The organism is Chitinophaga sp. 22620, from assembly GCF_052044405.1.
Lineage (GTDB): Bacteria > Bacteroidota > Bacteroidia > Chitinophagales > Chitinophagaceae > Chitinophaga.
In genome coordinates, this window is sequence record NZ_JBQEMV010000007.1 from 115,343 (window position 1) to 220,777 (window position 105,435).

Annotated in this window: 93 protein-coding genes and 1 other RNA gene (1 of these 94 running past the window's edge); 51 read left to right on the forward strand and 43 right to left on the reverse strand. The window is 52.8% G+C overall.

The annotated features are described in order from the left end of the window. Positions 1-738 carry the start of a molecular chaperone DnaK gene (dnaK, locus tag ACTJIK_RS25240; RefSeq protein WP_440650347.1) on the reverse strand. The gene continues 1,182 nt to the left of window position 1, outside the view, so only the first 738 of its 1,920 coding nucleotides appear in the window; the start codon lies at positions 736-738; its stop codon lies beyond the left edge, outside the window. 212 nt (positions 739-950) lie between these two features. Here dnaK and ACTJIK_RS25245 point away from each other — a divergent pair, with 212 nt between their 5' ends. Together ACTJIK_RS25245 and ACTJIK_RS25250 are read left to right on the forward strand one after the other, a co-directional pair. Further along, positions 951-2,315 (forward strand): OmpA family protein, encoded by a 1,365-nt coding sequence (locus tag ACTJIK_RS25245; protein ID WP_440650348.1) that lies wholly within the window; start codon positions 951-953, stop codon positions 2,313-2,315. A gap of 101 nt (positions 2,316-2,416) precedes the next feature. Beyond that, positions 2,417-3,013: a porin family protein gene (locus ACTJIK_RS25250; RefSeq protein WP_440650349.1), complete on the forward strand. Its 597-nt coding sequence runs from the start codon at positions 2,417-2,419 to the stop codon at positions 3,011-3,013. Positions 3,014-3,070: 57 nt separating this feature from the next. On the opposite strand, the gene ACTJIK_RS25255 is transcribed toward ACTJIK_RS25250, so the two are convergent. Next, complete coding sequence (locus ACTJIK_RS25255) at positions 3,071-3,742, reverse strand: HAD-IB family phosphatase (protein WP_440650350.1); 672 nt, start codon at positions 3,740-3,742, stop codon at positions 3,071-3,073. A 256-nt stretch (positions 3,743-3,998) separates the two neighbouring features. On the opposite strand from ACTJIK_RS25255, the gene ACTJIK_RS25260 reads away from it, so the two are divergent. Beyond that, complete coding sequence (locus ACTJIK_RS25260; protein ID WP_440650351.1) at positions 3,999-5,930, forward strand: arginine--tRNA ligase; 1,932 nt, start codon at positions 3,999-4,001, stop codon at positions 5,928-5,930. A gap of 82 nt (positions 5,931-6,012) precedes the next feature. On the opposite strand, the gene ACTJIK_RS25265 is transcribed toward ACTJIK_RS25260, so the two are convergent. The 3 genes from ACTJIK_RS25265 to lepB form a co-directional block, all read right to left on the reverse strand. Then, on the reverse strand, positions 6,013-7,005 hold the full coding sequence (locus ACTJIK_RS25265; RefSeq protein ID WP_440650352.1) for a tetratricopeptide repeat protein: 993 nt from the start codon (positions 7,003-7,005) through the stop codon (positions 6,013-6,015). Between the two features lie 49 nt (positions 7,006-7,054). Then, a complete protein-coding gene (locus ACTJIK_RS25270; RefSeq protein ID WP_440650353.1) occupies positions 7,055-7,540 on the reverse strand; it encodes a cytidine deaminase in 486 nt (161 codons plus the stop codon). A gap of 113 nt (positions 7,541-7,653) precedes the next feature. Next, positions 7,654-8,832, reverse strand: a complete 1,179-nt coding sequence (lepB, locus tag ACTJIK_RS25275) for a signal peptidase I (RefSeq protein ID WP_440650354.1) — start codon at positions 8,830-8,832, stop codon at positions 7,654-7,656. Between the two features lie 162 nt (positions 8,833-8,994). Between lepB and ACTJIK_RS25280 the strand changes: the two genes are divergently transcribed. Beyond that, positions 8,995-9,894 carry a MerR family transcriptional regulator gene (locus tag ACTJIK_RS25280; protein ID WP_440650356.1) on the forward strand — a complete coding sequence of 300 codons (900 nt, stop codon included), beginning with the start codon at positions 8,995-8,997 and terminating at the stop codon, positions 9,892-9,894. Here the strand turns inward: ACTJIK_RS25280 and ACTJIK_RS25285 are convergent. The 3 genes from ACTJIK_RS25285 to ACTJIK_RS25295 are packed head-to-tail and all read right to left on the reverse strand — an operon-like array spanning position 9,891 to position 11,912. Then, a complete protein-coding gene (locus ACTJIK_RS25285; protein ID WP_440650358.1) occupies positions 9,891-10,544 on the reverse strand; it encodes an alpha/beta hydrolase in 654 nt (217 codons plus the stop codon). The two genes, ACTJIK_RS25280 and ACTJIK_RS25285, sit on opposite strands and share 4 nt — an antisense overlap. Beyond that, positions 10,537-10,713, reverse strand: a complete 177-nt coding sequence (locus ACTJIK_RS25290; protein ID WP_123844555.1) for a helix-turn-helix domain-containing protein — start codon at positions 10,711-10,713, stop codon at positions 10,537-10,539. Before ACTJIK_RS25290 ends, ACTJIK_RS25285 begins: the two co-directional genes overlap by 8 nt. A gap of 14 nt (positions 10,714-10,727) precedes the next feature. Beyond that, positions 10,728-11,912: a sigma-54-dependent transcriptional regulator gene (locus ACTJIK_RS25295; RefSeq protein WP_440650360.1), complete on the reverse strand. Its 1,185-nt coding sequence runs from the start codon at positions 11,910-11,912 to the stop codon at positions 10,728-10,730. A gap of 185 nt (positions 11,913-12,097) precedes the next feature. On the opposite strand from ACTJIK_RS25295, the gene ACTJIK_RS25300 reads away from it, so the two are divergent. Together ACTJIK_RS25300 and cysM are read left to right on the forward strand one after the other, a co-directional pair. After that, positions 12,098-12,901: a serine O-acetyltransferase gene (locus ACTJIK_RS25300; protein WP_440650362.1), complete on the forward strand. Its 804-nt coding sequence runs from the start codon at positions 12,098-12,100 to the stop codon at positions 12,899-12,901. 2 nt (positions 12,902-12,903) lie between these two features. Beyond that, entirely contained in the window at positions 12,904-13,785 is an 882-nt protein-coding gene (gene cysM / locus ACTJIK_RS25305; RefSeq protein WP_440650364.1) for a cysteine synthase CysM, read from the forward strand. A gap of 123 nt (positions 13,786-13,908) precedes the next feature. Here cysM and ACTJIK_RS25310 read toward each other — a convergent pair whose 3' ends face one another. Continuing rightward, positions 13,909-14,892 carry a pyruvate dehydrogenase complex E1 component subunit beta gene (locus tag ACTJIK_RS25310; RefSeq protein WP_440650366.1) on the reverse strand — a complete coding sequence of 328 codons (984 nt, stop codon included), beginning with the start codon at positions 14,890-14,892 and terminating at the stop codon, positions 13,909-13,911. A gap of 89 nt (positions 14,893-14,981) precedes the next feature. Further along, a complete protein-coding gene (locus ACTJIK_RS25315) occupies positions 14,982-16,157 on the reverse strand; it encodes an acetyl-CoA C-acyltransferase (protein WP_440650367.1) in 1,176 nt (391 codons plus the stop codon). Between the two features lie 206 nt (positions 16,158-16,363). Here ACTJIK_RS25315 and dnaG point away from each other — a divergent pair, with 206 nt between their 5' ends. After that, positions 16,364-18,361 (forward strand): DNA primase, encoded by a 1,998-nt coding sequence (gene dnaG, locus ACTJIK_RS25320; RefSeq protein WP_440650368.1) that lies wholly within the window; start codon positions 16,364-16,366, stop codon positions 18,359-18,361. Positions 18,362-18,600: 239 nt separating this feature from the next. Here the strand turns inward: dnaG and ACTJIK_RS25325 are convergent, their stop codons facing one another. Next, positions 18,601-19,092, reverse strand: a complete 492-nt coding sequence (locus tag ACTJIK_RS25325) for a dihydrofolate reductase (protein ID WP_440650370.1) — start codon at positions 19,090-19,092, stop codon at positions 18,601-18,603. Further along, positions 19,089-19,883, reverse strand: coding sequence for a thymidylate synthase (locus tag ACTJIK_RS25330; protein WP_440650371.1), 795 nt, complete (start codon positions 19,881-19,883; stop codon positions 19,089-19,091). The genes ACTJIK_RS25325 and ACTJIK_RS25330 overlap by 4 nt, the downstream gene beginning before the upstream one ends. Before the next feature lie 496 nt (positions 19,884-20,379). Here ACTJIK_RS25330 and ACTJIK_RS25335 point away from each other — a divergent pair, with 496 nt between their 5' ends. Continuing rightward, on the forward strand, positions 20,380-23,346 hold the full coding sequence (locus ACTJIK_RS25335; RefSeq protein ID WP_440650372.1) for a SusC/RagA family TonB-linked outer membrane protein: 2,967 nt from the start codon (positions 20,380-20,382) through the stop codon (positions 23,344-23,346). Between the two features lie 26 nt (positions 23,347-23,372). After that, positions 23,373-24,665 carry a RagB/SusD family nutrient uptake outer membrane protein gene (locus tag ACTJIK_RS25340; RefSeq protein WP_440650373.1) on the forward strand — a complete coding sequence of 431 codons (1,293 nt, stop codon included), beginning with the start codon at positions 23,373-23,375 and terminating at the stop codon, positions 24,663-24,665. A 161-nt stretch (positions 24,666-24,826) separates the two neighbouring features. On the opposite strand, the gene ACTJIK_RS25345 is transcribed toward ACTJIK_RS25340, so the two are convergent. Then, on the reverse strand, positions 24,827-26,008 hold the full coding sequence (locus tag ACTJIK_RS25345; RefSeq protein ID WP_440650375.1) for a proline dehydrogenase family protein: 1,182 nt from the start codon (positions 26,006-26,008) through the stop codon (positions 24,827-24,829). 206 nt (positions 26,009-26,214) lie between these two features. On the opposite strand from ACTJIK_RS25345, the gene ACTJIK_RS25350 reads away from it, so the two are divergent. Further along, complete coding sequence (locus ACTJIK_RS25350; RefSeq protein ID WP_440650376.1) at positions 26,215-26,991, forward strand: FecR family protein; 777 nt, start codon at positions 26,215-26,217, stop codon at positions 26,989-26,991. A 111-nt stretch (positions 26,992-27,102) separates the two neighbouring features. Here the strand turns inward: ACTJIK_RS25350 and ACTJIK_RS25355 are convergent, their stop codons facing one another. The 3 genes from ACTJIK_RS25355 to recQ all read right to left on the reverse strand — a co-directional run bounded on the left by ACTJIK_RS25355 (position 27,103) and on the right by recQ (position 30,760). Next, positions 27,103-27,438, reverse strand: coding sequence for a hypothetical protein (locus tag ACTJIK_RS25355; RefSeq protein WP_440650377.1), 336 nt, complete (start codon positions 27,436-27,438; stop codon positions 27,103-27,105). Between the two features lie 29 nt (positions 27,439-27,467). Beyond that, complete coding sequence (locus ACTJIK_RS25360) at positions 27,468-28,484, reverse strand: sugar phosphate isomerase/epimerase family protein (protein ID WP_440650378.1); 1,017 nt, start codon at positions 28,482-28,484, stop codon at positions 27,468-27,470. A gap of 107 nt (positions 28,485-28,591) precedes the next feature. After that, on the reverse strand, positions 28,592-30,760 hold the full coding sequence (gene recQ / locus ACTJIK_RS25365) for a DNA helicase RecQ (RefSeq protein WP_440650380.1): 2,169 nt from the start codon (positions 30,758-30,760) through the stop codon (positions 28,592-28,594). A 185-nt stretch (positions 30,761-30,945) separates the two neighbouring features. Here recQ and ACTJIK_RS25370 point away from each other — a divergent pair, with 185 nt between their 5' ends. After that, positions 30,946-31,335, forward strand: coding sequence for a VOC family protein (locus tag ACTJIK_RS25370; protein WP_440650381.1), 390 nt, complete (start codon positions 30,946-30,948; stop codon positions 31,333-31,335). A 285-nt stretch (positions 31,336-31,620) separates the two neighbouring features. Next, a complete protein-coding gene (locus ACTJIK_RS25375) occupies positions 31,621-32,313 on the forward strand; it encodes an alpha/beta fold hydrolase (RefSeq protein ID WP_440650382.1) in 693 nt (230 codons plus the stop codon). Between the two features lie 63 nt (positions 32,314-32,376). Here ACTJIK_RS25375 and ACTJIK_RS25380 read toward each other — a convergent pair whose 3' ends face one another. The 4 genes from ACTJIK_RS25380 to ACTJIK_RS25395 form a co-directional block, all read right to left on the reverse strand. Continuing rightward, a complete protein-coding gene (locus ACTJIK_RS25380) occupies positions 32,377-32,853 on the reverse strand; it encodes a DUF4920 domain-containing protein (protein WP_440650384.1) in 477 nt (158 codons plus the stop codon). 200 nt (positions 32,854-33,053) lie between these two features. Next, the gene (locus tag ACTJIK_RS25385; protein WP_440650471.1) at positions 33,054-33,755 is read right to left on the reverse strand and encodes a LytR/AlgR family response regulator transcription factor; all 702 of its coding nucleotides are present in this window, start codon (positions 33,753-33,755) and stop codon (positions 33,054-33,056) included. 20 nt (positions 33,756-33,775) lie between these two features. After that, the gene (locus tag ACTJIK_RS25390) at positions 33,776-34,978 is read right to left on the reverse strand and encodes a DUF4407 domain-containing protein (protein ID WP_440650385.1); all 1,203 of its coding nucleotides are present in this window, start codon (positions 34,976-34,978) and stop codon (positions 33,776-33,778) included. 17 nt (positions 34,979-34,995) lie between these two features. Next, positions 34,996-36,501, reverse strand: coding sequence for a sensor histidine kinase (locus tag ACTJIK_RS25395; protein WP_440650387.1), 1,506 nt, complete (start codon positions 36,499-36,501; stop codon positions 34,996-34,998). Between the two features lie 111 nt (positions 36,502-36,612). Between ACTJIK_RS25395 and ACTJIK_RS25400 the strand changes: the two genes are divergently transcribed. Together ACTJIK_RS25400 and ACTJIK_RS25405 are read left to right on the forward strand one after the other, a co-directional pair. Then, complete coding sequence (locus ACTJIK_RS25400; RefSeq protein WP_440650388.1) at positions 36,613-37,491, forward strand: carbon-nitrogen hydrolase; 879 nt, start codon at positions 36,613-36,615, stop codon at positions 37,489-37,491. Beyond that, positions 37,488-38,534, forward strand: a complete 1,047-nt coding sequence (locus ACTJIK_RS25405; protein ID WP_440650390.1) for an agmatine deiminase family protein — start codon at positions 37,488-37,490, stop codon at positions 38,532-38,534. Before ACTJIK_RS25400 ends, ACTJIK_RS25405 begins: the two co-directional genes overlap by 4 nt. Before the next feature lie 53 nt (positions 38,535-38,587). Here the strand turns inward: ACTJIK_RS25405 and ACTJIK_RS25410 are convergent, their stop codons facing one another. Continuing rightward, the gene (locus ACTJIK_RS25410; protein ID WP_440650391.1) at positions 38,588-38,989 is read right to left on the reverse strand and encodes a nucleoside deaminase; all 402 of its coding nucleotides are present in this window, start codon (positions 38,987-38,989) and stop codon (positions 38,588-38,590) included. Between the two features lie 76 nt (positions 38,990-39,065). Between ACTJIK_RS25410 and ACTJIK_RS25415 the strand changes: the two genes are divergently transcribed. Beyond that, positions 39,066-40,703, forward strand: a complete 1,638-nt coding sequence (locus ACTJIK_RS25415) for an ankyrin repeat domain-containing protein (RefSeq protein ID WP_440650392.1) — start codon at positions 39,066-39,068, stop codon at positions 40,701-40,703. 30 nt (positions 40,704-40,733) lie between these two features. Continuing rightward, positions 40,734-41,108 (forward strand): YccF domain-containing protein, encoded by a 375-nt coding sequence (locus ACTJIK_RS25420; RefSeq protein WP_440650393.1) that lies wholly within the window; start codon positions 40,734-40,736, stop codon positions 41,106-41,108. Between the two features lie 28 nt (positions 41,109-41,136). Here the strand turns inward: ACTJIK_RS25420 and katE are convergent, their stop codons facing one another. Beyond that, a complete protein-coding gene (gene katE, locus ACTJIK_RS25425; protein ID WP_440650395.1) occupies positions 41,137-43,275 on the reverse strand; it encodes a catalase HPII in 2,139 nt (712 codons plus the stop codon). Positions 43,276-43,499: 224 nt separating this feature from the next. Here katE and ACTJIK_RS25430 point away from each other — a divergent pair, with 224 nt between their 5' ends. From ACTJIK_RS25430 to ACTJIK_RS25460, 7 genes are all read left to right on the forward strand, one after another. Then, positions 43,500-43,688 (forward strand): hypothetical protein, encoded by a 189-nt coding sequence (locus tag ACTJIK_RS25430; RefSeq protein WP_440650397.1) that lies wholly within the window; start codon positions 43,500-43,502, stop codon positions 43,686-43,688. A gap of 272 nt (positions 43,689-43,960) precedes the next feature. Beyond that, a complete protein-coding gene (locus tag ACTJIK_RS25435; protein WP_440650399.1) occupies positions 43,961-44,830 on the forward strand; it encodes an acyl-CoA desaturase in 870 nt (289 codons plus the stop codon). Between the two features lie 78 nt (positions 44,831-44,908). Next, on the forward strand, positions 44,909-46,801 hold the full coding sequence (locus ACTJIK_RS25440) for a gamma-glutamyltransferase family protein (RefSeq protein WP_440650401.1): 1,893 nt from the start codon (positions 44,909-44,911) through the stop codon (positions 46,799-46,801). 114 nt (positions 46,802-46,915) lie between these two features. Further along, the gene (locus ACTJIK_RS25445; protein WP_440650402.1) at positions 46,916-47,380 is read left to right on the forward strand and encodes a redoxin domain-containing protein; all 465 of its coding nucleotides are present in this window, start codon (positions 46,916-46,918) and stop codon (positions 47,378-47,380) included. 5 nt (positions 47,381-47,385) lie between these two features. Beyond that, positions 47,386-47,901, forward strand: coding sequence for a DsbA family protein (locus tag ACTJIK_RS25450; protein WP_440650403.1), 516 nt, complete (start codon positions 47,386-47,388; stop codon positions 47,899-47,901). A gap of 8 nt (positions 47,902-47,909) precedes the next feature. Next, positions 47,910-48,203: a thioredoxin gene (gene trxA, locus ACTJIK_RS25455; protein WP_346319978.1), complete on the forward strand. Its 294-nt coding sequence runs from the start codon at positions 47,910-47,912 to the stop codon at positions 48,201-48,203. Between the two features lie 50 nt (positions 48,204-48,253). Then, positions 48,254-49,138, forward strand: a complete 885-nt coding sequence (locus ACTJIK_RS25460; RefSeq protein ID WP_440650405.1) for an SMP-30/gluconolactonase/LRE family protein — start codon at positions 48,254-48,256, stop codon at positions 49,136-49,138. Here ACTJIK_RS25460 and ACTJIK_RS25465 read toward each other — a convergent pair whose 3' ends face one another. The 3 genes from ACTJIK_RS25465 to ACTJIK_RS25475 all read right to left on the reverse strand — a co-directional run bounded on the left by ACTJIK_RS25465 (position 49,139) and on the right by ACTJIK_RS25475 (position 51,855). Then, positions 49,139-50,281, reverse strand: a complete 1,143-nt coding sequence (locus tag ACTJIK_RS25465; RefSeq protein WP_440650407.1) for a methionine aminotransferase — start codon at positions 50,279-50,281, stop codon at positions 49,139-49,141. 39 nt (positions 50,282-50,320) lie between these two features. Then, positions 50,321-51,316 carry an ABC transporter ATP-binding protein gene (locus ACTJIK_RS25470; RefSeq protein WP_440650408.1) on the reverse strand — a complete coding sequence of 332 codons (996 nt, stop codon included), beginning with the start codon at positions 51,314-51,316 and terminating at the stop codon, positions 50,321-50,323. Positions 51,317-51,447: 131 nt separating this feature from the next. After that, the gene (locus tag ACTJIK_RS25475; protein WP_440650410.1) at positions 51,448-51,855 is read right to left on the reverse strand and encodes a hypothetical protein; all 408 of its coding nucleotides are present in this window, start codon (positions 51,853-51,855) and stop codon (positions 51,448-51,450) included. Between the two features lie 151 nt (positions 51,856-52,006). On the opposite strand from ACTJIK_RS25475, the gene ACTJIK_RS25480 reads away from it, so the two are divergent. The 4 genes from ACTJIK_RS25480 (at position 52,007) to ACTJIK_RS25495 (ending at position 54,011) form a co-directional block, all read left to right on the forward strand. Then, positions 52,007-52,588 (forward strand): RNA polymerase sigma factor, encoded by a 582-nt coding sequence (locus ACTJIK_RS25480; RefSeq protein ID WP_440650412.1) that lies wholly within the window; start codon positions 52,007-52,009, stop codon positions 52,586-52,588. 24 nt (positions 52,589-52,612) lie between these two features. Beyond that, on the forward strand, positions 52,613-53,059 hold the full coding sequence (locus ACTJIK_RS25485; RefSeq protein WP_440650414.1) for a hypothetical protein: 447 nt from the start codon (positions 52,613-52,615) through the stop codon (positions 53,057-53,059). Between the two features lie 62 nt (positions 53,060-53,121). Further along, positions 53,122-53,559, forward strand: coding sequence for a hypothetical protein (locus ACTJIK_RS25490; RefSeq protein WP_440650416.1), 438 nt, complete (start codon positions 53,122-53,124; stop codon positions 53,557-53,559). A gap of 23 nt (positions 53,560-53,582) precedes the next feature. Next, on the forward strand, positions 53,583-54,011 hold the full coding sequence (locus ACTJIK_RS25495; RefSeq protein ID WP_440650417.1) for a DUF3471 domain-containing protein: 429 nt from the start codon (positions 53,583-53,585) through the stop codon (positions 54,009-54,011). On the opposite strand, the gene ACTJIK_RS25500 is transcribed toward ACTJIK_RS25495, so the two are convergent. From ACTJIK_RS25500 to ACTJIK_RS25510, 3 genes are all read right to left on the reverse strand, one after another. Beyond that, positions 54,012-55,742 carry a glycoside hydrolase family 9 protein gene (locus ACTJIK_RS25500; protein ID WP_440650418.1) on the reverse strand — a complete coding sequence of 577 codons (1,731 nt, stop codon included), beginning with the start codon at positions 55,740-55,742 and terminating at the stop codon, positions 54,012-54,014. Positions 55,743-55,805: 63 nt separating this feature from the next. Beyond that, positions 55,806-56,348 carry a RagB/SusD family nutrient uptake outer membrane protein gene (locus ACTJIK_RS25505; RefSeq protein ID WP_440650420.1) on the reverse strand — a complete coding sequence of 181 codons (543 nt, stop codon included), beginning with the start codon at positions 56,346-56,348 and terminating at the stop codon, positions 55,806-55,808. Positions 56,349-56,474: 126 nt separating this feature from the next. Further along, positions 56,475-59,297, reverse strand: a complete 2,823-nt coding sequence (locus tag ACTJIK_RS25510; RefSeq protein ID WP_440650422.1) for a TIM-barrel domain-containing protein — start codon at positions 59,295-59,297, stop codon at positions 56,475-56,477. A gap of 318 nt (positions 59,298-59,615) precedes the next feature. Here ACTJIK_RS25510 and ACTJIK_RS25515 point away from each other — a divergent pair, with 318 nt between their 5' ends. Continuing rightward, entirely contained in the window at positions 59,616-60,476 is an 861-nt protein-coding gene (locus tag ACTJIK_RS25515) for an ankyrin repeat domain-containing protein (protein WP_440650423.1), read from the forward strand. An 83-nt stretch (positions 60,477-60,559) separates the two neighbouring features. On the opposite strand, the gene ACTJIK_RS25520 is transcribed toward ACTJIK_RS25515, so the two are convergent. Genes ACTJIK_RS25520 through ACTJIK_RS25530 form a run of 3 tightly spaced genes read right to left on the reverse strand, consistent with a single transcriptional unit; the run spans position 60,560 to position 61,784 of the window. Continuing rightward, positions 60,560-60,907, reverse strand: coding sequence for a glyoxalase superfamily protein (locus ACTJIK_RS25520; RefSeq protein WP_440650424.1), 348 nt, complete (start codon positions 60,905-60,907; stop codon positions 60,560-60,562). Between the two features lie 25 nt (positions 60,908-60,932). Further along, positions 60,933-61,295 (reverse strand): DoxX family protein, encoded by a 363-nt coding sequence (locus ACTJIK_RS25525; protein ID WP_440650426.1) that lies wholly within the window; start codon positions 61,293-61,295, stop codon positions 60,933-60,935. Positions 61,296-61,313: 18 nt separating this feature from the next. Beyond that, the gene (locus ACTJIK_RS25530; RefSeq protein WP_440650428.1) at positions 61,314-61,784 is read right to left on the reverse strand and encodes a hypothetical protein; all 471 of its coding nucleotides are present in this window, start codon (positions 61,782-61,784) and stop codon (positions 61,314-61,316) included. Between the two features lie 116 nt (positions 61,785-61,900). Here ACTJIK_RS25530 and ACTJIK_RS25535 point away from each other — a divergent pair, with 116 nt between their 5' ends. Continuing rightward, entirely contained in the window at positions 61,901-62,545 is a 645-nt protein-coding gene (locus tag ACTJIK_RS25535; protein ID WP_440650429.1) for a MarR family winged helix-turn-helix transcriptional regulator, read from the forward strand. 122 nt (positions 62,546-62,667) lie between these two features. On the opposite strand, the gene ACTJIK_RS25540 is transcribed toward ACTJIK_RS25535, so the two are convergent. After that, positions 62,668-63,264, reverse strand: coding sequence for an FMN-dependent NADH-azoreductase (locus tag ACTJIK_RS25540; RefSeq protein ID WP_440650431.1), 597 nt, complete (start codon positions 63,262-63,264; stop codon positions 62,668-62,670). Between the two features lie 112 nt (positions 63,265-63,376). Between ACTJIK_RS25540 and ACTJIK_RS25545 the strand changes: the two genes are divergently transcribed. Continuing rightward, on the forward strand, positions 63,377-63,763 hold the full coding sequence (locus tag ACTJIK_RS25545) for a winged helix-turn-helix transcriptional regulator (protein WP_440650432.1): 387 nt from the start codon (positions 63,377-63,379) through the stop codon (positions 63,761-63,763). Between the two features lie 100 nt (positions 63,764-63,863). Here the strand turns inward: ACTJIK_RS25545 and ACTJIK_RS25550 are convergent, their stop codons facing one another. After that, on the reverse strand, positions 63,864-64,379 hold the full coding sequence (locus ACTJIK_RS25550; protein ID WP_440650433.1) for a methylated-DNA--[protein]-cysteine S-methyltransferase: 516 nt from the start codon (positions 64,377-64,379) through the stop codon (positions 63,864-63,866). Positions 64,380-64,563: 184 nt separating this feature from the next. Between ACTJIK_RS25550 and ACTJIK_RS25555 the strand changes: the two genes are divergently transcribed. The 6 genes from ACTJIK_RS25555 (at position 64,564) to ACTJIK_RS25580 (ending at position 76,119) form a co-directional block, all read left to right on the forward strand. Continuing rightward, on the forward strand, positions 64,564-68,649 hold the full coding sequence (locus ACTJIK_RS25555) for a hybrid sensor histidine kinase/response regulator transcription factor (RefSeq protein WP_440650435.1): 4,086 nt from the start codon (positions 64,564-64,566) through the stop codon (positions 68,647-68,649). A gap of 143 nt (positions 68,650-68,792) precedes the next feature. Continuing rightward, complete coding sequence (locus ACTJIK_RS25560) at positions 68,793-71,885, forward strand: SusC/RagA family TonB-linked outer membrane protein (protein WP_440650437.1); 3,093 nt, start codon at positions 68,793-68,795, stop codon at positions 71,883-71,885. 17 nt (positions 71,886-71,902) lie between these two features. Then, the gene (locus ACTJIK_RS25565) at positions 71,903-73,576 is read left to right on the forward strand and encodes a RagB/SusD family nutrient uptake outer membrane protein (protein ID WP_440650438.1); all 1,674 of its coding nucleotides are present in this window, start codon (positions 71,903-71,905) and stop codon (positions 73,574-73,576) included. Between the two features lie 2 nt (positions 73,577-73,578). Further along, on the forward strand, positions 73,579-75,105 hold the full coding sequence (locus ACTJIK_RS25570) for a glycoside hydrolase family 30 protein (protein WP_440650440.1): 1,527 nt from the start codon (positions 73,579-73,581) through the stop codon (positions 75,103-75,105). A 196-nt stretch (positions 75,106-75,301) separates the two neighbouring features. Next, positions 75,302-75,628, forward strand: coding sequence for an ArsR/SmtB family transcription factor (locus tag ACTJIK_RS25575; protein ID WP_440650442.1), 327 nt, complete (start codon positions 75,302-75,304; stop codon positions 75,626-75,628). Then, entirely contained in the window at positions 75,625-76,119 is a 495-nt protein-coding gene (locus tag ACTJIK_RS25580; protein WP_440650444.1) for an SRPBCC family protein, read from the forward strand. Before ACTJIK_RS25575 ends, ACTJIK_RS25580 begins: the two co-directional genes overlap by 4 nt. 63 nt (positions 76,120-76,182) lie before the next feature. Here ACTJIK_RS25580 and ACTJIK_RS25585 read toward each other — a convergent pair whose 3' ends face one another. After that, positions 76,183-77,223 (reverse strand): bifunctional transcriptional activator/DNA repair enzyme AdaA, encoded by a 1,041-nt coding sequence (locus ACTJIK_RS25585; RefSeq protein ID WP_440650446.1) that lies wholly within the window; start codon positions 77,221-77,223, stop codon positions 76,183-76,185. Positions 77,224-77,556: 333 nt separating this feature from the next. Here ACTJIK_RS25585 and ACTJIK_RS25590 point away from each other — a divergent pair, with 333 nt between their 5' ends. The 8 genes from ACTJIK_RS25590 (at position 77,557) to ACTJIK_RS25625 (ending at position 87,223) form a co-directional block, all read left to right on the forward strand. Then, positions 77,557-79,053 carry an FRG domain-containing protein gene (locus ACTJIK_RS25590; protein WP_440650447.1) on the forward strand — a complete coding sequence of 499 codons (1,497 nt, stop codon included), beginning with the start codon at positions 77,557-77,559 and terminating at the stop codon, positions 79,051-79,053. A 166-nt stretch (positions 79,054-79,219) separates the two neighbouring features. Further along, entirely contained in the window at positions 79,220-79,552 is a 333-nt protein-coding gene (locus ACTJIK_RS25595) for a HopJ type III effector protein (protein ID WP_440650448.1), read from the forward strand. Between the two features lie 199 nt (positions 79,553-79,751). After that, on the forward strand, positions 79,752-80,210 hold the full coding sequence (locus ACTJIK_RS25600; RefSeq protein ID WP_440650450.1) for a MaoC family dehydratase: 459 nt from the start codon (positions 79,752-79,754) through the stop codon (positions 80,208-80,210). Between the two features lie 258 nt (positions 80,211-80,468). Further along, on the forward strand, positions 80,469-81,152 hold the full coding sequence (locus ACTJIK_RS25605) for a hypothetical protein (protein ID WP_440650451.1): 684 nt from the start codon (positions 80,469-80,471) through the stop codon (positions 81,150-81,152). Between the two features lie 11 nt (positions 81,153-81,163). Next, positions 81,164-82,147 (forward strand): hypothetical protein, encoded by a 984-nt coding sequence (locus tag ACTJIK_RS25610; protein ID WP_440650452.1) that lies wholly within the window; start codon positions 81,164-81,166, stop codon positions 82,145-82,147. Positions 82,148-82,163: 16 nt separating this feature from the next. Continuing rightward, entirely contained in the window at positions 82,164-83,378 is a 1,215-nt protein-coding gene (locus tag ACTJIK_RS25615) for a serine hydrolase domain-containing protein (RefSeq protein WP_440650453.1), read from the forward strand. 136 nt (positions 83,379-83,514) lie between these two features. Beyond that, complete coding sequence (locus tag ACTJIK_RS25620; RefSeq protein ID WP_440650454.1) at positions 83,515-86,478, forward strand: histidine kinase; 2,964 nt, start codon at positions 83,515-83,517, stop codon at positions 86,476-86,478. Then, positions 86,468-87,223 (forward strand): LytR/AlgR family response regulator transcription factor, encoded by a 756-nt coding sequence (locus tag ACTJIK_RS25625; RefSeq protein ID WP_440650455.1) that lies wholly within the window; start codon positions 86,468-86,470, stop codon positions 87,221-87,223. The genes ACTJIK_RS25620 and ACTJIK_RS25625 overlap by 11 nt, the downstream gene beginning before the upstream one ends. Before the next feature lie 121 nt (positions 87,224-87,344). Here the strand turns inward: ACTJIK_RS25625 and ACTJIK_RS25630 are convergent, their stop codons facing one another. Beyond that, positions 87,345-87,872, reverse strand: coding sequence for a hypothetical protein (locus tag ACTJIK_RS25630; RefSeq protein WP_440650456.1), 528 nt, complete (start codon positions 87,870-87,872; stop codon positions 87,345-87,347). A gap of 31 nt (positions 87,873-87,903) precedes the next feature. Next, positions 87,904-89,019 (reverse strand): hypothetical protein, encoded by a 1,116-nt coding sequence (locus ACTJIK_RS25635; RefSeq protein ID WP_440650457.1) that lies wholly within the window; start codon positions 89,017-89,019, stop codon positions 87,904-87,906. 255 nt (positions 89,020-89,274) lie between these two features. Here ACTJIK_RS25635 and ACTJIK_RS25640 point away from each other — a divergent pair, with 255 nt between their 5' ends. Next, complete coding sequence (locus ACTJIK_RS25640) at positions 89,275-89,709, forward strand: hypothetical protein (protein WP_440650458.1); 435 nt, start codon at positions 89,275-89,277, stop codon at positions 89,707-89,709. Positions 89,710-89,763: 54 nt separating this feature from the next. After that, positions 89,764-90,507 (forward strand): hypothetical protein, encoded by a 744-nt coding sequence (locus tag ACTJIK_RS25645; protein ID WP_440650459.1) that lies wholly within the window; start codon positions 89,764-89,766, stop codon positions 90,505-90,507. An 88-nt stretch (positions 90,508-90,595) separates the two neighbouring features. Here ACTJIK_RS25645 and ssrA read toward each other — a convergent pair. From ssrA to ACTJIK_RS25665, 4 genes are all read right to left on the reverse strand, one after another. Beyond that, positions 90,596-90,968: a transfer-messenger RNA gene (gene ssrA / locus ACTJIK_RS25650) on the reverse strand. Positions 90,969-91,003: 35 nt separating this feature from the next. After that, positions 91,004-92,338 carry an RIP metalloprotease RseP gene (gene rseP, locus ACTJIK_RS25655; protein ID WP_440650460.1) on the reverse strand — a complete coding sequence of 445 codons (1,335 nt, stop codon included), beginning with the start codon at positions 92,336-92,338 and terminating at the stop codon, positions 91,004-91,006. 40 nt (positions 92,339-92,378) lie between these two features. Next, positions 92,379-93,542 carry a 1-deoxy-D-xylulose-5-phosphate reductoisomerase gene (locus ACTJIK_RS25660; RefSeq protein ID WP_440650461.1) on the reverse strand — a complete coding sequence of 388 codons (1,164 nt, stop codon included), beginning with the start codon at positions 93,540-93,542 and terminating at the stop codon, positions 92,379-92,381. Positions 93,543-93,650: 108 nt separating this feature from the next. Further along, positions 93,651-95,150, reverse strand: a complete 1,500-nt coding sequence (locus ACTJIK_RS25665) for a GH3 auxin-responsive promoter family protein (protein ID WP_440650462.1) — start codon at positions 95,148-95,150, stop codon at positions 93,651-93,653. Between the two features lie 266 nt (positions 95,151-95,416). Here ACTJIK_RS25665 and rplU point away from each other — a divergent pair, with 266 nt between their 5' ends. The 5 genes from rplU (at position 95,417) to ACTJIK_RS25690 (ending at position 98,981) form a co-directional block, all read left to right on the forward strand. Next, positions 95,417-95,773 carry a 50S ribosomal protein L21 gene (gene rplU, locus ACTJIK_RS25670; protein WP_440650463.1) on the forward strand — a complete coding sequence of 119 codons (357 nt, stop codon included), beginning with the start codon at positions 95,417-95,419 and terminating at the stop codon, positions 95,771-95,773. A 35-nt stretch (positions 95,774-95,808) separates the two neighbouring features. Further along, entirely contained in the window at positions 95,809-96,087 is a 279-nt protein-coding gene (gene rpmA / locus ACTJIK_RS25675; protein ID WP_120515559.1) for a 50S ribosomal protein L27, read from the forward strand. Between the two features lie 66 nt (positions 96,088-96,153). After that, positions 96,154-96,516, forward strand: a complete 363-nt coding sequence (locus ACTJIK_RS25680) for a hypothetical protein (RefSeq protein ID WP_440650464.1) — start codon at positions 96,154-96,156, stop codon at positions 96,514-96,516. A 78-nt stretch (positions 96,517-96,594) separates the two neighbouring features. Beyond that, positions 96,595-98,277 (forward strand): helix-hairpin-helix domain-containing protein, encoded by a 1,683-nt coding sequence (locus tag ACTJIK_RS25685; RefSeq protein WP_440650465.1) that lies wholly within the window; start codon positions 96,595-96,597, stop codon positions 98,275-98,277. Continuing rightward, positions 98,277-98,981 carry a PrsW family intramembrane metalloprotease gene (locus ACTJIK_RS25690; protein ID WP_440650466.1) on the forward strand — a complete coding sequence of 235 codons (705 nt, stop codon included), beginning with the start codon at positions 98,277-98,279 and terminating at the stop codon, positions 98,979-98,981. Before ACTJIK_RS25685 ends, ACTJIK_RS25690 begins: the two co-directional genes overlap by 1 nt. Here the strand turns inward: ACTJIK_RS25690 and ACTJIK_RS25695 are convergent. The 3 genes from ACTJIK_RS25695 to ACTJIK_RS25705 form a co-directional block, all read right to left on the reverse strand. Further along, on the reverse strand, positions 98,960-99,178 hold the full coding sequence (locus ACTJIK_RS25695; RefSeq protein WP_440650467.1) for a hypothetical protein: 219 nt from the start codon (positions 99,176-99,178) through the stop codon (positions 98,960-98,962). The two genes, ACTJIK_RS25690 and ACTJIK_RS25695, sit on opposite strands and share 22 nt — an antisense overlap. 805 nt (positions 99,179-99,983) lie before the next feature. After that, positions 99,984-100,898, reverse strand: coding sequence for a PorP/SprF family type IX secretion system membrane protein (locus ACTJIK_RS25700; protein WP_440650468.1), 915 nt, complete (start codon positions 100,896-100,898; stop codon positions 99,984-99,986). 14 nt (positions 100,899-100,912) lie between these two features. Next, positions 100,913-105,435 (reverse strand): Calx-beta domain-containing protein (locus ACTJIK_RS25705; protein ID WP_440650469.1); only part of this gene is annotated, 4,523 nt, incomplete at its 5' end.

Here is a 105,435-nt window from a genome sequence, read left to right on the forward strand (position 1 = left end):
CAGGTCTACGGCTTCGTCTTTTTTGAATTCATCTGCCAGCCAGTCCATGATCACTTTATCGAAGTCGTCGCCGCCGAGGTGGGTGTCGCCATTGGTGGATTTTACTTCGAATACGCCGTCGCCCAGTTCGAGGATGGATACGTCGAACGTACCACCGCCGAGGTCGAACACGGCGATCATGCTGTCCGCATGTTTTTTGTCCATACCATAAGCCAGCGCCGCGGCGGTAGGCTCGTTGATGATACGGCGAACGGTAAGACCGGCGATTTCACCGGCTTCTTTGGTAGCCTGGCGCTGGGCGTCGTTAAAGTAAGCCGGAACGGTGATCACCGCTTCGGTCACTTCCTGGCCCAGGTAGTCTTCCGCTGTTTTTTTCATTTTCTGCAGGATCATCGCAGAAATTTCCTGCGGTGTGTAGAGCCTGCCGTCTATATCGATACGCGTCGTATTGTTATCGCCCTTTGCTACTTTATAACTTACGTGGCTGAGTTCATTGGATACCTCATCGAAATGGCGGCCCATAAAACGCTTCACCGACATAATGGTGTTTACAGGATTGGTAATGGCCTGGCGCTTGGCCGGGTCACCTACTTTCCTTTCGCCGTTCTTTAAAAACGCAACTACGGAAGGCGTGGTACGGCGCCCTTCATCGTTTGCGATCACTACCGGTTCGTTACCTTCCATTACGGCAACGCAAGAGTTGGTAGTTCCTAAGTCAATACCTATGATTTTTCCCATAATAATTAATGTTCTCCTTTGTGAAACAGTGTAGCCCGGGAAGGGGTTCCCGGACCTTTGATAGGTTTGTCAATGATTATGCCAAGGCAGCCTGATATGAAAATATGTCAGTTCCGGCTAACAACCGTGTATGTCTTTTAAAAAGAAGTCTGAACATATAGAACACAGTGGCGCAGATTTTGTTTCACTGTATGTACACTAACCGTAATCATATGAAAAATACCACGCTAAGATGGGCCTTCCTCCTTTTGGCCGCATCGCCCCTCACACTTGTTGCCCAAACCCCGGAACCAGCAACCACCACACCCACCCCCAAAGGCGGCCTTTTTGGCGGCAGCCGGCAATTCAGGACCGTTTCCATCGGGGTAAACGGCGGGGTACTGATACCTGCCGTAGCTACCGGGGGCAGCAACGACTTCACCAAATGGCAGCTGAACTACGGTTATGGCGCCTATGTAAAATGGCAGCTGCTCCACTTCCTCGCCCTGCGGGGTGACTTTGTGGGCGGTAAATTAAAGGGAGACAACAGTGAAGAACTGGGAGACGGCTCCAACCCCAACAGGGCCGTTCAAAGCTTCGAGACCTCCCTTAACTGGTCAGGCAGCCTGAACGCCGTGTTCAACCTCGCCACCATCAACTGGCTGCACCGTCAAAATGCCGCACAGCTCTATGTTTCCGTGGGCGGCGGCCTGGCAGGCTATAAGCCGACCATCACCACGGCCGGCGGCGTTACCCGCGATTACAAACCTTCCGGCAGCATCAACGAATTCTTTGTGCCCGTGGGCGCCGGCTTGAAATTCAAATTGTCTGACGTCATCAACCTGGACCTGGGCTACACCATGCATTACCTGGATGGCGATAACCTGGACGGCTTCAATTACGGCACTTCCAAAGACAAATACGCCTACGGTTACGCCGGGCTGGAGTTTGCGCTGGGCGACCGCACCAAACCGCAACTGGCATGGCACAACGCTCCTGCCGTGATGTACGACGACCTGGTGGCACAAAAAGACCAGCTGAAAATGGAGCTGGACGCTGAAAAAGAAAATAACGCCAAACTGGCCGCGAGCGTGGCCAAGCTCCAGGCAGACAGCGACGGCGACGGCGTGTCCGACCTCTTCGACAAATGCCCGAACACCCCGGCCAGCGACAAGGTGGATGGCGCTGGATGCCCGCTGCCCAAGCCGGACACCACCAAACCAGCACCTGTTAAGGTTATTATCACGGAAGACGACCGCCGCCTGGTACGCGACGCCATCGCCAACCTCGAATTCCAGACCGGTAAATCGGACATCAAACCGAAGTCTTTCCCGTCGCTGGACAGGGTGGCTGACCTCATGATCCGCAAGAACCTCAGCCTTAAACTGGCCGGCCATACGGACAATGTGGGCACCGAAGCCAATAACATGAGACTGTCTAAAGACAGGGCTGAATCCGTGAAAGCTTACCTTGCTTCCAAGGGCGTGAACCCGAGCCGCATTGAAGCTACCGGCTACGGTGAAACACAGCCTATCGCGACCAATAAAACAGCCGCGGGCAGGCAGAAGAACCGCCGCGTGGAGTTCACGATATTCTAGATCACTGACAATCATATGTCAACATGACAAAAGCCCCGGCACATGCCGGGGCTTTTTCCCGGCATGTTATTTGCGAAAAGGGGATGCTATAACTTCGACATATGATAAAAAACCTAACTATTTTATTCCTTTTTGTTTGCCTCACAAAGGCCGCCAGTGCCCAACAGGTAAGTTTCGGCGCAAAAGGCGGTCTGAACATCGCTACGATAACGGACATCGATGACAGTAAAACCCGTGCCTCCATCCATCTTGGCGCGTTCGCGAAGATCGGGCTGACGGAGGAATGGGCTATTCAGCCGGAGCTGGTGTATTCCGGCCAGGGTTACAAATGGGACCTGCCGGTACCCCTTTTAGACAATCCCACGCTCCATTACAATATCAACTATATCAACCTTCCCGTGATGGTGCAGTATCATATCATCCCTGAATTCCACCTGGAAGCAGGCCCGCAGATAGGTTTCCGCGTAGCCGCCAAAACTAAGAATGACGATGGCGATGCGACAAATATAAAAGACGACGTAAAAGGAATCGATTTCGGCCTCGGCGCGGGTCTCGGGTATACGTTCGATATGGGCCTGGGCATTGGGGCGCGTTACAACTTCGGCCTTACCGATATCTGGAAAACCGATCAATTTTCCAGCAAGAACAGCGTAGCGCAGTTCAGCGTTTATTATATCATCGGGAAAAAGAAATTCTAAGATAATTCTAGCCTGTAAAAACCCATGGCAGTGCATATATGAGTGCACTGCCTTTTTTTATGCCAGCCCCAGCACGGGCATAAAGCTGCGTTCGTCCACGATATGGTCCGCCGCTTCATTCACGCGCTCGTGGGTGGCGTTGAAGGCAATGCCGATGCCCGCCTGGCGGATCATGCAGATATCGTTCACCCCGTCCCCTATCGCCAGCGTATTTTCCAGGCTGATGGCGTAATGCGAACGCATATGGTGCATCATATTGCACTTGCAGTAATCGTGCATGCAGCCGCTATCGTCCATCCGCAGGAAGTGAGAAGGGATGCTGACCACGCCGGTAGCTTTGCCATTCTCGAAATTGAGCACGTTGGCGCAGGAGAATTGCATGCCCAGCTTGTCTTTCACGTAATTGGTGATGCAGGTGTAGCTGTCGCTGATAATGCCGCAGACATAACCTTTCTCCACCAGCGAAGCCACCACGGCGGCCGCATCCTCCACTACCGGTATCGACTGTACGACGGCTACCAGCTCTTCCTGGGTCCTGCCTTTCAGCAATTGCGCGATCAGCTGTGTGCGCACCACGTCAGGATGGCATTCGCCGATGATCTGCTGTAGCTGTTGCGTGAAGCCGAATTGAGCAGCTGCGGTGTGGATAAAGCTGCGGTGGAGCAGGGTATTGTCCATGTCAAAAATGGCCATTTTTACGAAAGAAGCCGGGTTAGCTGTGGTATGCATAACGTTGCGTTCGGTGAAATAATCGGCGGGATAACAGGATAGTACCGCACAAAGTTACGGAAATAACCGGGGGCGGAGGATGAACGTTGTGTTAAAAACCATGGCATCAGGGTTAATAGCCAGCTATTTACAAGCAGAAAAGAGACAATTTGCGGCCCCATCGCAATCTATTGCGAACGGGCTGGCTTGTAAAACCAGGGGATGTTGGGCAATCCCACAACATCTGTTACCTTTGCCCTCTATAAGTTTCAACTGAATGAGCGTAGTTTCTTCCATAAAACAGGCAGCAGCCGAGGCCGTACAGGCATTATACCAACAGCCCTTCACCATGGCGGACGTGGCGGTAAACACCACCAAACCCGAATTTGAAGGTGAATACACCATCGTCGTTTTCCCCTTCACCAAATTCAGCCGGCAGAAGCCGGAAGAGACCGGGCAGGCGCTGGGCGCGTACCTTGTGGAGCATTACCCGGACCTGGTCGCGGGCTTCAACGTGGTGAAAGGTTTCCTTAACCTCAGCGTACACCAGAACTACTGGCTCGGCTATATCCAACAGGCCCATCAAAACCCTGAGCCCGGCCGGAAACCTTCCAACGGCAAAAAAGTGATGGTGGAATACTCCTCCCCCAACACCAACAAGCCGCTGCACCTGGGGCACCTCAGGAATAATTTCCTCGGCTTTTCCGTTTCGGAGATACTCAAAGCCAACGGGTTTGAAGTGATCAAAGCCAACCTGGTGAACGACCGCGGCATCCACATCTGCAAGTCCATGCTGGCCTGGCAGCTGTTTGCCCATGGCGATACCCCGCAATCCACCGGCATCAAGGGCGATCACCTCGTAGGGGATTATTACGTGAGGTTCGAGACCATCCTCCGCGAACAGGCCGAGCCTATTATCTCTGACGTGCTGGAAGGCAATTTCAAAGATTTTGAAGGAACGGAAAAAGAAAGGATCATCAAGCTGCACGCCGCGCTGCATAAGCCTGAAGTACAGGCGGATGAAGAAAAAGCGGGAAAGATAAAAGACGAGATCAAAGAGCTGAGCCGCAACCGGACCGAGATCATGCAGCAGGCCAAGATCATGCTGCAGCAATGGGAAGCCGGCAACCCCGAAGTGCGGGCGCTGTGGCAGACCATGAACAGCTGGGTGTACGAAGGTTTTGAACAGACCTACAAACGCCTGGGCATAGACTTCGATAAAGTATACTACGAAAGCGATACCTACCTGCTGGGGAAAGACGTGGTGGAAGCAGGTTTGCAGAAAGGCGTGTTTTTCCGCAAGCCGGATAACTCCGTATGGATAGATCTCACGGCAGACGGCCTCGATGAAAAGCTGGTACTTCGCGGCGACGGCACTTCCGTGTACATCACGCAGGACCTTGGCACCGCACGCCTCAAGTACGCGGATTTCCATATGGATCAAAGCCTGTACGTGGTGGCGGATGAGCAGAACTATCACTTCAAGGTGCTGAAGCTCATACTCCAGAAGCTCGGCGACGCATCCGCCGACGGTATTGAGCACCTTTCCTATGGCATGGTGGAATTGCCGCACGGCCGCATGAAAAGCCGTGAAGGCACCGTGGTGGATGCGGACGATATGGTGGAAGAAATGATCAACACCGCGGCCACGCATACCGAAGAGCTGGGCAAGGTGAAAGGATTTTCAGAAGAAGAACTGCGCGAGCTGCACGAGACCATCGGCCTCGGTGCCATGAAATTCTTCCTCCTCAAAGTAGACCCGAAAAAAAGAATGATCTTCAACCCCGAAGAATCCATCGACCTGCACGGCTTCACCGGCCCCTTCATCCAGTACAGCCACGCGCGCATCAAATCCATCCTGCGCGAGTTCTCCACGGCAGACCTGGCCGCGCTGGCAGATTACCGCCACAACGCGCCCCTGCTGCCCATGGAAAAAGAGCTGATCATGATCAACGAACAGTTCGGCAGCGTGCTGGAAGACGCCCAAAGGGAATGGAGCCCGTCTGTGATCGCGAACTACGCGTTCCTGCTGGCGCAGACCTTCAACTCCTTCTATGCTAAAAAAGAGAACGGCAAATACATCTATTCCGTAAGGGATGCGGAAAATGAAGACAAACGCAAACTGCGCCTGCAAATCGCCATACTTACCGCCAACACCATCAAACAAAGCATGAAGCTGCTGGGGATACAGGTGCCTGAAAGGATGTAACAAAGCCCGTCATTGCGACGAGCTTTGTTGTTAACGGTAGCTTTTTTCATTACAGCGTTTGATCATAAAGTAAAATACCGCGCTATTGCAGCAGCAGCGCCTGGTCGCAGATGACCTGGCCTTTGGCCACCTCACCTGAACAGATATACGATTTGCCGAGCATGAACATGGCAAAAGCATTCATGGGCTGCTGCATCAGGATGTTGTTCCATTGCACGGCGGCTTGCGCATAATCCTGCTTTTTGTAATAAGCGTTGGCCAGGTTCTGCATGATCTGGATGTCTTTCGGTCTTAAGCTGAGCGCAGCATGAAGGTTGCGGATGGCGTCGTCATAGGCGGACTGCTTCAGTTGAGCCAGCCCGAGGTTTACATAGAGATCTGCATTACCGGGGTGCCCCATCCTGGCGGCCTGTTCAAATGCCCCGGCAGCGTTTTTGTAGTTTTTCATGTTAAAATGCATCATTCCTGATTCGTAATATACACCGGCAGCCGTACTGTCTGCTTTCAGTGCTTTTTCGTAATAAATAAGCGATTCTTTATAATTCTCTGCCTGTGCGTGCAGCCGGGCAATGCGGCAGAGCAGCACCGGATGGTCCGGTTCCTCCAGCAGCGCCAGTTCCAGCGCTTTCACAGCTTCCTCCGGGTGGTCCAGGAAGGAATAGCTGAGGCCGATGATGCTGTTCATATGTGGCGCGCCTTGTTCCCGCGCCCTGAAAGCATAGGCCAGCGCATCTTCATACCCTTTCTGCTCAAAGAAAATTTCCGCGAGGGTTGCCAGGGCTTCGCTGTGCTCCGCATGCTGTTCCAGCAAGAGCAGCAGCTGCTGCTTGGCGGTTTCGGGCTGTTGCTGCAGGCGGTAAAGATTGGCCAGCTCGATGTAAGGAGCGGCATAGCTGCGATTGGCTTTGATGGCGGCGGTAAAACGCTCTTCCGCCTCCTGCAGGCGGCCGCTGAGCTTCAGGCGAAGCCCCTGCTCATGTAGCTGGCGGGCACCGGGACTATCCGCTTTTGCCGGCAGCGCAAGGCATAGCGGCAGCAGGATGCATAGGTACAGTAGGATACGGTATAGGAACATAATTCAAAGCGCATGCGCGCCTGAGTCAAATATACATAAATTCTATAATTTATAACATATCGCTCGAAGAAAATGATAAAGGCATCAGGCTGCCACCGTTTTTGACAATAAAAACCGGCCCGGTGAGGCCCGCCATAATGATGCGGATGGGGGTATTGAACCGTTGCTCGTATTCGCAGATGGTCTGACGGCAGATGCCGCAGGGAGAAATGGGCTTAAGGCTGCTTCCGAGCTCGTTGTGGTAGCTGACGGCCAGCGTCCGGACCGCAATACCGGGGTACAGGGAAGAGGCCGTGGAAAGGGCTGTTCTTTCCGCACAGATGCCCACGGGGTATGAAGCGTTTTCCTGGTTGGTGCCCGGCACGCACTGCCCGTTGGCCAGCAGCAGGGCTGCTCCCACCTTGAAGCGGGAATACGGGGCATACGCGTCTTCCACCGCTTTGCGGGCCGCTTCCAGCAGTGCCCGGTCTTCGGGAGCTAATTCAGACGCGTCTTTATATACTTCGTATTCAATCTGTTGTATCTTATTTTCCATATTCTGTAGCCAGGTTTGGTAAAAGAAGGAGCCGTTCCTGTTGCGGTCCCTAAGTTACTCCTTTTAGGATTCGCAAACTGAAACGGCTCCCCGTTATGCTATTGATCAGCTGTTTACCTGATAGTGCTGAACAGGCGGCTCCAGCGGATGCCGTTGCTGCCGTAGCTCATCCAGATGAGCCAGGCCTTACCCACCACATGGTCTTCCGGAACGAAGCCCCAGTAGCGGCTATCCAGCGATTTGTGGCGGTTGTCGCCCATCATCCAGTAATAATTCATTTTGAAAGTGTAGCTGTTGGTAGCCTGCCCGTTGATCACAAACTGGTTGCCCCGGGTTTCCAGGGTATTTTTTTCGTAAACAGCGATCACACGGCGGTACAGCTCGATGTTGGAACTGTCCAGCTGTATGGTGGCGCCTTTTTTCGGGATGTAAATGGGCCCGAGGTTGTCTACCGTCCATTTGTGATGCGCCGTATCCTGCGGCCATACGCCGTCCACCATGGGGCTGAGGTAAGGCTGCACATTGCCGCCCACGAAGCTCATGGCTTTTACGGCCTTTTCTTCGGAAGGGGTCAGGTTATAGAACAGCTTGCCTACCTCCAGCACTTCGTAGGGGCTGGTGATACCCAGCTCTTCGAGTCTCATGGCGCTGAGCGGCTCGCCTGTATTGGTGTTCACATTATACTGGCGCTGGCCGTGCGGGGGCGGCGTTTCAGGCACGCCGTTCACCACCACGATGCCGTTCCGCACCTCCAGGGAATCCCCGGCAATGCCCACGCAGCGCTTGATGTAGTTCTCCCTTTTGTCTACCGGGCGGGAAATAACACGGTATTGGTTCCACACCTCGTCCCTCCCCATCCGGCGCACGAGGTCGTAATAGCTCTCGTCCGACCGTTCAAGGGCCACAGTGTCCCCTTCAGGGAAGTTGAACACCACCACGTCGTTGCGGTGGATATCCCCAAAGCCGGGCAGGCGGCGGTATTTCCACTGTATGGCTTCGGAATAGGCCTTGGTGTATTTGGTGAGGGGAAGGGTATGATGGGTGAATGGCACCGCAAGGGGTGTCATGGGTACGCGGGGACCGTAACTAACTTTGCTCACAAACAGGAAATCGTTCACCAGTAAGGTTTTTTCCATAGAAGGAGTAGGGATCGTATACGCCTCGAAAATGAAAGTGCGGATCAGCGTAGCAGCAATGATCGCGAAAACGGCCGCATCGATCCACTCGCGGACCGCGGATTTCTTTTTCTTCGGCTGCCCCCCGTCCTTCTTTCTCCAAAATGCCAGATTCATGCTCGGTTGTTTAGTTAGTAAAGAACAAATATAATATTCTGTTAATTGTATGCGAGTTTTACCCCGCAAAAGTTTTCTTAAAAAATCCCACTTAAGTTTACCAAATAGACGGAGCGGGATGCCAGTTTATTTCTATTTTTGTTTAATTCTACATCCAGAACATTGAACAGTTTCACGATAAAAGACATCGAAAGCCTTACAGGGATCAAGGCGCATACCATCCGGATATGGGAGCAGCGCTATAATGTGCTCCGGCCCAAGCGTAAAGACACCAACCACCGCGTGTACGACAACGGGGACCTGAAGCATATCATGCGCATCGCCTACCTCTATCGCCATGGCTACAAGATCTCCAAGATCGCCAATATGAGCGAGGAAGAGATCAAACAGCTGTCGCTGGAAGAAACCGGCCACAAAGGCCCTCACCTTTACCAGGTGTATATCAACCAGCTGGTGGAGGCGATGATCGATTTCGACCAGGTGAAATTTGAGAAGATCTTCCACAACATCCTGCTGCGCATGGGTTTTGAGCAGTGTATGCTGAAGGTGATCTACCCTTTCCTGGAACGCATCGGGCTGCTGTGGCTGGTGGATTGCGTGATACCCGCCCAGGAGCATTTCGCGTCCAATATCATCCGTAAAAAGCTCATGGTGGCTATAGACGGGCTGGATGCCCCCGCTCAGGACCGTGAACGTTTCATGATCTTCCTTCCCGAGGGTGAGTTTCACGAGATCCCCCTCCTTTTCGTCCACTACATGCTCAAAAAACATGGCTGTATGGTGGTGAACTTCGGCGCCAACGTTCCCCTGGAAGACCTCCGCTTTTACACCGAACGCAAGCCGGTGGACCATATCTACACCCATGTGATCACCAATTTCCCGCAGAGAAAGCTGGATAATTTCGTCAAAGATCTCGGCAAGCTGTTCCCCAATATTCCTGTGGCCGTTTCAGGCCCGCAGGTGGTGCGCATCACGGTACCCCCGCCTGAAAATATCACGTTCCTGATGAGTATGGAAGAAGTGCTGCAATATGCCCGGAGGAAAAACCCGGAAAAATCCTAAGCCAGTTCCCTTTCAATAATGCGGCTGATCTCAGGGGCGCGGTTCATGACCATAAAATGCCCTCCTTTCACGATCGTGTGGGTCGGTTTTACGTAGCGGCGGGGGAAAGGCCTGTCTGCACTGCCATGGATGTGCACCATTGCGGGCGGCACCCATTCGTTCTCCCAGCTCAGCACGGCGCCCAGCGCCCAGCGCATATAACGGAAATCTTTTTTCTGCATGTAATCCTTCAGCAGCATTCTTTCTTCCTCGCTCCTGCTTTGCATGAACATTTTCACGATATACTGCCGGTTGCCGAACAGCAGGCGGTCTGGCAGGCGGCGCAGAAGCATACGCGCCATGCCGTTGTAATACGGCGGCAGCTCCTGCCTGTGCTTCACGCTGGAAACAATGATCACTTTTTCCACGGGTAGCTGTTTCGCAATTTCAATGCTCATCATACCGCCGAAGGAAAGGCCCAGCAGCACAGGGTTTGGGTGAAGAATGCGGCGCGCGAGCCTTGCAGCATAATCCCCGATAGGTTCATCCTGCCCCAGCGGATTGATCCAGGGTAAATAATGGACCTCGCAGTTGTCCGGGAAGCTGAGCCGGCGGAAAACGCGCTCGTCCGCGCCCAGCCCGCTGATCAGGTATATGTGCTTTTTACTCATCTTCGGCTGATTTACGGATGCCGTACCGTTCCATTTTGTTATAGAGATGGCTTCGCTGGATATCAAGTTCCTGCGCCGTGCGGGATACATTACGGCCATTCTTGTTCAGCATGAACTCGATAAATATCTTTTCCACTTCATCCCTGAAGTCGTGCAGGCGCGTCAGCACCAGCAGCTCGTCGTTCAGGTAGTGGCTTTTTTTTTCTCGTGATTGGGAACCACGTAGTTCTCCACGTCGTCTGCCGTAATGGTCTTGCCGCTCAATATCACCAGCCTTTCCACCACGTTGCGCAGCTCGCGGATGTTGCCCGTCCAGTGATGGTTCTGCAGGGCTTTCATCGCTTCTTTGTCCGCTGTTTTACGGGCAGTGCCGTATTCGGCGCAAACGGCGTCCAGGAAATGATCTACCAGCAAAGGTACATCGTCCCTCCTGTCGTTTAGCGAAGGCACATGAATGAGGATCACGCTGAGGCGGTGGTACAGGTCGAGGCGGAAGTTCTTGTCTTCCACTTCTTTCAGCAGGTCTTTATTGGTAGCCGCCACCACGCGCACGTCCACACTTATTTCCTTGTCTCCTCCCACGCGGGTGATCTTTCCTTCCTGCAGGGCGCGCAGCACTTTGGCCTGCGCGCTGAGGCTCATATCGCCGATCTCGTCCAGGAACAGCGTGCCGCCGTTGGCCTGTTCGAACTTGCCGATGCGTTGTTTGATCGCGGAGGTGAAGGAACCTTTCTCGTGGCCGAACAGCTCGCTTTCGATCAGTTCGCTGGGAATGGCCGCGCAGTTCACTTCCACCATCGGGCCGTTTGCGCGGTTGCTGTAAGCATGTATCCAGCGGGCCACCAGCTCTTTGCCGGCCCCGTTGTCGCCGGTTACCAGCACGCGCGCGTCGGTGGGCGCCACTTTATGGATCGTGTCCTTGATCTTCACGATCGGGCCCGATTCGCCGATCATTTCAGGCGTTTTGCTCACTTTTTTACGCAATACTTTCGCTTCCGCCACGAGGGTGGTTTTATCGAGCGCGTTGCGGAGGGTGATGAGCAAACGGTTGAGATCGGGCGGCTTGGAGATGTAATCGAATGCGCCTTTTTTCACCGCATCTACGGCGGTGTCTATATTTCCGTGGCCGCTCACCATGATGATGGGCACATCGGGATTGATCTCTTTTGCTTTTTCCAGGAACTCGAGGCCGTCCATTTTCGGCATCTTGATGTCGCACAGCACAGCGTCGTAGGCTTTCGCCTGGAACATCTTGTAACCTTCCGCGCCGTCTGCCGCCTCTTCTACCTTGTACCCTTCGTAGGTCAGTATCTCGGAAAGCGTTTTCCGGATGCTCTTCTCGTCGTCAATTATGAGGATATTGGCCATATAGGTTGTCTACTATTTTAAACAGTGCCAAAAATAAAGGAAAAGACGGAACCTACCACAAAATACTCTCATGGCATAGCAGTGTTAAAAATAAATCTTGATGGATGGCGGCTTTACATATATAAAAGTCTACTGATCTTGTCGGTTTTTGTGTAATTTTAGCCCGTAGCAGGTAACTATCCGTTATGATGAAAAAATTACTGGAGCAATTAAAGGCGCGGCACGCTGCCGCAGGAGAACCGGCATACCCTTCTTCAGAGGAAGTATGGGCGTTTTGCAGCGACCTGGTGAACTGGCTTTTCCCTGAGCATAACGGCAAGGTGCTGGATGAAGCGGCGCTGGAGCAGTATGCCGTGAAACTGGAAACACAGCTGACGCTGCTGCTGGCCAATATGTCGCCGCAGCTGAAAGATACGCCGGAAGGCATCGCGCGGAATTTTATGGAGCAGGTGCCCGGCATTTATGCGGACCTTACCAAAGATGCGGAAGCCATCCTGCAGGGCGACCCCGCGGCTACCTGCCTGTACGAGGTGATCCGCGCCTATCCCGGCTTTTACGCTATCGCCGCATACCGCGTGGCGCATGGCCTGCATTTGCTGCAGGTGCCGCTGCTGCCGAGGGTGATCACCGAATATGCGCATGCGCGCACGGGGATAGACATTCACCCTGCCGCCGAGATCGCGCCCTGGTTTTGCATAGACCATGGCACCGGCGTCGTGATCGGCGAAACCACCGTGATAGGCCCGCATGTGAAAATATACCAGGGCGTAACCCTGGGCGCGCTCAGCATAGACAAGCAGATGGCGCGCGCCAAACGCCACCCCACCATTGAAGAGCATGTAGTGATCTACGCCGGCGCCACCATATTGGGCGGCGATACGGTGATCGGCCACCACAGCATCATCGGCGGCAATGTGTGGCTCATCAAAACAGTAGAACCGTATTCCCGGATTTATTATAAAGCAGATGGCAGTATAAAAGTGATTTAAACATGAGATCAGTTCTGGATTTAGTGGGCAACACCCCTATGGTGGCCCTGCAACGCATTCCCGAAAACCCCGATGTAACCATTTATGCCAAGCTGGAAGGCAACAATCCCGGCGGCAGCGTGAAAGACAGGGCGGCATACGGTATGATCAAAGGCGCGATGGACCGCGGGGAGATCCGCTCCGGCATCAAGCTCATAGAAGCCACCAGCGGCAATACCGGCATAGCCCTCGCCATGATAGCCAATCTTTTTAACGTGGAGATCGAGATCGTGATGCCCGAAGACGCCACGCGCGAACGGGTGCTCACCATGGAAGCCTTTGGCGCCAAAGTGGTGCTCACACCCAAAGAGCAAAGCATGGAAGGCGCTATCGATTACGCGCATGCGCAGGTGCAGAAAGGCGGTTACCATATGCTGAACCAGTTCGCCAATCCCGACAACTACGGCATGCATTACCGGACCACCGGCCCGGAGATCTGGCGCGATTCGCAGCACGCCATCACGCACTTCGTATCCGCCATGGGCACTACCGGCACTATTATGGGCGTAAGCCGCTTCCTGAAAGAAGTGAACCCCGGCGTACAGATCGTGGGTTGCCAGCCTACGGAAGGTTCAAGGATCCCGGGCATCCGCAAATGGCCGGAGGCTTACCTGCCGAAGATATTCGAGCGCCAGCGGGTGGACCGCATTATGGATATTTCCGAAGAAGAGGCCCGCATTATGACAAACCGCCTGGCCCGTGAAGAGGCCATTTTCTGCGGCATGAGCAGCGGCGGGGCCGTGGCGGCAGCCGTTCGCGTGGCGAGGGAGCTGAGCAGCGGCGTTATCGTGTGCATTATCTGCGACCGTGGGGACCGTTACCTTAGTTCCGATCTTTTCGGTTGATCTTCCCATAACCTTTTTGCCAACGACCGGCCGGGAAATTCCGTGCCGGTTATTTTTTTCCGCAAGGGCATAAAAAAACCCGCTCCAGCCGGAACGGGTTCTTTTAAATATTGTAAAAGAAGATTATTTCTTCATATACATCACTTCCTTCACCAGCTTCACTGTCCTTTCGATATCGGGCAGGTACAGTTTCACCAGGTTGGGCGCGTAGTGCATGGGCGCGTCCGCAGCGGTGATGCGGCGGATGGGGGCGTCCAGGTAATCGAAGCCTTCTTTCTGGATGCGGTAAGAGATCTCGGAGGAGATGCTGGAGAACGGCCATTGTTCTTCCACGATCACCAGGCGGTTGGTCTTTTTAACGGATTCCAGGATGGTGAACCAGTCCAGCGGGCGGATGGTACGGAGGTCGATCACTTCGGCCTCAATGCCTTCCTTGGCCAACTCTTCAGCGGCGCCCAGGGCTACTTTCATCATTTTATTGAAGGACACGATGGTAACGTCTTTACCGGCGCGTTTGATATCAGCTTTACCGATGGGGATGATGTATTCCTCTTCGGGCACCTCTCCCATATCGCCGTACATCTGCTCTGATTCCATGAAAACAACCGGGTCCTCATCGCGGATGGCGGCTTTCAGGAGGCCTTTCGCATCGTACGGGTTGGAAACGGAGATCACTTTCAGGCCGGGGATGTTGGCATAATAGCTTTCAAAAGCGGTGGAGTGCTGTGCCCCCAGCTGACCTGCGGAACCGTTGGGGCCGCGGAAAACGATGGGGCAACCTACCTGCCCGCCGCTCATGGCCAGCATTTTGGAAGCGGTATTGAGTATCTGATCCAGCGCCAGTACGGCAAAGTTCCAGGTCATGAACTCCAATACGGGGCGTAACCCGTTCTGGGCGGCACCCACACCGATGGCCGTAAAGCCCAGCTCGGCGATAGGGGTATCAATTACACGACGGGCACCGAATTCATCCAGCATACCCTGGCTAACTTTGTACGCTCCGTTGTATTCTGCCACTTCCTCTCCCATCAGGAATACCCGCTCATCACGGCGCATTTCTTCCTGGAGGGCTTCTCTTAAGGCTTGTCTGAAGGCTATCTGACGCATTTGGTTCTATAAAAGTTATTTGAAATATATACACGCCTTTTTCAAAAGGCAGGGCAAATTTATCGTTTGTTTGCCAAAAAGCAAAGCATTTACATTTTCTCTATCACCATAGCGCTCGCTCCGCCGCCACCATTGCAGATCCCGGCCACGCCGTAACGCCCGCCGAGCCTTTGCAGGATGGAGGAAAGGGTGACCACGATGCGCGCCCCGCTGCAACCGATGGGGTGCCCCAGCGCCACGGCCCCGCCCCAAACGTTGAGGGTGCCGGGTTTCACGCCCAGGTCCCGCTCATTAGCCAGCGCCACGCAGCTGAAAGCTTCGTTGATCTCCGTATAATCCATATCAGCCATGGTAAGCCCGGCCTTTGCCAGCGCCTTACCCACGGCTTTTACCGGCGTGGTGGTGAACCATTCCGGCGCCTGGGAGGCGTCCGCGAAGCTCACAATGCGCGCAACTGGCTTCAGGCCCAGTTCTTTCAGTTTTTCGCCGCTCACCAGCACAACGGCTGCCGCGCCATCGTTGATCTTTGATGCGTTGGCGGCAGTAATGGTGCCGTCTTTCTGGAAGGCCGGCTTGAGGGCCGCCATCTTTTCGAAGTTCACTTTAAGGTATTCTTCGTCGGAATTCACGACCACGGGCGTTTTACCGCCCACTCCCACCGGCACGATCTCCGCGTCGAAATAGCCGTTCTTATAGGCCGCCGCGGCGCGCTCATAGCTCTGCCTGGCAAAAGCGTCCTGGTCTTCGCGGGTAATGTTGTATTCTTTTGCGCAGATCTCCCCGGCATTGCCCATGTGGAAATCGGAATACGGGTCCCAGAGACCATCCCTCAGGATGCCGTCTATCAGCGAGCCGTGGCCCAGGCGGTAGCCGTTGCGGGCCTTATCGAGGTAATAGGGGATATTGCTCATGCTTTCCATGCCGCCGGCCACCACCACGTCGTTGTCTCCCAGCAGGATGCTCTGCGCCCCCAGCATAATGGCTTTCATGCCCGAAGCGCATACTTTGTTCACCGTGGTGGCGGGCACGGTATTGGGCAGCCCGGCGTACAGGCTGGCCTGCGTGGCCGGCGCCTGGCCGATATTGGCGCTGATCACATTACCCATGTATACTTCCTGCACCTGGTCCACAGCCACTCCCGCCCTTTCCAGCGAAGCCCTGATAACAGTGGAGCCCAGCGTGGTGGCGGGCACGGAGGCCAGCGAGCCGCCCAGGCTGCCGATGGCAGTGCGGGCTACGGAAACTATGAATACTTCCTTTTTCATTGAATAAATTGATTTTAATGCCCTGCGGAACCTGCGCCCCCGGGGTTCAAAAATGATTTTGTTGTTTTGGCGATCCTTCTTTTGAAGGATCTCAAATATAGGGAATTCCCCCCTTACCGATTTTTCGCTAAGTTTGCAGATGGCCGAGTATACTATTTGTATATTTCAGTTGACAAAAAGTATACTCGATAAATCCGAATTAAGATTTGATCTCCCAGGACACGATACAACAGATACTCAACCGGATAGACATTGTGGAAATCGTCGGTTCCTTCGTTAAACTGAAGAAACGCGGCGCCAACTACATGGGGCTCTGCCCATTCCACAACGAAAAATCCCCTTCCTTCACCGTTTCCGGCAGCAAGGAAATTTACAAGTGTTTCGGGTGCGGCAAAAGCGGCAATACGATCAACTTCCTCATGGAGCATGAAAAATACTCCTACGTGGAAGCGCTCCGCTGGCTGGCCGCCAAATACAACGTGGAGATCGAGGAAAAGGAAGTGAGCCCGGAAATGAAAGCCCGGCAGCAGCTGGCAGACAGCCTTTTTATCATCAACAACTTCGCGCGGGATTATTTTGTAAAGACCCTTCACGAAACCGACGAAGGGCAGAATGTGGGCCTCAGCTATTTTGAAGAAAGGGGCTTCACCGAAGAAACCGTCAGGAAATTCCAGCTCGGCTACTGCCTCAACCTGCGCGACGCCTTCGTGCGCGAAGCGCAGCATAAAGGCTACAACATGGAGCTGCTGCAAAAAACAGGGCTCGTTACCATTCGCAACGAACAGCCGGCAGACAATTACCGCGGCCGCGTCATCTTCCCCATCCACAACCAGAGCGGGAAAGTGCTCGGTTTCGGCGCGCGCATCCTTGTAAAAAGCGACCGCGCACCTAAATACATCAACTCCCCCGAGAACGATATCTACGTAAAAAGCAAGGTGCTCTACGGCACCTATTTCGCCCGTCACGCCATCGACAAGCAGGACGAATGCCTGCTCGTGGAAGGGTATACGGACGTGGTATCGCTCCACCAGGCCGGGGTGGAGAACGTAGTTGCCTCCAGCGGCACCTCGCTTACCACCGACCAGCTGCGGCTGATCAAAAAATACACACGCAACCTCACCATTCTTTATGACGGCGACAACGCGGGCGTGAAAGCCGCGCTGCGCGGGCTCGACATGGCCATCGAAGAGGGCCTGAACGTAAAGCTCGCACTCATACCCGACAACGAAGATCCCGACAGCTACGTGCGGAAGATCGGCGCGGAAGGTTTCCGGCAGTTCATTGCGGACAACAAACAGGACTTCATCCTCTTCAAGCTCCGCGTATCACTGAAAGAAGCCGGCAACGATACGACGAAGAAAAGCCAGCTGGTGAACGAGATCGCCGAAACCATCGCGCGTATAGACAAGGTGGAAGATTTCACCAAACAGCAGGACTACATCCGCCAGTGCAGCCAGCTTCTCAAAATAGACGAAGAAGGCATGGTGACGCTGGTAAATAAATACATCCGCGACCGCCTCACCAAACAGGCCACACAGGAGCAGAACCGTTTCAAAAACCGCGGGCAGGAAACACCCGCCGGGGAAGAAGGCGGTCCGTCCCTCGCCGAAATGTACCCCGAGCATTTCGACGAAAGCATGCAGCCGGAGGTAAACCCTGACAACCTTTTCAACAAGGATGAAAAGCAGGAACGCGAGCTGGTAAAAGTGCTGCTCCGCTTCGGCGATAAGATGTTCGACGAAGAACAGAAGATCACGGTGGCGGATTACATCTTCCATCTCCCTTACGACTTCGAATCGCTGGCAGACAGCGAGGTAGTGAAAAAGATCCTGCACGAATACAAATCCCAATACGACCAGGGCGCGCCCCTGGACAAAAAATGGTTCCTCTACCACCAGGACCCGGAAATCTCCAAAAACGTAGCACTCATCCTGGAAGACAAAGAAGCCGAGCTAAGCTCCAACTGGCGCGACAAGTTCGAGATCAAGACCGTTTACGGCGACGATGCTTTCGTAAAAGACACCGTAAGCGCCAGCCATTACCTGATCCTCCGGAAGATCCGCAAGCTCATCGAAGAAAACCAGCAGGAGCTGAAAGACGCCACAGATTTTGACGTGGCGAGAAAATGTATGGAGATGGACATCCACCTCAAACAAATGGCGAAAGAGCTGACGGATAAGGTGGGGACGGTGATCATTAAATAATATCAACAGAAAGCTTTTACAAAAAGCAGAAGAGCTCACCCTCTACATCACTGAGCAAGAGAAAAAAAGCGAGCAACCGGAAAAACGCCTGGCCACTAGAAAAAAATCAAAAATAAACCCAACCACAAAAAAACCTGTTTATTAAGCAAAGCCGGTTAACGTGCGTGTCAAATAAAAAGTAGCTGTGCCCGCAGCTACTGCCGGCACAGCCCAGTTTTACTTTTTATTTGACACGCACGTTAACGGCGCTCCCACGTCTGAAAAGTAAAAGCATACGCATGTTTTTCATCCGCAGCATGATCTTCCGCATGTGTCAGTTCCCACTCATCGGGATTGATCACCGGAAAAAAAGCGTCGCCCTGCAGCGTGGCGTGCACCCGCGTCATGTATATCTTATCCACCATCGAAAAGGCCTGTAGAAAAATTTCAGTCCCCCCGGAGATAAAGATCTCGTCCACATCAAAATCTTCCGCGATCGTGATGGCAGCGTTGATAGAAGACACTACTGTGGCGCCTTCGGGCGCGTAATCCTTCTGGCGGGTGATCACTATGTTCTGCCGGCCCTTGAGCGGCTTCCCTCCCATGGATTCGAAAGTTTTCCGGCCCATGATCACCGGGTTGCCCCAGGTCGTGTTCTTGAAAAACTGCAAGTCCGCGGGAAGATTCCAGGGCAGGCGGTTCTCGATGCCGATCACGTTGTTGTCTGATGCCGCAACTATTATAGAGATCATACTGCTACCGGGGCTTTGATATGAGGATGGAATTCATAGTTCTCCAGGGTGAAATCTTCGTATTCAAAAGAGAAGATGTCTTTCACCGCCGGGTTCAGCTTCATCACCGGCAGGGCGTAAGGCTTGCGGGTGAGCTGCAGCTGCGCTTGCTCGAAGTGGTTATTGTACAGGTGCACATCGCCGAAGCTGTGCACGAACTCTCCCGGCTCCAGGCCGCACACCTGCGCGATCATAAGCGTGAGCAGCGCATAGGATGCAATATTGAAAGGCACGCCCAGGAACACGTCCGCACTGCGCTGGTAAAGCTGGCAACTGAGCCTGCCATCCGCCACGTAGAACTGGAACAGGCAATGGCAGGGGCTGAGCGCCATGTCCGGCAATTCGGCCACATTCCAGGCGCTGATGATCAGGCGCCGGCTGTCCGGGTTCTTTTTGATCTGGCTGATGAGCTCCGTCACCTGGTCGATCGTTTTGCCGTTGGCCCCTTCCCAGCTGCGCCATTGTTTGCCGTAAACAGGGCCGAGGTTGCCGTCCTTATCCGCCCATTCGTCCCAGATCTTCACCCCATGGTCCTGGAGGTAGCGCACATTGGTGTCTCCTTTCAGGAACCAGAGAAGTTCGTAGATGATGGATTTGAGATGAAGTTTCTTGGTGGTCACCAGCGGAAAACCATCCTGCAGGTTAAAACGCATCTGGTAGCCGAACACGCTCCGGGTGCCGGTTCCTGTACGGTCCGTTTTGTTATTCCCCTGAGCGATAATATGTTGTAGTAAATCCAGGTATTGTTGCATGACCCCGCAAGTTAAATGTAAATTGGGAAATAGCCTATCACAGCTATCAGATTACAGTGAGAAATAATATAAACAAAAGGGTGAAAACAAACAAATCTACTTTCCCGCAAATTTCATTAATCTGCGATAATATATAAGACCATATCAACAAAATCACGGCACTATCTAACTATAAAAATCTAAACGCTTAAAAAATAAAAAAGGCACTATTCGTTTATCATCAACCCTAAATTATCCGTTGCAGGGTCAGACCATGCAGCAGAACGACCGCGTGAGAACGTAGAAACCCGGAGCCTGAAGAACTGACACAAGCATTCAGAATTTTCCCATCTGGCCTTGCAGTTGATAATAAATTTATCAACCTCTAAATTCTTTTATCATGCAACAAGATGTACCGCACTAAAGCATGGCGTGGCATCCTATTGTTTAACCCGAAGCCATGCCTCAAAATTTTTATCAACCTGTAATCATTCTTAAACCTCTAAATCGCCAGAACATGTATCTGACCAAACAATTCATTTTGCTGGTATTGCTGCTGTGCATTTCCTTTGCGGCAGCGGCTCAGCAGACGGTGACCGGGAAAGTATCCGACCCCTCGGGCAATGCCGTGCCGGGGGTCACCGTCAGGCTTCAGCAAACCAACCGGGGCACCGTTACCGACGCCCAGGGCCGGTATTCCATAGAAGCCACCAACGGCAGCACCCTTATTTTTTCCTACACCGGTTTCAAAACGCAGAACATCGTGGTTGGCAGCGGTGCGCTGAATGTAACCCTGCAGGAAGACTACGCCAACCTCGATGAAGTAGTGATCACCGGCCTGGCCACTTCCGTAAAAAGAAGCAACCTTGCCAACGCTGTGGCCACTATTTCAGCCAAACAACTTTACGGCGTAGCCCCGGCACAAACCTTCGACGCCGCGCTGAGCGGCAAGATACCCGGCGCGCTCATCACCGCCAACACCGGGGCGCCCGGCGGCGGCCTTTCCGTGAAGATGCGCGGCGTAACCTCCATCTTCAGTAACTCACAGCCACTGTATGTGGTAGACGGTATTTTCATTTCCAACATCAGCGTACCCGCCGGCCTCAACCTCATCACCGGCGCCGCCACCGCGGGCAACCCGCAGAACCAGGACAATCCGTCCAGCCGCGTGGCAGACATCAACCCAGACGATATCGAGAACATTGAAATACTCAAAGGCGCTTCCGCTGCCGCCATCTACGGCTCCAAAGCAGCGGCAGGCGTAATTCTCATCACCACCAAAAAAGGCACCAACCTGGGCCGCACTATCGTGCGCCTGCGCCAGGACCTCGGTTTTGCACAAGCCCGCAAGCTGCTGGGCGTACGCCATTTCACCGAGCAGACCGCGTTCGAAAGAGGCGGCGCTACTGAAAGGGATATGTTCATTGCCGCGCGCAACGCAGGCAAGCTCTACGATTACGAAGACGAGATGTATGGTGAAACCGGCCTCATTTCCAACACCAACGTGAGCGTGAACGGCGGCACCGAACGCACCGGCATGTACTTCTCCGCCAACCGCAAGAGCGAAGAAGGCATCGTCAAAAACAGCGGTTACCTGAACAATTCCGTGCGCATGAATATAGACCACCAGCTGAACGACCGTATCAGCCTGGCTTTGCGCGCAACCTACATGAACACTTCCGCGGACCGCGGGCTTACCAACAACGACAACAACAGCGTTACCTACGGCGTGTCCCTGGCCACTATTCCGGAATACCTCGAGCTGCACCCCGACGCCACCGGCAATTATCCCACTAACCCCGCAGCGGCCAACCCGCTTGAAACGAGGGACAAAATGCGGAACAACGAAACCACCAACCGCGTGATCACCGGCGGCGAAGTGAGGGCCACCCTGCATACCAACGACCGCACCAATACAAAGCTGATCGTGCGCGGCGGCATCGACTTCTTTAACCTTAAGACCGAAGCCATCTTCCCCCGTACCCTGCAATTCATGAGAGGCGGGCTGGAAGGCGCTTCCATCCAGGGTAATACCAACAACCTCAACACCAACCTGGCGGGCGTGCTGGTAAATACCTTCGCGGCGAACCCGGACCTCAATTTCACCACTTCATTAGGCGCCACACTGGAAACCAATTACCTGGACCACATCCTGTCCATCGCCACCAACGTGATACCCGGCCAGAACAACGTGGACCAGGCGGCCAGCTCACAGCTGCAGCAGTTCCGCCAGAAGTACCGCGACAACGGTATCTTCATCCAGGAAGAAGTGTTGCTCATGGACGCGATCACCCTGAGCGCCGGCGTACGCTTCGACCGCAGTACCAACAACGGCGATTACAAAAAATACTTCGTGCTGCCCAAAGCATCCGCATCCTGGAACCTTGCCAAGATGGGTTTCTGGAGCATCAACGATATCAACAGCTTCAAGCTGCGCGCGGCTTACGGCCAGGCGGGCAACGTAGCGCCTTATGGCGCGAAGTTCCTTGCGCTCACTGCCAGCAATATCGGCGGGCAGCCCGGTTCTTTAGTCGATTCACAGTTCGGCAACCCGGACATTGAACAGGAACGGCAGACAGAATTTGAAGCAGGGCTCGACGTGAGCTTCTTCAACGGCCGTCTTTTCCTGGAAGCCACCTACTACAACAAAAAGATCTACGACCTGTTATTGCGCAGGAACGTACCATCGTCCAGCGGCTTTACCCAGCAATGGGTGAACGGCGGCGACCTTCAGAATAAAGGCGTGGAGATCGGCATCGGCGCCATCCCCCTCAACACCAAAAAATTCCGCTGGAATACACAGGTAAATTTCTGGAAGAACACCTCTGAGATCACCAAGCTCACCATTCCCGCCTTCCCCATGGGCGCGTTCGGCAACACGCTGGGCAACTTCTTCATCGAAGAAGGCAAATCAGCCACACAGATCATCGGCACCCTGGGCAACAACAAAGGCGTGGGCGTTCTCGGCAATTCAGAGCCGGACTTCCAGCTGAGCTTTTACAACGACCTCACCTTCCTCACCAATTTCAGCCTGCGCGTAATGCTGCATTGGAAAAAAGGCGGGGACAACATCAACCTGACGCAGTACCTGTCTGACATTTTCCAGACCTCTTACGATTACGACGACGACAAGAACGGCAACGGCGTAAAAGACGGGCAGGACAGGATGGCCGCCGCGGGTATTTCAGACGCCAGCGTGCGGGTGCAGGACGCGTCTTACGTGCGCATCCGCGAGATCGGTTTGTATTATAACATTCCCATCCCGAAGAACAATATCATTTCCGCTGTGAACGTGGGCATTTCAGCAAACAACTGGTTCACCTGGACCGATTATGAAAGTTACGATCCCGAAACTTCCAACTTCGGCAGCAACACCATTTCCACCGCAACCTCCCGCGGCAGCAATGGCATCAGCACCGGCGTGGAAGTAACGCCGTTCCCGGCTGCCAAGCGGGCAATGTTTCACCTGGGCGTAACCTTCTGATCTGTTCAACTTAAAAAAGAATCATTATGAAACAACATAGCATATTATTGTTCAGCGCAATGCTCCTGGGGCTGGGCGCCTGCCAGAAGGGCGAGATACCCAACCTGAACACGCCGGTGGCCAGCGAGATCATCACCAACGGCACCAAGGAGCAGATCGATAACCTGGCCGTGGCCATGGAATCGGGCATGCGCCCTACCCTGAACACCTATTTCGATGCGATCGGGATACAGGGCCGCGAGATCTACCGGTTCTCCGGGTCCGAGCCGAGGTATACCACCGAACTCATGGGCACCTCGCCTTTGGATAACAATACCTTTTACACCACCAACCCCTGGGCTTCCCGCTACAGGGTGGTAAGGCAGGCCAATATACTGATGGATGCGGTGAACGCATCGTCCAGGCTTTCCGCCAACGAGAAAAAAGGATACCTGGGTTACGCTAAAACGGTCATGGCCTACCAGTTGCTGATCGCGCTCAACATGCAGTATACCAACGGCATCCGCACGGAAGTGAAAGACCCGAACAACCTCGGGCCCATTAAAGGTTACCCCGAAAGCCTGGCGGACATTGCCGCTATGCTGGACGAAGGGAAAGCGGACCTCACGGGCAGCGAGATCGTTTTCCCGGTATCGGTCGTGACGGACGTAACGCCCGCCAAGCTCCTGCAATTCAACCGGGCGCTCGCCGCACGCGTGGCCATATACCGCCAGCAGTGGGCAGTTGCGCTTACCGCGCTGAACGAATCTTTCTTCGATCTGAACGGGGATTTTAATAAAGGATATGTGCATATCTTCAGCGCTAACTCCGGCGACCTGCTGAACCCTGTGTTCCTGCCGCAGAACAACGCGGGCGAACAACGCCTGGCGCACCCTTCGTATGCCACGCAGATCGCCCCGGGAGACGACCGCATTGGCAAAGCCACGCTCCGGGCCGCACCGGCTTCGCTGGACGGGCTCTCCTCCAACCGCGACGTATGGATACACCGGAGCAATACCGCTCCCGTTTACATCATCCGCAACGAAGAGCTGATCCTGATCTACGCCGAAGCAAAGATCAACCTCAACCAGCTCCCGGATGCCATCGTGGCGCTGAACCGGATCAGGACGGGGCACAACCTGTCGGTGTATCCCGGCGCTGCCAGCCAGGCGGCCCTGATCACCGAAATGCTGCACCAGCGCCGGTATTCGTTGTTCGCAGAAGGCCACCGCTGGATAGACATGCGGCGCTACGGCCGCCTGAACCAGCTGCCGCTCGACCGGCCGGGGGATAAGGTGTGGGATAAATTCCCCATTCCGCTGCCGGAATCGAATCAATAACTATCAAATCTGACGGGAATAAAAAAAGCCGCCCCGAAAGTTTTCGGAGCGGCTTCTTCTTTGCATAGCAGCATTTGGTTCCCGGTTATAATGCGCTGATAATTGGCTTTTGATCCCGTATAACGGGCGCAGGCGGCCAAATGTTACATTATCCCGGCTGGTTACATACCCCTGCGTTTCATTTCTTTGCGGATCAGGCTCAATTCCCGGCCCATGGAGCCTGCAATGGAAGTATTTTCCTGCGCCCGGCGGATCAGGTAAGGTACCACGTCCTTTACAGGACCGTAGGGCAGGTATTTGGACACCCGGTAACCGGCATGCGCCAGGTTGAAGGTGATGTTATCGCTCATGCCGTAGAGCTGTGAAAAGCTCACACGGGGGTGGTTATGCGGGATATTTTTTTCGTCCAGCAGGCGGGCGGCCAGCATGCAGCTGTCCTCATTGTGCGTGCCGATGAAAACGGCCAGGTGCTCCAGGTTGTCCAGGCAAAAGCGCACCGCGGCGTCATAATCCTCGTCTGCCGCGTCTTTATTCGGCTGTATGGGCGATGGATAAGCATTTTCTTCCGCGCGTTTCCTTTCTTTTTCCATGTATGCGCCGCGCACCAGCTTGGCGCCCAGCAGGTAACCCGCAGCTTTGGCCTTTGCAAGGCTCTGGTGCAGGAAGTCCAGCCGGTCGTGGCGGTACATCTGGAAGGTGTTGAACACGATCACTTCCCCTTTGTTGAACAGGCCCATCATTTCATCCGTCAGATCGTCTACCGGCTGCTGCACCCAGGATTCTTCCGCATCTACCAGCACACCCACTTTGCCTTTGGCCGCAGCGGCGCAAATGCTGTGGATGCGTTTGCGCACCCTTTCGAACTCTTCTTTTTCTTCCTGGGTGAGGGTTTCGCCTTTATGCATCTTTTCCAGCAGTTCGAAGCGCGCGAAACCGGTTACTTTGATAGGAATAAAAGGAATATGCGGCTTGCCGGCAGCGTATTGAATGGCACGGAGGAATTCCGGCACGGCATTGTCGTAGTTATCTTCCCCTTCCACGGCTTCCACGCTGTAGTCCAGCGCCACGCCCACACCGAAACGGCCCAGCTCTTCCGCTGCCTTTACGGCCTCTTCGAGGGTTTCGCCCCCGCAGAACTGGTTGAAGATGGTGGATTTGATGATGCCTTTAACCGGCAGGCGCAGTTTGAATGCGAGAGGGGTAGCAAATGCTCCCAGCTTCACCAGCCAGGGTTTGCCGATATTGCTGAACAGGAAATTGGCCCGCTTCAATGCCTTGTTAGACATATGCTCAAATGCGATAGCCGTATCGTCGAATGATAATGGTGGTTGCTGCTTTTCCATGGCGGGCAAAGTTAAGGGGCCGGTACTGGTTTAACAAAAAAGTCCGTTCACTCATGATAGTTTTCTGACATACAAGCAGAAAGAGCCGCTGTGATCTGGCAATTTTTTTATTATATTTATCCCGGGACAGTGTTACACCAAAATCCGTATTCCCAACCATGAGCGCAGCACATACGCAATTCCGGCGGCCAAGGCTTCCACTGTATATGAAAAAACGGCGTAACTGGCAACCCGTTGCCCTTACGCTGATCGTCGTTATGCTCATAGCAGCCGGCACGCTGTATTATGTGGCAGGCCGCCACCAGCGGAGTTCCGTTATGCTCGAGCCGGGCAAACGGTATGTCACTTACCAGAGCGATTACGGCCAGCGTAAGATGGTTAAGCTGCCGGACAGTACCCTCGTGATCCTCAACTCCCGTTCGAAACTTTATATGCCGGAAAATTTCCCGCAAACCCGCGGCCTGGTGCTGGACGGCGAGGCCTTCTTTTCCGTGCCCGCCACCGGTCAGGAAATGGTCATTTTAACGGATAAGCTCAAAACCCGCACACCCGGCGCCACCTTCCGCCTCCGCTCCCTGGAAAGCCAGAGCGGCGCCTATTGCCTGGTGCTCAGCGGGCAGGCCAGCGTGGGTAAAAGCTACTATTCCCAAACAGACAATGCCATAGAAGAGCTCACCACGGGGCAAAGCGTGCTGGCCAACAAAGGCATCGACCTCATGGAAAAAGAGACCTTTGAGCTGGCAGAGCAGGAAGATTGCCTCCATGGAAAGCTGGTTTTCAACAATACCCCGCTTCCCGCGGCGTTAAAGAAGATGGAAGACTGGTTTGGGGTTGAGATGGAAATGCGGGGGAACAATGGCCGCGCCAAACACGTCACCGGGGTGTTCAACAACGATTCGGTACAGGATTTGCTTGCTACACTGGGAGACAGCATCGGTTTCACCTACCGGGTGACCCGCGATAAGGTAGTGATCAAATTTTAGATTCAGGAATTTCCATATCCTAGAATATAATATAGTGTTGCAGATCTGCGACAAAAAGAAATGCCGGTTGTGCGAAGCAGACAACCGGCATTTTATTTTTCAGCCCCAGCTTCAGAACTCGCGTTCTTCCACCGGGAGGTTCCTGATCAGGTTATCAAAAAGGTCCCCTTCATAATCGTCGTAAGCGCCGTAGGCATTGATGATGTAGCCGATAAAACCATCAGCGTTCTCCAGCAGGTACAGCACCGCGGAGTCCGAAGGATTGCTGTCGCCCTCGAAGCGGTAACTGCGGATGATCTTCATACCCTGCGGGTTGAATATCCGGCCTGAATCCTCGTCTTTCAACTGCCCGTCTTCCAGCAGCCGCAGCTCATGATCCACACCGCGTTCTTTCAATACTTCCATCACGCCGCTCAGCGTGGTCATTCCATTGGGAGATGTTTCCATATTCGATTATTTACGGGATTTGCGCCTGTTTAGCTCAGTTCCTGGCCTACTCTTTTCAGCAGCTCCAGGGTTTTGCGCACGCCAGCTTCTTCACTGTCTGTGCTGCCTTCATATTCGATGCCGATAAAACCTTTGTAGCCGGCAGCCTTCACAATTTCCAACATTTTCCGGAAATCGGTATGAGTTTCGTTGCCTTGTGCATCAAAATCATGGCTTTTGGCGCTTACGCCTTTAGCGAAGGGCATCAGCTCGGTAACGCCTTTGTAGCGGTCGTACTCTTCGGCGCAGGGCGTGCTGTAGTCGCCGTCTTTCTGGCGCCTTACGCAGAAGTTCCCGAAATCGGGCAGGGTGCCGCAGCCGGGCTTGTTCACGCCTTTCATTACATCGCTCAGCCAGATGCCGTTGGAGGAATAGCCGCCGTGGTTTTCCACGATCACGCCGATATTAAAATCTTTCGCGAAGTCCGTGAGGCGGCTGAGACCGTCGATGGCGGCTTTTTTCACGTCTTCTTCAGTGCCCGCGCCCGCGGCGTTTACGCGGATGGAATGGCAGCCGAGGAACTGCGCGGCTTCCACCCATTTGTAATGGTTCTCTACCGCCTGGGTGCGCTTCTTGATGTCGCGGTCGCCCAGGTCGCCCTCGCCGTCGCACATAATGAGCACGCTGGTAACGCCGTTGTCGTCCGCGCGTTTTTTCAGGTCGGCGAGGTATGCTTTATCTTTTGCTTTGTCTTTAAAGAACTGGTTCACATATTCCACGCCGGTAATGCCGTAATCTTTTTTGGCTTTCTCCGCAAAATCGAGGTTGGTCATTTTACCGGAAAACAGGGCGTTGTGGAAGGACCATTCGGCCAGCGAGATCTTGAAGAACAGGTCTTTCACGGTACCGCCGCCGCCGGTGCCGGTGGTATCGGTCTTGCTGGTATCAGCGCCTCCATTGGTGCCGCCGCTGTTGCAGGCTGCGAGAAATGCGGGTCCTAGTGCTGCGCCTGCAGATACCAGGCCCAGCTGGCGCAGGAAATGTCTGCGGTTCGTGGATGATGACATTGTGTTAAGAGTTTGAGATTTGTAATGAGTTCATAACTGTAATGAATATACGCTTAACGTATGAAACGTGGAAGCATTAAACAAAGTACTGAAAAAAGTTAAAATTATCATGCCTGCTCCTGCAACCATTGATAATAATTCTGCACCGCCCTGATCTCGCCATAGCCCACATCGTCTCCCAGCTTTTCTTTCGCGGCGCCCAGGGAATACCCGCCGGTGTCTTCCACGGCTTTCAGGATGCGGGCCAGCCGGCTTTCGTCGGATACCACGTCGCGGATGTCCAGCTCGCCTTTGCGGATGAACTCGCTCAGGTGGCTTTCCACGGTGCTCACGGCCAGGCTGCGGCGCGCGGCTATTTCCTCGATGGCGTTCCCTTCCAGGAAAAGCTGGAGGCTTTGGCGCTGGCTGCCACCGGCATCAGTCCGTGTTTTTTTCGGGCGCTGCTTTGCCGCCTTCAGGTGAATCTGCGTGCTGAGACCATTCCGCAGGCAATAGGTTTGCACCACATCCAGGAAGGCGTCGCCATATTTGGCCAGCTTCACGTCGCCAAAACCGGAAATGCGGGAGATGTCTGATCTTGTGATGGGCAGGTAAGCCACCAGTTCGGCCAGCGTGGCGTCGGAGAACACGATGTAGGGCGGCACATTCTCCCTGTCCGCGATCTGCCGGCGCAGCTGCTTCAGGTCGTTGAACAGCACGGGGTGGGCGATTTCCGCTCCCTGCTTTGTAGGCGCGGGCCCGGCAGGCTGCTCTTTGCCCGCGGCCGTCACGGTAAATTCCACTTTATCTTCCCCGCGCAGCACCTGCCAGCTGGTATCGGTCAGCTGCAGCAACGGGTATTCGCCGGACGCCTGCTGGAGATACCCGAGCTGTATCAGCTCGCGGGCGTATTGTTTCCATTGTTCTTTTGAAATATCCTTCCCGATGCCGTAGGTCTTCAGCTCCTGGTGCGATTCGCGGACGGTGCTGCTGCCCCGGAGGAAATCCACCACGTAATTGAGCCCGAAACGACCCTGGAGGCGGTATACGGCGCTCAGCAACTTTTGCGCTGCAATGGTGCCGTCTGCCCGTTCGTAATGGCCCAGGCAATTGTCGCAGTTGCCGCAATGCGCGGGCGCATCTTCCCCGAAATACTGCAGCAGGTATTGCCGGCGGCATTGCCGTGTTTCGGCGAGGCCGGCCATCTGCTCCAGCTTTTTGAGCATGATGGCGCTCTGCGCTTCGTTGCCTTCCACGCTGGCGAACCGTTTCATTTTAAACACATCCCCGGCGCCGTAATAAAGGATAGCCTCACTGGCCAGCCCGTCGCGGCCTGCACGGCCTGTTTCCTGGTAATATCCCTCGATGTTCTTGGGAAGGTCCACATGCACCACGAAACGCACATTGCTTTTGTTGATACCCATGCCGAAGGCGATGGTGGCCACCATGATGCGCACTTCGTCCCGCAGGAATTTCTCCTGGCGCTCTTCGCGCAGGTGCCGCTCCAGCCCCGCGTGGTACGCCGCGGCGGAGAAGCCTTCGCCCTGGAGGTCCGCCGCGAGGGATTCGGTGGCGGAGCGGGACAGGCAATAGATGATCCCGCTGTCGTCCCGGTGCTCGCCCAGGTAAGTGAGCAGCTGGTCGTAATGGTTGCGTTTGGGCCTGATGCCGTAAAATATATTCGGACGGTTGAAGGAATTTTCGAATACGGTGTACGCGCGGAGGTTGAGCTTCTCAAGAATGTCCTGCTTCGTAACACCGTCTGCCGTGGCGGTAAGGGCAATCACCGGTATATGCGGGAAACGGTCTTTCAGCTGGCCCAGCGCCAGGTATTCCTGCCTGAAATCGTGCCCCCAGTGGCTGATACAGTGCGCTTCGTCTATCGCGAAAAGCACCACGTTCACGTCAGCAAGCAATGCCATGAAGTTCCCTTCGCCCACAAGCCGCTCCGGCGCGAGGTACAGGAGCTTCAGCTGCCCGGTGCGCAGCTGGTGGATGACGGACTGCTGCTCCCCCATGGACAGGGAGGAATTGAGGAAAGCGGCGGCAATACCGTTCTGCTTCAGCGCGTCCACCTGGTCTTTCATCAGGGCAATGAGGGGAGATACCACCACCGTCACCCCTTCCAGCGCAAGCGCGGGCAGCTGGTAACAGATGGACTTCCCGCCGCCCGTGGGCATAAGCACCATCGTGTCCTTTCCCGCGAGAACGTTCTCGATTATTGCCTGCTGGTTATGACGGAAATGCGTGTAACCGAAATGATGTTTTAACAGTGTTAACAAAGATGATTGCTGCATAGCCCGAACTTGAATTTGCCTCCGGGACAAATATAGGATAAAGGAATGTGCAAAAAATTAACATAACAGCAATTGAGAAGCAGAATAAATCATTACATTTATAAGAGAGTCATTTTATTCAACTGTCACAACTGTCATATTACAACTGTTATTCAAAAATTTTAACCCAAAACAATATTGCAAGTATGGAACTGCTGGCCGCAATCCCGACATTAACTACTCCTTTATTGCAGGAAACGATCGATTTTTATGTGAATGTGCTGGACTTCACCTGTAAAACGATGGACGAGCAATGGAAATTTGCTTCCATCAAAAAAGATAAGGTGACCATGCAACTGGTCCATCCGCAGGCCAAATTCCCTTTTGGCAGCGAAGATCCTTTTGACCAGCCCCTGTTTACCGGCGCCATTTATATTCATATGGAAGGCGTGGATGAATTATGGGAGAAAGTGAAAGACAAAGCCGAAGTGTGTTTCCCCGTACAGAACTTCGATTACGGGATGCGCGAATTCGGTATTTACGACAACAACGGGTACCTGCTGCAATTCGGCGAGCAGATCAAGGCAAGCGCCTGACCTTTTTCATCGTATAAAATCAATCACAAAAAAAGGCTTCCTGAAAGCCCCGGGCATGGCTATGCAAAAAAAAAACCGCAGCGCGCACGCTGCGGATATTATCCATTTTTACTCACTTTCCTTCTGCGCCGGTAGGGTTTTCGAGGACAATGCGTTTTGTAAACGGAAATAAGTTTTATATAAAGTAAATGAGATCGGTGGTAGGGAATGACAAGTCCAAGATTTACAATAAATATAAGTAAATTAGCCAACATAATAAGTCTTTTTTAAAAACCCCGTTGTTTCATGAAGCCAGCCTTATTGCTGTTGCACGGCGCTCTTGGCGCATCCCGGCACTTTGATCCAATCGTTCCCGTATTAAGCGAGCAATATACCATCCACCGTTTCGACTTTCACGGTCACGGGGGTACGGCATTACCGGCCGCTCCGCTGAGCATTGAATTATATACGGCGCAGTTGCTGGACTATATCCGCGATAACAGGCTGGGGCCGGTAGCGGTATTCGGTTACAGCCTGGGCGGCTACGTGGCCTTACACGCGGCCTTGCAGGCGCCCGGGACGGTGGAGCGGGTGCAGACCCTGGCCACCAAGTTCAACTGGTCGCCCGGAACAGCCTCAAAAGAAACCCGCCGCCTGGATGCCGCATTCTTACAGGAGAAAGCACCGGCGTATGTGGAACAGCTTGCAGCCCTGCATGGGGAAGAAGGCTGGAAGAACCTGCTGCCGGCCACCGCCGGACTGATGACCGCCCTGGGCGCCCATCCCCTGCTTACCAAAGAAAATCTCTCTTCGATCAATATTCCCGTGCGGCTGATGGTGGGCGACCGCGATACGATGGTGGGCATAGAAGAAACGCTGGCCGTGTTCAAAAGTCTGCCGCAGGCTTCCATGGCCGTGCTGCCGGATACAAAACATCCGCTGGACACCGTGAATAACGCGTTGCTGTTGTGGGAAATACGAAGTTTTATGATGCTTTGAGCAGGCTGCGCATAAAAAAAGGCCCCCGGTTGCCGGAAGCCTTTCCTGTGTTTTGGGAATATTTTATTTCACCACCACCACACCATCTGCCACGATCACAATGTCTTTCTTGGGCTGGGTGATCTTCGCAATCTCTTCTTTGCTTTTACCTGCGTCTTCCGCAAAATGTTTCAGCCTTTCCACGGAAGTTTCGTTCACTTTCGCCACGCCTTCCAGCACCACGGTTTTGCCCACAATATCCTGCGGCATAAAGAAACCGTAATCCTTGAACTTCACCATCACCGGCTCGCCCGAAGCTCTTTCCAGCTTCATGAAGCAGCCTTTTTTCTTGCATACTTCCACCACTTTGCCTTCGATCTTACCGGTATAAGCTGTGTCCGCCTGGAGTTTCGCGCCCAGGTCGCTCATGCCGATGGCCGATTCCGCGTTGATGGATTTTCCATAGGTTACGCCTGGCTGGGCAGGGGCGATTTCCTGCTGGGCGAGCACCGCAGTGCTGCATAACATGCCGCCCAGTAACAATGTATATAACTTTTTCATCTGGAGGTATTTGTTCAAATATAGGCATTTCGGCCACCCGGCGCTATATTAATATTATTTTAATTTGCGAATTATTTTAATATATATTTGTGCTTTCCCTAAGAGGCTTACATTTGGATTCTATATAAGATAGTGTTAAAACCGAGTACACTGACAGGACACGGGTGCTGCTTTTGCAGCGCCTGTTTTGTTTCGGCCCGTCACTCCTCCCCCGCGATCCTGTTCACCGCCTCGCCAAAAGCCGCGCCGATCGGGATCACCGCCTGCCCGATGTATACGCAGCTGCGGTCTATCCTGTCCACTTTATCGTTCGCAACAATGTAGGAACGGTGCACCCGAGTGAAACGGGCGGCAGGCATCAGTGCCAGCGCTTCCTGCATGGAGAGGCGGGACAGCAGTTTTTTATCCGGCAGCACAAAGTTCACGTAGTTGCCCGCGCTTTCGATGTAAAGCACGTCCTGCAATTGGATCTTCAGCTGCTCGTAACCGCTTTTGATAAAGATGTAATCCGCCTGCACGGGGTTTTGCGCGCGCTCCTGCTTCAGCTGCATGAGGCTGTGCGCCTTGTTGCAGGCTTTCAGGAAACGTGCCAGGGAAAAAGGTTTCAGCAGATAGTCCACCGCATCCAGCTCGAAGCTCTGCACGGCATGTTCTGAATAGGCGGTCGTGAAGATCGTCATGGGCGGCTCATGCAGGCTGCTGAGGAAGTCCAGCCCGGAAATATCCGGCATTTTGATGTCCAGGAAAATAAGGTCCACCTTTTCTTTACGGAGAAAGTCCATGGCTTCGAAAGCATTGGTGAACAGGCTTTTCAGCTCCATAAATGGCACTTTCGCCGCGTGCGCCTGTATCACGCTCAGGGCAACGGGCTCGTCATCTATCGCAATGGCGGTCATGGTCATGGTATACAAGATACGTGAAATTACATTTTATGAAGGAGGAGCAAACGGCGCGCGGCGGTCCACAACCGCTGGAAGCTGCTCCCGTCCTTTTGTTCCCAGTCCTTCACCAGCTTTTCCGCTTCGCGGCGGCGCTGGCTTTCGGTGAGCCGGAACAGGTGGTCCATCACTTCCTTGTCTGCCGCTACCGCTCCTTCGTGGTAGTGCTCCTGCAATTCCTTTTGTTTTTCCTTCGCCAGCTCCGACGATTGTACGCTGCCTTCGGTAAGCGCGGCCAGGCGGGCGTCGTATTCGCCTTTGGGCATCAGCAGCTTGGTGAGCAGGGGCATCACTTCTATGAGGGTGATGATGAAAACGATGAGGCGGTACCGTTGTTTCAGCGGCGGATGCTCATCGGTCAGTTTGTTCAGCGCCTCCACCTGCGACAGGAAACCATCCGTCAGCGTGGCGCTGTATGCGGCTTCCTTCAGGCTGTCTTCCGTTCTCACCAGCGCCAGCTTTTCGGCCTGCTCCAGCTGCAGCGGCTCCAGCTCTTTTTTCAGCTTGCGCAGCTCTTCGTCGGCCTTCAGGTATTCGCTTTTTTTGACGCGGGCAACGGCCATTTCACCAATCCTCCCGGAGCCGCCAGTGCCGTCGGTTTCACGGATGTAGCCGTCTTTATATTCTTTCACCTGCTCTTCTTTCTGCGCCAGCTGTTTTTGGTAATTGGCGATGTGCTGGCGGATATCTTTTGTTTTGAGGGCGTTGAATTCGGTCTGCTCTTTACGGAACTTGTCCATTTTCTCCTGCCGGTCCAGCACCATCTGCGCGTGGATATCTTTTTTGAACAACATGAGCACGACAGGCTGTGAAATGAACAACCCGATGGTAATGGCCAGCAGCAGGCGGAAGGCGACGGGCATGAACTGCGGTTTGCCGCCGTTGCGGTGCATGGCGGCGATCAGGCTCCGGTCTATAGACAGGATCGCGAAGCCGAAAAAGAGCGCCAGCCCGATGATGGCGATATCGTCCTGCACCACGGTGGAAAAGAAATACCCCCAGGCCAGCGCGGCAAACAGCCCCGTGACCAGCACGGCGATGCCGATGATACGGTACCGCTCGCGGTCTGCCTGGCATTGTTTCAGGATGTCCGCATCGGCGGTAGCCAGCCACCAGAGGAAGCGGGTGAAGCCGTCAGGCTCGTAGGGTTTCTGTTCTGCGGTTTCCGGTTGTTGCTGTTGAGCCATTGTGTTCGTTTAGATTTTTATTTTGTTTTGATGGTCAGGTGCACAAAGAACTCGCTGGCCGTTTCCCGGATGCTGAGCTCGTGGCGGCCGGGGTACAGCAGCTGCAGGCGGTTGCGCACGTTGGCCAGGCCGATGCCCAGGCTGTGCTTTTCCGGGTCGTTGTCAGGTTTGAGGTGCACGCTGTTATAGGCGTCGAAATAGATATGGTCTTTATCGCAGGAAAGCGACACTACGATCCAGGAGCGGTTGCGCAGGCTGATGCCATGTTTGAAGGCGTTTTCCACGAAAGGTATCAGCAGCATGGGCGCAATGTCGTGCTCGCAATTGGCTTCGTTGATGTTCACTTCTATCTTGATATCCGGCGAAGCCTGCGTGCGCAGCTTTTGCAGCGCGATGTAGTTTTGCAGGTATCCCACTTCCTTGTCCAGCTCGATCTTTTCCTGGTTGTTCTCGTGCAGCATGAACCGCATCATGTCCCCCAGCTTTTGCACGCCTTCGCTGGTGCGGGGGGCGTTTTCCTGGAGGGCCGTTCCGTACAGGGTATTCAGCGCATTAAACAAGAAATGAGGGTTGATCTGGGAACGCAGGAAGTCCAGATTGGCGGAAGAACGACCCAATGCCTTCTCCAGGTTCAACACCTCATTCTTTCTCGATAAGCGGGAATAGGATACGCCCCATGCGAGAGGTATCACGAACATCACGTTGCAGAAAACAAGCAGCATATTGATAGTCGCCATCCCGCCTATCCGGGTGGCGGCATCTACCGTAATACAGGCGAATGCAGAAGACAGCACCAGTATCAGCAGCAGGATCGGCAATAGTTTTTTAAATGGTTGCTCTTTCCTGAACAGTGGCTGGAAAACATAGCGGCTGTATGCTATATAGGCCGCGATATAGGCAATGCCTCCCCATCCCACGAACTGCACCCGGGCAGGCCGGTTATCCGCCACCATGATGAAAATGGCAAGAAACCAGAAAGCGAATAGCAGCATGATATCCAGCGGTATCTTTTTCCATATCTTCTTTTCCACCAGCACATCATGCAGGTACCTGAAATACAGCAGCTTCACCAGGTGGTATACCACGTAACACAGCACGGCGGTAAACGTCACGATAAAAGCCCGCCAGGCGCAGAGGTTGTGAAAACTATTCACACTGCGGTATCCCAGCATATACCCGAAGCGCCAGGTGAAGGCGATGGTGAGCATGCCCCAGTAGAACAGCAGTACGCCCAAACTTAAAATAATGCCCCAGGCGAGCCCGTCGTTCTTTTCAAAGAAAAAAGGGATCAGCCAGTTGTTCAGCGCCACGAACAGCAGGTAACTCACCGTGGCGATCAGCATCTTGGGCATCAGGAAGTGCATGAAGCCGTCGAACTCCATATGGTTCACCACAAAACGTTCTTCCAGCCGGCCTGAATAAGCGGCCCCGTCGGTATAGAGGGAAGGGAATATCATGGTGAAAATCACCAGCAGGTAAACACCTGTGGCCAGCCAGAATTCCGTTTTCCTGATTCTTTCCATTTAATATTTCTTTCATGCAATATTAGTGAACAGTTCTCCGGTTTTTACCGAAATGGGATGAAACGGGGGGAATATGGTATGAAACCCTCCCTTTTTTATACCTTTGCAACCATGGCAAAAGTAAAAGTCGGATACGTACAGATGAGCTGTTCTGCAGACAAGGCGCAGAACCTTTCCAAAGCCATCACCAAAGTGAGAGAAGCCGCAGCCAAAGGCGCGCAGGTGATCTGCCTCCAGGAGCTGTTCACTTCGCTGTACTTCTGTGATGTGGAAGATTACGAGAACTTTAAGCTGGCGGAACCCATCCCCGGCCCTTCCACCGAATCGCTGGGCGAGGTGGCCAAAGAGCTGGGCGTGGTGATCATCGCTTCCCTGTTCGAAAAAAGAACAGAAGGCTTATATCACAACACTACCGCCGTACTGGATGCGGATGGCGCTTACCTCGGCAAATACCGCAAGATGCATATCCCGGACGACCCGGCCTATTACGAGAAATTCTATTTCACGCCCGGCGACCTGGGTTATAAAGTGTTCAAAACTAAATTCGCCACCATCGGCGTGCTCATCTGCTGGGACCAGTGGTACCCTGAAGCCGCACGCATCACTTCCCTGATGGGCGCGCAGATACTTTTCTATCCCACCGCCATTGGCTGGGCCACGAGCCAGGACGAGGCTACCAACGTGGAGCAATACAATGCCTGGCAAACCATGCAGCGCAGCCATGCCGTGGCCAACGGCGTGCACGTGGTGAGTGTGAACAGGGTGGGCTTTGAGCAGGACGGCGCCATGAAATTCTGGGGCGGCTCCTTTATCGCCAATCCCTTCGGCACCATTCTCCACCAAAGCTCCCACGAAGCGGAAGAAGTGAACGTACTGGAACTGGACCTGGATAAAACGGACCGTTACCGCACTCACTGGCCTTTCCTGCGCGACAGGAGGATCGATTCCTACCAACCTATTACAAAAAGATATATCGACGACGAAGCATGACGCAACCAACTCCCAGACAATCAGGGTATTATTTTCCGGCAGAATTTCATCCTCATACCGCCACCTGGCTGAGCTGGCCGCATAAAGAAGCCAGCTGGCCCGGGAAGATCCATACCATTTTCCCGCATTACAGCCGGTTTGTAAAATACCTGGCAGACAGTGAAAAGGTGCGCATCAACGTTGCGGACGAAGCCATGAAAACCTTTGCCACAGGGCATCTCCTGCAGGCGGGCGTGAACATGCGGAACGTGGAATTCTTTTTCCATCCCACCAACGACGCCTGGTGCCGCGACCACGGGCCGGCTTTCCTGATCAATCCCGCCGCGGAACAGAAAAAAGCGGTGGTGGACTGGAACTACAACGCCTGGGGCGGCAAATACCCGCCGTTCGACCAGGACGACATCATACCCACGCTCATTGCCAACCACTACCAGCTGCCGCTGTTCAATCCCGGCATCATCATGGAAGGCGGTTCAGTGGAGTTCAATGGCAAAGGAACGATCCTCACCTCCACCTGCTGCCTGCTGAACGAGAACCGCAACCCGCATCTCAACCGCGAACAGCTGGAAGAATACCTTCACCAGTATTACGGCGCCGACCAGGTGCTGTGGGTGGAAGAAGGCATTGTTGGCGACGATACGGACGGGCATATAGACGATACCATCCGCTTCGTGAATGAAGACACCGTGCTGACCGTGATCGAAACGGACAAACAGGATGAGAATTACACGCTGTTGCAGCAGAACCTCCGCCAGTTGCAGCAGATGCGCCTGCTGAACGGCAAGCAGCTGAACATTGTAACGCTGCCCATGCCGGACGCGGTAGTGTTTGAAGACCAGCGCCTGCCCGCGTCTTACGCCAATTTTTACATCAGCAACAAATACGTGATCGTACCTACTTTTCAATGCAAAAAAGACGACGAAGCGCTGCGCATTATTGCGGAGTGTTTTAAAGACCGTGAAGTAGTGGGGATCGACAGCACCGATATTATCTGGGGCCTCGGCAGCTTCCACTGCCTGAGCCAGCAGGAGCCGGAGATATAATTTTTCCGCCCGTACATTAAAAAGGCAGCTTTCCCGAAGGCTGCCTTTTTCTTTTACAGAATGATCACTTCCGGCGCATCGCCCCACGAGCCCAGTTCGTTCGTCGTGAGCAGGTTGAACCTGGGATTGGTACCACCCAGTTCACCGCAGGCTTTGCTGAACACGACCCTGCCGAGCCGGTGATGCCGGATCACGTAAGAGCATAACAGGCAGGGTTCCACATTGGAATAAAGCGTGGCGCCTGCCAGCTGGTGGCCTTTGCTGACGGCGTCCAGCACCGCCATTACCTCCGCGTGGCGCGAGACGTCCTTCAGCTGCCTGCTTTGTTCGGTCCCTTCGCCGATGATCTGCCCGTCTTTTACAATGACGCTGCCTACCGGGCTTTCGCCCTGCGCCCTGGCCGTTTCCGCGAGTTCGAGGCAGCGGTCCATGTACCGTTGATGCTGGTTGTTCATCCCTCAAAAGTAATCACTAAAATGCCGCCCGGATTTATTATCTTAATCATCTTCCCCACCCCTTAAATTTTATGGTATGACGCGCCCCGAAGCTCTCAGCAAAAACGAACCGCTCATATGGTCCTATGGCACAGGCACCGATGTGTGGGATATGTTCCAGGCGGCCGCTGCCGGCGATGTACCCGCCCTTCAGGCTCTCCTTTCCCGTGATCCGAAGCTGATTTCCTGCAATTACGATTACCGCGGGCCCATGTATTTCGCGGTGAAAAACAACCGGGCGGAAGCGGTGAAATTACTGCTGGAAAAGGGCGCCAACCCCGTCAGTTCCGGCACGTCGGATACATTGTGGCAAATGGCGAAGGACCGTGGTTTTACGGACATACAACTCATGCTGGAGGAAGCGATGGGCCAGCATATCCATCCCGAAGGAGAAAAAATTGCAAAGGCTATCCGTGAGAGGGATGCGGCAAAAGTAAAAGCGATGCTGGACGCGGAACCACAGCTGCTGCATGCGCCGGACGAACGTACCAACCAGCCCATCCACTGGGCGGTGATGACGCGCCAGCCAGACGTGATCGGGTTATTACTGGAGCGCGGGGCAGACATTCACGCCAAACGTTACGACGGGGCACGCCCCATCCAGCTGTGCAATGGCGATTACGACTTCCGCGGCTGGCGCGATGTACCGGCCGATATCGCCGCCACGCCCAAAGACATTTACCAGCTGCTGGTGCGCAAAGGCGCGAATGTGGACATCTACATGGCCAGCCTCACCGGCGATACAGACCGTGTGCGGCAGCTGCTGGATGAGGACCCCTCCCTCGTAAACCGCCTCTCCGACTATGTGACCTATTACCAGGGCTCCGGCTCGGCCATCAACAACGCGGCTTCCGGCGGGCACAGGGCGATCGTAAAGCTGCTGCTGGAGCGCGGGGCAGACCCCAACCTTCCGGAGCCGGGAATAGCCCCGAAAGGCCGCGCCCTGCATTCCGCCGTGATCAACGGTGATATGGAGACCGTCAAATTACTGCTGCAATACGGCGCGCACCCCAACGTAGAGATCGAAAGCTCGGCAGATACCCTTTCAGCCGCCATCCACCGCGACAACAAGCCGATGATAGAACTGCTCTGCTCCTACGGCGCGTATCGCAACGTGCCCCTGCTGGCCTATTACAACGATCTGCAAACCGCCGCCGCCATATTCGCCGCCAAACCTTCGCTGGCCAATGATGTGAACGCACTGGAAAACGCGGCAGGCGAAGGGCATGACTTATTCGTAAAGCTCATGCTCCGCTATCAGCCCGACCTGGCAAAACGTATTGCCGTAGGCGTTAACAGCCGGGGGCCACAGGAAGCGGTGAAAACCAAGGAACTGAGGGATTATCTCTTCGGCCAGGGCATGAACCCCAATCACCGCAGCTGGCTGGGCATTACACCGCTGCATAAGTTTGCGGGCAACAACGATCTTGAAAATGCGGCAAGTTTCATTGAGCATGGTGCTGATGTAAACGCCGTGGATGAAGAAAATTCCACCACGCCCCTGGGTTATGCCGCAAAGCACGGCCACCGGGAGATGGTGGAATTCCTGCTGGAGAAAGGAGCAAACCCTGATCTGCCGGCAGAGCACGCCTGGGCGCGCCCGCATGCATGGGCAGAACGGAGGAGCCATGCTGAAGTGGCGGCGCTGCTTGCCGGTCATAACAAGGGAGCATAACGCAACGGCTTTTTTATTACATTTATCCCTATGAATCTTTTAGGTAACATCATCTGGCTGATCTTCGGCGGCTTCTTCACATTTGTTGGTTATATGATCGGCGGGCTTGTGCTTTGCCTTACCATCATCGGCATTCCTTTCGGGCTGCAGGCATTCAAGATCGGTATACTTACGCTGATGCCGTTCGGCACACAGGTGCGCGAAATACCCGGCTCTTCCGGCTGCCTGGCAACGGTGATGAATATCCTCTGGATATTTTGCGGCGGCATCTGGATCGCCCTGGGACATTTGCTGTTCGGCCTGCTGCTGGCTATCACCATCATCGGCATACCCTTTGCCCGCCAGCATTTCAAGCTGCTCGCGCTTACATTCACCCCTTTCGGGAAAGAACTATACAACACCTGACATACCAGCTTCCGCCGCACCTTAAAATTTATGCCGGCACTTTCCCCATTTTCTCCCTTTCCCAGAAACGGTGCTGCTTCATGCCTTCAATGAATTTTTCCGCCAGTTTGCCGATAACATCACCGGTGAAAACACCCGGCGTTTCGCCTTCTCCAAAGTAAGTGGATCGCTGTACATCAATTGCATCCGCATCGAAGGCGATGGGTTTGCAGTGCCGGTAAGCTTCATTCAGGAAATGCAGCGCATCCCCGTTGCCTGCCAGCGCGGCTGTTCCTCCGGGCAGGTATACCGCGTCGTACAATACGGAGGCCGCGGTAAGGAAGCTGTTCTTCACCGGCAGCTCTTTGCCGCTATCGCCTTCCACGGTACCCAGCTTGGGCGCAATCACTTCTCCCACGGCGCCCGCGGCAAGCAGCGCATTCTGCATCGCTTCCACATTAGCGGCCTTCACACCGTCCGCCGCCAGTATGGCTACTTTACGGCTCTTTATTGTATCCTTCGGCGTATTGGCCATGCTCAGCGCCGCGGAAATGGTTACGGAACTTTTCACTTTTACAGGCTGGAAGTCCTGCGGGTTGCCGTCTGCCGGGATGCTGTGATTGATGGGATGTTCCGGGCGCGCGGGCACCTGTAAGCCCAATGCATCGGCCACTCTTGTGGCCAGCCCCACATCGATCTGTGTAAGAATGCCTACCATCCTTTGCCTTACTTCCACAGTTTCCACTTTACCCAGCTCAAAGCTCAGCGCATCTTCCAGGTGGGCTTTCTCGGCCTGGGACTGGCTGTTGTAAAAAAGCGTTGCCTGGCTGAAGTGATCAAAGAAACTTTTACTGCGGGCGCGCACCTTATGTGCGTCTACCCTTTCCGCGAAAGAATTATAGCCGCCTTCCACCATTTTAGCCTGGAAGGGGCAGCCGCCACCGAGGGAGTTGGGCTGGTAGCTGGTCCTTCCGCGGTTGATCTCCTGCCGCATGAAGCCGTCGCGCTGGTTGTTGTGCATGGGCGCCACGGTGCGGTTGACGGGTATCTCGTGGAAGTTAGGCCCGCCAAGGCGGATCAATTGAGTATCGGTGTATGAAAAGAGCCGGCCCTGCAACAGCGGGTCGTTCGTAAAATCGATACCCGGTACAACGTGGCCGGGATGAAAAGCGACCTGTTCGGTTTCCGCGAAGAAGTTGTCGGGGTTGCGGTTGAGCGTCATCTTGCCTATCCGCTGCACGGGCACCAGCTCTTCGGGTATGATCTTCGTCGGGTCCAGCAGGTCGAATTCAAACTTATGCTCATCTTCTTCGGATACTAATTGAACACCCAGCTCATACTCCGGGAAATGGCCTTTTTCGATGGCATCCCAGAGGTCACGGCGGTGAAAATCGGGATCCTTGCCGGATATTTTCTGCGCCTCGTCCCATGCCACGGAATGTACACCCAGCAATGGTTTCCAATGGAATTTCACAAAGGTGGGAACGCCCTTCGCATTCACCAGCCTGAAAGTATGCACACCGAAACCTTCCATCATGCGATAGCTGCGGGGAATGGCGCGGTCGCTCATCAGCCACATGATCATGTGGGCGGATTCCGGCATCAGGGAAATGAAGTCCCAGAAAGTATCATGCGCGCTGGCGGCCTGTGGCATTTCATTGTGCGGCTCCGGTTTCACGGCGTGTACCAGGTCGGGAAACTTAATAGCGTCCTGGATGAAAAATACGGGCATGTTGTTACCCACGAGGTCGAAGTTCCCTTCGTCCGTATAAAATTTCACGGCAAATCCGCGCACATCCCGCGCAAGGTCTGTAGAGCCCCGGGAACCGGCAACGGTGGAAAAACGCACGAATACGGGGGTTTCCAGCGATGAATTGGTCAAAAAGCCCGCGCGCGTGTATTTGCTCAGCTTGTTGTCGTACACCTTAAACACGCCATGCGCGGCAGATCCCCTTGCATGCACAATGCGCTCTGGTATGCGCTCATGATCGAAGTGCGTGATCTTTTCACGCATGATAAAATCTTCCAGGAGCGAAGGCCCGCGTTCTCCCGCCTTCAGCGTGTTCTGGTCGTCGTTTACTTTAACGCCCTGATTAGTGGTGAGGAACTGGCCGGTGGATTCTTCGGTATACGTTTCCAACTGCTGTTTTTTAGGATTTTTTTCGTCGCCATTTTTCTGTTTTGCCATAACCGTGATTTGTAATTGATTAGGAAGGATACTATTTCACGGAAACAGGCGCAATCAGTGCGCCAAAGCCCTACTGCTGTTGCATTCCGCAAGGGGAAAGGTTTTAGCGCGCGGATCGGAAACGAAGAGTGTGGAATTATATACCCAGCGCATTTTTTTGGGAATAGGATGCACTTTTTGGCACGGGCATTGTTTTATACTTCACGTACTAAATCATCATAGTCATGAACAAGATAATCATTGCAGCATCCGTATTAGGCACAGCCGCAGCAGGCGTTTTCTGGTATATGAAAAACCGCCACCGTGCGGACCAGGCATTGAATGATGTAAAAGACGCGGCAAGAAACGCTTATCACAAAATGAATCACAAAGCAAAAAAGATGAGCACCAAAGCCCAGGAGTCTCTTGCCTAACCGTTTTACATCTCAACTCTACATACATGCTAAACGGCTCCATGTTATGGATAACAGGAGCCGTTTTCATTTTATTTTGAATGCAAGATCCGCCGGAAAAACGCCGGGCTGCTCTTCGTTTCCCATTATTTATGTATATCCATTCCCGTTATTACGGGCGCAGTTTACCCGTAACCTCATACGTTAAAGCAATGTTAAATCTATGTGTTCTATCTATATTAACATTGATATAAATCATTGGTGTTTTTAAAAACGTCTATTACTTTTGAGTAATGAATACTACCCTTAAACCGGACAAAGGAATTAACTGGCTGCATGAGCTGGATTTCATCGGGATACACCTGGTTCCTTTCCTCGCATTTTTTACGCACGTGAGGCTGTTTGACTGGATCGTTTGCGCAGTGCTTTATTTTGTAAGGATGTTTTTTGTGACCGGCGGTTATCATCGTTATTTTTCGCACCGTTCGTTCAAAACCTCGCGTTTCTTCCAGTTCATACTGGCCTGCGGCGCGCAGAGCAGTTTCCAGAAAGGCGTGCTGTGGTGGGCCGCCAACCACCGCGTGCATCACAAGCACAGCGATACCGAAGAAGACCCGCATTCGGCCAAAATATATGGTTTCTGGCATGCCCACATCGGCTGGATCATGGATAAAGAGCATAAAGAAACCCGCTACGATCTTATTAAGGACATCAAACACAAAGAGCTGTACTGGCTCAATAAATATCATTTCGTTCCCCCGCTGGTGCTGGCCGTCGTGGTGTATTTCATCGGCAACAAAGTGAACGGCGCCGGCTGGTTCGACTGGTCTGCCGGGCTTTCCACCCTGTTCATCGGTTTCTTCCTGAGCACCATCCTGCTGTTCCACGGCACCTTCACCATCAATTCGCTGATGCACAAATGGGGCCGCCCCCGGTATAAGACCGGCGACGAATCCAAGAACAGCCTGCTGCTGGCCCTGGTAACACTCGGCGAAGGCTGGCACAATAACCATCACTATTACCAGAGCGCGGCCCGGCAGGGTTTTTACTGGTGGGAGGTGGACATCACCTATTACATCATCCGTATGCTGGGCTGGCTGGGCATTGTGTGGGATATCAGGGGCGTGCCGGTGAAAGTGAAAGAAAGCAATAAGGTCGGGTAATCCCCGCAGGTACAATATTTACGGGAAGCGCGGAACAGAATGCTGTTCCGCGCTTCCTTTTTTCATTAATTTAGACCTATGCAACGAATCTTCCTCCCCCTGCTCCTCCTGCTGGCCGCTGGGGGTTTTGCACAGCAAACGCAGAAACCGCCACTGCATGGCAAACACTGGATGGCCGTTACCGGGAAACCGCTGGCCGCTACTGCGGGCGCCATGATATTCCAGAAAGGCGGCAACGCCGTAGACGCCGCCTGCGCCATGCTCGCGGCCACCTGCACGATGTGGGACGTGCTGAGCTGGGGAGGAGAAACGCAGGCGCTGATCTATAACCCCAAAACAGGCAAAGTGATCGCCATCAACGCATTGGGCGTTGCGCCCACCGGCGCCACACCGGCCTTCTTTAAAGGCAAAGGTTACAGCTTTCCGCCCGAATACGGTCCGCTGGCCGCGGTAACGCCCGGCACACCCGGCGGCATCTGCCACATGCTGGCTGAATACGGCACCATGAGCCTCAGGGAAGTACTGGCGCCTGCCATGGAAATGGCCGCCGGCTACCCGATAGAAGCGCAGACGGCCAATGCCATCGAGCGCGGCAAAGACCTTATCAAACAGTGGCCCTACAGCAAAAACGTTTTTCTCACACATCCCGGGGAAGAAAGGGAAGCGCCGGAAGCCGGTGAGATATTCGTGCAGAAAGACCTGCTGGCCACCCTCACCAAAATGGTGGAAGCCGAACAGCAGGCGCTGAAAAATAAAAAGAGCCGGAAAGAAGCCATCATGGCTGCTTACGACCGGTTCTACAAAGGAGACATTGCAAAGGAATTCGTGAGGGGCAGCCGGGAACAGGGCGGCCTTATCACAATGGAAGACCTTGCAAAGTGGAAACCCATCGAAGAAGAGCCACTGCATGTGAATTACAAAGGCATAGAAGTATACAAGCTCCAGGAATGGACGCAGGGGCCCATGTTGCTGCAGGGCCTCAACATCCTGGAGAACTTTGACCTTAAAAAAATGGGCTTCAACTCCCCTGAATATATACACACATTGTACCAGGTGCTGAACCTCACTTTTGCGGACCGTGATTTTTATTATGGCGATCCGCATTTCTCCCGCACGCCCATCAAAGGTTTGCTGAGCAAGGAGTATGCAAAGCAGCGCGCCGCGCGGATCAACCGCATGCGGAACGATGCGGACGCAGGGCCCGGCGATCCCTATCCTTTCGAGGGAAAGAAGAACCCGCTGCTGCCGTTGCTGGAGCAACGAAAATTATATGCTGACACCACGCTCGAAAAAAAGAACGAGATCTTCGTGCCCAAACATGACGCCGTTGCCTACGCGCGCGGGACAGACAGCGCATATACGGACCGCCTCTGGCGCGGCACTACCAGCGTGGAAGCCGCGGATAAGGAAGGCTGGGTGGTATCCATCACGCCCAGCGGCGGATGGCTGCCCGCCTGCATAGCAGGCCGCACGGGAGTAGGCATGAGCCAGCGGCTTCAGAGTTTCGTGCTCGATTCCGCGCTCAGCCCTTTCAACGTAGTGGCCCCGGGCAAAAGACCGCGTGTTACGCTCACGCCGTCCATGGCGCTGAAAGACGGCAAGCCTTATATTTCGTTTGCCGTGCAGGGCGGCGATACGCAAGACCAGAACCTGCTGCAATTTTTCCTCAACATGGTTGAATTCGGGATGACGGTGCAACAGGCCACCGAAGCGCCGAATATCAACAGCAACCAGTTGTGGCTGAGCCTTGGCGGCACTTCCCTTAAAGACCGCATGCCCAAACCCGGCAGCCTGCTGCTGAACAGCAATACGCCGGAAAGTACCCGTACCGCCCTTATCAAAATGGGCTATTCCCTCAGCTTCACACCCCGCAGCAGCGGGCCCATCAATGCAATTTTCCTGGACAGGCTGCATGGCAGCATCTGGGGCGGGAGCAGCAACCACGGGGAAGATTACGGCATCGGCTGGTAGCGTAAAACGTATTGCCCTGGTTGTTAATGGAATAACGCCGGACGGTGTGCATGGTTTTTGATTGTACATTTACAGTATTCGAAAAACCTCATTGCAGCATTAAAATCTTGTGGCATGTTACCGATCGGAAGCGCAGCGCCGGATTTCCGGCTCCACTCCACCCCGGACCAGCAGTATTCATTAAAGGATTTTTCCGGCAGGAACCTCATACTGGCATTTTACCCGGCAGACTGGAGCCCCGTTTGCGGCGACCAGATGACGCTTTATAACGAAATGCTGCAGCTCTTCCGCAAGCAGAATGCGGCTATTGTGGGTATTTCGGTGGACAGCAAATGGTGCCACCAGGCCTATATGCAAAGCCGTAACCTGCACTTCCCGCTGCTGGCCGATTTTGAGCCGAAGGGTGCCATAGCAAAGGCTTACGAATCATACGACGATAAAGAGGGCCAGTGCCTGCGCTCGTTGTATGTGCTGGATGCAGAAGGCGTCATCCGCTGGAACCACCTTTCGCCGCCATCTGTCAACCCCGGGGCAGACGGCATCCTGGATGCGCTCGGGAAGATCAACGCAAAAAAATAAACCGGATGTCCAAACTCAAGCCCCCCATCGGCAAGCAGGATCATGTGAGAGGCAATGCCAACGCCCCCGTATCTCTCGTGGAATACGGCGATTTCCAGTGCCCGCATTGCGGCGAGGCTTATCCCATTATAGAAGATATCGTGCGGGAACTGGGGCATGACCTCCGATTTGCGTACAGGCACTTTCCATTGTCCACCGCCCATCCCCTGGCCCTTTCCGCAGCCATCGCCGCCGAAGCCGCGGGCAGGCAAAGAAAGTTCTGGCCCATGCATCATAAGATATTCGAGAACCAGGCATCGCTCAGCATCGAAACCCTCTGGGAATTCGGCACAATCATTGGGCTGGATATGAAGCAGTTTGAAAAAGACATCAACGACCGGGCACTGGAAGAAAAAGTGCAGGACGATTTTGAGAGCGGCGTGCGCAGCGGGGTGAACGGCACACCCACATTCTTCATCAATGAAATACGTTACAACGGCGGCCACGACCGGGATTCCATTATGGCAGCCTTACAAAAATAACGAGAACCATGGGAGCATTCAACGACCTTATCCAATCAGACCAGCCGGTGCTGGTGGACTTTTACGCGGACTGGTGCCAGCCCTGCCACGCCATGACGCCCGTGATCAAAGAAGTGGCCAAAGCGGTGGAAGGAAAGGCCCGCGTGGTGAAAGTGAATATAGACAAGAACCAGGCGGCGGCGCAACAGTTCAATGTCAGCGCCGTGCCCACATTCATCATTTTCCGGAAAGGGCAGATCGTATGGCGGCATGCCGGCACCACCGATAAAAACAGCCTGCTGCGGCAGCTGCAATCCGTATAGCTATACTTTGCATGCTTTTTTTACTATCTTGAACGGAAACGAGATTCCACATGAAAATAGCCGCCTTATTGCTGCTTTCGCTTTCCGTGCAGGCGCAGTCCGACTCGCTGCAATCCCTGGTTGCAGACAATGCGCAGGTAACCCTGGTATCCGGCCAGTTCAGCTTCACCGAAGGCCCCGCCCGGGATAAAAAAGGCAATGTTTATTTCACCGACCAGCCCAACGACCGCATCTGGGTCTACAATACAAAAGGAAGACTCACCGAGCTTACCTCCCAAAGCGGCCGCTCCAACGGCCTGTACGTCGATAAAAAAGGGCGCATCATTGCCTGTGCGGATGAGCGCAACGAAATGTGGGCCTTCACGCCAAAAGGCAAACACACCGTGCTGATGACCGGCTATAAAGGGCAGCAGCTCAACGGCCCGAACGACCTCTGGATCCATCCCAACGGCAATATTTATTTCACAGACCCTTATTACCAGCGCAAATACTGGGAAAGGCAAAAGCCCGATATAGAAGCCATGCGCGTGTATTACCTGGCGCCCGGTAAAAACGAACCGGTAATGGTGGCGGACGATATTGTGAAACCTAACGGCATCGTGGGTTCCGCGGATGGGAAATATCTTTTCGTGGCGGACATCGGGGATAACAAAACCTACCGCTACGAAATACAGGCAGACGGCTCGCTCGCCAACCGCATCCTCTTCACCAACAAGGGCGGCGACGGTATTACGCTGGACGATCGCGGCAATCTTTACATCTGCGGCAACGGCATCTCCGTCTTCAATCCCGAAGGCCGGCAGATCGCGCTGATACCCGTACCTGAAAAATGGGTGGCCAATGCATGTTTCGGCGGAAAAAACAGGGACCTGCTGTTCATCACCGCAGGCACATCTGTATACACGCTCAAAATGAAAGTGAAGGGAATTGAATAACTAGACCTTCATCAGCAGCTCCGCGGCTTTTTCAAGCGTTTCATCCTTCTTCGCAAAACAAAAACGGATCACTTTATGATCGGTGCCGTTCTGGTAGAATGCTGAAACCGGCACCGGCGTAACGCCAAAGTCCTTCGTGAGCCGTACCGCGAATGCATGATCGCTTTCTTCGCTGATGCGGTGATACTGGTAGCACTGGAAATAGCTGCCGTAGCTCGGCATGGGCGTAAAGCGCGTGCCCGCCATCAGGCTGTGAAAGCGGTCGCGCTTCGCCTGCATGAAACCGCTGAGCTGCAGGTACGAATCCCTGTTCTGCAGGAACTCCGCCAGGGCTACCTGCGAAGGGCTGTGGCAGGAGAAACAGTTATACTGGTGCACCTTCCTGAATTCCTTCATCAGCGCGGGCGAACTGATGCAATAGCCCAGCTTCCAGCCGGTGCAGTGATACAGCTTGCCGAATGAAAAAGAAACAAAGCTTCTTTCCAGCAGGTCAGGATAGCGCAGGATGCTCTGGTGTGGAATGTTGTCGTAGATCAGGTGTTCATACACTTCATCGCTCAGTATGAAGATATTGGTGCCTTCCACCGTTTTCCGCAATTCAATGATATCGTTCTCACCCAACACCGAACCCGTCGGGTTGTGCGGCGTATTGAGCATGATCATGCGGGTGCGCGGGGTGATCTTTGCCCGCACTTCTTCCCAGTTTATTTTGTATCCCGGGAATTGCAGGTCTATCAGCACAGGCACCGCCCCGTTCACCAGCACATTGGGCACATAGCTGTCGTATGCCGGTTCAAAGATGATCACTTCATCGCCGGGCTGCAATACCGTGGTGAGTGAAGTATAGATCCCATAAGTGCCGCCGGGCGTGATGGTGATCTGGCTGTCCGGATCAATGGCGGTGCCGTACAGGAACTGCACTTTCTGCGCCAGCACTTCGCGGAGCGGCAGGTAACCCTGCATGGGCGCATACTGGTTGAATCCTTTATACATGGCTTCATCCACTTTCGCGATCAGCTCCTGGTTCATGGGATAATCGGGAAAGCCCTGGCCGAGGTTCACGGATCGGTGTTCCGCTGCCAGCGCGCTCATCACGCTGAAGATCGTAGTGCCTGAGCTGGGCAGCTTCGAGGTAAGGTTCAAGGTTGTGAAATTTGAAGGTCAAAATAAACAAAAGCGCCGTTATTCCGCAACCGGCATATACCAGATGCCTTTGGAAGGCAGGGAAACAAATACCGCATCCCCGCTTTTATAATTGCCGCTGGTGGTCCTTACGCGGATGATATTGCCCGGCACTTCCACTTCCACATCGTTGTAGCTGCCGCCGAAATACACCGCCTTTACGCGGCCCTTGAGCGCGTCGCCGCCTTCGCGCACCAGGCGGAACTGTTCGGGCCTTACGAAAAGACTTTTACCATTTGCGCTGATGCCCGGCATGAGAGAAAAAACTTTCGCTTTTTCAGGCGTAAAAAGATGGTAAGCGCCCAGCAGCCCGGCCACGTATTCATTCCGCGGCTGGCGGTATACCTGCGCGGGAGGCCCCTGTTGTATGATGGCGCCGTCTTTCATGATCAGCACTTCGTCTGCCCAGGGCAGGATGTCGTCCGGGTCGTGGGAAACGAGCAGGCAGGTGATGTTGAGCTCTTCCCCGAGGTCCTGTATCACGTCTTTAAGGATGCGGGTATGAATGAGGTCGAGGTTGGAGAAGGGCTCGTCCAGCAGCAGCAGGCTGGGCATGGTGAGCAGCAGCCTGGCCAGGGAGATGCGTTGTTTTTCTCCGCCGGAAAGCTGGTCTGTCTTGCGTTTCACGAGGTGGCCGATCCTGCATATCTCAAAGAGGCGGTCCGCCTGTTCCTGTGTGAGTTTGTTGGCATAAGAAAGCAGTTCTTCCACCCGGTAATTGTTCCGCAGCTCATAATGCTGGGAAAGGTAGGCGATCTGCGGGTGGCCGGGGATGAGCTGTTCTTCCGGGCCTTTCACTTTTTTCCCTTCAAAAAGCACGGCTCCCCCATCCGGCTGTATCCATCCGGCGATGATGCGCAGCAACGTGCTTTTGCCTGAGCCGGAAGCCCCTGCTATAGCCAGTTTCTGGAACTTTTGCTGCGTAAAGGAAATGGGTTTCAGTTCAAATCCCAGCTGATCCTTCCTGTATATATCGGAAACCTGTAATAAATGCATATTGATATCGTTGGCGGGGGCGCTACTGCAAAGTGCGTTCCATTTACCAGCTATCAAAGAAAATACATTTGCGGGGAAGCAGGAAGTGTTTATTGAAATTCCCCATATGGCGGGAAAGCCTTATAGGAGCTTCAGCGGGCCTGTACCGCCAGGATGGCCGTATCCATGGTTTTATAGTGCTCGATGCCGATAGAACCGGGCCGGGCCATGGGATGGTCCATCAACGCCTGGAAGAATTGCGGGAATTGCTGCATTTGCGGGCCGAAGGGCTGTATTTTCATGAAGAGGTATTTCCCGGCGGGAATGTTGTATACGGGGAGGTCGATCTCTCCGGCTTCGTCCGGGGTAAACAAGCCTGCGCAGGCTTTGTAGACCAGTTCGCCGTCTACCATTTCGGTAACGCCGTAGGATGGGCGTTCATGCGCATCTTCAAGGCTGGTGTGCAGGCTGGTGAAAGCGCCCCAGATGGCGGCCATGGATTGAGCCTGCACGTAGAACACGGGAATGTCTTTTTCGATCTGCATTTCGCGGATTTCCATACAGCTTGATTTTAAACAAATTTCAGGACAAAAAAGGAAAAAAGCAGGGCAGGGCGCGACCAATCAAGGGGTAAATGTGACAAAATCCGCGTTTAAAAATTTATTTTCATAAAACTGCAACATAATCCTTCCATACCCGTCAAATAAACCGATGTACACTGATCCCGATAAACTGGCTGACAAGCAACTGGTTCATAATGCTTTGAGCGGCGACGCCCAGGCTTTCGGGATCATTATCCGCAATACTGAAAAGCTGGTAGGGCAGATCGTTTGCCGGATGGTGAGCAATGTGGAAGACCGGAAGGACCTGGCGCAGGAGATCTACCTGAAGGCGTACAGGAACCTGGCGGTATTCAAACATGCGGCGAAGTTGTCGACCTGGATTGCGCAGATCAGTTACAACACCTGTATGGATTACCTGCGGAAGAAGAAGCTGTTGTTTCCCGGGGAGCTGGCGGATGGGCCGGGCAGTGGCTCGGCGGATGATACCGTGTACCGCAAGGAGCTGGCAGGCATTTTACAGTCAGGGATGGAAAGGCTGCAGCCGGTATACCGCACTATGATCACGTTATATCACCAGGAGGAATTGAGTTACGAGGAAATAGGCGAGATCACGGGCATGCCGCCGGGCACGGTGAAGAGTTACCTGTTCAGGGCGAGAAAGGCACTGAAAGAGCAGCTGGCGGGGTATTACGGGAAGGAAGATATGAAGCAGGAAAAGGAGAACGAGTAAGCAGAAACCGATTAAAGCAACATTATGAGTAGTGCTCATTTAACTGAAGAGATCATCCAGGCATTTGCGCTTAACGGAACGCACGAAGACCCGCTTGCCATGGCGCATATCCGGGAATGCGAAACATGCAGGACGGCAGTGGAATCGTATGTGCAGCTGTTTTCGGCACTGGATGAAATGCCTGTGGCAACGTTTGACTTTGATGTGAGAGCACTCGTGCAGCCGCAGCTGCCGCTGCCCGGGAAAGCGCGCCCGGTACTGGTTCCGGCACTGGCAATTACCGCTGTCACTTTGCTGGCGCTTGGAGGCGCGGGTTATTATTTCAGGGATTACCTCAGCGGGATAGCCGGCCTGTCCGTCCCTTACCTGCTATATTGCCTCGGCCCGGCGGCGGTTACGCTGCTGGTGATATTGGCGGCAGACCTGTTCGGCTCATACCGGCAAAAAATGGCAAAGCTGGAATATTATTGACCAGCCACAGAAGAATACCGACAACAAGCACATAATTATAAAGGATCTTAAACCCTCACCCAATGAAGAAGTTTTTTTTCGTAACGATAACCACACTGGCTCCCGTGGCGCTTTTTGCACAGGAGTATTACCACCTGCCGGACAACCGGCAGATAAGCGTCCAGCTTATTTCCATTCCTGCCATGATCTTCGTGCTGTACCTCGTCGGCGCTTTTATACTGAACATTATCAGGATCACGCTGGATCACCGCCTGCGGTCGAAGCTGGTAGATAAGGGTGTGACGGACAAAGTGGCCGGACAATTCCTTCAGCCCGCCAGCCGCGACCTTCGCTCGCAGGCGCTTAAATGGTGCCTGATGCTTACCGGCATGGGCATAGGGCTTACAGCCGTGTATTATACGCTGCCGCTGGATATACATTCGCTGGCCATCATGGCTTTCAGCATTGCGTTGAGTTATCTCGCCTATTTCCTGTACCTCAAATACACTGAACAACCTTAATATTCACGCTTAATTCTTAAAACATGCAACTCCGATCTTTGTTGCCCTCCGGGGCCTGGCATTGCTTTGCCATCTGTTTCGCTACCGGCGCTTTTGCCATCAGTAACACGTCCGCCCGGCCTGCAACCCTTACTTCCGCAACTGTTGCGGCGTACCGCGACAGCCTGCCCAAACAACCTGCGCAGCCGGATTCCCTGAAAATGCTGGCGGTATACACCGGCACTTACCTGATACCCGATGATCCTGAGCTGGAGATCATCCTGGAAGACGGTAAGCTGTATGGCATACCTAAAAGCGGCAACAAACACGTGATGGTGCGCACGGGGCAACACCAGTTCTATGTGCCGGACAAAGAGATACTCGCCCAGTTCGAAATGGACAGCTTCGGCCAGGTGGCTTCGCTTCAGCTTTCAAAAGGAGGGCAAACTACCACCGCGGTAAAGAAAAAGTGATCATTCTTCCACGTATGCCGCCGCTTTCTTCAACGCTTCCAGGGCATTGGCAAGGTATACCAGCGGCGCATTCCAGTTGATGGCGATCTCGTTGGAAGCGTAAGAACAGTCGGTGTCCGAAAAGGCGGTTTCAGGTTCGGTATGTTCGTAGCGGCAGCTATCCTGCATCCCCGGGTTCGGGCCGCCTGAAAGCAGGCCGGGTACAGGCTCCGCGATACCGTCTGCGATCGACGGGCGGTGATGGGGATGCATGGCGGGTTTGCTGCCGAAGCCGGTGAGGAATGAATAGCCGGTAGCGTTGCGGCCCAGCAGGTAATCCATATTGCTGAGCGCGGCGTCCAGGTAGGTTTTATTTTTTGTAAGGCGGTAAGCGTATAACAACAAGATACCCTGGTTGGCGGCTACGGAGCTTCCGCCCCAGCTAAAGTCCCTGCGCGACTGGCCCATGACCGTGCGGAAGGCACTCTGCGGCTGCTTGCGGATATATTCGCCGGCCATGCGGAGAACCCGTTCCCGGATGATCATTATATCGGGTTGAATGACTTCGGGCAATGCGCCTGAAATGCGGAGGATCGTGTAATACCCTTGCATGGCCACATTCCGCCAGGTGGGAAGATGCACGCTGTCTTCCAGGTGCCGGCGGAACACCGTGTAATATTTTTTATCCTTCGTGGTGGCGAACATTTCAGCGGCGGCCCAGCTCCACTCGTCGCGCACATCATTGTCGCCGTATGCGCCGGTGGAGATCGCAGGCTGGTATTGTTTATTCATGGCAGGTTGGTCGTACAGCAAAGCGGGATGTTTTTCCGCCCATTGCCAGGCCGTTTCTGCAGCCTTCAGGCAGCTGTCTGCCAGCGGTTGATTGAACGGCGAGAGGATGCGCGCGGCCTGGGAGGCAACCGCTGCAAAATCCAGCGCGGCGGCAGTGCTTTTCTGCACTACGTAGCGCGGCAGCTTTGTAACACCGGGCATCACCATTCCGTCGAACGCCGCATTGGTGCATTTGTGATACACGCCGCCGTCGTTGGGGTCCTGCATGGTGAGCATCCAGCGGAGGTTGTAAATGGCTTCGTTGAGGATGTCGGGTATCGCGTCGTTGCTTTCCGGGATATTGGTTCCGAGGCCAGCGAAATATTCGGGGAAGTCTTCGTAAGCGGACAACAGCGAGCTCATGGAAATGCCCGAATTCACGATGTACTTGTTGTAATCACCCGCATCGTACCATCCGCCGGGCGAAGCGATCACAGTGCCGGCAGGGCGTTTATTGTCGGCCGCCGAAGTATGGACCAGTACGGCATTATCCGGGTGGCCTGCGCCACGGTGCCATTTGCCGGCGTATTTTTCTTCCAGCGGAACATCCGAGCGCTGGTAATAAAACCCTTTCAGGCTGCCGGCAGCCACAGGTTTTAACGCGTCCGCCGTTACGGGAAAAGGATATGAAGTGCCTACACCGGGCACATATACCACGTATTCCCCTTTTGCGGTCAATGCAGAAAAATCCGCGATACGGGTGAGCGTGGAAGAATTGGCGGATGGCTGTTCAGGCCCCAGCGATCCATTGAACACCGTGTCTTTGCCGTTACGGGTGAGTACAAAAAATTCTTTTGCGGGAACTTTCCCGGTAACTACGGCAATTTTGGGCGCCAGCGGGTAAAAGCCCGACTGGTTCAGCCGGATCTGTTGTTGCGCCGCGGCGGGCAAAGCCAGGAGCATTAGTGCGATCGATCTCATGATGTCCATCCTGTTTATGAAATATAGAAAAAAATGCCCGCAGTTTTATCTGCGGGCATTGGGTTAGTTCCAGCTGTTGGCCACATCGTTTGCCACATTCGGGTTCGTATCCTTCTCCTGCTGCGGGATCGGCAGCAATACGTTCCTGTCCTGGAAAGTTGCCGCGCCGTACTGCGCCTGCAATTCAGGGTTCAGCACCTGTTTCAGCAAGCCCCAGCGCAGCAGGTCGAAGTAACGGGATTGTTCGCCGGCGAATTCGATCTGCCGCTCACGCATCAGTATCTGCATCGCCGCGGCCTGGCTGCCCGGCGTTGTGTACTGGAAAGCGCCGGCGCGCTGGCGCACACGGTTAATGTACGGCCGGGCGGACTCCGGCGCATTGGTTTGGATGTATGTTTCCGCGATCATCAGCAACACGTCCGCAAAACGGATCACCTGCGAATTGATGCTGCTGGCGGGGCCGCCGTAGCTGGCCACTTCTTCGTAGTACTGGTATTTCCGCCAGCGGTAACCGCCCTGGCGTTGCGCGAAGGGGTAAGCCACCGCGCCGCCGGGACAATTATCGCAATAAGTGGTTTTGCCGCCGCTGGCCGCATCTCCGTACATGATCATTCTTAAATTGAAATGGTAACGTGAAACTGCAGATCCAGGAAGCAAGGAGCTTCCCATCCGTGGAATGATCAGTCATAAACGTCTCGTTTTTTTGATCTTGGTTATTGAATAATAGTCAGGTTATTTTGCTTCCCGAACTGTTAGGGGCGTGCCGTTATACTGCACGGTAACGTCCGCCGCTGCGTCCGGAAGCCAGGCCCTTGGGGCATTCCGGCTCACCCATATGATGCGGAAAACGCGGTTGTGCAGCATACCCGGAAAGCTGCCCTGCCTCTCCCCGATCAGTAAGCTCCGGTCTGATGCTTTATATGTCAGCGGAATATTGCTGTAAGCGCCTTTTTCGTAATTGTAATTGGTATCCTCGTCTTCATACAGGGTGAAAGATGCATCTTTCCCGGTATAGACATGCAGCGTCAGCGTATCGGCTTTTTTCTGCGCGGTGTATTGCAATGCCGGCCCCGATGCCAGGATGGAACCTTCTTTCACGAACACCGGCATGGTTTCGTAGGGCGCTTTGGCGGTGATATGTTTCCCGCCTTCATGGTATGCGCCGGTGTACAGGTCGTACCAGCCCTGGCCGCCGGGCAGGTATACATCGCGCTCACGCGCTTTGTAAGTATACACGGGGTTCACCAGCAAAGCAGGTCCGAACATGAACTGGTCGCCGGTTTCCTTCACCGCATCGTCGGCGGGAAAATCCATGACCAGCGCGCGCATGATCGTATAATCACGGTGATACGCCATCCCGGCCAGGGTGTAGATGTAAGGCATCAGCCGGTAACGCAGCTGGCTGTAATAACGCATGCTGTTGTAGGCGGGATGGCCTTCGGGTGAGATGTTATAAATTTCCCTGAAAGGAAACTGGCCGTGGGAGCGGAACAGCGGCACCATCGCGCCAAACTGGAACCACCTTGCCTGCAATTCCCGCCATTCTTCGAGGTCTTTGGCGGACGGTTTTTCAAACCTCGGCTCCACCGCAAACCCACCTATATCCATTGTCCAGAACGGTATGCCGGACAGGGAAAAATTGAGGCCCGCGGAAATCTGCGTCCGCATATCTTCCCAACGCGCCGCAATGTCGCCGCTCCAGATGGCTGCCGCGTAATGCTGCGAACCTGCAAAACCGGAACGGGTAAGCAGGAAGACCCGCTTGTCCGGATTTGCGCTGCGCTGGCCGTTGTAAATGCCCTTCGCGTTTTCCAGCGGGTAAGCATTCAGGTATTCGGCGGCAGTGCCGTTTGCCGTGGGCGACATCTGTTCTTTACGTTTTTCCGGGCTTACATTGCTTAATACATCCGGTTCGCTGGCGTCCATCCACCAGGCGTCTACGCCTTTGTTATATAATTTTTTGTGCAGCAGCTCCCAGAATCCTTTTTTCGCTTCGTCGTTGAACGCATCGTAGAAAGTGGACACATATCCCTTCCCGATCCAGTCCCGCTGCCGGTCCGCAATATTCCGCCGGTAAAGCCAGCCCTTCCTGTCAAAATCGCGGTAAGCGGGAATGCCTTCGTAGAACTTGGGCCATACGGAGATCATAAACTGAGTGTGGTAGCGGTTGTGCAGCGTGCGTATCATGCTGTCCGGCGAAGGGAAACGCTGCGGGTCAAATTCCTGGCTGCCCCAGGCGTCTTCTTTCCAGTAGCTCCAGTCCAGCACGATATTGTCCAGCGGGAGTTTCCTTTTCCGGTATTCCGCCACTGCCTGTAATAATTCATGCTGTGTTTTATACCTTTCACGGCTTTGCCAGAAACCCATGGCCCATTTAGGCACGATGGGCGCTTTGCCGGTCAGCTGCCGGTAGCCGCTCACCACCTCGTCGATATTATCGCCGTGGATAAAATAATAATCCAGCATACGGCCCGCTTCGGACTGGAAGGTGAACGTATTGCGGTCTTCCTGCGGAACAGGATTGATCCACCTGGCGCTGATGTATGACGCATCACCGTCGGGGATCCAGGATATTTTGACGGGATATTTTTTGTCTTTCTCTAAATGAATTTCCATCAGCGCGGTACCGGGGTTCCAGGCCTGCCGCCATTTATCGGCGAGCAGCTTACCGTTCACCCATACTTTCAGGTAGCCGCCGTAGGTCATGCGCAGGGTGTGCAGGCCTTCGAAGTCTGATGCGATGCTCCCTTCCCAGGTCAGCACGCCGGTTTTCATTACAAATTCCGCGGGCAGGTGTTTTTTGGTATCGTCCAGGTAAGCATAGTCGATGTTGGATTCGGCGCGGGTGAAGGCAACTTTTTCAGGATGCTGGCGGCTATTGTTGTAAGAAGCGGTCAGCCAGCCGGGTTCGCCTTTCGCGGAAAATAGTTTCAGCCGGTTCAGCGGCAGGTACTCCCGCGTGTCGCCCACTTTGGTGAGGGAATAATTATCCCAGAGGATGCCGTAATTATTCCTGCTCACCAGGAATGGCACGGCCACTTCGGTATTGTTCTGGAAAAGAAATACCTGGCGGCCCTGGTAGTTGAACACATCGTCCTGGTGCTGGCCCAGGCCATAATACGCATCGCCTTCGGTGGCTTCGAAGGTCTGTGTGATGCCGTATGAGGGCTGGCCTTCGAACACGGCGGATTGCAGGGCCCGGCCATTGTGGGGCCTTTCCGCCAGCAGCAGCCTGCCGTTTTTGTCCGTGAAAGAGACCGCCCCGGTGGCCAGCGTCATGGTGGCGGTGAGGGCGGAAGTCTGCAGCACGATCTTGTCCGGGCTCTCGGTCAATGTAAATTGGGTGGAAGGCGCGCTGTAAACGGTAATAAGACTTTTGCGCGCGGGGATATCTTTTTCCGGCGAAGCGGTCACGCGGATGATCCTGTCTGTGATCACCTGTAATTTAACGGCCCGCGCGTTGCCTGACAGGTATGTTTCCGGGTATACCGTCACCCCGTCCTTTTCGCGGATGAACTTTACCGGGTCGCCTGCAAAAACGTGAATGGATAACAAAAAAGAAATTGAAAATAGTGCTGTGCGAAGAGTCTGTCTGGATGCCATAACGTTCGTTTCTCAATAATTTTTTCCGTGGATGATCTCAAGCTGATCATGCCCGAAATTAGCCGAACGCAGGATGAACGGGGGTAGGCATATGTTGATAATTAGGTATTGAAATGTATACCTTTTATCGCATTCAATTGATTATCAATGAACAATTTTTTGCTTAACATTTATGCGTCAACAATGACGCAGGTTGTTAATCCATGCTGTTTGTTTTTTGCGCAGCAGCAAATTCAGTAAATTAACAGCAGAGCCGTTCAAACCTTCTATATGCCCGACCCTGCCATTACAGATGCCATTTTCATGAAAGCGGTGGATGCCGTCGGTTCCGGCGACCTGCCGGAACTGGAACACCTGCTTGCCTGGCATCCACAGCTTACGTCTTACCGTCATCATACACCGGACGACGGATATTTCAAAAGACCTTACCTCCTGTGGTTTATTGCGGACAATCCTGTAGAAAGAGGCGAACTGCCGGAAAACATCACCGCCATCGCCGCCGTCATTATTAAAACCATCCGCCAGCACGCACCTGAAACCTTGCAGGAACAGCTGGACTATGCGCTTGGACTTGTAGCCACCGGCAGGGTGCCGAGGGAATATGGTGTGCAATTGACACTTATTGATCTGTTGATCGATAACGGGGCGAGGCCGGGCAGCGGGATCGGCGCATTGGCGCATAATAATATAGATGCCGCACAAAGGCTGATAGACCGCGGAGGCGACCTCACGCTGGCCGCGGCGGTTTGCCTGCGGCGGACGGACTGGCTACCCGCATTGCTCGAACGGTCCAATGCTGCCGAGCGGCAGGTGGCGTTTGTGGCGGCGGCGTTCTATGGGTATGCGGACATGTTGCGCCTGTTGCTGGAGCACGGCGTCGAAATAAATGCCCTGCCGGAAAAAGATCACGGGTTTCACCATCACGCTACGGCCTTGCACCAGGCGGTGTTCTCCGGTTCGCTGGAAGCCGTGAAAGTATTGATGGAAGCGGGCGCCGATCCGGGTATTCCGGACCGGGTGTATCATGGCACGCCGCTGGGATGGGCCACCTATATGCAAACTACAGACGAGGCCACGCCCGGGGAAAAAGAAAATTACGCGGCGATCGAAGCCTACCTCAAAGAAAAATAGTACGCGGAAATCCGCCAGGCCTGCGCAGAATCGCGCCGGCACCAAGGGGGATTCCCGGTGTGTTTCGCCGGCCGATGAGGTAATTAAATGCCATGCCCAAAACGGATGAAGTGCCCGTCAGGGTCCTGCACGAGCATTTCCCGCACCTTCCATTCCTTGTCTTCCGGAACGGAAACGATCTTCGCTCCTTTGGCTTTGATGCTTTCGTAATATTCATCCACATTCTCCACGAAAATGGACAACCAGGTTCCTGGCTGCCCCTGTCCGCTTTCACAAAAGAAAACAGATACCTCGCCTTGGGAGACGCCGCCGAAATCGGGCGGATCGCCCCAGCCCCAGTGCTCGCTGAACCCCAGCACCTCCGTGTAATAACGGATGCTCGCCGGCACATTGGCGGAATACAGGATGGGAATAACGCAGTTGAACTTCATACACTGAATGTAAGAAAATCACCCGTCATTTCGCTTTAGCGGCCTGTTTATTAAAGTAGCGCATGGCCAGCAGCAACAACACCAGTTCGGTGAGCGGCAGTATCACTTTATAGAAAGGATCGCGGCTGAAGAAGTGCGCGATGGAAGCGGATACGAGGCAGATGGAAAAGCCCACGAACACATATTCCTTATACCGCTGGGGAATTCCCGGCAGCAGGATCACGATGGCGCCGATGATCTTGGCCACCGTCAGCTCTATCCTGAAATAATCCGGGAAACCCAGCAGGCCCATCGCCACTTTATTGGTGAGCGTAAAATAAGCGCTGAAGAACATGAACGCGCTGATGAGCCCGGTGATGGCATAGTGATTTCTTCTCGTTTTTTCCATGTTGAAGCAAATGAAAGGTTAGTTGAATTTGAATACGCTAAGGCAGAATATCACCAGGAACAGGAACAGTTGCAGCAGGTGAAAGCGGCTGATATTGCTTTTCACCTTCAGCAGACTGCCTTCCCCCGCTCCTGCCTGCAATAGTTTACCGAGCCTGCCCGCCTGCAATCTGCCCAGCAGGATGCCGTTGATGATAATAAGGATCACCAGCCCGAACTTGATCCGGAACCACAGCTGCTCGCCATACACTCCTTTCGTCAGGACCATCATGGTAAGGCCGGAAACGATGATACAGGCCGCGCCGATGCCGAAGAACAAAGGCGACCGTTCCCGCGCCTCGCGGATAGCCAGGCCGCGCGAACGGTCGATGGCAAAATGTTTCCAGAACTGCCGGGTGATGGAAAAATCCTGGATAGTGGCGCCCGCCATAAGCGCCAGTCCCGCAAGATGCGTAATGAGCGCGATGTTGTAAATAGTCATGGTTGTCATGGCATACTTATTTCGTTTACGGATAAATTCTTATCAAATATAAGACGATATCGTAGTAATAACCAAATATCCGAAGCATATTTTTTATATTTGCTTCGGAATCGAACTAACCATTTATGAATAAAACTGTTGCACTGGTGAAGGCCTGGGGGGAATTTGAAGAAAATCACCCTGACGGGGACCTTGAAGATTTTTGCCGGCATTATCTCGCCAGCCGCCGCCCCCCGGCCAAAGAACAAAAAAGCCCGCTGGTGGGCGGTGTGGTGCCGCCGGTTGCCGACGGCCTGCTGCTGAAGATCATCGGCCGGATACACAAGCTGAACTTCTCTTACGCCAACCTCGCGCTGAAAGGCACCGACCTGAACCAGATAGAGGAATTCGGGATACTACTCACCATTAAACAGGAAAAGAACCCCCGGAAAACGGAAGTGATCTATGCAAACCTTTTCGAACTGAGCAGCGGTACCGATATGCTGGGCCGCATGATCAAAAGGGGGCTCATCCGGGAGTACGACGACGTGGAGGACAAGCGCTCCAAGCGCATCGAGCTCACCGCCAAAGGTGAAAAAGTGATAGCCATGAGTTTTCCCAGGGTCCGGAAGATGGCGATGATGATGCTGCACGACCTGACCGAAGATGATAAACAACTGTGCATCCAGTTGCTCAAGAACATCGAGATAAAGTTTTCCGCCCTCTGGCCCAAACACCGCGGCCGGCCGTTTGAAGAGGTGTTTGAAGAAGTGATGGAGGGAAAGGAATGACGCTGCGCGTTAATGGTAGCCCGGGTTGATGAAGACATAGCTGGTTCTGGGCATAACTGCCCCGCAGAAAAAAGGCTTCCCCCTTCAACAGGGGAAAGCCTTGTAAAAACCAAACATAAAATCTATACCGCCACTCTTTCAATCGCTTTCTCCAGGGCGGTTTCCTTCACATCAGGGATACTCACACCCTCCACGCGGTAAGTGGTAATATCTGTAAGGCCGATGAAGCCGAGCGCGCTTTTCAGGTATGGTTCGGTGAAGTCGAAGGCCTTCATGGCGCCGTCGCTGTAAATGCCGCCGGTAGCGATGGCGAGGTAGACCTTTTTACCTTTCACCAGCCCTTCCACCCCATATTCCCCGTATTTGAAAGTGCGCCCCACGCGGAAAATATGATCGATCCATGCCTTGAGGCTGGAATGAATGCTGAAGTTGTACATGGGTACGCCGATCACGACTACGTCCGCATCCAGCAGCTCTTCAATCGCTTCATCAGAATGTTTCAGCGCTTCCACCTGCTCGTCCGAACGTGCCTCCGGCGGCGTGTGGAACGACCGGATATGCATTTCTTCCAGGTGCGGGAAAGGCGTCGCGGTAAGGTCGCGGGTTTTAACTATGCTGCCGGGATATTTGGATTGCAGCTGCGCTACAATAGCTTTGCCGAGTTGAATGCTGTATGAGCCGTCCTGCCGGGGGCTCGAAATGAGATGTAATATTTTCATTCTTTTGCTTTTTGGTAAGGCAAAAATATTTTCACTAGCTTTACAAAAGCCGCTGCTATACAGCAGGATACCGGTATACAAAAGGATAGTGGCACCAAAAATTCTTTTAAAAATGAATGAGGAAATTCATAACGTGGAGAAATGTAAGGCCCACATCAGCGGGGTCCAGGATGCGCTTTACGCCATTGGCGGAAAGTGGAAAGTGCTCGTGATCTCCGCCTTGCTCAACAACGCAAAGCGCTTCAATGAAATCGAGCGGTCTATAGACGGGATCACACCGAAAGTGCTTTCAAAAGAACTGAAAGACCTGGAGCTGAACGGCTTTGTGAAACGGATCGAGTTGAATGGCAACCCCGGCCAGATATCTTACGAACTCACCCCGTACGCCGAATCGCTGAAGGAGATCGTTAATTTGCTGAGCGCATGGGGCAAGCAGCACCGGCAGCATGTGCTGGGCATGAGCAAAAACGAATGGATGGAAAAAGAGCTGCAGAAATAATGTCAAAAAAAACGCAGGCACATGGAAACAACCCTGCAAAAACAAACCCCTCCCCAAAGATCTCCCGGCTTACCGGCTCAGTTGAGAAGATGGTAGTGTTTCACCAGGGCAATTCCGCCTGCTTTGTCCCCAGCTTCGCTCCTTCCAGCAACAACAGCGCCGCTTTCGTTTCAATGCCGCCCGCAAAGCCGGTGAGCCCGCCGGAAGTGCCCAGTACCCTGTGGCAGGGAACAATGATGGAAATAGGGTTCCTCCCATTCGCCGCGCCTACTGCCCGCACGGCTTTAACGTTGCCCATCTGCCTGGCAATGTCCAGGTAAGTTCTCGTTTCGCCATAGGGAATAGTAGAAAGTATGCGCCAGACCTCTTTCTGGAAGTCCGTTCCATCAGGGTCCAATGCAATGGAAAAGGAAGTGCGTTTGCCCTCGAAATATTCTTTCAGCTGGCTTTCCGTTTCCAGCAATACCGGGTGCTGCGGTTCTTCCGTATATTTCCTCACGCGCGTACGGTTGGGTTTATCGTTCTCCCAGAGAATAGCCGCCAATCCTTTGCCGCTGGCTACGATCCTCAGCTTCCCCACCGGGGAATCCACCTCTTTATAAGCATATTCCATCATTTAATATTAGCCAATTTTGGCGAATCGGCGTAAAAAAACAACGCTGCGTTTCCCTGCATGCGTTTTGCCAAATAACACGGAAAAGTGTTAAATTGACAATTTACTGAGAGGTCATACGAAACAACCAGATCTGAAACGCGGGCGCTCTGCCGGTTTTCATAGAAATTAAAATTGCCATATGGGTGTGAAGAGAATAAAAGCATTGCTTTTACTTCCGTTGATCATTGCAGCCAACTCACTTTCAGCAGCCAGCTACCCGGTACGGTACCTGGGCATCGAAAACGGCCTGTCCAACAACGCCGTGGTGAACATTTACCAGGACAGTAAAGGGTTTATGTGGTTTGGTACTTACGACGGGCTTAACCGGTACGACGGTTATAAATTCAAAATATACAGGAACAAGACCGGGGACAGCACTTCCCTGGCGGATAACGGCATATGGACCCTGGAGCAGGATGGTGCCGAACGGCTCTGGATCGGCGGCCGCAAAGGCGTGAGCATTTTTGATCCCTTCCATGAAAAATTCTCACCGGCCATGTACCTGCCTGCCGGTTCGGGCAGCGCGGAAAAGCTGGCGGGAAATATCCACGTGATCAGGTCCGACAAAAAGAAGATGGTGCTCGTCGGAACCGAGAACAACGGCCTGATCCTGTTTGGCGCCGATGGCGGAACAGGCCGGCAGATACCCTTGCAGCAAGGTTCCGGGAAGATCATGGACTACGAAGTAATGGCGATCGATTTTGATACGGACACACGGTATGCCTGGGTATTCGTGCAAAACAAAGGTCTTTGCCGTTACGATGCCCGTAGCAACACCCTCAGCGTTGTGAACAACCAGGTGCAGCGGGGCAATTGCCTGAGAACCGACCGCCAGGGCGGCATATGGCTGGCCACCAATGCCGGGCTTTTCAGGTACGACAAGCGGGCGGGAGCATTTTCCGGCAACTACCTTGAAGAAAGCTGCAAGGCAGTGAACCTTTGTATAGATAAGCATGGAGATATCTGGATAGGCACAGATGGCGAAGGCATATTCATTCTCCGCCCAGGGGAAACGAAAGCAGGCGCCCTGAGCTTCCCGGGAAACAAGCACCTGCTCAGCAGCAACGCCGTTTATTCCATTTGTGAGGACCGGGAAGGCCGCAAATGGATCGGCACCCTGCGTGGCGGCATCAACATCATAGAGCCCCGGCCGGCCCCGTTTGAGCTGCATTCCTTCAATAACAATCATTCCCTCAGCCCTACCAATAATTTCATCTTTTCATTTTGTGAAGACAAGGACGGGTACATCTGGATAGGAACGGATGGCGGCGGCCTGAAGCACTGGAACCGGGCGAACAATACCTGGAAAAATTATACCTACCATCCCGGGAATAAAAACGGCATCAGCAGCAATTTCATTACTACCATTATCAAAGATGACCGGGGAGATACCTGGTTCTCCACCTGGTTCGGCGGCGTGAACCGCTACCATGAAGCCAGCGGTACCTTCGAGCGGTTTACCTGTGTAAACCCGCATACCAAGGCAGAGGAAAATAATGTGTGGCTGGTATATGAGGACGCCCAAAAGACGCTCTGGGCAAGCACTACCAACAACGGCACCTTGTATACATTCAACCGCGCCGCCAACCGCTTCGATATTTTTGATAACAGTATCACCAACATCCAATGCCTGGCGGAAGACAGCCGGGGCAACCTCTGGGGCGGCAATTACTCTTCCCTCGTCAGGATCGACCGGGTACATAAAAAGCATAAAGTATATAATACCGGTTATACCATCCGCGCCATTCATGAAGACAAACGGGGCCGGTTCTGGCTGGGAACAGATGGCGGCGGGCTGTTGTCCTTTAATGCAGAAACAGGCGCTTTCACCCGGTTCACCGATGCGGACGGATTACCGAGCAATTCCATCCTCCGTATTATGGAAGACGATACCGGCAACCTCTGGCTCTGTACATACAACGGACTGTCGCGCTTCGATCCGGCAAAAAGCACATGCCGGAATTTCTCACAGTCAGACGGCCTGCAAAGCAACCAGTTCGCCTACAACGCCGCGCTGAAGCTGCGTTCCGGGGAGCTGATGATAGGCGGCATCAAAGGGTTCAATATTTTTTACCCGGACAGCGTGTACGAACAAAAAGACATTCCTTCCGTGCTGCTCACGGGAATAAAAATAGATAACGTACCGATCGAGCAGGATACCGCTTATATCTCCGGCAGGAACAGCGGGGATATGCCCGCGCTGCGCGTGCCTTACGGCAAGGCTTCCATTTCGCTGGACTTTGTTGCGCTGGAATACACTTCGCCGGACAAGATCAGCTACGCTTATTACCTCGAAGGCTGGGACAAAGACTGGAATTACGCGGGCGAAGCCCGCACCGCGAATTACACCCGTTTACAGGAAGGAGAATATACCTTCAAAATAAAAGCAACGAATACGAACGGGAAGTGGGGCCAGGAACTGCGCGCCGTAAAGATCATCGTGCTGCCGCCCTGGTACAGAACCTGGTGGGCCTATCTTTTATATATTACCTGCCTGGCCGCCGCCATTTATTTTTATATACAATACCGCACCCGGCAGGAGCGCCTGAAATATGAGATAAAGCTCGCGCACCTGGAACGAGAAAAGGAAAAAGAGCATAATGAAAGAAAGTTCACCTTCTTCACCCATGTATCGCACGAGTTCAGAACGCCCCTCACCCTGATCATCAACCCCCTGAAAGAGCTTATACACAATAAGGAAGAGCAGGTGAGCCATGCGGACCTTGGCGTGGTGTACCGGAACTCGCGGCGGTTGCTGAGCCTGGTGGACCAGTTGCTCCTTTTCCGGAAAGCCGATGCGGGAGGAGACCAGCTGAAGATCGCCAGGACGGACATTGCGGAGCTTTGCAACGAAGTGTACCTCTGCTTCACCCAGCAGGCCAGGGCCAAACATATTCAATACGGCTTCGTCCATAAAGGAACCGCATCCGCGATATATGCCGATTATGAAAAAATAGAGATCGCGCTTTTTAATATTTTATCCAACGCATTTAAGTTCACGCCGGAAGGAGGCGCCATCACTTTCGAGCTGGAGGAACAGGAAAACGAAGTGCTGATCAGCGTCAGGGACAGCGGTTGCGGGATAGACGAACAGTCCGGCAACCTTATCTTCGAGCAGTTCAGGCAGGCCGGCAACCGCCCCGAGCGCCTGCAGACCGGCTTCGGCATAGGGTTATACCTGGTGAAACATTTTATTGAAGCCCACCGGGGCACTGTTTCCTACGAAAGCCGCGTTCAGGAAGGCACCACATTTTTTATCCGCCTGCAAAAAGGCACCGGGCACCTCCCCACGGCATGGTTTGTCGGGGATACCGCCACAAAATCTGCCTTGCTGGAAGAACTGACCGCGGAAACCAATGCTCCGGCTGCGCCGGAAGAGCCAGGCTGGAAAAACCGGGAGCCGGCGGCGGAAGAGCTTGTGACGGGGAAATGGTCCATACTCCTGATCGACGACAATGCGGAAATAAGAAAATACCTCCAGCAGCTTTTCTCGGATAAGTATATCGTTTACGAGGCGGATAACGGGAACAGCGGCTTCGCCATGGTCAACAAATGCATGCCCGACCTGGTGATCAGCGATGTGCATATGGATGGAATGGACGGCATGGAACTGTGCGGGAAGATCCGGAAAACCGAGCATCTCAGCCATATCCCCGTGATCCTGCTCACCTCCACCTCCTCGCCTGATGTGCAGGTAATGGGCATAGAAGGAGGAGCGGACGACTACATTACCAAACCCTTCGAAAAAGACCTGCTGCTGGCCAAGGTGGAGCACATCCTCAAAACGAGGAACCTGCTCAGGCAATATTTCCTGGACCAGATCACTTTAAAAAGCAGCAGCATACGTGTGCCCGCCGAATACCAGGATTTCCTCCGGAGATGTATCGGGGTCGTTGAAGAGAACCTGGATAACGACGATTTTTCCATCAAGGCATTTACCCAGGCCATCGGCATGAGCCATTCCAGCCTTTATAAAAAGGTGAAAGCCGTGTCCGGGCAGACCATCAATTCCTTCATCCGCTCCATCCGTTTAAGAAAGGCCGCGGTATTAATGTTAAAAGAAAATTATACGATCAACCAGGCCGCCCTCGAAGTGGGCATCGGCGATATCAGGTACTTCCGCGAACAGTTTGTGAAGCTGTTCGGCATGAACCCCTCCGACTATATCAAAAAATACCGCCATTCGTTTAACGGTGATTATAATATCATCCGTTCAGACGCCTTCAAATAGCCGCATAAAAAGGGGGGTAAATATGATTCTACCCCCTTTTTTAAACGATTTACCCCCTCTCCCCCTGCTTAACCACGGCTTAATTTGCAAGTATTCACAGCAAAGCCGCGAGGCTGTTTAATTACTAATTCCAAACACTCGTTATGAAAAGATCTCGACCAACGTCCGGACACTTTGGAGTATTCCTGTCCCTCCTCCTTCTTATCTCATCTTTAACCGTCCGGGCGCAGCGCGCCAATATTACAGGGAAAGTAACATCCGGGGAAGACCGGGTGCCGGGCGTAAGTGTCAGGATAAAACACAGCAACCAGGGAACGCTCACAGACCAGAACGGGCAATTCACCCTGCAGGCCTCCGTGGGCGATACGCTGGTGTTCAACCATATTTCTTATGCCGCCCTCGAAATGCCCGTTAAAAACCACTCCCCGCTGGAAATATCGCTGGTGGCCAATAGCCAGAACGTGAGCGAGGTAGTGGTGGTTGGGTACGGCACGCAAAAAAGGGCCACCCTCACCGGTTCCATTTCCGTTGTGAAAGGAGCGGATATTGTGAAAAGCCCCCAGCCCAACCTGTCCAACTCCCTGGCAGGCCGTTTCTCGGGCCTCATCGCCAATAACAGGTCGGGCGAGCCGGGCTACGACGGATCCAACATGTATATCCGCGGGCTGGCCACCACCGGCAACAACGACGTGCTGGTTGTGGTAGACGGGGTGCCCGGGCAGATAGGCGGGCTGCAGCGGCTGGACCCGAACGATATTGAAAGCGTAACCGTGCTGAAGGATGCGTCCGCCGCCGTATATGGCAGCAGGGCCGCCAACGGCGTAATACTGATCACCACTAAAAGAGGAAAGACCGGTAAACCCGTTATCAGCTACAGCTTCAACCAGGGCTTCTCCTCGCCCACCCGCCTGCCTAAAATGGCGGATGCGGCTACCTACGCCGCCATGATGAACGAAATAGAATATTATAACAACCCGGCGGGAGGGCTTAACCAGTTCTATACAGACGCGGAGCTGCAGAAATTCAGGGACGGCTCGGACCCGCTGAACTTCCCCAATACAGACTGGCAGGACGCTACCTTAAAAAAGACCGCCCGGCAGCACCAGCACAGCCTTTCCGTGAACGGCGGCAGCGACAATGTGAAATATTTCATATCCCTGGGCATCATCGGGCAGGACGGCCTGTACCGTAACGGCGTGACCCAGTACGACCAGTATAATTTCAGATCGAACATCGATGCGGATGTGACCAAACGCCTGAAGGTGAGCCTGTATCTTTCCGGCCGGCAGGAAGACCGCTTATTTCCGCAGACCGGCGCGGGAGACGTTTTCCGGTCGATATACCGCGCTTACCCCACTGTGGCCGCCATTTACCCTAACGGGCTGCCCACCACCGGCATAGAGAACAACAACCCGGTAATGCAGGTAACGGACATAGCCGGCACCAACCGCAATCCCACACAGGTTTTCAACGGTATCCTGAAAGGCAGCTATGCCATACCGGGCGTTGAAGGGCTGTCGCTGGACGGGTTCTTTTCCGTGGACAAATCCTGGAACTTCAGCAAATCATTCAGCAAGCCGTATATCCTGTACAATTACAGCGCAGGCACCAATACGTATAACAAAGTGGTGGTAGGCGGCTCCGCCGGCGCGGCAACGCTCACGGAACTGCAGCAGAACCAGGAAATGCGCGTATCCAACATCAAGCTCAATTATACCCGGCAGTTCGGCAAGCACAGCATAGACGCGTTTGTTGCATACGAGCAGAGCAAAACCGTGATGGACAGTCTTAGCGCCGCGCGGCTGAACTTCCCTTCCCCGCAAACGCCCGAACTGTCACAGGGCGGGCCGGCCGCTACGGATAAGAACAACGCCGGCAAAAGTTACCTCTTCACCCGTAAAAGTTATATTGGCAGGGTGGCCTACAATTACCAGGAAAAATACCTGCTGGAAGTGCAGGCCCGTGTAGACGGCTCGTCCACATTTGCGCCAGGGAATCAATATGGTTTCTTCCCTTCGGTATCCGCGGGCTGGAGGATATCCAAAGAAGACTGGTTTGAGCCCGTAACATTCATCAACGACCTGAAGCTGCGGGCTTCCTACGGCACGCTCGGCAACGACAATGTAGGGCTGTTCCAGTACTTCGATAACTATTCCTTCAATAACCTGTATGTACTGGGCAGCAGCGGCACCATCCGCCCGGGTATAGACATCACCAAGCTGCGCAACCCGGACATCACCTGGGAAACATCCAAAAAGCTGGATGTGGGCATCAACGCAGTTTTCCTGAAAAATTTCAACCTGGAATTCATTTACTTCCAGCAAAAGCGGGCGGATATCCTTACACAGCGCAACGCCTCCATCCCGCAGTCCTCCGGCATCGTGAACCCACATGCCAGCGATCCCCTCGTGCCCGCGGAGAATATCGGCAAGGTGAACAGCAACGGCATAGAAGCTTCACTGGGATATAACAACACCACGCCCGGCGGGTTTGGTTACCGCATCAGCGGCAACTTCACCTATGCAAAAAGCGAGATCATATTTATCGACGAAGCAGCAGGCACCCTGGATTATCAACGCCAAACCGGGAGGCCGCTGAACACCTACCTGCTGTATGATGTGACCGGCATTTACAGGACACAGGAAGACCTCAATAAATTTCCCCACCTGAGCGGGAACCAGCCAGGAGACCTTATCTACAGGGATTACAACGGCGACGGGCAGATCACCGCGGACGACCAGGTAAGATCCCGATACGGCAACATACCCGAGATCACTTACGGCCTGGTGCTGGGCGCTGATTACAAAGGTTTCGACCTCTCCGCGGTTGTGGCAGGCCAAACACATGTGAGCCAGTACGTGCTGCCCGAATCCGGAACGGTGGGCAACTTCTACAGCAGCTGGGCGGATAACCGCTGGAGCCCTTCCAACACGGCCGGCACTTATCCCCGGGTGGACGACCGGGCATCCGCTTCCATCAACGGCGGGCTGTACCAGAATAATTTCTGGCTCAACAACGCCTCCTTCCTGCGGTTAAAAAATGTGGAGCTGGGTTATACCATCAAAGCCGATGTGCTTTCCCGGATCAGGATCAGCGGGCTGCGCGTGTACGCAAGCGCCTTCAACCTCTTCACCATTACCCCGGTGAAAGACTACGATCCTGAAGGAAGCAGCGCCAGCGGACAGTTCTACCCGCAGCAGCGCATCGTGAATGTTGGCGTAAATGTTAAGTTCTAACCGAAAAGATCAAAGCAATGAAGACTACAAACATCTTAATTATATCGGCATTCATATTATCAGGGATATTTTCTTCCTGTAAAAAGGACTACCTGGACATTGTGCCAACCGACCGCATCTCGGAAGTGGCGCTGTTAGCCGATTCCGCGCTTTTTGAAAATTATGTGATCAACCGGTATATGAGCATCCGGCTGCAGGACAAAGAAGGCGAAGGCACCTTGCCGGGCTTTGGCAGAGGGTTTGAATACGCCATGTGGAGCGCGCTTTCAGACGAATCGATCTACAACAACGACGATAATACCTGGCTCGTGCAGCGCGGGCAGCTGGCCCCTGAAAACACCGGTATCACGGGCACCATCTGGGGAAGAAGCTACCGGAGCATCAGGGAATGCAATTACGCCCTGAGCAATATAGACAGCGTGCAGATGAGCGATACCAAAAGGGGCCTGCTGAGGGCCGAGCTGCGTTTTATCCGCGCCTTCCGCTATCACGACCTGATCCGCAATTACGGCGGTGTGGTGCTGATGGGCGACAAGGTCTACAACCTCGAGGATAATCTTACAGAAAGCGGCTTATTCACCCGTTCAACTTTAAAACAATGCCTTGATTACGCCATTGCCGAGCTGGATGCAGCCGCACAGGCTTTACCCATGCTGAATGCGGACAAGACCTGGGACCTGGGCCGGGCCACGAAAGGCGCTGCGCTGGCTTTAAAAGCGAGGCTGGCCTTGTATGCCGCCAGCCCGCTGTATAATGCAGGCACCTGGCAGGCCGCGGCAGCAGCCGCAAAAGCGGTGATGGACCTGAACCAGTATGGCCTCGCCGCCGATTACGGCAGGCTGTTCCTCACCTCCGGCAGCAACGAGATCATTTTTGCAAGGTATTTTGCAGTAGGCGCGCGCCACGTTTGCCTTGAAATAGCCAACGGTCCCAACGGGTATGGCGGCTGGGCAGGCAACACGCCGCTGCAGAACCTGGTGGATGCTTACCAGATGAAGAACGGTAAAGACATTACCGATCCCACTTCAGGATATAATCCGCAACAGCCTTATGCCAACAGGGATAACAGGCTGGCCGCTACCATCCTGTATAACGGCGCTTCCTACAGGGGCAGCACTATTGAAATTTTCACACCCGGAGGAAAAGACAGCAAAGACGGTCCTTCCAACTGGAACACTACCAAAACAGGTTATTATCTCCGTAAATTCATGGACGACAACAACCCGATCGACAACCCATGGAACGTAGCCGGTCTGCAACCCTGGATCTACCTGCGTTACGCGGAAGTGCTGCTGAATTATGCGGAAGCGCAGAATGAAGCCGCGGGGCCGGATGGCACCGTGTATAACGCCGTGAACCTGGTGCGCCAGAGAACGAGCACCGCACAGCCGCCACTGCCCGCCGGGCTCTCGCAGGCCGCTATGAGGGATGCCATCCGGAAAGAAAGACAGGTTGAGCTGGCGTTTGAAGAGCACCGCTTTTATGACGTGCGCCGCTGGCAGATCGCGAATGTGACAGAGAATGTGCCGGCATATGGTATAGATGTGACAAGGACCAACGGTGTGCCGGGTTATACGCGTAAAGTAGCGCTGAGCAACCGCGCCTTTGCCAATAAACATTACTGGCTACCGATCCCGAGATCAGAGATACAGGCATCCAACAATAAGCTGACGCAGAACCAGGGCTATTGATCATGAAGAACATACTACCATTGCTGTGCGCCGTAATGGCCCTGCAGCAAGCCGCAGCACAGCCTGCGCAACGAAAACCCATTGCCGTCCATATCGATCCGGCGGTTACGTACCAGACCATTCACAACTTCGGCGCATCCGATGCATGGGCATGCCAGTTTGCCGGCAACTGGCCGGATGAAAAACGCAACCAGATGGCGGACTGGCTGTTCAGTATGGATACCACCGCTGCCGGCGGGCCCCGGGGCATAGGGCTTTCCATGTGGCGTTTTAATATCGGCGCGGGAAGCGCGCGGCAGGGAGATTCAAGCGGCATTAAAGATGAATGGCGCCGCGCGGCGTCTTTGCTGGACGATGATGCCGCCAGCCGGGAACGGCAGGCAGGGCAGCTATGGTTCCTCAAGGCCGCGAAACAAAGAGGGGTTCCGTATTTCCTTGCTTTCCTCAACAGCCCGCCGGTACAATTCACCATCAACGGGAAAGCATTCGCCACGAAAGGGAATTGCAATATCAGCCCGGAAAAGTATGCAGCCTTATCTGCTTACGTCGCGGAAGTGATCCCTGCGGTACAAAGCAAGACAGGCGTGAAGTTCGATCATTTCAGTCCTGCCAACGAACCGCAATGGGATTGGAGTGACGGCGGCCAGGAAGGCTGCCCGTATAACAACGACGAGATCAGCGGCCTGGTGAGGAAACTCAGCGAAACATTCACCGCGAAACAACTGGATATCAAGATACTGATCGCTGAAGCCGGCAAGATCAATTACCTGTATGAAACGCACGACAAACCCGGTAAAGGCAGGCAGATCAACGCTTTTTTCAGCAACAGTTCTGCTAGCTACCTGGGAGGCCTGCCCAACGTCCGTCATAGTATTGCAGGTCACAGTTATTTCACCACCTCTCCCGCAGCCGGGGCCGTGGCCATGAGGCAACAGCTGGCCGCCAGTATAGATTCCATACCGGGGCTTGATTTCTGGCAATCCGAGTATTGCATCCTGGGCGACAATGGCGGCGAGATCAACGGCGAAGGGAAAGACCTGGGAATGAATGCAGCCCTGTACCTGGCGCGCGTGATCCATCATGATCTGACCGTGGCCAATGCCGCGGCCTGGCAATACTGGCTGGCGGTTTCACCCTACAATTACAAAGACGGCCTGGTCTATATCGATAAAAACAAAACAGACGGGCAGGCGCAGGACAGCAAAATGTTGTGGGTACTGGGCAACTACAGCCGTTTCATCAGGCCGGGTGCAAAAAGGATACAGGCGACTGCGGACAGCAGCGGATCAGAGCCGTTGCTGGTGTCTGCCTACCGGAATGCGGATAATACCGTGAATATCGTCATCGTCAACAACAATCCCGCAGCCGTTGACATAACGCTGAATTTCAGGAATGCAAGGCCGGAACAGCTGCGCAGCTATGTTACTGCCGAAGGCAGCAGCCTGCAACCGGGCAGCCTGTATGGCGGTGAAAATACAGCTATCGGCGTTCCCGGCAGATCGGTAGTGACATTGACGGGGAAAATGTAGTTTTAATAACAATAAGTGCTATGGGCCGGCTTTAAAAGCCGGCCTTTTTTTTGTGGCAAATATTTTCCTTTGGAAACCCTGATGAAATATGCGTTTCCAACAACCTCTAAACATCTTGTCCGAAAAAGATCAAAAATAAATTTGCGCAACCAAATAGTTGCCTTATATTTGCAACCATATAGTAGCACATTATAACATGGAAGTAAGAAGAGATGTTTTCCAGGCGATAGCCGATCCTACCAGGCGTGCCATCATAGGGCTGCTGGCCGTGCAGGCCATGACGCCCAACGCGCTGGCGGAATATTTTAATACAAGCCGGCAGGCCGTGTCCAAGCACATTAAGATACTGGCGGAATGCCATATCGTAAAGCAGGAACAGGCAGGCAGGGAAATTTATTACCATTTCAATGCAAAAAAAATGAAAGAAGTAGACACCTGGCTGGAGCAATTCAGGAATATGTGGGATGACAGATTTAACCAGTTAGACAATTTATTGAATAACTTAAAAAAAGGTAAAAAATGACCACCAAACATCAAATGCAGATCACGAAAGACGCATCCAACAAAAAGTTGGTGCTTACCAGGGAGTTCGACGCCGAGCCCAAGACGGTGTGGCAGGCATATACCACCAGTAAAATGCTGGATCAATGGTGGGCGCCCCGGCCATGGAAAGCCGAAACTAAATCTATGGACTTCAAAGAAGGCGGCACCTGGTTATACGCCATGGTAGGGCCTGAAGGAGAAAAGCACTGGGCGAAGGCTACTTATGGCAAGATCAATGCGCCCGAGTTCTTTACCGTCTCAGATATGTTCTGTGACGAGCAGGGCAACCCGACGCCCGGCATGCCGCAAATGGATTGGCGGGTTGAGTTCTCCAAAACAGCCGCCGGCACGAAGGTGACTACTTACATTACCTTCGCCAGCGAAGAAGACCTGCAAAAGATCGTTGAAATGGGCTTTGAACAGGGTATCGCAATGGCTGCGGATAACCTGGATGAATTGCTGGCCAAATAAGGACGATATATGTACCATTTTACCTAAGAATACCTCGCCATCGGGCGGGGTATTTTTTTGCGGTCAGCGGTTCGCCTTTTCCATATCCAGCAGCTTTTCCTTGCGCCAGATGCCGCCGCCATAACCGGAAAGATCACCGTTAGCGCCAATTACACGATGGCAGGGAATAATGATAGCGATCTTATTCATTCCGTTCGCATTGGCCACGGCTCTCACAGCGTCCGGCTGACCGATGTTTTCAGCCTGCTGTTTATAACTCCGGGTTTCACCGTACGGGATTTGTTGCAGGGCCAACCAGGCCTTTTGCTGGAATTCAGAGCCCGGGGCGCATAAGGGAACGGTGAACCGCTTGAGCGTGCCTTCGAAATACCTGCGCAGCTGCTCTTCCAGCAAGGCAAAATGCGCGTTATGGCCCTGAACAATGGTGGCGTTGAATCTCCTGGCCAGATCCTTAAATTCCGTTTCCAGCATTCTCCTGTCCGTAAATTCCAGCAGGCATATACCTTCTTCTACAGCACAGGCGTACATCGTTCCCAGGGGCGTTTCCAGCCTTTTTAGGTCTATTATCATTTTTGTCCTGCTGTCCCTGGGCGAGAAACCGAAAACCGTCCTGAATGAATCGCCAAAACCGCTGAGTGACTCATATCCTGTATCAAAAGCGACATCTGTAACCGTTTGCCCTTCCTGTATCTTTTTAAAGGCCGTATTAATGCGGTGCATCCGCTGGTAGGCATGGAAAGTAATACCGTAGTTCTTAAGGAACCAGCGCCTGATGGCGTTCGGCTCCAGCCGCCTCTGCCGGAGGTCTCCATCTTTTAACCGCAAAGAAGGGTCATCATTCAGATCGTCCATCAGTTGTTTTATCCGTGGTGGCGTTTCATGGAGGTTTTCCATCGGATGGCATACCCTGCAGGGGCGGTAGCCTTTCATGACCGCTTCCTTTATTGTGCTGAAAAACTCTACGTTCTCCTTCTTCGGCTTCCTGGCCCTGCAGGAGGGACGGCAAAATACACCGGTGGTTTTTACCGCGGTAAAGAATACTCCTTCGAAGGAAGTGTCTTTCCGGACAATCGCCTGGTACATATCGTCTATTGAAAGTTGCATGGCTGTTTATTTATTTCATAAAGGTAGTGAGCCCCGGCTATTACGGCCAACCGGAAAATTGACAGGTATTTTTTCCTGCTGAGCCGGTTTGCATAAGCTGGTAGAAAAAAGCCAAATCGTTATATGGAGCACCCGGGAAGCCGATCAGCAAAAATAACATATGACCTGGGATTCGAGTCCCCTTCGCATTTTCAAAGCTGTTTAAGGCGAAAACAGAGAAGTCGCCTGGCGGGTTCAGGGAGGGGAATTAGCGAGAGATTTGGCGCTAAATGAATAAATTTATTAATTGCATCCGAGGACGTATTTTTTTAAAAATATTCCTGGATCACATCAATGGCTTTGAAAAAGGATTATGAAACAATAGTAGGTTCGTTGGAAGAAGCACTTGACCTGGCTAAGCAATGGCAAGGTGAGGGAAAATTTGATCTATTCAGAGGCCAATGCAGGAACTGGAAGCTTCTGGCAAGTGTCCACAGGGTCAAAAATCAAAATGAATATACTTCGCATCTTGAACGGCTCAGAATCCTGTACTCCTTCATGAGAAGTAATCAAGCCTTAAAGAACTACATCCACAACCCGGATCATTTTATCGCCATCGCCCAGCATTATGGGTTAGCGACCAATTTCATAGATTTCACGGCGGATCCCGAAGTGGCGGCTTATTTCGCAACTCATTCAGCCAACCCGGCCGATGAATATGCTTGCATTATATGCGCCAACAGAAAAGATTTTAGAGAGGTAATGGAATTTGCAAAACCGGGATTGCATAAATACCTGATAGATGGTCATCAACCTGATTTTTTATCCTTTGACGTGAAAAATCTCTGGCGGCTCCAGGCACAGAAGGGGCATTTTCTGTATACACCGTTTGCGGGGATCGAAACAATTTACAGATTTAACAGGATACTGTTCCCGTTTACGAAGCCATTTAATAACCTCAAGGATGAAGATATCTACCCGGTTTCGAAAAGCATGCTGGAAACCTACCTCGACCACTTCTTCTCAGCCGAAGGGCGGAGCAGAAGTATGGAACTTCTGATTGACTGGATTGGTGAAGACAAGATACACCGGCTACCAGGGCACAATATTTTTGATTACATTGACCGTAAATGCAAGCCTCATTATTCCTGGCGACGGAGCAATATAATTCAATGGCGGACCGACGTCGGGGAACACTGGAACCAATTGGAAAAAAAGAAACAATTGGAACTTTATTTTTCCTATTCCCAGATACGTAACGAGGAGGCAGACGCACTCACTGAACAGATAGAGCAAATATTGTCCCGGAATTTGACGTGCAGGAGTAATATAGTAAAACTTTTTATCAGGCGAGGCCGTATTCCGTTCAACAAAAAGCTAAATACCCGAATACAGAAAGGTTGTAACCTCATATGGAATGGAATGCGTAAGCTTCCTTATACCAACCGGGAAATCGCCATTACTTTATCACGGTTTGTGATCATGATGAGTGTTGTCCAGGAATACAAGAATGATCATTACAGGCCGCTAATCGGCCAATCGGTATATATTAGTTTAAGCAGCGGAGACGGAAGCTATTCGCATGCTTACGTTGGAGGGTATAATATACTGAATGCCAAACGGAAAAATATCTACAATTACATCAACATCAACGACAGGACAATATGCAAGGATAACCCGGTAGCCCTCACGCAACTGATTAATAACCCAAGATTCCTGTTCACCTTTGAGGGATTCCGGGAATTATTTGTATCGGATATAATCCCGGGCCAGACAATTCTCGGCATAAGCGATCAAAACCCGGTGATCTATTTTAATCCCGTACATATTAAAGTATGCGGATTAGCATAGTAGTCAGCTGTATCACATCCGGCGCACCAACGGGTCAGGCGGTATATGTTTTTGAAAAGCTTTCTCTTTAAATTTCTATTTTTGCCCCGTTAAACGAGGTTCTCGGGCCGTAATCCACAGGCTTCCCGTACAGCCTCATAGAGAAACTAATTAATGAAAATGCTGAATGAAAGAGCACCTAATTAAAAAATTAAAAGACAATTCCCTCTCATTCAAAGAGGTGATCGAATTTATAGAAACGCACTACCAACATCAGCCTACAGCCTTTAAAAACGGCGAGGCAGCTAATGAAGCAACGCAAAACCAGGGCAGCGCCAAGGTTTTTGCTTTCGCGCAAATAAATGAACTGAGTGAAGAAGATACCCTTCTTTTATTCGCGGAGCACTATCAGTCCGTATTAAATAATCCTGACGGAACGGACCATCAGAACATCCGGCAGTTTATGAAGCATGGCTGGCGGGGGATAACATTTGAAGGGCAGGCGCTGACAGAGAAATAGCGCTGATCGCTACTTTCTTTGAAGTAAAAAAGGATATAAAGCCAGGGGGAACCGGACTTGTTTAGCGGGCTCTTCAATAAATAAAAATGGAATAATATTTGGATAGATGAAAGAATAACAGTAGGTTATAAATTCGTCTATCCCGGGCGACATACTTTATCGCCAGGATTCTTACAACTTTAAATATTAAACAAAAATTATGGTGATCGTCAACAGTTTCGCAGAATACCAGGCATACGAGGGTAAAGAAATAGGCAGTTCTGAATGGCATAAAATAGATCAGGAACAGATCAACAAGTTTGCGGATGCCACGCTGGATCATCAATGGATCCATTGCGATGAGGAAAGAGCAAAGAATGAAGGGCCTTTCAAAACCACCATCGCCCATGGTTACCTGACGCTGGCGCTGATTCCATACCTGTGGAAGCAAATCGCAGAGATCCGCAATGTTAAAATGGAAATAAACTACGGTATAGAGCAATTTAAGTTTGGCCAGGCTGTGCTGGTGAACGATGAAGTGCAACTGAAAGCGAAACTCAATTCTATAGTGGATTTAAGGGGTGTTACGAAAGTGATAATCGGCGCCACCCTCAGTATTAAAGGTAAGGCGAAACCCGCTTACACGGGTGATGTGGTGTTCCTGTACCATTTCGCCTGATATTCATAATAAAACGAATTTTTTTGCCGGCAAAAAGGGGGAAATCAGCGATGATTTCCCCCCAACCAACCAAAGCCTCCCCGGTATTAGCTTTGTAAAGCCCGCCCAAATATCCCAACCGGTTTACTACGGATTTTTCCGTTCCCTCAACAATATGCCCCGTTCCCTAAAAACCATACTCCCCCTTTTCAAAATATCTCTAATTATACATTGTCGCGGAACACACGATTGATTGTTTATTAACTTCAAAAATCTGTTATGCAAAAACATGCTTTTTGCTGCCTGCTCCTGTTTGCATTCGGCAGCATGCTCCTTCTCACATCCTGCAAAAAGGACGGTAACGGGCAGAATAACGGGAACGACAGTACGGAAAACCTGTCCGGCCGCTATTACATTGCCACCTCCCCGATAAACACAGACCGCGAAAGGCGCTACCTGCTCGCTGAAACTGTTCACCGCACCGCCGAAGGCCGCCAGCTTTCATTATCCTATCACTCAAGCCTGGCGGACGTGGTAGACACAGTGTATGTATGGACGGTGGAAAAACTGGGCAACGGATATTATGCCGTGTACAAGATCGGGCACAACATTGATTCCCCGTCCCGCGTATACTGGACGCAGGGAGAGCGGAACAACCCGGTACTCCCCACCGCCATCCGGCTCACTTTGATCTACGAGGAAGATATGCCTGACCGGAAACCCGGACCCAACCAGCAATTCAAGATAGTACGGAACGGAACAGGCAATCTCAGGATCACCACCAGCGACGGCAAGCCTCCCATATTCATGGCTGCCTACCTGAAGAAAAACGGCGCCATAGTATCATATGAGCTCTATGGCCTGTTCCTCGACGATACACAACCCAGCTGCATGTGGAAAACGCGTGCCGACGTAGATTCCATCCGCTATTGTTTTATTGAAGGCGTAAGCTTTCGGAAATAAAATCCTTTATCATGACAGCATCTGTTTTTGCGCTGGAAACGCGCCTGGATCTCTTTGTGGTTGCAGACAAAGATTCCAGGTCTGCCAACAAGTTCAAGATCGAAAGGATCGTATCCTACGACAACGGGAACTCATGGGTGAACAACTGGATCCCCAATGAGATCGGCGTTTTCCTTTCATCGCCCGCAGCCTGCATTTCCGGGGACAGCCTGGATACATTCCTGGTAGGCAGGGGCCTGGACAACAAGTTCTGGTTCACCCGCCTGCAAGAATATTATGAATTCAGGAACGTAGGGTTTTCGCCTATCGGGCAGGGCGTATTCAGCGGCAAGCCTGCCATCTGTTCCTTCGGCAATTCCGTCTCCGGCTGGCGGCAGGGCACCCCGCACACAGTAGACACCAGTTATGCCGGCGTAGGTGTGATGGTGTTCGGCAAGGGGAACGATGACAGGATATGGTGGGCTTATTCCACCAATGGCGGAACTACCTGGGATATGGCATGGGACGCTATCGGGGCAGGGACCTTTGTTTCCTCTCCTGCCGCCGCCTGTTCCGCAGACGGCCGGCTGGTGACCGTATTCGGGCAGGGCACAGACAGCAGGATGTGGTGGGCCTATTCTACCAGCGGAGGCGCTTCCTGGGACATGGCGTGGGCACCCATTGGCGAAGGCGTATTCACTTCCGCGCCTGCTGCGGTCTGCTCAGCTGACGGAAAACGGATCTATGTATTCGGCAAGGGGCAGGACAACAAGTACTGGTGGGCATATTCCACTAATGGCGTGCAGCAGTGGGACATGGCGTGGGCACCCATCGGGGAAGGCGTATTTACATCCATGCCTTCTGCCAGCTGCTCCTGGGACGGACGGATCATCCATGTATTCGGCAAGGGGCTGGACAACAGGATATGGCATGCCAGGTCGAACGACTTCGGCGCCCACTGGGATATTGCCTGGGCTAAGGTCCATTCAAAAAAATTCCTGGACATCCACCAATAACCATCAATCCTCCATTATGGCAAACATTGCACTGATCCAGCTGGCGCTCGATAATAAAGCCAAAAGCATCCGCGCCAAATACGGTCTCCCGAATATCGCCGGCGTTATCGTACGTGATAACGGCAACACCATCATGCACACCGTGCAGGGAATAAGAGACGCCAGCAAGAACGCTGCCGCTGCCGGCAACCAGGCTACCAAAGCCGACTATTTCAATGTAGGCTCTATATCAAAGCCCATCACCGGTTTCCTGATCGCATGCCTCATAAAAAAAGGAGGCGTACTGACTTGGGGGACCCGGATCCGGGACGTTTTTCCTGAGTTCACATCAAAGACTTTCCGCGACCGGTGCGGCATGAACGACTCCTTCCTCGACACAACCGTCTACGAGCTGCTGGGGCATACTTCAGGCATGAACGGGTCTTATTACCATATCGCGAATAACGACGAAGCCAGGGATGATGATACGGATCCCTTCCGGTATATCCAGGACCAGGGTATGTTTAACAAAGGGAACGACCGGTATGGGGAATGGAGAAGTTACCCGGCCCTGATGTACCTCCGCTACCTGTTCACTGTGCTGAGCCTGAAAAAGAAAAAATACAAGTTCAACAGCAGTACAAACCTGGGCTACCAGAGCAAGGCAAAAGCGGGCTATGGCGCTACCGCCACCATTTGCGCGGCTATGGCCGAAAGAAAAACGGGCAAGCCCTGGGAACAGATCATGAAAGAACTGAAGGCCTCGCCGCTGGGCGGCAGGCTGCACATGATCAACGGGAGCCTGCCAAATGGTATGCAATTGCACACCTACGATGCAGCAAGCGGTTTGTTTATACCGCTTCCGGATTACAACGATATAGCGCCCTATGACAGCAAATTCGTTGTAGGAGGCATACAATGCACGGTGGATGGGATGGCGCAATTCATCCGGTATAATTTGCGGGCAGTAGACTCATCGGCGGTCTTTGATATTGAGCAATACCAGCAGCCGGTCACCGTAGCCACAAGGGGCGGGCTTTTCCTGGGCGGAGAAGCTAAAAACGAACCACTCAACCATAACGGCGCCACCGGCGGCAGCCTGGCCTCCATGTACATTTACCATCACAGCGGCAGAGGCTTCGCTGCCATGATGAACTGCGGCGGAGGCCCCTCCGACGCGCCTTTCAGGTCTGCCATCGGGGAAATGATCCAGGCGATGCAGGAAATTCACCGGAACTGGGACACGATCTGAGATATTCTTCTTAACTTCTGTAGTGACATAATGCATCCAGCTGCTATCTAGCAAAAATATCATCCGGGCACTATTGCTAACCGCCTGTTGTGCACAAGCAAAGGCACAGGGGACGCATGTATTCTGGCGAAAAGATGTGAACCATCTGTACTACGACAGCAGCCGCTACATCAGCACCGTGATGGGCACCCGCAACGGGCTGCCTTCCTCGCAAATCCTCTGCCTGTACCAGCAGCAAGCCGGCCCCTTATGGATCGGCACCTCCATCGGGGTAAGCCGGTTCGACGGTTTTGATTTCGAGAACTTCCTTTCAGCAGGCAACCGGCAGACAGGCAAAGTACATGCGGTTAAGGAAGACCTGCACAACAACGTGATATGGGTGATGAGCGAATCAGGGCTTTGCTTTTATAAAGAAGGACAATTGTTCCCCGCCTTGCTTGAAAACGATCTTTCGGTGAATGACATGTGCTTTGACGGCAACGGCGGCGCATGGCTCGCCACGGCAGCGGGGCCTGCCTTTGTCGGCAAGGCTGCGCTGAACGACCTGGTTGCCCGGAAAAAGGCCGCATTGAAGATCCTTCCCGCATCTGCAAAAATGGTCAAAAAGATCGCACTGGATGCGGACAGTTCGATCTGGTTCAGCACCCGGCACGTGTTGTACCGTTATAACCGGCAAGGCCTGGTAAAAATATGGGAAACGGCGCTGGAAGGTGATGACATTACATCCATCGTATGCCACAACCGGGACACGGTCTTTTTTACCTCGGTGCGAAGCGGGCTCTTTGCGTACGAAAATGGCAGCCTGAAAAAAATACCTTTTCAAAAAACGATCTCCGCAAACCTTCAGCAGCAGGAAGACAGCATCTATTACCTGACCATGCACGGCGTTTACGGCTTTACCGCGTCCTCCCATCAAACGCGGTTCATCAGCGCCATACCGGAGGAATTGAACCTCTGGCTGTCGTGCCTGCTGGTAGATCGTGAACGTAACATATGGATCGGTATGCACGATTGCCTGATCTTCCAGCAGGAACGAAAGTTCTATGAATACAAAAATGCCGATGCTGCCGCCGGCATCGAGCTGTTCAGCCTGTACCGGCGGAAGGACGGTGGATTGCTGATGGGCGCCAACCGTGGAAGGGTCTTTGAAAAACGCAAAAATGACGTATTGAATTACCTGGGCCCCCAAACATCTGTCGCGGAACGCGCTGAAGTAAGGGCCATGCTGGAAGACAGCCGGGGCTGGATGTGGTATGCCACCGGGTTTGAAGGCATCAGGCTGATGCGCGGAAACGGCCACATAGAAAACATTACGGAAAAAGACGGACTGGGCACCAACTCAAATTCTTTCCTGCTTGAAGATGCGAATGGCAACATATGGACCGGCGGAGACGGCGCCGTTACAAAGATCAGGATCGGCCGGCCCGGCGAAAAATTGTCTTTCAAAACATTCAGCAGATCATACGCAGGCGATAATTTCAATACGTTCCTGAACGCGGTAGAAGGTCCGGACGGCGCCATATGGCTCGGTGGTGAAAAAGGATTGTTCGTGATACGGGGCGATACATTACGGGAATACGGTCTTTCCGGCCACACGCCGCATCCGCTGAACATCTCGGACATCAGGAAAGGAAGCGGGAATGACGCGTGGATCACCACCCAGGGCGACGGCATATGGCAGTTCAACCTGGATGATAACGGAACGCTGAGCCTTAAAAGGATTTTCACCGAAAAGGACGGCCTGCATAGCAATATCTATCTCAATCTCGTGGCGGGTCATGACGGGAATATCTGGGCAGCCAGCTACTCCGGCATTACCAGGATCAAATTCATAAAGGACAACGAGCCCTTCATCGCTAATTACGGCCAGCCGAACGGGTATTTCAGCAAGGGCTATCAGGCTATTAAACTGTTGCAGGCAAGCAGAGATACGATATGGGTGGCCACCTCCACAGGTTTGCTCTGTTTTAATCCCGCAGATTTCCCGGACGCCTATGCAACGCCGGGTATCGTATTGCGGAACGTGCGGTTGCCGGGCGGTTCAAACAAACCAAACGATCAGCCGCTGGTATTGCCTTACGATCAAAAGTCCATTGCGTTCGAGTTTTCAGGTATATACTTTTCTCATCCCGAGGCGTTGAAATATGCATACCGTCTGTCAGGAACGGAAAACGGATGGACGGACATCGGGAATAAACGGAGCATTAGCTTTGAAAACCTTTCGCCCGGTACCTACCGGCTGGAGATAAGGTCTTACCTCGGAAGCCATGCTGCTAGCGCCCCCCTGGCATATTCTTTCACCATCCGGCCTCCGTTCTGGAAAACCTGGTGGTTCATCCTGTATTGCCTCGCGGCAGTTGCATTCATCCTTATTTTCTGGATGAAGAAGCGGGAAGCAGCCATCAGGAAAAAGGCCGCGGAGAAGGCGCTCGTCCAGCAGCAGCTGATAGAGCTGGAGATCAAAGCGCAGCGCGCCCAGATGAACCCGCATTTTATATTTAACAGTCTCAATGCCATCAGTTCCCTTATTGCCAGCCGCCAGAACGAAAAAGGCCTGCAGTATCTGTCCAGGTTCTCCAAGCTGCTGAGAATGGTAGTGGATGAAAACGAGACCAGCTTCATCAGCCTGAAGGATGAGCTGGAGCTGCTCCGTTTGTACCTTCAGCTGGAGGCACTGCGTTTTGTGGATTCTTTCACCTATAATATTCAGGCGGACAGCATGCTTAACACAGACCAGGTGATGCTGCCTTCTTTCCTGATCCATCCGCTCGTGGAGAACGCCGTATGGCACGGTTTGCTGCACAAGGAAGGCGAAAGGAAACTATTGATCGAGTTCAGGCGGGATTCATCGCGGCAACTGCTTTGCATCGTGCAGGACAACGGCATCGGCATCACAGCGGCAAAGAAAATAAAAGCCGAAAGGCTGAACGGGGCTTCACGGAAAGAAAAAGGGCTTCAGCTGATCCGAGAGCGGCTGCTAGCTTTACAGGAAAAGACCATGCTGCATGCTACGATGCACATCGAAGAATTGAAAGGAACAGATCCTGAAGTGCGGGGAACAAAAGTCACCCTTGAATTACCGATCATTTATGAAACCTGAAATAAAGGCATTGATCATAGACGACGAAGCGATGGCCTGTGATATGCTGGCTTACCTGATCCGGCGTCACGTACCCGCGATCACGGAAGTGAAAAAATGCACCAGCGCCAAAGAAGGCATACAGCTCATTGCAGCCTGGCAGCCGGACCTGCTTTTCCTGGATGTGCAGATGCCTTTTATGGACGGGTTTGACCTGCTGAACGTTGCCGGGCAGCATTCTTTCAGCGTTATCTTCACAACCGCTTACAACAAATATGCCATCAGGGCCATCCGCCACAGTGCGCTGGATTACCTGCTGAAGCCGGTGGACGTGGAAGAGGTAAAGCAGGCGGTGGAACGGTTCCTCAGGAACAGGCAAAAAGAAGGCAGGATCGCGGAACGGTATCAAAACGCGGTGCAGCAGCTGCATGGCGAAAAGCAGCCCCCTAAACTGACGCTGCTCACGCCGGCGGGTATCAGGCTGGTAAAGCCCGAAGACATTATTTATTGCACCGGCATAAACAATTATACCCAATTTTACCTGCGGGATGAAACGGTGATCACCGTTTCCAAAACGCTCAAAGAATTTGAAGGGCTGCTTGGAGAGTATGGTTTTATGCGCATTCACAAATCCTTTCTCGTCAATCTCGACTGCGTTATGGGAACGGAGGGCAGCGAATCCCTGGTCATGATCAATGGAAGCAGGTTGAATATTGCGCGCCGCAGGCATAGAGAGGTGATGAAAGCGCTGAAGGATAGAGGGTGACCAGGAACAAAAAGCCCCTGGGTAACAGGGGTTTTAAAATCGTAAAGCGGAGCTGGCGGAACGCCATCAACTTAACCAAAGCTTCTTTTGGTATTGACATTTCCGTTACTGTCAAGAACCTTCACTGATTCTCCCCTGCTATTACAGGTGTTACTTTTCGTTCAAAATCAAACCACAACGTCCGCTCCTGGACATCCGACCTGTTATAAAACATCCTCCTGTACAAAGGACTTTCCCCCGGACCAACTCCAAGGCCATACCCGCTGTTTTTCTTCAGCAATTTAACAAGCCTGTCGATAAATAATTTCACCTTTATGTCCGGTGTTTTTGATATTATCCTCAGGCTGAGCATTTCCAGTTCAACCTTATTATATCGGCCGCCGAGCCCTTCTACAGCATGCACACAGAATTGATCGTCATAAAAGTTTTCAAACCTGCTTTCATCAAAAATTTCCGACGATATAAAGAACGACCGGTAGTGATCACCGATATTTTCTAATAGCTCCGCCTCTGTCCCTATTTTGATGATTTCCCATTGACTCCCGGTTCGTTTTTCCAGATAGAAATACATTTCCATCTCGGTCAACAAGTCCGAAATTTCAGTGTAAAATGAAATGATGCTTGTAAATATGTTTGTGAGATTAGCCATAGTTGTTTTTTGAAAAGTTCCGCACAAGTTTTTATTCGCCGGTACTTAGTTTTTTTTTCCTGATCTGAAATATCTTCTTATCACTGTTTGCAAACAGGGAATACTGCAGCTGATGGTTAGTGTAATACATATAGCCGTCTATATTTTCTACCGGTTGGGCCCGGTTCCTGGAAAATGTGCCAACCCTCTTACCATCGATTTCTATAGCTGAGCTGGGCCACTCTTCATCCAGATACATGAATTCCTTTATTTTTATGGTATCCTCTTTAAATACGACATCGCTAACGAGATACCCGGGATAGAGCTCCTTGGTAAAGCCCGGCGCATTACCTCCGCCGCCCGAGAAGCGGACTTTCTCTTTCTTTCCCCTGTGAAAGTAACGGTATCTCAAAGCAGATGACGGAATGATTTCCCCATTATGTGCAGAACGCTCATCTATCCGCTTGAAGAGATTATTCCATATGAGTTGCTGCGTGTAAGACCAGGGAAATTGTCTGCTGATATCAAGGGTAGTATAAAACTGAAAGCAATCATCACCGGTGAAGTAAGTCAGTACAGCGTAGACAGTGCTCGCCTGCGTGGTTTGTATCTTGCCCCCGGAAGTTTTTTCGGGGGAAGGGGTCTTGAACCGGTAATCTACATAGACGGGGCCGGCTAAACTTTTGATATCGGCAAGCTTGCTTTTCTGCCTGCCGGTATCCCAGTCAAAGCCGGCATTTTCAGCTGGTATTCTGATGGGGGCCTTGTTCCCGTTAAAACTCCATTTATAATATTCGCTCATCTCTTTATCGATGATAAACCCTTTTACAAATGCCAGGTCGCCCGTCCTGCGACTGATCCTCAGCGAATCGATGACGTCTCCGCCAGGAGCGATTTTATAAAACGTGTTTTCGCTCTTCCCGTGAACAGTGCAGATGATCACATTGTTCGCTTCGGTCAGAAAGGACTGGATGTTCTCTTCACTTTCAAATAATAGTTGCAGTTGAGCGGTTCCGCTTTCGATCGTTTTAACGCTGTCGATAGACTGGTATTCTGCGTATGCTTCGGGAAGCCCGTCATGGTTCCCATTTTTATAAGTCTTTGAAAACAGCAGGTATAAAGCCGCTGCGGCAACAATGACCAGAATTATTAAATAAAGGGCCTTCATGTAAAAAAGTTAAAAAGAAAAAATATCGGACGCCGGCTACCAGGGAAGAACCGGACATCGCTGCCACAAAATAATATCATAATATTGTGATATAAAAATCGGTTTCCTATTTTTAGGTGCCTGCGCTTGCCGGTCTGCTTTGCCCCGGAACAATGCATAAATGCCCCGCCATTAAAGGGATAGATCCGTTGCATAGCGCATGAAAGGCCAAAAACAAGAAACCCGGAAACCATAAGCATCAGAATCGATAATTGTATGGAAGTTTTTAAGGATCTAAAATTAAAAGACGGTCGCATGGTTGGGTACCTTCACCTGCCGGACACCGTAAAAATTACCACCGAATTCGACCTGGAAGAGCACGACGATCCCGGTCAGCCGGATTTTGCCGGGCTGATCTCAAGTGCGGCTACCTGGGCAGGTGGTCTGAGCGCCAGTACTATTGCAGCGTTGAAAAAAGAAATCGCCAGGGAACTGACCGATGCTGCCTATGGGGGTTCGGATTATCAGCCTTCAGAGAGTGATTATACTGATCTTGAAACCTCACTGCTCATCGTGCGCCTGTGTTTTTATCCCGACGATGGGGTGGTAATGGTCTTTCAAGCTAAAAAAGAATATCCTGACATGGAGATCTATTGCCAGCTTGACGGTTCCTATCAGATGGAGGACATCAGCGTTGAAAAAATAAACTGATCTGAACTTTTTGGGCGCTGTTTGAATTGATGCGTCCTAAAATCCTTGATAACAATGATAAAATATCTTTTTACAATAAATGTAATAGTCGTCATTCTTTTAGCGCTGGATAGCTTCAGCCGGCAGGTGTCCGGGAATCCTCCTGTCGCACCCAAAACTATCGGCCCGATATCCGCCCCGGTAAAAGGACCTGCTTCAGGCGAGGCAGTTACTCTTCCGGTGCCGAAAGGATACACGGTCGTCGGACGTATTGGAGGCGATCTGAATGGGGACGGGATCCTGGACAGCGTTCTGCTGGTGAAAGCAACCGCAAAAGACAGATTGGAGACTAATGCAGATGGCAAACTGGTGGATAAGAACCGTCGCGGGCTGATCGTGTTTTTAAGAACGAACGGGCAGTTTAAGAAGGTGACAGAAAACCTGGACTGCTTTTCTTCTGAAAACGAAGATGGCGGGGTATATTTTGCCCCTGAACTTTCTGTTGAGATCGGCCGTAACAGGCTATATGTACATTACCGGCATGGCAGGTACGGGTACTGGAAATACACGTTCAGGCTCAGGGGATCAGACTTTGAGCTCATCGGCTACGATGCGAGCAACAATAACGGTCCGAGAACCGACCGGCAGGTAAGCATCAATTTCCTAACTAAAAGACGACTGGAGCGGACCAACACCAATGTTTCCGCAGAAGGGGGAGATGAGGTATTCAAGGACAAATGGACCGATATTTCTCTTGAAGGCCTGGCCAGGCTTTCGCAGATAGAAGATTTTGACAACCTTGGGGAAGGTGGCTGGTAGCCGGCGATACATCGGTTAACAAATAAATATTGCTCAGAGCCGGTGGGAAACGAAAAAGCCCCTGGATACCAGGGGCTTTAAAATCGTAAAGTGGAGCTGGCGGGAGTCGAACCCGCGTCCAAACATATCCTCCAAAAGCTTTCTACATGCTTATTTCCGCATTGGGTTGTCGGAACTCGGCAGGGACGGAACAAACCAACCTCGTTCGTATCCGTTTAGATTTTCATTACACACTCACAGAAACCATGTGTACCTATCCCGCTATGGTTTTGATTCAGCGGCAAGAGTCGTAGTGGGTCACAACTCAAGCGGCCATAATGGGTGCGCTAATTTAATTAGGCAGCCATGGCGTAGTTAGATTCGCCATTTGAAGTTTGGGTATTCAGATTTACGTGCTAATTATCCAACGCACGGCATGCTTACACTTTCAAAGACCTATGCTGTCAAAACCGGTCAGCCCCGGTTTATTTTGCTCCGCAAAGATACGGAATTTTCATCAGAATTTAGAAGTAATCCATCTCCATACGTCCAGGCCGTTCGCATACAGCAGTAAACCGAACAGTATCACCATGCCCACGATCTGCGCATATTCCATGAACTTCTCGCTGGGCTTGCGGCCGGTGATCATTTCATAGACCAGGAACAGCACGTGCCCGCCGTCCAGCGCGGGGATCGGTAAAATGTTCATGAACGCCAGGATGATGCTCAGCAACGCCGTCAGCGTCCAGAAGCTCTGCCAGTCCCAAACGGACGGGAACAGGCTGCCGATGGTCATAAAACCGCCCAGCGATTCGCTGGCCTTCACTTCAGGGGAAACGAATATCAGCCTTAACTGCTGTACATATTTCACCAGTGTGCTCAGTGCTTTTTTGAAGCCCGCGGGGATCGCTTCCCCGAAGCTGTAGCTCAGGTGTACAAATTCCAGCTGCTTGTCTGCAATATACGACGCACCAATGCCTTCCTTCGGCACTACAGGTTCAAACGTCAGCGTATCCGCGCCCCGCAGCACCCTGATCTTTACAGCTTTACCGGTATCCCTGCGGATCATCTTCGCCATATCCATAAAATAGGTCACGGCCGTGTCGTTCACGCTCAGCACCCGGTCTCCGTCCCTCAGCCCGGTCTTATAGCCAACTCCGTCCCTGGACAGGGTGTCCAGCACAGACAGCATCCTGGGTACGGCAATAGGCGCTTTTTTGTTGATCGTTTTGTTGACGAAGCCTTTCGGTATAACGATGCTGATCTCTTTCCCCTCGCGCTCAACCTGGATGGTTTTGGCTTCGTTGAGGATCACGTCTCCCGTGATCTCTTCGAACTTTTCCTTCTTTACGCTATCTATCGCGATGATATGATCGCCGTCGCGCAGACCGATGCTGCGGGCCAGCGAATCCGCATAGATGCCGTATTTGGCGTTGCGGATGGGCAGGTAATCGTCGCCCCAGTGCCAGAGTATCATGGTGTAGATCAGGAAGCCGAGGATAAGGTTCACCGTTACCCCCCCGATCATGATGATCAGGCGCTGCCAGGCCGGTTTGGAACGGAATTCCCATGGCTGGGGAGGTTTGTTCATCGCCTCCTTGTCCATGCTCTCGTCTATCATACCGGAGATCTTCACGTAACCGCCCAGGGGCAGCCAGCCAACGCCGTACTCCGTATCGCCTTTCTTGAATTTAAAAAGGGAAAACCAGGGATCGAAGAAAAGATAGAACTTCTCTACTTTGGTCTTAAACAACTTGGCCGGGATAAAATGCCCCATTTCATGCAGGACCACCAGGATCGACAGCGACAAAATCAACTGGCCTGCTTTGATTAATATTTCCGATGTTTCCATGTATTGCTTGGATGATATACTGATTTGCGAAGGTAATAAATCAGGTGAGACTGTGGATCAATTCTGCGGCATGTTCGCGGGCAGCGTTATCTGCCTGGTAATAATGCTGTAAAGTCGGCTTTTCCACGAAAGGTATCTTCACCAGGGTTTCCTCGATCACTTCCGTCATTTGCAGGAACCCGATCCTGTTCTTCAGGAAGGCCAGCACCACTTCTTCGTTGGCTGCATTCATGACGCAGGCTGCGTTTCCGCCCTTCTTCAACACTTCTGTTGCGATGGCAAGGTTACGGAAAGTTTTGGTATCCGGCTGCTCAAATGTAAGGGAGGGGTAATTCTTGAAAGAAAAACGCGGGAAATCGTTGGACAAACGGTCCGGGTACCCCAAGGCATACTGGATGGGCAGTTTCATGTCGGGCAGGCCCATCTGCGCTTTCAGGGAACCATCGGTAAACTGCACCATGGAATGGATGATGGACTGCGGGTGTATCACCACATCGATCTGCTCCGCTTCAAGGCCAAAGAGCCATTTGGCCTCGATCATCTCCAGCCCCTTATTCATCAGCGTGGCGGAATCTATGCTGATCTTGGCGCCCATGCTCCAGTTCGGATGCTGCAGGGCGTGGTCTTTTTTTACATTGATGAGAAAGTTCGTTTTTTTTCCCAGGAAAGGCCCGCCGGAGGCGGTCAGGATCACTTTATCCACCTTTGACATTGGCTCCCCGAGGAGGCACTGGAAAATAGCGGAATGCTCTGAATCCACGGGGATAATAGGCACATTCCTGCGCCGGGCGGTCGCCATCACGATGTCTCCCGCTACCACCAGGGTTTCTTTATTCGCCAGGGCAATGGGCGTACCCTGCTCCAGCGCGCTGAGCGTGGGGGCCAGGCCCGCAAAGCCGACAATGGCGGCCAACATCAGGTCTATGGAATCCCAGGCAGCCACTTCCACCATGGCAGCAGCGCCGGCAAATACTTTGATGCCTTTATCGAACAGTACGTCTTTTACTTCAGTATACTTCGATTCGTCCCCTATCACCACCGCGTTGGGCTTGAACAGCAGGGCCTGCTCTATGAGCAGCGCAGCGTTCTGCTGCGCGGTCAGCACCTCCACCTCAAATCTTTCAGGATGCGCTGCAATCACTTCCAGCGCCTGGCGGCCAATGGACCCGGTGGATCCGAAAATTCCTATACGTTTCTTACTCATGATCAAACAGGAATGTCTCCTGTGCTTAAATTTAAAGGTTTTTTCTATTATGCGTGCGGAAACCTGCTTCCCTGCGCAGCAGGAAGCCATGACCTTTGCGGGGTTGCATCAGCGCGCCTGCAGGTACTTTTCCATTTCTTCCGCGATCCTGCGGTCGTTGCTCAGGCGGGGCACCTTATTCTGGCCGCCCAGTTTGCCGATGGACTTCATATAGTCGATAAAGCCGTTCTTGCGCACGGGCCTTATCTTGAGAGGCTGTAATATATTACCGGTTAACAGATCGTCGTAATAAATGTTCTTTTTCCGCAGCACATGGTCCACTTCCAGGGCAAACCCCTCCAGGTTGCCCGGGATCTCCTCGAACTCCACGAACCATTCATGGTAGGGCAGTTCGCCATTCACCTGTATGCGCGGGGCCACGGTAAACTCCGTGATGCGGATATTGCCGGCGGCCGCAACCCCCATCAGGCTCTGCTCCACTTCCTCGCCGATCACATGCTCGCCAAAGGCGGAAATGAAATGTTTGGTACGCCCGGTCACCACTATGCGGTACGGGTTGGTGCTCACGAATTTCACGGTATCGCCTATGTTATAAGCCCACAGGCCCGCATTAGTGCTCACTACCAGGGCGTAATTCACGCCCACTTCCACGTCTTTGAGGGTAACGCGGGTCGGGTTTTCGGAGAAGATCTCTGTAGCAGGCACGAATTCAAAGAAAATGCCGGCATTGGTGTTCAGCAGCAGGCCTTCATGCAGCTGGCTGTCCTGGTAGGCGAAGAAGCCTTCCGACGCCGGAAAAGTCTCTATGGCAGCCACTTTCCGTCCAATGGAATCGAACAGTTTGGCCTTGTAGGGCTCAAAGTTCACCCCGCCATGCACCAGCAGGTTGAAGTTGGGGAACAGCTCCCCTACCGGCTTGCCGCTGCGGGCGATCAGCTGGTCGAAGTACATCTGCATCCATGGCGGAATACCGCTGATGAGGCGCATGTCCTGGCTGATGGTCTCGTCCACGATCTTGCCCAGCTTGGTTTCCCAGTCTTCGATACAGTTGGTCTCGTAGCTGGGCAGTTGATTCGTGCGCAGGTAGCGGGGTATCTGGTGGTTGGCGATGCCTGAAAGCCGCCCTGTGGGGATGCCTCCCACCCTTTCCAGTTCCGGCGAACCGGAAAGGAAAATGAGCTTGCCGTCGAACGCCGTGGCGTCGCCCAACTCGGTCACGTTGCAGAACACCGCGTTGCGGGAGGTGTTGAAGTGATGGTCCACCGATTCCTTGGTGATGGGAATATATTTCACTCCGCTGGTAGTGCCGGAGGTCTTGGCAAAGTAGATGGGCTGGCCTTTCCAGAGGATGTTATGTTTTCCTTCTTTTATTTTCTCGATATACGGCTTGAACTGCTCGTAATCGCGGATGGGCACTGCCTGTTTATAGTTTTCATAGCTGGTGATGCTTTCGAATTGATGGTCTTTCCCGAACTCTGTCTTTTTGCCTGTCTTCAGCAGATCCTGAAGGATCGACTCCTGATCTTCCACCGCCCTCAGCATTTCCTTCTTGACCTTTCCGGCAATGATGGAAGCAAATGGTTTGGCCAGCAGTGATTTAAACTTCATGCCCCGATATTTTAATGATCAACGTAAAAAACAAATGTATAAAAATTGTGTACAACTATGCGCGTTTTTAGGAAAGGCCACTGGCGGGCGTTGCAGGGCGAAAAACGGGCCCAGGGGGTAAAATACCGGTATCGGCGGGGTGCAAAACAATTGTTAAAAAAAACTAAAATTGTAAAAACTCCGTATCTTTGATATGTAAAAAGCTATTTTTCAATACAGTGCCCTGTTAGCGGGGTACGACTTCCTGTAAAAAAGTATTAAATTCTTTGTTGATTAAAAAACAAAGTAATACCTTTGCAGGAAATTATTTTTGGAATACTATGTTCGCAGTTGTAAAAATCGCAGGTCAGCAATTCAAGGTACAGAAAGATCAGGAGATCTTCGTACACCAATTGGCTGGTAATGTTGGAGATAAAGTAGAATTTGCAGAAGTTTTGCTGACCGACAACGACGGTAAAATTACCGTAGGTACTGATGTAAAATCAGTGATTAAAGCCGAGATCCTGAGCCACGTGCAAGGTGATAAGGTGATTGCTTTTAAAATGAAGCGCAGAAAAGGCTTCAGGAAGAAAGTAGGTCACCGTACCCATTTCACCAAGATCAAGATCAACGAAATTGCTTAAATTCATATTGACTAAAGTTATAAAGTAACAATACAATGGCACATAAAAAAGGTGAAGGTAGTGTTAAGAATGGCCGCGACTCGCAAAGCAAAAGGCTTGGCGTAAAGATCTTCGGCGGTCAGGTGGCAGTGGCAGGTAATATCATTATCCGCCAGAGAGGCACCGTATATCACGCAGGTTCTAACGTAGGTATTGGTAAAGATTTTACCATCTACGCTCTTACAGATGGTGTTGTGGAATTCAGAAAAGGTCGTGAGAACAGAACTTTCGTTTCCGTTAAATCATTTGACACCACTGCCCAGGCGGAAGCTTAAGGTAGTGTTTGCCATAAAGTTTTTTTAATACCCAATTTTAATTACTAACCCAAAATTCAAAAAACAATGGCAACAATTAAGAAAGCTGCTGCAAAAAAAGCTGCTCCTAAAAAGAAAGCTGCTGCTAAGAAAGCCGCTCCTAAAAAGAAAGCTGCTGCTAAGAAAGCTGCTCCTAAAAAAGCCGCTGCTAAGAAAGCCGCTCCTAAAAAGAAAGCTGCTGCTAAGAAAGCTGCTCCTAAAAAGAAAGCCGCTGCTAAGAAAGCTGCTCCTAAAAAGAAAGCCGCTGCCAAGAAAGCTGCTCCTAAAAAGAAAGCCGCTGCCAAGAAAGCTGCTCCTAAAAAAGCCGCTGCTAAGAAAGCTGCTCCTAAAAAGAAAGCGCCTGCTAAGAAAAAAGCAGCTCCTTCTGCTCCTGCAGCTCCGGCAATGTAGAATCGGATTTACAAACTGTAGCATAAAGAACCTCGATGCAAATCGAGGTTCTTTTTTTTTGCCTAACTTAGGGCCTCTATGGACAATTACATCATCTCCGATAACCTCTCCCTGCTGGCCAAACTGATGGATATCCACGGCGATAATCCCTTCAAAGCCAAATCGTTTGCCAACGCTGCCTTCCAGATAGAAAAACTCACCGTACCCCTGCAGGATACCCCGCGCGACGCCATCTTCCGCATCAAAGGCATCGGGGAATCCACCGGCAAATGCGTGATCGAAATGCTGGAAAGCGGGCACTTCCTCCTACTGGAAGACTACCTGCGTAAAACGCCTCCAGGCATCCTCGATATGATGCGCATCAAAGGCATCGGCCCGAAAAAAATCGCCACCATCTGGAAAGAGCTGGAGATCGAAACCCTCGGCGAACTGCTCTACGCCTGCAACGAAAACCGCCTCACCCTGCTCAAGGGATTCGGGCAAAAAACGCAGGAAAGCATCCGCCAAAGCATAGAATTTTTCCTGTCCAACCGCGAAAGGTTCCTGTATGCGGAAGTGGAAAGCTTTGCCACGGAACTGGACACACTCCTCTCCCGCCTGTTCAGCCCCGCCAAAGTAGCCGTCACCGGCGCCTTCAGGAGGCAGCAGCCGGTCATAGACGAACTGGAATTCGTGATCGGGATGGCGATAGACGAAGTGGCGGAGAAATTCAAGTCCCTCACGGAATTCAACCGGCTGGACAATACGAACGACGCCATCCTCCTTCAATACAAAGAGCATATCAAAATAAAGATCTACGGCGTGGAAGCGGAAAATTTCGCCACCAAGCTGTTCACCACCACCGGCACCGAAGCCTTCCTGGACGCGTTCTTCAGCCATGCCGGTGCGCACTCCGGCGGGCAGCAGGCCACCGAAGAGGATATCTTCAGCACCGCAAATCTTCCCTTCATACCGCCCGCCCTGCGGGAAACGGCCGCCATCGTACAGTCCGCCGCCAACGGCGCATTGCCTGCGCTCATACAGTCAACGGACATCAAAGGCATCATCCATTCCCACAGCCAGTGGAGCGACGGCGTAGCCAGCCTGGAAGATATGGCCAAAGCAGCCAGGGATCAGGGTTTTGAATACCTGGTGATCAGCGATCACTCCCGCTCCGCCTTCTATGCCAACGGCCTGCACGTGGAGCGCATCGTGGCGCAGCACGAGCAAATAGAGCAGCTGAACAAACAACTCACCCCCTTCCGCATTTTCAAAAGCATCGAAGCGGATATCCTCAACGACGGCAGCCTCGACTATCCCGACGAAGTGCTTAAAACCTTCGACCTGGTGATCGCTTCCGTGCACACCAACCTGAAAATGCCGGAAGAAAAAGCCATGGCCCGCCTGCTGAAAGCGATCTCCAATCCATACACCACTATCCTCGGCCATATGACCGGCCGGCTGCTGCTGAGCCGCAACGGGTATCCCGTGGATCATAAAGCGGTAGTGGATGCCTGCGTGGCGAATGACGTGGTGATAGAGCTGAACGCGCACCCGCGCCGGCTGGATATAGACTGGGAATGGATCCCTTATGCGCTCGAAAAAGGTGCGCTGCTTTCCATCGACCCGGATGCGCATGCCATTGAAGGGTATAAAGACATTCACTACGGCACGCTGGCCGCGCAAAAAGGCGGCCTCACCAAAGAAAAGAACCTGAGCAGCTTCAGCAGGGCCGAACTGGAGGCCTTCCTGGAAGCCCGTAAACTCAAAAAAGGATTATAATGTTCCTCCACGCACTGGCCATCGCCGTAGCTCCTGGTATTGCCATATCGCTGCTGATCTATATGCTCGACGGGCGGGACCGCGAGCCGGTGCGCCTGCTCGTACGCTGCTTTTTACTGGGCGTGCTGAGCGTGATATTCCCGCTTACCATACAAACGCTGGCTACCTCTTACGGCTGGAATGCCAATGTACCGGGACTGCTGAACAAGGCGATCTTTGCCTTCGGCGTGGTGGGGCTTAGCGAAGAGCTGGGGAAGTTCCTTGTGCTCCGTTATTACGCTTTCCGCAAACCTTCTTTCGATGAGCCTTTCGATGGTATCGTATATTCCGTGATGATCGGGATGGGGTTTGCCACGGCGGAGAACATCAGCTACGTGATGCAGTTCGGCATAGGTACCGGCTGGGTGCGGATGTTCATTTCGGTGCCTGCCCATGCGGCGTTTGCGATACTGATGGGATACTATGCCGGGCTGGCGAAATTCATCCCGCAGCACAGGGGCACGCTGCTGTTCACCGGGTTATTCTGGGCTGTGGCTTTCCACGGCGCTTTCGACTTTTTCCTCTTCATCGGCAGCAGCCTGTTCCTGGTGGGGGCCTCGCTGTTCTGTTTATTTATAGGCATACGGCTGTCCATCAAGGCGATCCGCCAGCACAGGGAGCTTTCTTCGAGATGGTACGACGATCAGCGGGAAGAGGAGGAATAATTGCGGGTGAGCCATAAATACAGGCCGTATCCGGCAAAGGGCAGAAAAAATACGAGCACAAGCCATTTCAGGTGGTAAGGGCGGCGGTTGTTGCCCTGTTTAAAAGTATGCTGCACCACAAACCGTACTACAATCCAGATGTGCAGCATAAACAGCAATGTGAGCCATATTTCCTGGTTGAACATGATCGTTAACACTTACTTTACTTAAATCTACAAATTTTAGGGGAAAAGCGGGCGAAGGGTCAGGGAGAAAAAAAGAGCCCGACTTGAAAATCAGGCCCATCCTCCAAATTAACTAGTAATGCAAAGTGGATAAAGATGTATATATCGGGATGATATTTTATCGATCGGATATTCGCACAAAGCCCTCACCTTCGGTTCCAAAGCTACAAAAAAAATATTATTATGTTAGGAATACTAATTTCCTGGAAGGTGATCCGGCTAATAGAAAAGCCCGGATTTATCCAGGCAGCAATGAGTTAGGTGAGAACAGGCTGAGTTTCAAAAGAAAGAGCCCGATAAGACAATCAGGCTCGTTTTTCTCCAATTTAGCTTAAGACAAAAATCCCTTATTCCCTAATAAATAGACTCTTTAAAATGCGTTCAGCGAGGAGACAAACAAAGTAAAAAAAGAGAGCCCGACACGACCATCAGGCTCGATTTTTTCTCCAATTTAGCTTAAGACAAATTCTTCAGCCAGGTTTGTCACCCTGCAAATATCTTATGGTGAAAAAGTAAGAATCAGTTTTGAAAGAACTTTGTTGTGGCACGATTGGCGTATCACATCGTTTAATCAAATCTATATGAAAAAAATGAACAAACAAATATTTCACGTTAGGATAACTAACAATTAACTAAATTTCTCATGCTTGTAAAATGGCGGAATTGAAAGAGAAGAAATTGCAGCGTGTATCCTATTACGGGAGTACGTACGTATAAAAACAAAATCCGGATTCAGGAACCCGGATAAATGTTTTTACAATATGTAATATATTATTTATTAAAGAAATCTGGGCGTAAGCGCTTTCCCTTTCACGAGGGAAAAACGATAGTTCAGCATCAGCTCATGGCTGCCGGACTGCATCCCTTTCAAATGAGTGGCGGATGCAAAATCGTAGGAATAACCGAAGGAGAAATTCTTCGTTGCCTGTATCTGCACCATCGCGCTGGCAGATTTTTCAGTTCTCCAGGTGGCGCCTGCCCAGAGAATGTCTTTCAGTATGAATGTCGCATTAACGTCCATTTGCACGCCCGCTCCCGCAACCTGGCGCAAAACCACCCCCGGCCTGAATTTAAGGATCTTGTTCACATTCGCCAGGTATGCCCCGTGCAGGTACATATGCCGTTTGAATTCCACTTTGTTCAGGGTGCCGCCGATGTCAAAATTATGGAACGAAGGCGCGGAAAAGCCAACAAAGAACTTTTCATTGTACAACACAAAACCAAATCCGATATCGGTTTTCCAGTAGCTCTGGTTTCCCGTAAAAACAGGATCGTCCGTACCCAGGTGCTCATTGTTCTCCTTGAACTGCTCCATCCCGCCCTTCAGGCCCATGGCCAGGTATAGCTTATCATCCAGCTTCACTTTCTGTGATATATTGAAGTAATAGCCGGTCTGGGAATAAATGGTGATCTCATCTTTTATCGCCATAAATCCAACGCTGGTGCTGGTGGCTTTGATAGGCGAATAAAAAGAGAACGTGGCGGTTTTTGGCGCGCCTTCCATGCCCACCCACTGGTTGCGGGCCACCACGGTCATACTGCTGAACTCGTCCATGGAAGGGTAACCGGGATTGATCACCATCCCGTTGTACAGGTACTGCGCGTACATGGGATGCTGCTGCGCTGCCGCCTCCCGGGCCATACAGCTGATGATGATGGCAACTACGAACAGCGTTCTGAGGCTCTTTTGCATAGTAATATTTTTAATTATTGGGCGGATTTTAATACGATATACCCGGTGTGCCGCGTCATGTTACCATTGGCGTCCCAGACGTGCAGCACGTAGAAGTACGAGCCGTCCGGCAGCAACTTGCCCGCGCCGCTGCCCTTGTTGGACTGGCCGTTGAAGTTGTTGGACTGGTTATGGTAATTGCTGGTGGAATAAATGGTCCCGCCCCAGCGGTTCACGATCACGATCTCGTTCCGGCTGTATTTTTCAATATTCTCAATGATCAGCACATCGTTCTTGCCATCCCCGTTCGGCGACAGTCCCTTCTGTACCCTGATCTCGAAATCAGGCACCTGGTCGTCGTTCAGGATGGAGCCAACGGCCGTGCGCACAGTACCCAGTGCCGGCGGTTGCTGGCCGGAGGCCACGGTGGCGGCTTTCAGCTTCACGGCAAAGTATTCGTCAGATTCATGTACGATATCCCCTGGCACGGGCACTTCAATTTCCGCTTCGGTGGCCAGGGCCGGGATGATGATCTGTTGGATATGATCCTGGAAGTCTTCCCCTGCCCTCGCGCGCTGCGGGTCTTTGTCTGCGCCCGCGCCTTCAAACGCATCGGCAAACTCGTATTCCAATACGATCGTTCTTGTGCTCTGGCGGCTCAGCGTTATTTTGAACGGCATGATCTCTACGCCTGTATTTCCTTCCTGCACTTTCGCTGTGTCTTTACTGAAACTGATCTCCAACGCATCGTTATCCGTTACGGCAGTGGCGGTATTGCTGCTGGAGCCTTTTCCGTATGCCTGCCCCGGGCCGCTATATGGCTGGATAGCCAGATTTACGAAGCCATTGTCGTCGTTGGTATCGTTGTCTGTGAGGTTGAGGGTGAAGCTTACCTCGGTTTGACCGGCCGGGATGGTGACAACCAGGTTTGCGCCTGTTCTTGGTACGGTGGTGGTCACGCTGCGGAGGCCGTCGTGCTGCAGGCTTACGGTTACGGGCATGTCGGCAGATGGCGCCTGCGATGCCCTGAGCGTTACTATGAGGCCTGCGCCTTCATTTGCCTGCGCGGCTGTAAATATTTCCACGGTGATCACGTCGTTGTCGTACAGGTTCATGCTGGCAGTATGCTGTGTGGTGCTCACCGGCCAGGTAATGGCAGGCAGCGAAGCGGTAGCGGCTGTGAGCTGGATATTCACGCTCTCTGTGCCTTCCAGCAGGTTGTCGTCTTTCGGCGCGATGCTGATCACGGCTTCTTTCGAACCTGCGGGAATGGTGACTGTGCCGGGCAGGGCGTTGTAATCCGTGTTTGCTGTTGCGGTGCCGCCTACTGTGTAGGTGACCGTTACCGGTACTGCGGCAGTGAGCTGTGTATTGGCGAAACGAACCCGTATGCTGCCGGCGGTGGAGGGCTCGGTGGCGTCAGCGATCTTTTCGACGAGAATGCTGCGGTCTGCGGTGGTTTCGTTGTCGGTAATATTTAATGCGGCTGATTTCACAGCGTCCAGTGTAGTGCTGACGGTGTTGCCGAAGTATACGAAGCTGCCGGAAGTCAGCAATATCTGCACGGTTTCAGTGCCTTCTACCACCTGGTCGTCTGTTACGGCCACCGGTACTGCAACAGAAGAGGCGCCTGCTTTGATCACGGCGGTGCCGGTGAGCGCAGCGAAGTCCTGGCCTGGAACAGCTGTTCCGCTGAGGGTATATCTCACGGTCACATCGTACGGCGCTGTGGCCGCGCCGGTCAGCCGGATGCTGAAAGCGCCATTGGTATTAGGCTCTGCGGCATCGGCGGTTTTTACGACGGTGATGTTCAATACCGGTGCAGGGTCGCCGGGAATGTTTACCTGTGCGGACGGCGTCACAGTAAAGCCGGTGGCGATGCCGGTGAGACGGAGAATTTCATTCGCTTCAATAATATTGTCCTGCACTGCGGTGAGACTGATCGTTACCTTCTGCTGGTCTTTTGCGATCACAGCAGCAGGTGCAACGGAGAAGTCTGCATTCGCCGCGTTGAATGCCGCGTCCGCAGCCAGGTTGATGGCGATGGGCAGCGCGGTGGTAATACCCGCGGGCAACGACAATACCACTTTGCTGGTACTGCCTTCGTGCAATGTTGTTGAGTCGATGGCAATGGAAATCTGCCTGTTGGCGGGATCCAGGCCGGTCAGGTCTGTTATCCGGATGTTGGCGCCGGAGAAAGTAAATCCTGCGGCTGCGCCGTCTACCCGTATAGTTTCTAGCGGTTCAATAATGCCGTCTTTCACCGCTGAGATGTCGAAGTCTGCGCTGCTGTTGGTCATGGCCGGTATGGTGATGCTCACCGGGATCTGCGTATGATCGGTATCCGCGGCAGTGGAAGCGGCGGCGGTCTTGGACATTGTTACGGTAATGGGCGTGCTTGAAACGATACCATCAGGGAGTTTCACGCTGAAGTCGCCGGTTGCATTCTCCGCGATGCTACTGCCATCGGGCACCAGGGAGATCACGGTATTGAGCGGGTCGAGGCCGGTGCCGTCTTCAATGGAAATGGTAATGCCATTCACACTAAACCCGGGGGCAGTGCCGCCCAGTTGCAGGGTTTCCGGCAGTTCCAGGATATTGTCCGCCGGCGCGGTGATGTTGAATGTAGCACTGTGCTGGCCGGCCGGGATGGTCACCGTGGCAGGCAGGGCAACGTGATCGGAATTGGCTGCGGTGGAAAGCGCATCTTTCATGATGTCTACCTGGATGTCCGCCGTGGCGGTCAATGCGCCGGGCAGGCTCACGGTGATGATGGCAGTTCCGCTTCCTTCGCGGATAGTAGCATGGCTGCTGGTGAAGGAAATGGCGCCGCCGAAGTTTGCATCCTGTACGTCCAGCAAAATGCTGCCGCTGAAGGTGTAACCGGTTAAGGATGCATTCAGTGCAAGCTTTTCTGTGGGTTCTATAACGGCGTCTGTGTTGATATTCAGCGTAAGGGAGCCCGAAGAGCTGCCCGCAGGAATAGTTACCGCAGCTGGTATGCCTCCTGCAATATCTGCCGCATTCACGGCGGGTGTTGCGGCGCCTTGTGTTAACTGGATCACGATGTCGCTGGCCGCAGTTACGCCTGTTGGTAACGCGAACGTATACACGGCCTGGTTACCTTCGGTAACTGTAGACGGACCGGTAATAGTGATGGCTTTGAGGGATACATCGGTAATGGTCACGTCCGACGAGGCTGTGGATGCATGACCGAGTATGGTTGCGTTGGCGGTCAGTTCCAGCAGTTCTGCGGTTTCGATCACATTGTCCGTTGTGGCGGTCACGTCAAATTCGATTTCCGTTGCGCCGGCCGGGATGGTAACGGATGCGGGGAAACTTACTTCAGTGGCGCCGAGTGCGGCGGATGAACCGCTGCCTTTGCTGAGCGCTACGGTTACAGCCTGGGTGGCCGTGATGCCTGCCGGCAGGCTTGCTTTCAGTTTTATGGTGCCGCCTTCTGCTACAGTAGCGGTGGCGGGCGTTAAGGCAATGTCTGCCGGGCCGGTGCCGTCAGTAAGGGTGACGGTGGTACCTGTTACAGTGATGCCTTGTGTATTTATGCCGTCGACCACGATGGTTTCACCGGTTTCCAGTAACTGGTCGGCATTGGTAGAAAGCGTGAAGCTGCCGGTTGCCTGGCCTGCGTTAATGGTGATGGTGCCCAATGCACCGTGCTCGCTGTTTCCGGCAGTGGAGCCGGGGTTTTTGCTCAGGGTCACGGTGAGGTTGTTCACAGAAGTGATTCCTCCGTTCAGCGTGGCGGTGATCACGGTGCTGGTGCCTTCAGCTACTGTTGCCGGTGCGGCGGATAAAGTGATGCTGGCGCCTGCGAGGTCCTGGTCGGTGATATCGAAGCTGACCGGCTGGTTGAAAGTGAAGCCGGTGGCAGCCGGTGTCAGGATCAGCTTTTCCAGCGCTTCGAGCAGGTCGTCATCTTCCGGTTTAAGATCAACGTCCACGAATGCATTGCCAGCTGGAATGACTACCGCGGGCAGACTTTGAATATCCGCCAATACAGCGGTTGAAGCCGCATCGCGGGTGAGCGTGATGGTGATCGCCGAAGTGGATGTTACACCCGTGGGCAGGCTGAAGCGGTAAGTGCCGGTAGCACCTTCGGCAATGGTAGCCGGGCCGGTAACAGTGATCGTTTTGTTGGATACATCTGTGATCGTGATATCCGCTGCATCTGTGGAAGTATAACCAAATACAGTAGCGCTGGATGCCAATTTCAGCAGTTCAGACGGTTCTATCAGGTTATCAGTTCCCGCTGTCACATCGAATTCAGTTCCTTCTGCACCTACCGGAATGGTCACAGTCGTTGGGAAGGTTACATCCGCTACATCAAGCGTAGCAGAAGAGCCCGCGGCTTTGCTCAGGGTGATAGTGATCGCCTGGCTGCTGGTGATGCCTGAAGGCAGGCTCGCTTTTATTTTTATTAAACCACCTTCTGCTACTGTGCCGGTAACGGGTGTAAGGATAATTGTTTTATTCGCATTTGTGCCGGTAGCATCGGTAATGGTAACCGTGGTTCCTGTTACTACAATGCCCTGGGCGT

Bases quoted from the DNA above. Each gene is read 5' to 3' on its own strand.
- ACTJIK_RS25245 (WP_440650348.1), top strand. From the start codon at position 951: ATGAAAAATACCACGCTAAGATGGGCCTTCCTCCTTTTGGCCGCATCG.
- ACTJIK_RS25250 (WP_440650349.1), top strand. From the start codon at position 2,417: ATGATAAAAAACCTAACTATTTTATTCCTTTTTGTTTGCCTCACAAAG.
- ACTJIK_RS25255 (WP_440650350.1), bottom strand. From the start codon at position 3,742: ATGCATACCACAGCTAACCCGGCTTCTTTCGTAAAAATGGCCATTTTT.
- ACTJIK_RS25260 (WP_440650351.1), top strand. From the start codon at position 3,999: ATGAGCGTAGTTTCTTCCATAAAACAGGCAGCAGCCGAGGCCGTACAG.
- ACTJIK_RS25265 (WP_440650352.1), bottom strand. From the start codon at position 7,005: ATGTTCCTATACCGTATCCTACTGTACCTATGCATCCTGCTGCCGCTA.
- ACTJIK_RS25270 (WP_440650353.1), bottom strand. From the start codon at position 7,540: ATGGAAAATAAGATACAACAGATTGAATACGAAGTATATAAAGACGCG.
- lepB (WP_440650354.1), bottom strand. From the start codon at position 8,832: ATGAATCTGGCATTTTGGAGAAAGAAGGACGGGGGGCAGCCGAAGAAA.
- ACTJIK_RS25285 (WP_440650358.1), bottom strand. From the start codon at position 10,544: ATGAGTAAAAAGCACATATACCTGATCAGCGGGCTGGGCGCGGACGAG.
- ACTJIK_RS25295 (WP_440650360.1), bottom strand. From the start codon at position 11,912: ATGGCCAATATCCTCATAATTGACGACGAGAAGAGCATCCGGAAAACG.
- ACTJIK_RS25300 (WP_440650362.1), top strand. From the start codon at position 12,098: ATGATGAAAAAATTACTGGAGCAATTAAAGGCGCGGCACGCTGCCGCA.
- cysM (WP_440650364.1), top strand. From the start codon at position 12,904: ATGAGATCAGTTCTGGATTTAGTGGGCAACACCCCTATGGTGGCCCTG.
- ACTJIK_RS25310 (WP_440650366.1), bottom strand. From the start codon at position 14,892: ATGCGTCAGATAGCCTTCAGACAAGCCTTAAGAGAAGCCCTCCAGGAA.
- ACTJIK_RS25315 (WP_440650367.1), bottom strand. From the start codon at position 16,157: ATGAAAAAGGAAGTATTCATAGTTTCCGTAGCCCGCACTGCCATCGGC.
- ACTJIK_RS25325 (WP_440650370.1), bottom strand. From the start codon at position 19,092: ATGATCTCTATAATAGTTGCGGCATCAGACAACAACGTGATCGGCATC.
- ACTJIK_RS25330 (WP_440650371.1), bottom strand. From the start codon at position 19,883: ATGCAACAATACCTGGATTTACTACAACATATTATCGCTCAGGGGAAT.
- ACTJIK_RS25335 (WP_440650372.1), top strand. From the start codon at position 20,380: ATGTATCTGACCAAACAATTCATTTTGCTGGTATTGCTGCTGTGCATT.
- ACTJIK_RS25340 (WP_440650373.1), top strand. From the start codon at position 23,373: ATGAAACAACATAGCATATTATTGTTCAGCGCAATGCTCCTGGGGCTG.
- ACTJIK_RS25345 (WP_440650375.1), bottom strand. From the start codon at position 26,008: ATGGAAAAGCAGCAACCACCATTATCATTCGACGATACGGCTATCGCA.
- ACTJIK_RS25350 (WP_440650376.1), top strand. From the start codon at position 26,215: ATGAAAAAACGGCGTAACTGGCAACCCGTTGCCCTTACGCTGATCGTC.
- ACTJIK_RS25355 (WP_440650377.1), bottom strand. From the start codon at position 27,438: ATGGAAACATCTCCCAATGGAATGACCACGCTGAGCGGCGTGATGGAA.
- ACTJIK_RS25360 (WP_440650378.1), bottom strand. From the start codon at position 28,484: ATGTCATCATCCACGAACCGCAGACATTTCCTGCGCCAGCTGGGCCTG.
- recQ (WP_440650380.1), bottom strand. From the start codon at position 30,760: ATGCAGCAATCATCTTTGTTAACACTGTTAAAACATCATTTCGGTTAC.
- ACTJIK_RS25370 (WP_440650381.1), top strand. From the start codon at position 30,946: ATGGAACTGCTGGCCGCAATCCCGACATTAACTACTCCTTTATTGCAG.
- ACTJIK_RS25375 (WP_440650382.1), top strand. From the start codon at position 31,621: ATGAAGCCAGCCTTATTGCTGTTGCACGGCGCTCTTGGCGCATCCCGG.
- ACTJIK_RS25380 (WP_440650384.1), bottom strand. From the start codon at position 32,853: ATGAAAAAGTTATATACATTGTTACTGGGCGGCATGTTATGCAGCACT.
- ACTJIK_RS25385 (WP_440650471.1), bottom strand. From the start codon at position 33,755: ATGACCATGACCGCCATTGCGATAGATGACGAGCCCGTTGCCCTGAGC.
- ACTJIK_RS25390 (WP_440650385.1), bottom strand. From the start codon at position 34,978: ATGGCTCAACAGCAACAACCGGAAACCGCAGAACAGAAACCCTACGAG.
- ACTJIK_RS25395 (WP_440650387.1), bottom strand. From the start codon at position 36,501: ATGGAAAGAATCAGGAAAACGGAATTCTGGCTGGCCACAGGTGTTTAC.
- ACTJIK_RS25400 (WP_440650388.1), top strand. From the start codon at position 36,613: ATGGCAAAAGTAAAAGTCGGATACGTACAGATGAGCTGTTCTGCAGAC.
- ACTJIK_RS25405 (WP_440650390.1), top strand. From the start codon at position 37,488: ATGACGCAACCAACTCCCAGACAATCAGGGTATTATTTTCCGGCAGAA.
- ACTJIK_RS25410 (WP_440650391.1), bottom strand. From the start codon at position 38,989: ATGAACAACCAGCATCAACGGTACATGGACCGCTGCCTCGAACTCGCG.
- ACTJIK_RS25415 (WP_440650392.1), top strand. From the start codon at position 39,066: ATGACGCGCCCCGAAGCTCTCAGCAAAAACGAACCGCTCATATGGTCC.
- ACTJIK_RS25420 (WP_440650393.1), top strand. From the start codon at position 40,734: ATGAATCTTTTAGGTAACATCATCTGGCTGATCTTCGGCGGCTTCTTC.
- katE (WP_440650395.1), bottom strand. From the start codon at position 43,275: ATGGCAAAACAGAAAAATGGCGACGAAAAAAATCCTAAAAAACAGCAG.
- ACTJIK_RS25430 (WP_440650397.1), top strand. From the start codon at position 43,500: ATGAACAAGATAATCATTGCAGCATCCGTATTAGGCACAGCCGCAGCA.
- ACTJIK_RS25435 (WP_440650399.1), top strand. From the start codon at position 43,961: ATGAATACTACCCTTAAACCGGACAAAGGAATTAACTGGCTGCATGAG.
- ACTJIK_RS25440 (WP_440650401.1), top strand. From the start codon at position 44,909: ATGCAACGAATCTTCCTCCCCCTGCTCCTCCTGCTGGCCGCTGGGGGT.
- ACTJIK_RS25445 (WP_440650402.1), top strand. From the start codon at position 46,916: ATGTTACCGATCGGAAGCGCAGCGCCGGATTTCCGGCTCCACTCCACC.
- ACTJIK_RS25450 (WP_440650403.1), top strand. From the start codon at position 47,386: ATGTCCAAACTCAAGCCCCCCATCGGCAAGCAGGATCATGTGAGAGGC.
- trxA (WP_346319978.1), top strand. From the start codon at position 47,910: ATGGGAGCATTCAACGACCTTATCCAATCAGACCAGCCGGTGCTGGTG.
- ACTJIK_RS25460 (WP_440650405.1), top strand. From the start codon at position 48,254: ATGAAAATAGCCGCCTTATTGCTGCTTTCGCTTTCCGTGCAGGCGCAG.
- ACTJIK_RS25470 (WP_440650408.1), bottom strand. From the start codon at position 51,316: ATGCATTTATTACAGGTTTCCGATATATACAGGAAGGATCAGCTGGGA.
- ACTJIK_RS25475 (WP_440650410.1), bottom strand. From the start codon at position 51,855: ATGGAAATCCGCGAAATGCAGATCGAAAAAGACATTCCCGTGTTCTAC.
- ACTJIK_RS25480 (WP_440650412.1), top strand. From the start codon at position 52,007: ATGTACACTGATCCCGATAAACTGGCTGACAAGCAACTGGTTCATAAT.
- ACTJIK_RS25485 (WP_440650414.1), top strand. From the start codon at position 52,613: ATGAGTAGTGCTCATTTAACTGAAGAGATCATCCAGGCATTTGCGCTT.
- ACTJIK_RS25490 (WP_440650416.1), top strand. From the start codon at position 53,122: ATGAAGAAGTTTTTTTTCGTAACGATAACCACACTGGCTCCCGTGGCG.
- ACTJIK_RS25495 (WP_440650417.1), top strand. From the start codon at position 53,583: ATGCAACTCCGATCTTTGTTGCCCTCCGGGGCCTGGCATTGCTTTGCC.
- ACTJIK_RS25500 (WP_440650418.1), bottom strand. From the start codon at position 55,742: ATGAGATCGATCGCACTAATGCTCCTGGCTTTGCCCGCCGCGGCGCAA.
- ACTJIK_RS25505 (WP_440650420.1), bottom strand. From the start codon at position 56,348: ATGTACGGAGATGCGGCCAGCGGCGGCAAAACCACTTATTGCGATAAT.
- ACTJIK_RS25515 (WP_440650423.1), top strand. From the start codon at position 59,616: ATGCCCGACCCTGCCATTACAGATGCCATTTTCATGAAAGCGGTGGAT.
- ACTJIK_RS25520 (WP_440650424.1), bottom strand. From the start codon at position 60,907: ATGAAGTTCAACTGCGTTATTCCCATCCTGTATTCCGCCAATGTGCCG.
- ACTJIK_RS25525 (WP_440650426.1), bottom strand. From the start codon at position 61,295: ATGGAAAAAACGAGAAGAAATCACTATGCCATCACCGGGCTCATCAGC.
- ACTJIK_RS25530 (WP_440650428.1), bottom strand. From the start codon at position 61,784: ATGACAACCATGACTATTTACAACATCGCGCTCATTACGCATCTTGCG.
- ACTJIK_RS25535 (WP_440650429.1), top strand. From the start codon at position 61,901: ATGAATAAAACTGTTGCACTGGTGAAGGCCTGGGGGGAATTTGAAGAA.
- ACTJIK_RS25540 (WP_440650431.1), bottom strand. From the start codon at position 63,264: ATGAAAATATTACATCTCATTTCGAGCCCCCGGCAGGACGGCTCATAC.
- ACTJIK_RS25545 (WP_440650432.1), top strand. From the start codon at position 63,377: ATGAATGAGGAAATTCATAACGTGGAGAAATGTAAGGCCCACATCAGC.
- ACTJIK_RS25550 (WP_440650433.1), bottom strand. From the start codon at position 64,379: ATGATGGAATATGCTTATAAAGAGGTGGATTCCCCGGTGGGGAAGCTG.
- ACTJIK_RS25560 (WP_440650437.1), top strand. From the start codon at position 68,793: ATGAAAAGATCTCGACCAACGTCCGGACACTTTGGAGTATTCCTGTCC.
- ACTJIK_RS25565 (WP_440650438.1), top strand. From the start codon at position 71,903: ATGAAGACTACAAACATCTTAATTATATCGGCATTCATATTATCAGGG.
- ACTJIK_RS25570 (WP_440650440.1), top strand. From the start codon at position 73,579: ATGAAGAACATACTACCATTGCTGTGCGCCGTAATGGCCCTGCAGCAA.
- ACTJIK_RS25575 (WP_440650442.1), top strand. From the start codon at position 75,302: ATGGAAGTAAGAAGAGATGTTTTCCAGGCGATAGCCGATCCTACCAGG.
- ACTJIK_RS25580 (WP_440650444.1), top strand. From the start codon at position 75,625: ATGACCACCAAACATCAAATGCAGATCACGAAAGACGCATCCAACAAA.
- ACTJIK_RS25585 (WP_440650446.1), bottom strand. From the start codon at position 77,223: ATGCAACTTTCAATAGACGATATGTACCAGGCGATTGTCCGGAAAGAC.
- ACTJIK_RS25590 (WP_440650447.1), top strand. From the start codon at position 77,557: ATGGCTTTGAAAAAGGATTATGAAACAATAGTAGGTTCGTTGGAAGAA.
- ACTJIK_RS25595 (WP_440650448.1), top strand. From the start codon at position 79,220: ATGAAAGAGCACCTAATTAAAAAATTAAAAGACAATTCCCTCTCATTC.
- ACTJIK_RS25600 (WP_440650450.1), top strand. From the start codon at position 79,752: ATGGTGATCGTCAACAGTTTCGCAGAATACCAGGCATACGAGGGTAAA.
- ACTJIK_RS25605 (WP_440650451.1), top strand. From the start codon at position 80,469: ATGCAAAAACATGCTTTTTGCTGCCTGCTCCTGTTTGCATTCGGCAGC.
- ACTJIK_RS25610 (WP_440650452.1), top strand. From the start codon at position 81,164: ATGACAGCATCTGTTTTTGCGCTGGAAACGCGCCTGGATCTCTTTGTG.
- ACTJIK_RS25615 (WP_440650453.1), top strand. From the start codon at position 82,164: ATGGCAAACATTGCACTGATCCAGCTGGCGCTCGATAATAAAGCCAAA.
- ACTJIK_RS25625 (WP_440650455.1), top strand. From the start codon at position 86,468: ATGAAACCTGAAATAAAGGCATTGATCATAGACGACGAAGCGATGGCC.
- ACTJIK_RS25630 (WP_440650456.1), bottom strand. From the start codon at position 87,872: ATGGCTAATCTCACAAACATATTTACAAGCATCATTTCATTTTACACT.
- ACTJIK_RS25635 (WP_440650457.1), bottom strand. From the start codon at position 89,019: ATGAAGGCCCTTTATTTAATAATTCTGGTCATTGTTGCCGCAGCGGCT.
- ACTJIK_RS25640 (WP_440650458.1), top strand. From the start codon at position 89,275: ATGGAAGTTTTTAAGGATCTAAAATTAAAAGACGGTCGCATGGTTGGG.
- ACTJIK_RS25645 (WP_440650459.1), top strand. From the start codon at position 89,764: ATGATAAAATATCTTTTTACAATAAATGTAATAGTCGTCATTCTTTTA.
- rseP (WP_440650460.1), bottom strand. From the start codon at position 92,338: ATGGAAACATCGGAAATATTAATCAAAGCAGGCCAGTTGATTTTGTCG.
- ACTJIK_RS25660 (WP_440650461.1), bottom strand. From the start codon at position 93,542: ATGAGTAAGAAACGTATAGGAATTTTCGGATCCACCGGGTCCATTGGC.
- ACTJIK_RS25665 (WP_440650462.1), bottom strand. From the start codon at position 95,150: ATGAAGTTTAAATCACTGCTGGCCAAACCATTTGCTTCCATCATTGCC.
- rpmA (WP_120515559.1), top strand. From the start codon at position 95,809: ATGGCACATAAAAAAGGTGAAGGTAGTGTTAAGAATGGCCGCGACTCG.
- ACTJIK_RS25680 (WP_440650464.1), top strand. From the start codon at position 96,154: ATGGCAACAATTAAGAAAGCTGCTGCAAAAAAAGCTGCTCCTAAAAAG.
- ACTJIK_RS25685 (WP_440650465.1), top strand. From the start codon at position 96,595: ATGGACAATTACATCATCTCCGATAACCTCTCCCTGCTGGCCAAACTG.
- ACTJIK_RS25690 (WP_440650466.1), top strand. From the start codon at position 98,277: ATGTTCCTCCACGCACTGGCCATCGCCGTAGCTCCTGGTATTGCCATA.
- ACTJIK_RS25700 (WP_440650468.1), bottom strand. From the start codon at position 100,898: ATGCAAAAGAGCCTCAGAACGCTGTTCGTAGTTGCCATCATCATCAGC.